At 73.7% G+C, this 115,343-nt stretch carries 101 protein-coding genes, 2 pseudogenes and 1 riboswitch (1 of these 104 running past the window's edge); of the genes and pseudogenes, 34 read left to right on the top strand and 69 right to left on the bottom strand.

Annotation, left to right across the window (positions count from 1 at the left end; all coding sequences use genetic code 11):
* From ABGA99_RS25450 to ABGA99_RS25470, 5 genes and pseudogenes are all read right to left on the bottom strand, one after another.
* Nucleotides 1-127, bottom strand: a pseudogene (locus tag ABGA99_RS25450) (sulfurtransferase FdhD); the annotation flags it as partial.
* 6 nt (nt 128-133) lie between these two features.
* A complete protein-coding gene (locus tag ABGA99_RS25455) occupies nt 134-1,006 on the bottom strand; it encodes a 2Fe-2S iron-sulfur cluster-binding protein (protein WP_347583497.1) in 873 nt (290 codons plus the stop codon).
* Entirely contained in the window at nt 1,003-3,024 is a 2,022-nt protein-coding gene (locus ABGA99_RS25460; RefSeq protein ID WP_347583498.1) for an NAD(P)H-dependent oxidoreductase subunit E, read from the bottom strand. Before ABGA99_RS25460 ends, ABGA99_RS25455 begins: the two co-directional genes overlap by 4 nt.
* Complete coding sequence (locus ABGA99_RS25465) at nt 3,015-4,961, bottom strand: molybdopterin-dependent oxidoreductase (protein WP_347583499.1); 1,947 nt, start codon at nt 4,959-4,961, stop codon at nt 3,015-3,017. Before ABGA99_RS25465 ends, ABGA99_RS25460 begins: the two co-directional genes overlap by 10 nt.
* Nucleotides 4,958-5,998 (bottom strand): 2-dehydropantoate 2-reductase, encoded by a 1,041-nt coding sequence (locus ABGA99_RS25470; RefSeq protein ID WP_347583500.1) that lies wholly within the window; start codon nt 5,996-5,998, stop codon nt 4,958-4,960. The genes ABGA99_RS25465 and ABGA99_RS25470 overlap by 4 nt, the downstream gene beginning before the upstream one ends.
* Before the next feature lie 150 nt (nt 5,999-6,148).
* Between ABGA99_RS25470 and ABGA99_RS25475 the strand changes: the two genes are divergently transcribed.
* Nucleotides 6,149-7,366: a molybdopterin molybdotransferase MoeA gene (locus tag ABGA99_RS25475; protein WP_347575869.1), complete on the top strand. Its 1,218-nt coding sequence runs from the start codon at nt 6,149-6,151 to the stop codon at nt 7,364-7,366.
* 148 nt (nt 7,367-7,514) lie between these two features.
* Nucleotides 7,515-8,204 carry a GntR family transcriptional regulator gene (locus ABGA99_RS25480; protein ID WP_347575868.1) on the top strand — a complete coding sequence of 230 codons (690 nt, stop codon included), beginning with the start codon at nt 7,515-7,517 and terminating at the stop codon, nt 8,202-8,204.
* 151 nt (nt 8,205-8,355) lie between these two features.
* On the opposite strand, the gene ABGA99_RS25485 is transcribed toward ABGA99_RS25480, so the two are convergent.
* The 4 genes from ABGA99_RS25485 to ABGA99_RS25500 form a co-directional block, all read right to left on the bottom strand.
* Nucleotides 8,356-9,741, bottom strand: coding sequence for an OFA family MFS transporter (locus ABGA99_RS25485; protein WP_347583501.1), 1,386 nt, complete (start codon nt 9,739-9,741; stop codon nt 8,356-8,358).
* Nucleotides 9,742-9,811: 70 nt separating this feature from the next.
* Complete coding sequence (locus ABGA99_RS25490; RefSeq protein WP_347583502.1) at nt 9,812-11,950, bottom strand: acetate--CoA ligase family protein; 2,139 nt, start codon at nt 11,948-11,950, stop codon at nt 9,812-9,814.
* Between the two features lie 3 nt (nt 11,951-11,953).
* Nucleotides 11,954-13,183, bottom strand: coding sequence for a formyl-CoA transferase (gene frc, locus ABGA99_RS25495; protein WP_347575865.1), 1,230 nt, complete (start codon nt 13,181-13,183; stop codon nt 11,954-11,956).
* Between the two features lie 10 nt (nt 13,184-13,193).
* A complete protein-coding gene (locus ABGA99_RS25500) occupies nt 13,194-14,903 on the bottom strand; it encodes a thiamine pyrophosphate-binding protein (protein ID WP_347575864.1) in 1,710 nt (569 codons plus the stop codon).
* Between the two features lie 165 nt (nt 14,904-15,068).
* Here ABGA99_RS25500 and sucC point away from each other — a divergent pair, with 165 nt between their 5' ends.
* From sucC to ABGA99_RS25525, 5 genes are all read left to right on the top strand, one after another.
* Nucleotides 15,069-16,202, top strand: a complete 1,134-nt coding sequence (sucC, locus tag ABGA99_RS25505; protein ID WP_347575863.1) for an ADP-forming succinate--CoA ligase subunit beta — start codon at nt 15,069-15,071, stop codon at nt 16,200-16,202.
* 5 nt (nt 16,203-16,207) lie between these two features.
* Nucleotides 16,208-17,083, top strand: coding sequence for a succinate--CoA ligase subunit alpha (gene sucD / locus ABGA99_RS25510; protein ID WP_347575862.1), 876 nt, complete (start codon nt 16,208-16,210; stop codon nt 17,081-17,083).
* A complete protein-coding gene (locus ABGA99_RS25515) occupies nt 17,080-17,514 on the top strand; it encodes a carbonic anhydrase (RefSeq protein WP_347575861.1) in 435 nt (144 codons plus the stop codon). The genes sucD and ABGA99_RS25515 overlap by 4 nt, the downstream gene beginning before the upstream one ends.
* Nucleotides 17,511-19,046 (top strand): aldehyde dehydrogenase family protein, encoded by a 1,536-nt coding sequence (locus ABGA99_RS25520; protein WP_347575860.1) that lies wholly within the window; start codon nt 17,511-17,513, stop codon nt 19,044-19,046. The genes ABGA99_RS25515 and ABGA99_RS25520 overlap by 4 nt, the downstream gene beginning before the upstream one ends.
* Before the next feature lie 123 nt (nt 19,047-19,169).
* The gene (locus ABGA99_RS25525) at nt 19,170-19,976 is read left to right on the top strand and encodes an SGNH/GDSL hydrolase family protein (RefSeq protein ID WP_347575859.1); all 807 of its coding nucleotides are present in this window, start codon (nt 19,170-19,172) and stop codon (nt 19,974-19,976) included.
* On the opposite strand, the gene ABGA99_RS25530 is transcribed toward ABGA99_RS25525, so the two are convergent.
* On the bottom strand, nt 19,960-21,579 hold the full coding sequence (locus ABGA99_RS25530; RefSeq protein ID WP_347575858.1) for a glycerol-3-phosphate dehydrogenase/oxidase: 1,620 nt from the start codon (nt 21,577-21,579) through the stop codon (nt 19,960-19,962). The genes ABGA99_RS25525 and ABGA99_RS25530 overlap by 17 nt on opposite strands.
* On the bottom strand, nt 21,576-22,175 hold the full coding sequence (locus tag ABGA99_RS25535; protein WP_347575857.1) for a TetR/AcrR family transcriptional regulator: 600 nt from the start codon (nt 22,173-22,175) through the stop codon (nt 21,576-21,578). Before ABGA99_RS25535 ends, ABGA99_RS25530 begins: the two co-directional genes overlap by 4 nt.
* A gap of 19 nt (nt 22,176-22,194) precedes the next feature.
* Here ABGA99_RS25535 and ABGA99_RS25540 point away from each other — a divergent pair, with 19 nt between their 5' ends.
* Complete coding sequence (locus ABGA99_RS25540) at nt 22,195-23,865, top strand: FAD-binding oxidoreductase (protein ID WP_347583503.1); 1,671 nt, start codon at nt 22,195-22,197, stop codon at nt 23,863-23,865.
* A gap of 309 nt (nt 23,866-24,174) precedes the next feature.
* Entirely contained in the window at nt 24,175-24,963 is a 789-nt protein-coding gene (locus tag ABGA99_RS25545; RefSeq protein ID WP_347575855.1) for a diacylglycerol kinase family protein, read from the top strand.
* A gap of 75 nt (nt 24,964-25,038) precedes the next feature.
* Here ABGA99_RS25545 and ABGA99_RS25550 read toward each other — a convergent pair whose 3' ends face one another.
* Complete coding sequence (locus tag ABGA99_RS25550; RefSeq protein ID WP_347575854.1) at nt 25,039-26,115, bottom strand: S1 family peptidase; 1,077 nt, start codon at nt 26,113-26,115, stop codon at nt 25,039-25,041.
* A gap of 436 nt (nt 26,116-26,551) precedes the next feature.
* Here ABGA99_RS25550 and ABGA99_RS25555 point away from each other — a divergent pair, with 436 nt between their 5' ends.
* The 8 genes from ABGA99_RS25555 (at nt 26,552) to ABGA99_RS25590 (ending at nt 37,262) form a co-directional block, all read left to right on the top strand.
* Entirely contained in the window at nt 26,552-27,445 is an 894-nt protein-coding gene (locus ABGA99_RS25555; protein WP_347575853.1) for a universal stress protein, read from the top strand.
* 189 nt (nt 27,446-27,634) lie between these two features.
* Entirely contained in the window at nt 27,635-28,792 is a 1,158-nt protein-coding gene (locus ABGA99_RS25560; RefSeq protein WP_347575852.1) for a winged helix DNA-binding domain-containing protein, read from the top strand.
* Nucleotides 28,793-29,122: 330 nt separating this feature from the next.
* Nucleotides 29,123-29,641 (top strand): transglycosylase SLT domain-containing protein, encoded by a 519-nt coding sequence (locus tag ABGA99_RS25565; RefSeq protein WP_347575851.1) that lies wholly within the window; start codon nt 29,123-29,125, stop codon nt 29,639-29,641.
* Nucleotides 29,642-29,906: 265 nt separating this feature from the next.
* Nucleotides 29,907-31,655, top strand: coding sequence for a histidine kinase (locus tag ABGA99_RS25570; protein ID WP_347575850.1), 1,749 nt, complete (start codon nt 29,907-29,909; stop codon nt 31,653-31,655).
* Complete coding sequence (locus tag ABGA99_RS25575; RefSeq protein WP_347576118.1) at nt 31,652-32,290, top strand: response regulator transcription factor; 639 nt, start codon at nt 31,652-31,654, stop codon at nt 32,288-32,290. The genes ABGA99_RS25570 and ABGA99_RS25575 overlap by 4 nt, the downstream gene beginning before the upstream one ends.
* A 406-nt stretch (nt 32,291-32,696) precedes the next feature.
* A complete protein-coding gene (locus ABGA99_RS25580; RefSeq protein WP_347575849.1) occupies nt 32,697-33,782 on the top strand; it encodes a mechanosensitive ion channel family protein in 1,086 nt (361 codons plus the stop codon).
* Between the two features lie 344 nt (nt 33,783-34,126).
* Nucleotides 34,127-36,205: a PQQ-dependent sugar dehydrogenase gene (locus tag ABGA99_RS25585; protein ID WP_347575848.1), complete on the top strand. Its 2,079-nt coding sequence runs from the start codon at nt 34,127-34,129 to the stop codon at nt 36,203-36,205.
* Nucleotides 36,206-36,296: 91 nt separating this feature from the next.
* Entirely contained in the window at nt 36,297-37,262 is a 966-nt protein-coding gene (locus ABGA99_RS25590; RefSeq protein ID WP_347583504.1) for a sugar phosphate isomerase/epimerase, read from the top strand.
* 171 nt (nt 37,263-37,433) lie between these two features.
* Here ABGA99_RS25590 and ABGA99_RS25595 read toward each other — a convergent pair whose 3' ends face one another.
* Both ABGA99_RS25595 and ABGA99_RS25600 read right to left on the bottom strand, forming a co-directional pair.
* Nucleotides 37,434-37,859: a hypothetical protein gene (locus ABGA99_RS25595; RefSeq protein ID WP_347575846.1), complete on the bottom strand. Its 426-nt coding sequence runs from the start codon at nt 37,857-37,859 to the stop codon at nt 37,434-37,436.
* Nucleotides 37,856-38,308 carry an ATP-binding protein gene (locus tag ABGA99_RS25600; protein WP_347575845.1) on the bottom strand — a complete coding sequence of 151 codons (453 nt, stop codon included), beginning with the start codon at nt 38,306-38,308 and terminating at the stop codon, nt 37,856-37,858. The genes ABGA99_RS25595 and ABGA99_RS25600 overlap by 4 nt, the downstream gene beginning before the upstream one ends.
* Nucleotides 38,309-38,543: 235 nt before the next feature.
* Here ABGA99_RS25600 and ABGA99_RS25605 point away from each other — a divergent pair, with 235 nt between their 5' ends.
* From ABGA99_RS25605 to ABGA99_RS25620, 4 genes are all read left to right on the top strand, one after another.
* Complete coding sequence (locus tag ABGA99_RS25605) at nt 38,544-39,404, top strand: helix-turn-helix transcriptional regulator (RefSeq protein WP_347575844.1); 861 nt, start codon at nt 38,544-38,546, stop codon at nt 39,402-39,404.
* Nucleotides 39,405-39,653 (top strand): DUF397 domain-containing protein, encoded by a 249-nt coding sequence (locus tag ABGA99_RS25610; RefSeq protein WP_347575843.1) that lies wholly within the window; start codon nt 39,405-39,407, stop codon nt 39,651-39,653.
* A gap of 333 nt (nt 39,654-39,986) precedes the next feature.
* The gene (locus ABGA99_RS25615) at nt 39,987-40,631 is read left to right on the top strand and encodes a hypothetical protein (protein ID WP_347575842.1); all 645 of its coding nucleotides are present in this window, start codon (nt 39,987-39,989) and stop codon (nt 40,629-40,631) included.
* A 103-nt stretch (nt 40,632-40,734) separates the two neighbouring features.
* A riboswitch (cyclic di-AMP (ydaO/yuaA leader) is annotated at nt 40,735-40,909 on the top strand.
* A gap of 6 nt (nt 40,910-40,915) precedes the next feature.
* Nucleotides 40,916-41,806: a LysM peptidoglycan-binding domain-containing protein gene (locus tag ABGA99_RS25620; RefSeq protein WP_347575841.1), complete on the top strand. Its 891-nt coding sequence runs from the start codon at nt 40,916-40,918 to the stop codon at nt 41,804-41,806.
* Between the two features lie 84 nt (nt 41,807-41,890).
* Here ABGA99_RS25620 and ABGA99_RS25625 read toward each other — a convergent pair whose 3' ends face one another.
* Nucleotides 41,891-42,685, bottom strand: coding sequence for an FCD domain-containing protein (locus tag ABGA99_RS25625; RefSeq protein WP_347583505.1), 795 nt, complete (start codon nt 42,683-42,685; stop codon nt 41,891-41,893).
* A gap of 58 nt (nt 42,686-42,743) precedes the next feature.
* The gene (locus tag ABGA99_RS25630; RefSeq protein WP_347575839.1) at nt 42,744-43,535 is read right to left on the bottom strand and encodes an SDR family oxidoreductase; all 792 of its coding nucleotides are present in this window, start codon (nt 43,533-43,535) and stop codon (nt 42,744-42,746) included.
* 101 nt (nt 43,536-43,636) lie between these two features.
* Between ABGA99_RS25630 and ABGA99_RS25635 the strand changes: the two genes are divergently transcribed.
* The 5 genes from ABGA99_RS25635 to dgoD are packed head-to-tail and all read left to right on the top strand — an operon-like array spanning nt 43,637 to nt 49,995.
* A complete protein-coding gene (locus tag ABGA99_RS25635) occupies nt 43,637-45,631 on the top strand; it encodes a beta-galactosidase (RefSeq protein WP_347583506.1) in 1,995 nt (664 codons plus the stop codon).
* Between the two features lie 24 nt (nt 45,632-45,655).
* A complete protein-coding gene (locus ABGA99_RS25640) occupies nt 45,656-46,978 on the top strand; it encodes an extracellular solute-binding protein (protein ID WP_347583507.1) in 1,323 nt (440 codons plus the stop codon).
* Entirely contained in the window at nt 46,975-47,925 is a 951-nt protein-coding gene (locus ABGA99_RS25645) for a sugar ABC transporter permease (RefSeq protein ID WP_347575836.1), read from the top strand. Before ABGA99_RS25640 ends, ABGA99_RS25645 begins: the two co-directional genes overlap by 4 nt.
* On the top strand, nt 47,922-48,842 hold the full coding sequence (locus tag ABGA99_RS25650; protein ID WP_347583508.1) for a carbohydrate ABC transporter permease: 921 nt from the start codon (nt 47,922-47,924) through the stop codon (nt 48,840-48,842). The genes ABGA99_RS25645 and ABGA99_RS25650 overlap by 4 nt, the downstream gene beginning before the upstream one ends.
* A gap of 4 nt (nt 48,843-48,846) precedes the next feature.
* Nucleotides 48,847-49,995, top strand: a complete 1,149-nt coding sequence (dgoD, locus tag ABGA99_RS25655) for a galactonate dehydratase (protein ID WP_347575834.1) — start codon at nt 48,847-48,849, stop codon at nt 49,993-49,995.
* 18 nt (nt 49,996-50,013) lie between these two features.
* Here the strand turns inward: dgoD and ABGA99_RS25660 are convergent, their stop codons facing one another.
* Nucleotides 50,014-51,300 carry an MFS transporter gene (locus ABGA99_RS25660; RefSeq protein WP_347583509.1) on the bottom strand — a complete coding sequence of 429 codons (1,287 nt, stop codon included), beginning with the start codon at nt 51,298-51,300 and terminating at the stop codon, nt 50,014-50,016.
* Between the two features lie 145 nt (nt 51,301-51,445).
* Here ABGA99_RS25660 and ABGA99_RS25665 point away from each other — a divergent pair, with 145 nt between their 5' ends.
* Nucleotides 51,446-52,630: an acyltransferase family protein gene (locus tag ABGA99_RS25665; RefSeq protein WP_347575832.1), complete on the top strand. Its 1,185-nt coding sequence runs from the start codon at nt 51,446-51,448 to the stop codon at nt 52,628-52,630.
* Nucleotides 52,608-54,920, top strand: coding sequence for a LuxR C-terminal-related transcriptional regulator (locus ABGA99_RS25670; RefSeq protein WP_347583510.1), 2,313 nt, complete (start codon nt 52,608-52,610; stop codon nt 54,918-54,920). The genes ABGA99_RS25665 and ABGA99_RS25670 overlap by 23 nt, the downstream gene beginning before the upstream one ends.
* A gap of 83 nt (nt 54,921-55,003) precedes the next feature.
* On the opposite strand, the gene ABGA99_RS25675 is transcribed toward ABGA99_RS25670, so the two are convergent.
* From ABGA99_RS25675 to fmt, 4 genes are all read right to left on the bottom strand, one after another.
* Nucleotides 55,004-55,993 (bottom strand): sugar-binding domain-containing protein, encoded by a 990-nt coding sequence (locus ABGA99_RS25675; RefSeq protein ID WP_347583534.1) that lies wholly within the window; start codon nt 55,991-55,993, stop codon nt 55,004-55,006.
* Nucleotides 55,994-56,173: 180 nt separating this feature from the next.
* A complete protein-coding gene (gene rpe / locus ABGA99_RS25680) occupies nt 56,174-56,863 on the bottom strand; it encodes a ribulose-phosphate 3-epimerase (RefSeq protein WP_347575829.1) in 690 nt (229 codons plus the stop codon).
* A 133-nt stretch (nt 56,864-56,996) separates the two neighbouring features.
* Nucleotides 56,997-58,415, bottom strand: coding sequence for a transcription antitermination factor NusB (locus tag ABGA99_RS25685; protein ID WP_347583511.1), 1,419 nt, complete (start codon nt 58,413-58,415; stop codon nt 56,997-56,999).
* A 42-nt stretch (nt 58,416-58,457) separates the two neighbouring features.
* Complete coding sequence (gene fmt, locus ABGA99_RS25690; protein ID WP_347575827.1) at nt 58,458-59,411, bottom strand: methionyl-tRNA formyltransferase; 954 nt, start codon at nt 59,409-59,411, stop codon at nt 58,458-58,460.
* Between the two features lie 313 nt (nt 59,412-59,724).
* Here fmt and ABGA99_RS25695 point away from each other — a divergent pair, with 313 nt between their 5' ends.
* Nucleotides 59,725-60,213 (top strand): hypothetical protein, encoded by a 489-nt coding sequence (locus tag ABGA99_RS25695; RefSeq protein WP_347575826.1) that lies wholly within the window; start codon nt 59,725-59,727, stop codon nt 60,211-60,213.
* Between the two features lie 105 nt (nt 60,214-60,318).
* Here the strand turns inward: ABGA99_RS25695 and ABGA99_RS25700 are convergent, their stop codons facing one another.
* The 14 genes from ABGA99_RS25700 to pyrR all read right to left on the bottom strand — a co-directional run bounded on the left by ABGA99_RS25700 (nt 60,319) and on the right by pyrR (nt 77,082).
* A complete protein-coding gene (locus ABGA99_RS25700) occupies nt 60,319-62,451 on the bottom strand; it encodes a primosomal protein N' (protein WP_347583512.1) in 2,133 nt (710 codons plus the stop codon).
* Nucleotides 62,452-62,548: 97 nt separating this feature from the next.
* Complete coding sequence (gene metK, locus ABGA99_RS25705; protein ID WP_101425560.1) at nt 62,549-63,760, bottom strand: methionine adenosyltransferase; 1,212 nt, start codon at nt 63,758-63,760, stop codon at nt 62,549-62,551.
* 217 nt (nt 63,761-63,977) lie between these two features.
* Nucleotides 63,978-65,207, bottom strand: a complete 1,230-nt coding sequence (gene coaBC, locus ABGA99_RS25710) for a bifunctional phosphopantothenoylcysteine decarboxylase/phosphopantothenate--cysteine ligase CoaBC (protein ID WP_347583513.1) — start codon at nt 65,205-65,207, stop codon at nt 63,978-63,980.
* An 89-nt stretch (nt 65,208-65,296) separates the two neighbouring features.
* Nucleotides 65,297-65,569, bottom strand: a complete 273-nt coding sequence (gene rpoZ, locus ABGA99_RS25715) for a DNA-directed RNA polymerase subunit omega (RefSeq protein ID WP_018836705.1) — start codon at nt 65,567-65,569, stop codon at nt 65,297-65,299.
* A 31-nt stretch (nt 65,570-65,600) separates the two neighbouring features.
* Complete coding sequence (gmk, locus tag ABGA99_RS25720; RefSeq protein ID WP_347583514.1) at nt 65,601-66,194, bottom strand: guanylate kinase; 594 nt, start codon at nt 66,192-66,194, stop codon at nt 65,601-65,603.
* Between the two features lie 38 nt (nt 66,195-66,232).
* The gene (locus ABGA99_RS25725; RefSeq protein WP_018836707.1) at nt 66,233-66,556 is read right to left on the bottom strand and encodes an integration host factor; all 324 of its coding nucleotides are present in this window, start codon (nt 66,554-66,556) and stop codon (nt 66,233-66,235) included.
* Nucleotides 66,557-66,763: 207 nt separating this feature from the next.
* Complete coding sequence (gene pyrF / locus ABGA99_RS25730) at nt 66,764-67,615, bottom strand: orotidine-5'-phosphate decarboxylase (protein WP_347575822.1); 852 nt, start codon at nt 67,613-67,615, stop codon at nt 66,764-66,766.
* The gene (locus ABGA99_RS25735; RefSeq protein ID WP_347583515.1) at nt 67,612-68,781 is read right to left on the bottom strand and encodes a quinone-dependent dihydroorotate dehydrogenase; all 1,170 of its coding nucleotides are present in this window, start codon (nt 68,779-68,781) and stop codon (nt 67,612-67,614) included. The genes pyrF and ABGA99_RS25735 overlap by 4 nt, the downstream gene beginning before the upstream one ends.
* A gap of 84 nt (nt 68,782-68,865) precedes the next feature.
* A complete protein-coding gene (carB, locus tag ABGA99_RS25740) occupies nt 68,866-72,186 on the bottom strand; it encodes a carbamoyl-phosphate synthase large subunit (protein WP_347575820.1) in 3,321 nt (1,106 codons plus the stop codon).
* Complete coding sequence (carA, locus tag ABGA99_RS25745; protein ID WP_347575819.1) at nt 72,179-73,339, bottom strand: glutamine-hydrolyzing carbamoyl-phosphate synthase small subunit; 1,161 nt, start codon at nt 73,337-73,339, stop codon at nt 72,179-72,181. Before carA ends, carB begins: the two co-directional genes overlap by 8 nt.
* A 169-nt stretch (nt 73,340-73,508) precedes the next feature.
* A complete protein-coding gene (locus ABGA99_RS25750) occupies nt 73,509-74,117 on the bottom strand; it encodes a hypothetical protein (protein WP_347575818.1) in 609 nt (202 codons plus the stop codon).
* Nucleotides 74,114-75,409: a dihydroorotase gene (locus ABGA99_RS25755; protein WP_347583516.1), complete on the bottom strand. Its 1,296-nt coding sequence runs from the start codon at nt 75,407-75,409 to the stop codon at nt 74,114-74,116. The genes ABGA99_RS25750 and ABGA99_RS25755 overlap by 4 nt, the downstream gene beginning before the upstream one ends.
* Nucleotides 75,406-76,428: an aspartate carbamoyltransferase catalytic subunit gene (locus ABGA99_RS25760; RefSeq protein WP_347575816.1), complete on the bottom strand. Its 1,023-nt coding sequence runs from the start codon at nt 76,426-76,428 to the stop codon at nt 75,406-75,408. The genes ABGA99_RS25755 and ABGA99_RS25760 overlap by 4 nt, the downstream gene beginning before the upstream one ends.
* A 93-nt stretch (nt 76,429-76,521) precedes the next feature.
* The gene (gene pyrR / locus ABGA99_RS25765) at nt 76,522-77,082 is read right to left on the bottom strand and encodes a bifunctional pyr operon transcriptional regulator/uracil phosphoribosyltransferase PyrR (RefSeq protein ID WP_347575815.1); all 561 of its coding nucleotides are present in this window, start codon (nt 77,080-77,082) and stop codon (nt 76,522-76,524) included.
* 227 nt (nt 77,083-77,309) lie between these two features.
* Here pyrR and ABGA99_RS25770 point away from each other — a divergent pair, with 227 nt between their 5' ends.
* Complete coding sequence (locus tag ABGA99_RS25770) at nt 77,310-77,813, top strand: transcriptional regulator (RefSeq protein ID WP_018836716.1); 504 nt, start codon at nt 77,310-77,312, stop codon at nt 77,811-77,813.
* A 375-nt stretch (nt 77,814-78,188) separates the two neighbouring features.
* Here the strand turns inward: ABGA99_RS25770 and nusB are convergent.
* The 5 genes and pseudogenes from nusB to ABGA99_RS25795 all read right to left on the bottom strand — a co-directional run.
* A pseudogene (gene nusB / locus ABGA99_RS25775) lies at nt 78,189-78,614 on the bottom strand (transcription antitermination factor NusB); the annotation flags it as partial.
* A gap of 1 nt (nt 78,615) precedes the next feature.
* On the bottom strand, nt 78,616-79,182 hold the full coding sequence (gene efp, locus ABGA99_RS25780) for an elongation factor P (RefSeq protein ID WP_047014700.1): 567 nt from the start codon (nt 79,180-79,182) through the stop codon (nt 78,616-78,618).
* Between the two features lie 67 nt (nt 79,183-79,249).
* Entirely contained in the window at nt 79,250-80,356 is a 1,107-nt protein-coding gene (locus ABGA99_RS25785; RefSeq protein WP_347583517.1) for a M24 family metallopeptidase, read from the bottom strand.
* A 135-nt stretch (nt 80,357-80,491) separates the two neighbouring features.
* Nucleotides 80,492-81,223: an AAA family ATPase gene (locus tag ABGA99_RS25790; protein WP_347575813.1), complete on the bottom strand. Its 732-nt coding sequence runs from the start codon at nt 81,221-81,223 to the stop codon at nt 80,492-80,494.
* A 147-nt stretch (nt 81,224-81,370) separates the two neighbouring features.
* Nucleotides 81,371-81,586 (bottom strand): hypothetical protein, encoded by a 216-nt coding sequence (locus tag ABGA99_RS25795; RefSeq protein ID WP_347575812.1) that lies wholly within the window; start codon nt 81,584-81,586, stop codon nt 81,371-81,373.
* Between the two features lie 193 nt (nt 81,587-81,779).
* Here ABGA99_RS25795 and ABGA99_RS25800 point away from each other — a divergent pair, with 193 nt between their 5' ends.
* Nucleotides 81,780-82,442, top strand: coding sequence for a phosphotransferase (locus tag ABGA99_RS25800; RefSeq protein WP_347583518.1), 663 nt, complete (start codon nt 81,780-81,782; stop codon nt 82,440-82,442).
* 144 nt (nt 82,443-82,586) lie between these two features.
* The gene (locus tag ABGA99_RS25805; RefSeq protein ID WP_347583519.1) at nt 82,587-82,802 is read left to right on the top strand and encodes a hypothetical protein; all 216 of its coding nucleotides are present in this window, start codon (nt 82,587-82,589) and stop codon (nt 82,800-82,802) included.
* Nucleotides 82,803-82,855: 53 nt separating this feature from the next.
* Here ABGA99_RS25805 and aroQ read toward each other — a convergent pair whose 3' ends face one another.
* From aroQ to ABGA99_RS25880, 15 genes are all read right to left on the bottom strand, one after another.
* On the bottom strand, nt 82,856-83,296 hold the full coding sequence (gene aroQ, locus ABGA99_RS25810; protein ID WP_347583520.1) for a type II 3-dehydroquinate dehydratase: 441 nt from the start codon (nt 83,294-83,296) through the stop codon (nt 82,856-82,858).
* Entirely contained in the window at nt 83,293-84,420 is a 1,128-nt protein-coding gene (gene aroB, locus ABGA99_RS25815; protein ID WP_347575808.1) for a 3-dehydroquinate synthase, read from the bottom strand. Before aroB ends, aroQ begins: the two co-directional genes overlap by 4 nt.
* Nucleotides 84,417-84,998 (bottom strand): shikimate kinase, encoded by a 582-nt coding sequence (locus ABGA99_RS25820; RefSeq protein WP_347575807.1) that lies wholly within the window; start codon nt 84,996-84,998, stop codon nt 84,417-84,419. The genes aroB and ABGA99_RS25820 overlap by 4 nt, the downstream gene beginning before the upstream one ends.
* The gene (aroC, locus tag ABGA99_RS25825; RefSeq protein WP_347575806.1) at nt 84,995-86,179 is read right to left on the bottom strand and encodes a chorismate synthase; all 1,185 of its coding nucleotides are present in this window, start codon (nt 86,177-86,179) and stop codon (nt 84,995-84,997) included. The genes ABGA99_RS25820 and aroC overlap by 4 nt, the downstream gene beginning before the upstream one ends.
* Before the next feature lie 153 nt (nt 86,180-86,332).
* The gene (locus ABGA99_RS25830) at nt 86,333-87,172 is read right to left on the bottom strand and encodes a shikimate dehydrogenase (RefSeq protein WP_347575805.1); all 840 of its coding nucleotides are present in this window, start codon (nt 87,170-87,172) and stop codon (nt 86,333-86,335) included.
* The gene (gene mltG / locus ABGA99_RS25835) at nt 87,169-88,824 is read right to left on the bottom strand and encodes an endolytic transglycosylase MltG (protein WP_347583521.1); all 1,656 of its coding nucleotides are present in this window, start codon (nt 88,822-88,824) and stop codon (nt 87,169-87,171) included. Before mltG ends, ABGA99_RS25830 begins: the two co-directional genes overlap by 4 nt.
* Before the next feature lie 78 nt (nt 88,825-88,902).
* Entirely contained in the window at nt 88,903-89,370 is a 468-nt protein-coding gene (gene ruvX, locus ABGA99_RS25840; protein ID WP_347576117.1) for a Holliday junction resolvase RuvX, read from the bottom strand.
* A 26-nt stretch (nt 89,371-89,396) separates the two neighbouring features.
* Complete coding sequence (gene alaS / locus ABGA99_RS25845) at nt 89,397-92,066, bottom strand: alanine--tRNA ligase (protein WP_347575803.1); 2,670 nt, start codon at nt 92,064-92,066, stop codon at nt 89,397-89,399.
* Nucleotides 92,066-92,416, bottom strand: coding sequence for a DUF6167 family protein (locus tag ABGA99_RS25850; protein ID WP_347575802.1), 351 nt, complete (start codon nt 92,414-92,416; stop codon nt 92,066-92,068). The genes alaS and ABGA99_RS25850 overlap by 1 nt, the downstream gene beginning before the upstream one ends.
* Nucleotides 92,417-92,421: 5 nt before the next feature.
* A complete protein-coding gene (locus tag ABGA99_RS25855) occupies nt 92,422-92,898 on the bottom strand; it encodes a DUF948 domain-containing protein (RefSeq protein ID WP_347575801.1) in 477 nt (158 codons plus the stop codon).
* A gap of 196 nt (nt 92,899-93,094) precedes the next feature.
* Nucleotides 93,095-93,706, bottom strand: a complete 612-nt coding sequence (rpsD, locus tag ABGA99_RS25860) for a 30S ribosomal protein S4 (RefSeq protein ID WP_347575800.1) — start codon at nt 93,704-93,706, stop codon at nt 93,095-93,097.
* Nucleotides 93,707-93,867: 161 nt separating this feature from the next.
* The gene (locus ABGA99_RS25865) at nt 93,868-95,253 is read right to left on the bottom strand and encodes a replication-associated recombination protein A (protein ID WP_347575799.1); all 1,386 of its coding nucleotides are present in this window, start codon (nt 95,251-95,253) and stop codon (nt 93,868-93,870) included.
* Between the two features lie 33 nt (nt 95,254-95,286).
* Nucleotides 95,287-95,928 (bottom strand): vitamin K epoxide reductase family protein, encoded by a 642-nt coding sequence (locus ABGA99_RS25870; RefSeq protein WP_347575798.1) that lies wholly within the window; start codon nt 95,926-95,928, stop codon nt 95,287-95,289.
* A gap of 183 nt (nt 95,929-96,111) precedes the next feature.
* The gene (gene hisS, locus ABGA99_RS25875; RefSeq protein WP_347575797.1) at nt 96,112-97,398 is read right to left on the bottom strand and encodes a histidine--tRNA ligase; all 1,287 of its coding nucleotides are present in this window, start codon (nt 97,396-97,398) and stop codon (nt 96,112-96,114) included.
* On the bottom strand, nt 97,395-98,114 hold the full coding sequence (locus ABGA99_RS25880) for an MBL fold metallo-hydrolase (RefSeq protein WP_347575796.1): 720 nt from the start codon (nt 98,112-98,114) through the stop codon (nt 97,395-97,397). The genes hisS and ABGA99_RS25880 overlap by 4 nt, the downstream gene beginning before the upstream one ends.
* Nucleotides 98,115-98,306: 192 nt before the next feature.
* Here ABGA99_RS25880 and ABGA99_RS25885 point away from each other — a divergent pair, with 192 nt between their 5' ends.
* Complete coding sequence (locus ABGA99_RS25885; protein WP_347575795.1) at nt 98,307-99,161, top strand: peptidylprolyl isomerase; 855 nt, start codon at nt 98,307-98,309, stop codon at nt 99,159-99,161.
* A gap of 230 nt (nt 99,162-99,391) precedes the next feature.
* Nucleotides 99,392-100,621 carry a DUF349 domain-containing protein gene (locus tag ABGA99_RS25890; protein ID WP_347575794.1) on the top strand — a complete coding sequence of 410 codons (1,230 nt, stop codon included), beginning with the start codon at nt 99,392-99,394 and terminating at the stop codon, nt 100,619-100,621.
* 73 nt (nt 100,622-100,694) lie between these two features.
* Here the strand turns inward: ABGA99_RS25890 and ABGA99_RS25895 are convergent, their stop codons facing one another.
* The 14 genes from ABGA99_RS25895 to ABGA99_RS25960 all read right to left on the bottom strand — a co-directional run.
* Complete coding sequence (locus ABGA99_RS25895) at nt 100,695-103,193, bottom strand: bifunctional (p)ppGpp synthetase/guanosine-3',5'-bis(diphosphate) 3'-pyrophosphohydrolase (protein ID WP_347575793.1); 2,499 nt, start codon at nt 103,191-103,193, stop codon at nt 100,695-100,697.
* A gap of 161 nt (nt 103,194-103,354) precedes the next feature.
* Nucleotides 103,355-103,903 carry an adenine phosphoribosyltransferase gene (locus ABGA99_RS25900; RefSeq protein ID WP_347583522.1) on the bottom strand — a complete coding sequence of 183 codons (549 nt, stop codon included), beginning with the start codon at nt 103,901-103,903 and terminating at the stop codon, nt 103,355-103,357.
* Entirely contained in the window at nt 103,900-105,102 is a 1,203-nt protein-coding gene (secF, locus tag ABGA99_RS25905) for a protein translocase subunit SecF (RefSeq protein ID WP_347583523.1), read from the bottom strand. The genes ABGA99_RS25900 and secF overlap by 4 nt, the downstream gene beginning before the upstream one ends.
* Nucleotide 105,103: 1 nt before the next feature.
* Complete coding sequence (gene secD, locus ABGA99_RS25910; RefSeq protein ID WP_347575790.1) at nt 105,104-106,873, bottom strand: protein translocase subunit SecD; 1,770 nt, start codon at nt 106,871-106,873, stop codon at nt 105,104-105,106.
* A gap of 160 nt (nt 106,874-107,033) precedes the next feature.
* Nucleotides 107,034-107,540, bottom strand: coding sequence for a preprotein translocase subunit YajC (gene yajC, locus ABGA99_RS25915; protein WP_347583524.1), 507 nt, complete (start codon nt 107,538-107,540; stop codon nt 107,034-107,036).
* Nucleotides 107,541-107,774: 234 nt separating this feature from the next.
* Nucleotides 107,775-108,818 (bottom strand): Holliday junction branch migration DNA helicase RuvB, encoded by a 1,044-nt coding sequence (ruvB, locus tag ABGA99_RS25920; protein WP_347575788.1) that lies wholly within the window; start codon nt 108,816-108,818, stop codon nt 107,775-107,777.
* Between the two features lie 70 nt (nt 108,819-108,888).
* Entirely contained in the window at nt 108,889-109,512 is a 624-nt protein-coding gene (gene ruvA / locus ABGA99_RS25925) for a Holliday junction branch migration protein RuvA (RefSeq protein ID WP_347575787.1), read from the bottom strand.
* Entirely contained in the window at nt 109,509-110,168 is a 660-nt protein-coding gene (gene ruvC / locus ABGA99_RS25930) for a crossover junction endodeoxyribonuclease RuvC (protein WP_347575786.1), read from the bottom strand. The genes ruvA and ruvC overlap by 4 nt, the downstream gene beginning before the upstream one ends.
* Before the next feature lie 123 nt (nt 110,169-110,291).
* Nucleotides 110,292-111,044 (bottom strand): YebC/PmpR family DNA-binding transcriptional regulator, encoded by a 753-nt coding sequence (locus ABGA99_RS25935; protein WP_026276296.1) that lies wholly within the window; start codon nt 111,042-111,044, stop codon nt 110,292-110,294.
* Nucleotides 111,045-111,115: 71 nt separating this feature from the next.
* Nucleotides 111,116-111,709 carry a pyridoxal 5'-phosphate synthase glutaminase subunit PdxT gene (gene pdxT, locus ABGA99_RS25940; RefSeq protein ID WP_347583525.1) on the bottom strand — a complete coding sequence of 198 codons (594 nt, stop codon included), beginning with the start codon at nt 111,707-111,709 and terminating at the stop codon, nt 111,116-111,118.
* 10 nt (nt 111,710-111,719) lie between these two features.
* A complete protein-coding gene (gene pdxS / locus ABGA99_RS25945) occupies nt 111,720-112,640 on the bottom strand; it encodes a pyridoxal 5'-phosphate synthase lyase subunit PdxS (RefSeq protein WP_347575784.1) in 921 nt (306 codons plus the stop codon).
* A 214-nt stretch (nt 112,641-112,854) separates the two neighbouring features.
* Nucleotides 112,855-113,409, bottom strand: a complete 555-nt coding sequence (locus tag ABGA99_RS25950; protein ID WP_047014730.1) for a membrane protein — start codon at nt 113,407-113,409, stop codon at nt 112,855-112,857.
* A 1-nt stretch (nt 113,410) separates the two neighbouring features.
* On the bottom strand, nt 113,411-114,583 hold the full coding sequence (locus ABGA99_RS25955) for a glycosyltransferase family 4 protein (RefSeq protein WP_347575783.1): 1,173 nt from the start codon (nt 114,581-114,583) through the stop codon (nt 113,411-113,413).
* Nucleotides 114,580-115,343 carry the 3' portion of a phosphatidylinositol mannoside acyltransferase gene (locus ABGA99_RS25960; protein WP_347576116.1) on the bottom strand. 112 nt of this gene lie beyond the right edge of the window, so only the last 764 of its 876 coding nucleotides appear in the window; its start codon lies beyond the right edge, outside the window; it ends in the stop codon at nt 114,580-114,582. The genes ABGA99_RS25955 and ABGA99_RS25960 overlap by 4 nt, the downstream gene beginning before the upstream one ends.

A 115,343-nucleotide genomic window follows, 5' to 3' on the forward strand; every position in this document is an offset into this window, starting at 1 on the left:
TGACCGCCAACGCCCGGCCCCCCAACCGGATCTCCAACGGCTCCTCCGCCACCAACGTGTCCGCCCGCCGGTCCACCCGCCCCCCACGCACCCGCACCACCGCACGCCGCACCGTCACCCGACCCATCGCCGATCACTCCGAACCCTGGACGTTCTGGACGTGCTCGTAGCCGAACCGGCCCTTGATGCACAGGTTGCCCCGCGTGATGGGGTTGTCGTGCGGCGAGCCGACCTTGACGATCCGGTTGTCCTGCACGTGCAGCGTGAGGTTGCAGCCCACCCCGCAGTACGCGCACACCGTCGTCGTCTCCGTCTGCGCGTCCTCGTCCCACGTGCCGGCCGCGCGCATCTCGTACTCGGTCCGGAAGCTGAGCGCCCCGGTGGGACAGACCTCGATGCAGTTGCCGCAGTAGACACAGGCAGAATCGGGCAGCGGCCCGTCGTGCTCCACGGCGATCGTCGTGTCGAAACCCCGGCCGGCCACCGCGATGGCGAAGGTGTTCTGCCACTGGTCGCCGCAGGCGTCGACGCACTTGTAGCACATGATGCACTTGCCGTACTCGCGCACGTAGAGGTCGTTGTCGACCTTCGCACCGCGGTCCCCCACCGTCGCCGCGTCCGGGCCGAACCGGCCGGGCTCCGCGCCGTACTCCTCGATCCAGCCGGCGACATGCGGCGTCGTCGACAGGTCGGTCGAGGAGGCGAGGAGTTCGAGGACCAGCTTGCGGCTGTGCCGGGCCCGCTCGCTGCCGGTACGGACCTTCATGCCCGGCTCGGCGCGGCGGGAGCAGGCGGGCGCGAGCGTCCGCGCGCCCTCGACCTCCACGACACAGACCCGGCAGGCGTTCTTGGGGGTGAGCGTGTCGCCGTAGCAGAGGGTCGGGATGTCCTTGCCGGCGGCGGTGCAGGCGTCGAGGATCGTGTCGCCCTCCAGGGCGTGGACGGTCTCGCCGTCGAGTTCGAACTCGACGCGGCGGCGCGGCAGGCCGAGCGGGACGCTGGTCATTCGTAGGCTCCCAGGCGGTCGATGGCGGACTCCACGGCGTTCCACGCGGTCTGGCCGAGGCCGCAGATGGAGGCGTCGCGCATGGCCTGGCCCACCTCGCGCAGCAGCGCGACGTCGGCCGCGGCGGCGGCGCCGCGCAGGTCGGCGATGCGGTGCAGGGCCTCCTCCTGCCGCACGGTGCCGACGCGGCACGGGACGCACTGGCCGCAGGACTCGTCGCGGAAGAACTCCGCGACCCGGATGAGGATGCGGGGCAGGTCGACGGTGTCGTCCAGGACCAGGACGACGCCGGAGCCGAGGGTGGCGCCGGCGGCGCGGGCGCCCTCGAAGGTCAGCGGCACGTCCAGTTCGTCGGGCCGGACGAAGCCGCCCGCGGCACCGCCGAGCAGCACGGCGCGCAGCCCTGCCGGGGCACCGCCGGCGAGGTCGAGGAGGTCGCGGAGGGTGGCACCGAAGGGGACCTCGAAGACGCCGGGGCGGTCGACGGTGCCGGCGACGCAGAAGAGCTTGGTGCCGGTGGAGGACGCGGTGCCGGTGGCGGCGTAGGCGGCGGCACCGTGGGTGAGGATCGGCAGGACGTTGACGAGGGTCTCGACGTTGTTGACGGCGGTGGGTTTGCCGAAGAGGCCCTGTTCGACGGGGAACGGGGGCTTGGTGCGCGGCTCGCCGCGGTGGCCCTCGATGGAGTTGAAGATCGCGGTTTCCTCACCGCAGATGTACGCGCCGGCGCCGCGGCGGATCTCGATGTCGAAGGCGTAGCCCTGGCCGAGGACGTCGTCGCCGAGGAGTCCGCGGGCGCGGGCGCGGGCGGCGGCGTGGCTGAGGCGGTCGAGGGCGCGGGGGTATTCGCCGCGGAGGTAGAGATAGCCGCGGTGGGCGCCGACGGCGTAGCCGGCGATGGTCATGGCCTCGATGAGGGCGTAGGGGTCGCCTTCCATGAGGACGCGGTCCTTGAAGGTGCCGGGCTCGGACTCGTCGGCGTTGCAGACGAGGTAGCGGGTGCGGACGGGCTGGGAGGCGGTGGCCTGCCACTTGCGTCCGGTGGGGAAGGCGGCGCCGCCGCGGCCGAGGAGGCCGGAGTCGGTGACCTCGCGGATGACGCCGGCGGGACCGAGGGCGAAGGCGTTGCGCAGGGCGGTGTAGCCGCCGTGGGCGCGGTAGTCGTCGAGGTCGGCGGGGTCGGCGGTGCCGACGCGGCGGAGGAGAACGAGACCGGGGCGGCCGCTTTGGGGGACGGCGGCGGAGGGCGGGGGCTCCTGGGCGGCTTCGGCCGGATTCCGGGCGGCGCGGATGAGGTCGCCGGGAGTGGCGGGGGCGACGATCGCGGTGGTGGGGGTCCCCCTGACCCGCCCCTTCCCGAAACCGGGGGCTCCGCCCCCGGGACCCGCCCCCCGCGCCTCCGTCGCGGGGGATTCCCAGGGCTCCGCCCCTGTACCCGCGCGAGGGCTCCGCCCCTGCCACCCCGGGTCCTCGCTCCGGCGGCCTTCCTGCCGCTCCCCCTCCCCCGCGCCGTCCGGCGCCTCCCCCGCCCGTATCACCAGCGCCGCCGGGGCCCGTTCGCACAGGCCCAGGCACGGGCTCTCCTGCCATACCGCGCCGCCCGCCGGGCCACCCGCCGGGCCCAGTCGCGAGGTCAGTGCCTCCGTCAGAGCCTTCGATCCCCGGGCCGCGCACGCGATGTCCGTGCAGACGTGGAGCACCGTCGCCGGGCGCGGGCGCAGGGAGAACATCGCGTAGAACGTGGCGACCCCGTACGCCTCCGCAGGAGGAACCGTGAGGCGGCGGCAGATGTAGTCCAGCGCGCCCTCGCTGATCCAGCCCACCCGGTCGTTGACCGCGTGCAGGGCCGGGAGCAGCAGGTCGCGGCGGTCGCGGGCCTCGTGGCCGCCCTTGGCCCAGCGCAGGTCCGCCGCGTCGCGCTCGCCGCCCTCCCAGCCCGTCGGGGCCGGGCCCAGCAGCGCGTCCACGGCGGCGCGTTCGGCGTCGGACGGCTTGGCGTCGGTGTACTTCAGGTCCACGACGGCACCGCCTGCCGGTCGGCGAGCTTGTCGATGCGTACCGCCGCCGCCTTGTACTCCGCCGTGCCCGCGATCGGGCAGGTGGCCTCGATCGTCAGCTGGTTGGTGTCGACCTCGTCCGGGAAGTGCAGCGTCATGAACGCCAGCCCCGGCCGCAGCCCCTCGTCGATCCACACCGGGGCGACGACCGAGCCGCGGCGCGAGGTGACGCGGACCTCCTCGCCGTGGGCGACGCCGTAGGCCGCCGCGTCCTCCGGGGACAGCTCGATGTTCTCGCCGCGGCGCAGCGGCGAGGCGAAGCCGCTGGACTGCACGCCCGTGTTGTACGAGTCGAGGCGCCGGCCGGTGGTGAGCCGCAGCGGGTAGTCGTCGTCGAGGAGGTCCACCGGCGGGGAGTGCAGGACCGGGCCGAAGGCCGCGCGGGGGCCGCGGCGCTCGGGGTCGGCCTCCCAGAGGCGGCCGTGCAGGTACGTCGGCTCCAGCCGGTCCTCGCTGGGGCAGGGCCACTGGATGCCCTGGTGTTCCTCCAGGCGCGCGTACGTCATGCCGCGGTGGTCGGGCGAGACCGCGCGCAGCTCGTCCCAGACCTCCTGCGCCTCGCCGTACTTCCAGTCGTGGCCCAGCCGGCGGGCCAGCTCGCAGAGGATGTCGATGTCGTCGCGCGCCTCGCCGGGCGGGCGGACGGCCTTGCGGACGCGCTGGACGCGGCGTTCGCTGTTGGTCGTGGTGCCCTCGGTCTCGCACCAGGCGGCGGAGGCGGGCAGCACGACGTCGGCGAGCAGCGCGGTCTTCGTCAGGAAGATGTCCTGGACGACGAGGTGGTCGAGGGCGCGCAGCCGCCGGACGGTGTGCTCGTTGTCGGCCTCGGACTGGGCGGGGTTCTCGCCGATGCAGTAGACGGCCTTCAGCGTGCCGCGTTCGATGCCGTCGAGCATCTCGGTGAGGTTGAGGCCGTAGCGGGGCTGGATGACGGCGTCCCAGGCGGTCTCGAAGCGCTCCCGCACCCGCGGCTCCAGGATGTCCTGGAAGCCGGGCAGCCGGTTGGGGATGGCGCCCATGTCGCCGCCGCCCTGCACGTTGTTCTGGCCGCGCAGGGGCTGGAGTCCGCTGCCGTGGCGGCCGACGTGGCCGGCGAGGAGGGCGAGGTTGATCAGGGCGCGGACGTTGTCGGTGGCGTTGTGGTGCTCGGTGATGCCGAGGGTCCAGCACATCTGGGCGCGCTCCGCCGTGGCGTACGCGTGCGCCAGCTCGCGGATCGCCGCGGCGGGGACGCCGGTGACCTGCTCGGCGGCGGCGAGGGTCCAGGGCTCGACGGCGGCGGCGTACTCCTCGTAGCCGCTGGTGGCCCGTTCGATGAACGCGGTGTTGGCGAGCCCGGCGTGGATGATCTCGCGGCCGACGGCATGGGCGAGCGGGATGTCGGTGCCGACGTCGAGGCCGAGCCAGCGGTCGGCCCACTCGGCGGTTCCCGTACGGCGCGGGTCCACGGCGAACATCCGGGCGCCGTTGCGGATGCCCTTCAGCACGTGCTGGAAGAAGATCGGGTGCGCGAAGCGGGCGTTGGAGCCCCACATCACGATCAGGTCGGTCTCCTCGACCTCCGCGTACGAGGAGGTGCCGCCGCCGGAGCCGAAGACGGCGGACAGGCCGGCGACGCTGGGGGCGTGGCAGGTCCGGTTGCAGGAGTCGACGTTGTTGGTGCCGATGACGACGCGGGTGAACTTCTGCGCGACGTAGTTCATCTCGTTCGTGGAGCGGGCGCAGGAGAACATGCCGAAGGCGTCGGGGCCGTGCGCGCCGGTGGTCGCGGCGAAGCCGCGCGCGGCGGCGTCGAGCGCCTCCTCCCAGGTCGCCCGGTGCAGCTCGCCGTCCGCGCCGCGGACGAGCGGGTGGGTGAGCCGCGGGTACTGCTTCGGGGTCCTGCTGCGGTCCTTCATGGGGCGCTCCTGGCGGTGTCCTGGCTGCTGGGGTTGCTCGGGTTGCTCCGGTCTCCTGCCGCGGGGGTGCGGGCCGTGGTCTCGGCGAGCAGTCCTGCGACCGCGGCGATGGCGCGCACGGTCGGCACGGGGACGCCGGTCAGGCCGGCCAGCTCGACCACGGCGGCGAGCAGCACGTCGAGTTCGAGCGGCTTGCCCCGCTCCAGGTCCTGGAGGGTGGAGGTCTTGTGGTCGCCGACGCGCGCGGCGCCGTCGAGCCGCCGCTCGATGGAGATCCCGGGCCGGCTGCCGAGCCGCGCGGCGACCTCCAGGGTCTCCCGCATCATGGCCGTGACCAGCTCGCGGGTGCCGTCGTGCCCGGCGATCTCGCCCATGGTGGCGCGGGTGAGCGCGCTGATCGGGTTGAACGAGATGTTGCCGAGCAGCTTGATCCAGATGTCGTTGCGCAGGTCGGGCTCGACCGGGCACTTGAGGCCGCCGGCCACCATGGCGGCGCTGAAGTCGAGGCAGCGCGGGCTGACTTCGCCGTCCGGTTCGCCGATGGAGAAGCGGGTGCCCTCCAGGTGGCGTACGACGCCGGGGGCGGCCAGTTCGGTGGCGGCGTAGACGACGCAGCCGATGGCGCGTTCCGGCGGCAGGGTGCGGGTGACGGCGCCCCCGGGGTCGACGCTCTCGATGCGCTGTCCCGTGTACGGGCCCGGCAGGCCGTGGAAGTACCACCAGGGGATGCCGTTCTGGGCGGCGATGACCGCGGTCTTGTCGTGCAGCAGCGGGTGGACCAGCGGGCCGCTGGTGGCGTACGAGTTCGCCTTCAGCCCGAGGAAGACGTAGTCGACGGGGCCGACGGCCGCCGGGTCGTCCGTCGCGTCGGGGCGGGCGGTGAAGTCGCCGCGCGGGCTGAGGACATGGACGCCTGCGCGGCGCATGGCGGCCAGATGCGGTCCGCGGGCGAGGAGATGGACGTCGGCTCCGGCGCGGTGGAGCGCGGCTCCGACGTAGGCACCGATCGCGCCGGCGCCGACAACTGCGACTTTCACTGGCGGGCTCCCTTGCGTGCGATGCGATCGCGGGGGCTCTTTCCTAGTCGACAGAATATTGTCTACAGTATGCCTTTCACGGGGGTCAAGGGTCGTGCACCCCTTCTACGGCGGCCTGTTCGGCCGCGCCGCAAACGCGGGAGGCCGCTGATGACGACGCTCGGAACCACTCCCCTGCCCCGCACCGCGCCCGCCGCCCCGCTGAGCTGGCCCCAGGCGCGCGCCGCCGCCACGGCCGCGGCCGGCCCGCTCGCGGTTCGCGACACCCCGCTGCGCCGGGCCCACGGGCGGGCGCTCGCCGAGCCGTTGACGGCCCGCGCGCCGCTGCCGGCGTTCGACACCGCCGCGATGGACGGCTACGCCGTGGCCGGGCCCGGGCCGTGGACCGTCGCCGGGCGGGTGCTGGCCGGAGGGGAGCCGCCGGTGGCGCGGCTCGCGGCCGGACGGGCGCTGGAGGTCGCCACCGGCGCCCGGGTACCCGAGGGCGCCGAGGCGGTGCTGCCGTACGAGGACGCCCTGCGCACCGGCGCGTCGGTGGCCGGCGCCGCGCGGCCCGGCCGGCACGTGCGGCGGCGCGGCGAGGAGTGCCCGGCCGGCGCCGAGGTGCTGCCGCCCGGCGCCGTGCTGACCCCGGCGGCGCTGGGGCTCGCCGCGAGCCTCGGGTACGACCGGGTCGCCGTGCACCGCCGCCCCCGTGTCGCGCTCCTCGTCACCGGCGACGAGCTGGTGCGCCGCGGCACCCCGCCGGCCGGCCGGGTCCGCGACGCGGTCGGCCCGCTGCTGCCCGGCGTCGTGGCCTGGGCCGGCGGCGCGCCGCAGCCCGTGACGTACCTGCCCGACGGCCGCCCCCCGCTGATCGCCGCACTGACCCGGGCTGCGGCCGGGGCCGACGCCGTCGCGGTGTGCGGCGCCTCGTCCCGCGGTCCCGCCGACCACCTGCGCCCGGCACTGGCGGACCTGGGGGCCGATGTGCTCGTCGACGGGGTGGCCTGCCGGCCCGGGCACCCGCAACTGCTGGCCCGGCTGCCCGGCGGCGGGCCGCCGGTCGTCGGCCTGCCGGGGAACCCGTACGCCGCCTTCGCGGCCTGCCTGACGCTGCTCGTACCGCTGCTGGAACGTCTTGCGGGCCGCACTCCCCCGCCGCCCTGGCGCGCCCGCCTGGCCCCGGCCCCCGCCGCCGGCTCCCGTGCGCCCGCGCCGCACCCGCGCGACACCCGGCTCGTCCCGGTGGCGCTCGACGGCACCCGCGCGGTCCCGGTCGGCCACGACCGCCCCGGGCTGCTCTGGGGCGCGGCGGCCGCGGATGCGGTGGCGGTGCTGCCACCGGGCGGCGCGGACGAGGTGGAGTTGCTGCGGCTGCCCCGCTGACACGGCGCCGCACATGGTGTGAACTTCCTCACCACGGGGGGCACTCATCGTTCCCGCACCCCTCGGTAGACTGTAGACAAAAGCCAATTCGCCTGTCGAACGGGCACCGGACGAGCACCGGACGGGGCGAACGAGGGTGGGGAGATCGATGCTGTCCCAGGGACTGCCCCAGGGGGCGATGCCGCGGCTGGAGCGGCCGGGCCCGCTGCGCGAGCGGGTCTACGAGGCCCTCCTCGAGCTGATCATCACGCGCACCCTCCCGCCGGGACAGCACTTGGTCGAGACCGAACTGGCCGGCCACCTCGGCGTCTCCCGCCAGCCCGTGCGCGAGGCGCTGCAGCGGCTCAACACCGAGGGCTGGGTCGATCTGCGCCCCGCCCAGGGCGCGTACGTGCACGAGCCGACCGACGCCGAGGCCGACCAGCTCCTCGTCGTCCGCGCGCTGCTGGAGACCGAGGCCGCCAGGCTCGCCGCCGCCAACGCCTCCGGCCAGGGCATCGCCCGGCTGGAGGAGCTGTGCGCGACCGGCGAGCGGGCCGTCGGGGCCGACGACCTGGAGGCGGTCGTCGCTGCGAACCTCGCCTTCCACGCGTACGTCATGGAGCTGGCCGGGAACGCCGTGCTGGCCGAGCTCGCCGCCCAGGTCGAGCGCCGCGTCCGCTGGTACTACACACCGGTGGCCCGGCAGCGCGGCGCCCAGTCCTGGATCGAGCACCGCGAGCTGATCGCCGCCGTGCACGACCGCGACGAGGCCCGCGCCCAGGAGGTCATGCGCGCGCACACCGAGCACACCCGCCGCTCGTACCACCAGCGCGAGCACGACGACCACCCCCGCTAGGGCCCGCCGCCGACCGCGCGCCGGAGGCGGGAGATCGACGGCGGGCCCTGGGCCCCGGCCGGGTAGCGGTCGGCCGGGGCCTCTCCTCGCGGGATCCACCTCCGCCGGGGCGGAACCACCGGGGCGGAGCAACCGGATCCGGGACCCGGCGCTAGTCCGTCTCTCTGCTGATCGGCCGCGGGTTGGGCTCGATGTCCTTCAGCCGCGGCCGGCCCGGTGGAGTCAGGAACAGCGCCATGAAGCCGGCGAAGAGCGAGATGGAACCCGCCAGGAGGAAGGCGCCGGAGTGCCCCCAGGCGCCGACGACCACGGAGCCCATGCCCGCGCCCAGACCGGAGACGAGCTTGGCACTGTAGACCATGCCGTAGTTGGAGGCGTTGTTGTTCTCGCCGAAGTAGTCGGCGGTCATCGCCGCGAACATCGGGAAGATCGCACCGCCGCCGAAGCCGGAGATCGAGGAGAAGATCAGGAACAGCGGCAGGTTCTTCATGTCGGCCGACCACAGGATGCCGTACTGGGACAGGCCCAGGATGACGCACACCACGATCAGGCAGCGCTTGCGGCCGTAGAGGTCGGACAGCCAGCCGATGACGCCGCGGCCGGTGCCGTTGACGATCGCCTTGAGGGACATGGCCGTGGCCACGATCCCGCCCGCGAATCCCGCGTCCTCCCCGATGTCCACCTGGAAGGCGATGCCGAAGATGTTCACGCCGGAGGTGCACGCCAGACAGCACCACATCAGGGCCACCCGGCGGGTCTGCCACGCCTCCCTGGGGGTGTACTGGCGGACCGCCGGCGGGTTCATCTTCAGCGAGCGGGCCGCGCGCGGATCCTTCGGTGGGTTCAGCGGGTCGACGTCGGCGGGCCACCAGTTCTTCGGCGGGTCCTTGAAGAAGAAGCCGGCGGTGCCCACCATCAGCGCGAGGAGGAGTCCGACCGAGACCAACACCCATTTGAAGTTGGTCAGGTCCATGTAGCCGGTGAAGAGGAACACGAACGGCACCGAGCCGTAGGCGAAACCGCCGTTGACGAAGCCGGTCTTGCCGCCCTTACGCTCCGGGTACCACTTGCCGACCATGTTGACGCAGGTCGCGTAGACCATGCCGGCGCCCATGCCGCTGAACATGCTGAAGCCGATGTACGCGACGACGACGTGCGGGGCGTACGCCAGTGACACATAGCCGAGCAGTGTGCCGGTGGCGCCCAGCATCATCGCGAAGCGGGCCGGCAGCCTCCCGGTCTCGCGCAGCTTCCCGGCCGGGAAGGCGACCGCGGCCTGGAAGAACACCCACACGGTCATCATCCAGAAGATGTGTCCGCTGGCCCAGTTGTGCGCGGTGTGGAGCGTGTCCTCGGCGGAGGCGAACGCGTACTCCGCCGAGCTGATGCCCATCATGCCGACCCACGGAAGGATGACCATCCACTTCCGCTTGCGGCCCATGATGTCGACGTCGGACTCGCCTATCCGATAGGTCCTGCCGTTTCTGTCGGTCACCTCCCGGTAGGGAAGAACCGACCGGTCTTCGGTTGTCGTCATGGGTTGCACCCCTTGTTTCGAGAATCCGGTCAGCGCCCCCTGTCCTGATCTCTGCGGTGGTGCGGGTGGTTCAGGCGAGCAGCCCCGCCGCTCTCGCCCAGCGGTACTTCGCGCCCAGTACGGCGACCGGCTTCTCGGTCGTGTACGGGTACGCGACGACACCGCGCTCGAAGAGGTACGCGCTCGCCTCCTCGACCTCCGTGTCGCCCGCGAGGGACGCCACGACAGGCTTGACGTTGCCCCTGGCCCGCTCCTCGGCCACCACGCGGGCGGCGAGTTCGGCGAAGACCATGGGCGGGGTGACGATCGTGTGCCAGTAGCCGAGGACCAGCGCGTGGATGCGCGGGTCGGTCAGGCCCAGCCGGATCGTCGCCTCGTACGTGGCCGGCGGCTCGCCGCCGGTGATGTCGATCGGGTTGCCCGCCGCCCCGAACGGCGGGATGAACCGCATGAACGCCTCGTCCAGGTCGGCCGGGATCTCCATCAGCCGCAGCCCGTTGTCGACCACCGCGTCGGAGAGCAGCACCCCGGAGCCGCCGGCGCCGGTGATGACGACGATGTCGTCGCCCTGCGGCGTGGGCAGCACGGGCAGCGCGCGGGCGTACTCCAGCATGTCGTTCAGCCCCGGCGCGCGGATCACGCCGGCCTGGCGCAGCACGTCGTCGTAGACCGCGTCGTCGCCGGCCAGCGCCCCGGTGTGGGATCCGGCGGCCCTCGCACCGGCGCTGGTGCGGCCGGCCTTGAGGACAACGACGGGCTTCTTCGGCACGGTGGCGCGGGCGGCCTCGACGAAGGCGCGGCCGTCCTTCAGGTCCTCCAAATGCATCGCGATGCAGGTGGTGTTGTCGTCCTCGCCGAAGTAGGTGAGGAGGTCGTCCTCGTCCACGTCGGACTTGTTGCCGAGGCCGACGATCGCGGAGACGCCGGTCTTCGTGGTCCGGGCGAAGCCGAGGATGGCCATGCCGATGCCGCCGGACTGGGAGGTCAGCGCCACACCGCCCTTCACGTCGTACGGCGTGCAGAAGGTGGCGCAGAGGTCCTGCCAGGTGGAGTAGTAGCCGTAGATGTTGGGGCCGAGGACGCGGACGCCGTACTCGGCGGCGATGTCCACGACCTTGCGCTGGAGTTCGTGCTCGCCGGTCTCGGCGAAGCCGGACGGGATGAGCACGGCGTTGGGGACGCCCTTGCGGCCCACCTCCGCCAGGGCGGCCGGGACGTACGCCGCCGGGATGGCGAAGACGGCGACGTCGACCTCGCCGGGCACGTCGGCGATCGTCTTGTACGCCTTGCGGCCCAGGATGTCGTCGGCCTTGGGGTTGACGGGGTGGATGTCGCCGGGGAAGCCGCCGTCGACGAGGTTGCGCATCACCGAGTTGCCGATCTTGCCGGTCTCGTTGGAGGCGCCGATGACGGCCACGGAGCGCGGCTTCATCAGCCGGTTCATCGCCGTCAGGATCTCCTCGCGGCCGAACCGGGGGCGCGTCTCGGGCTCCCCCTCGCCGAGCAGGATCCGCACGTCGGCGGCGAGCGCGCCGCCGGGGGTGGCGATCACGGGATTGAGGTCGACCTCGGCGATCTCGGGGAAGTCCGCGGCGAGTGCGGAGACCCGGCGGATCTGGTCGGCCAGCGCGTGCCGGTCGACGGCCCGCTCGCCGCGTACCCCGCGCAGCACCTCGGCGGCGCGGATGGAGTCGAGCATCCCGGCCGCCTCGTCGGCGGTCACCGGCGCGAGCCGGAAGGTGACGTCCTTGAGCACCTCGACCAGCACCCCGCCGAGGCCGAACGCGACGACCTTGCCGAAGGTGGGGTCGGTGACGGCCCCGACGATGACCTCCCGGCCCGCCGGCACCTGCTGCTGGACCTGGACGCCGTCGATCCGGGCGGCCGGGTCGTACGCGCGGGCGTTGGCGACGATCCGCCGGAACGCCGCGCGTACGGCGGCGGCGTCGGCGAGGCCGACCTCCACTCCCCCGGCGTCGGTCTTGTGCACGATGTCCGGCGAGACGATCTTCAGCACGACCGGCCCGTCGAAGCCGTCGGCCAGCGCCACCGCCTCCTCCACGTCCCCGGCCAGTCCCTCGCCGGGCACGGCGATGCCGTACGCGTCCGCGATCCGCTTCGCCTCGGGGGCGGTGAGCGCGGTGCGGCCCTGGGCGCGTACCTCCGCGAGCACGTCGCGGACCGCCGCGGTGTCCTTGGCGCCGTCCATCTCTCAGATCACTCCGTCCGTCTTGAGGCCGGCCATGTCCTCGGCGGTCAGGCCCAGTTCGCTGCCGTAGATGTCGTGGTTGTGCTCGCCCAGGAGCGGGGAACGGCGGATGGCCGCGGGCGAGTCGGAGAGCCGGAGCGGGCTGCCGACGGTGACGTACGTGCCGCGCTCGGGGTGCTCGACCTCGACGACGATCCCGTTGTCCCGCAGGCTGGCGTCCTCGATGATCTCCTTGGTGGAGAGGATCGGGCCGCAGGGGATGTTGTGCGCGTTGAGCTTCTCCAGCACCTCCCACTTGGGCAGGGTGCTCGACCACTCCTCGATGAGCTGGAACATCTTGCCGAGCTTCGGCAGCCGCGCCTCGGGCGTGGCCCACTCGGGGTCCCCGGCCAGCTCGGGGCGGCCGATCAGCTCGGTGAGCGGCTGCCAGCCGACGGGCTGGACGATGACGTACACGTAGTCGTTCGGCCCGCCCGGCGCGCAGCGGACGGCCCAGCCGGGCTGGCCGCCGCCGGAGGCGTTGCCGGAGCGCGGCACCTCGTCGCCGAAGTCCTCGTTGGGGTACTCGGCGAGCGGGCCGTGCGCGAGGCGCTGCTGGTCGCGGAGCTTGACCCGGCAGAGGTTGAGCACGGCGTGCTGCATGGCGACGTTGACGCGCTGGCCGCGGCCGGTGCGGGTGCGCTGGTAGAGCGCGGCGAGGATGCCGGCGACGGTGTGCACGCCGGTGCCGGAGTCGCCGATCTGCGCGCCGGTGGCCAGCGGCGGACCCTCCTCGAAGCCGGTGGTGGCCATGGAGCCGCCCATGGCCTGCGCGACGACCTCGTACGCCTTGAAGTCGGTGTACGGTCCCTCGCCGAAGCCCTTGATCGAGGCGTAGACGATGCGCGGGTTGATCTCCTGGATCCGCTCCCAGGTGAAGCCCATGCGGTCGACGGCGCCGGGGCCGAAGTTCTCCACCAGCACGTCGCTGCGGCGCAGCAGCTCGGTCAGCAGTTCCTTGCCGCGCGGGGTCTTGGTGTTGAGGGTGATGCTGCGCTTGTTGCCGTTGAGCATCGTGAAGTAGAGGCTGTCGACGTCCGGGAGGTCCCGCAGCTGCTTGCGGGTGATGTCGCCGGCGGGCGCCTCCAGCTTGATCACGTCGGCGCCGAGCCAGGCGAGCAACTGGGTGGCGGAGGGCCCGGACTGGACGTGGGTCATGTCGAGGACGCGAACGCCCTCAAGGGCCTTCGTCATGGGGGTCACCTCACTTGTACATGGTCTGGTTCACGGTTCCGGGGGCGTACGCGTCCGGGTCGACCCAGACGTTGACGAGCGACGGCTTGCCGGACTCGCGCGCACGGCGCAGCGCCGGGCCGATCTCGGCGGGGTCGCGGACCTCTTCGCCGTGGCCGCCGAGCATGCGGGCGAACTCGTCGTAGGGGACGTCGCCCAGGGTGTTGCCGACGCGCTCGCGCTCGACGCCGTACTTGGCGGCCTGGCCGTAGCGGATCTGGTTCATCGAGGAGTTGTTGCCGACGACGCCGACGAACGGCAGGTCGTAGCGGACGAGGGTCTCGAAGTCCCAGCCGGTGAGCGAGAAGGCGCCGTCGCCGAAGAGGGTGACGACCTCCTTGTCGGGCCTGGCCTGCTTGGCGGCGAGCACGAACGGCACGCCGACGCCGAGGGTGCCCAGCGGCCCGGGGTCCATCCAGTGGCCGGGGCTGCGGGGCTGGACGACCTGGCCGGAGAAGGTGACGATGTCGCCCCCGTCGCCGATGTAGATGGAGTCCTCGGTGAGGAAGTCGTTGATCTCGCTGACCAGCCGGTACGGGTGGATGGGCGAGGCGTCGGAGGTGAGCTGCGGCAGCCGCTTGGCGCGCGCCTTCTCCTCCACCGCGCGCAGCTCCTCCAGCCATTCCTTGCGCTTGGCGGCGCCGCCGTTGAGGCGGCCGGACGCGGCCTGCGCGGTGGCGGCGAGGACGAGGCCCGCGTCGCCGACGATGCCGAGGTCGATGTCGCGGTTCTTGCCGACGGTGCGGTAGTCGAGGTCGATCTGCACGACGGTCGCGGTCGGCGAGAGCCGCCTGCCGTAGCCCATCCGGAAGTCGAAGGGCGTGCCGACGATGACGATGAGGTCGGCCTCGGTGAAGGCGTACCTGCGGGAGAGCTGGTAGTGGTGCGGGTCGCCGGGCGGCAGGGTGCCGCGTCCTGCGCCGTTCATGTACGCGGGCACGTTCAGGGCGCGTACGAAGTCGATGGCGGCGGCGGTACCGCGGGTCGTCCAGACCTGGCTGCCGAGCAGCACGGCCGGCTTCTCGGCGTGCACGAGAAGGTCGGCGAGCTTCTCGATGGCCTCGGGGTCGCCGGCGCTACGGGTGGAGGCGCGGTAGTGGCCGGCGCGGGGCACCCGGGCCTGGTCCACCGGGACCTTGGCGTCGAGCACGTCGCGCGGGATCTCCAGGAAGGAGGGCCCGGGGGCGCCGTGGTAGCACTCCCGGAAGGCCATGGAGACCATGTCCGCGACGCGCGCGGTGTGCGGCACGGTGGCGGCGAACTTGGTGATCGGCGCCATCATGTCGACGTGCGGGAGGTCCTGCAGCGAGCCCATCTTGTGCTGGGTCAGGGCCCCTTGGCCGCCGATGAGCACCATCGGGCTCTCGGCGCGCAGGGCGTTGGCCACGCCGGTGACCGCGTCGGTGGTGCCGGGTCCCGCGGTGACGACCGCGCAGCCGGGCTTGCCGGTCAGCCGGGCGTATCCGTCGGCGGCGTGCGCGGCCACCTGTTCGTGCCGTACGTCGACGACCTCGATGCCCTCGTCGACGCAGCCGTCGTAGATGTCGATGATGTGGCCGCCGCAGAGCGTGTAGACGACCTCGACGCCCTCTGACTTGAGCGCCTTGGCGACGAGGTGGCCGCCGGAGATGTGGTCGGGTTCTCCGGGGGTGCCGGGGGTGCCGGATGTGCCGTCGGACATGGGGAGTTCAGTCCCTTCACCGGTGCGTTCGCTGTCACTCTGTACATTGCATACAGGACACGAATACTGTATGCAGACGGTTATCCCGCATCGGTGAGTCGATGTCCAGGGGGCGTGCACCGGAAATCTCCAAGTCGGATGCGACCAACGGAAGGTGCCCTTGAGATGGATCTGTTCGAGTACCAGGCACGGGAGTTGTTCCGCAGGCACGGCGTTCCCGTGCCCGACGCGGCGGTGGCGTCCGACCCGGCGGGGGTCCGGGCGGCGGCCCGGGTGCTGGGGGGCGGGACGGTGGTCAAGGCCCAGGTGAAGACGGGCGGCCGGGGCAAGGCGGGCGGGGTGCGGCTCGCCGCGGACGCCGCGGCGGCCGAGGCCGCGGCGCGGGACATCCTCGGCATGGACATCAAGGGCCACACGGTGCGCAAGGTGATGGTCGCGAAGACCGCGGACGTCGCCGGGGAGTTCTACGTCGCGTACCTGCTGGACCGCGCCGCGGGCACGTTCCTGGCGATGGCCTCGGCCGAGGGCGGCATGGACGTCGAGGAGGTCGCGGCGGCCCGGCCGGAGGCGCTGGCGCGGATCCCCGTAGACCCGGAGGAGGGGGTCACCGGGGCCGTGGCCCGGCGGATCGCCGCCGCCGGCGGGCTGCCCGCCGCGGCCGTGCCCGTGCTGGTGGCGCTCTGGGAGGTGTGCACGGCCGAGGACGCGCTGCTGGTCGAGGTCAACCCGCTGGTCACCACCGCCGACGGCGCCGTCCTGGCGCTGGACGGCAAGGTGACGCTGGACGACGGCGCCCGCTTCCGGCACCCGGACCACACGGCGTACGACGTGCCGGACGAGGCCGGTTCGCTGGAGGCCACGGCGCGCGCGAAGGGGCTCAACTACGTCAAGCTCGACGGCCGGGTGGGGATCGTCGGCAACGGCGCCGGGCTGGTCATGTCGACGCTCGACGTGGTCGCCAGGAACGGCGCCGCGCCCGCCAACTTCCTCGACATCGGCGGCGGCGCCTCGGCGGACGTCATGGCCGACGGGCTCGGCGTGATCCTCGCCGACCCGGACGTGGAGTCCGTCTTCGTCAACGTCTTCGGCGGCATCACCGCCTGCGACGCGGTCGCCGACGGCATCGTGCGCGCACTGGAGCGGATCGAGCTGACCCGGCCGCTGGTGGTCCGCCTCGACGGCAACAGCGCCGAGCGCGGCCGGGAGATCCTCGCCGCCGCCCGGCACCCCCGGGTCACCCAACTGGACACGATGGACGGCGCCGCCGCGCGGGCGGCCGCCGTACCGGCAAGGAGCTGATCCACATGGCAGTCTTCCTCACCGAGGCGAGCAAGGTCGTCGTCCAGGGCATGACCGGCTCGGAGGGCCGGAAGCACACGCGGCGGATGCTGGCCTCCGGCACCGCCGTCGTCGGCGGCGTCAACCCGCGCAAGGCGGGCACCACCCTGGCGTTCGACGACCGGGAGGTCCCGGTCCACGGCACCGTCAAGGAGGCCGTCGCCGCCACCGGCGCGGACGTGTCCGTCGTCTTCGTGCCGCCGCCGTACGTCAAGGACGCCGTCGACGAGGCGGTCGACGCCGGGGTCGGGCTCGTCGTCGTCATCACCGAGGGCGTCCCCGTCCACGACACCGTCGCCTTCCGGGCGCGCGGCCGGGCCGCGGGCGTACGGCTCGTCGGCCCCAACTGCCCCGGCCTGATCTCCCCCGGCCGGTCCAACGCCGGCATCATCCCCGCCGACATCACCGGCCCCGGCCGGATCGGCCTGGTGTCGAAGTCCGGCACGCTCACCTACCAGTTGATGTACGAGCTGCGCGACATCGGCTTCTCCACCTGCGTCGGCATCGGCGGCGACCCGGTGATCGGCACCACCCACATCGACGCGCTCGAAGCCTTCGAGGCCGACTCCGACACCGACCTGATCGTGATGATCGGCGAGATCGGCGGCGACGCCGAGGAGCGGGCCGCGGACTACATCGAGGCCCACGTGACCAAGCCGGTCGTCGGCTACGTCGCCGGCTTCACCGCCCCCGAGGGCAAGACCATGGGCCACGCCGGCGCCATCGTCTCCGGCTCCTCGGGCACCGCCCAGGCGAAGAAGGAAGCCCTGGAGGCCGCCGGGGTACGGGTCGGCACCACCCCGTCGGAGACGGCGCGGCTGGCCCGCGAGGCGCGGGGATGAGCGGCACCGAGGACCTGCTCGCCCGGCGCCGGGGCGGCGCGGCCCTCGCCCCGCTCGATCCCGGCGCCAAGTCGCCGGCCAGCAAGGTCGCCGTACTCGCCTGCATGGACGCCCGGCTGGGCGTGGAGAGCATGTTCGCGCTGCGGCCGGGCGACGCCCACGTCATCCGCAACGCGGGCGGGTGCGTCACCCCCGACGCGCTCGACTCGCTGCGGCTGAGCCAACTGCGCGGCGGCACACGCGAGATCGTGCTCGTGCACCACGAGGACTGCGCGGCCCTCGACGACCCGGCGGCCGACCTCCTGCGCTGCCTCAACCGGCTCGCGGCGAGTCCCCGGCTGCCCCACAGGGACGTGGTGCGCGGCTTCCTCTACACGCGCGGCGGCGAGCTGCGCGAGATCCGCCCCGGACGAGCGGAGACCCCCTCGTGACCCTCATCCTCAAGCCCGGCACGGCGTGGCCGGACGCCTGGGCGCGCTGCCGCGCGGCGGCGCCCGAGGCGTTCCGCGATGAGCGCGTGCTGAACCACTGGAACGGCGTCTGGACGGCCGACGGCCGCCCCCTGCCGGCCACGTCGCCGGTGGACGGCACGCCGATCGCGGGGCCGCCCCGGCTGGACGCGGCCACCGCCCACGCCGCGGTACGCACCGCTCTCGACGCCCACCGGAGCTGGCGGTACCTGCGGCTCGCCGAGCGCAAGGCGCGGGTGTCGGCGGCCCTGGACGCCATCGAGGAGCACCGCGACCTGCTCGCCCTGCTCCTCGTCTGGGAGATCGGCAAGCCCTGGCGGCAGGCCACGGCCGACGTGGACCGCGCGGTGGACGGCGTGCGCTGGTACGTCGAGGAGATCGACGGCATGCTCGCCGGCCGGACCCCGCTGCCGGGACCGGTCAGCAACATCGCGAGCTGGAACTACCCGATGAGCGTGCTCGTGCACGCCATGCTCGTCGCCGCCCTGGCCGGCAACGCGGCCATCGCCAAGACCCCGACCGACGGCGGCCTGGCGTGCCTGACCCTGGCCTGCGCGCTCGCCGTACGCGCGGGCCTGCCGCTGACGCTGGTCTCCGGCAGCGGCGGCGAGCTGTCGGAGGCGCTGGTGCGGGCGCCGGAGCTCGGCTGCGTGTCCTTCGTCGGCGGGCGCGACACCGGCGGGCAGGTGGCCGCCGCGCTGGCCGACCTGGACAGGCCGCACGTGCTGGAGCAGGAGGGGCTGAACTGCTGGGGGGTGTGGAACTACTCCGGCTGGGCCACGCTCACCCCGCAGGTGCGCGGGACCTTCGACTACGCCAAGCAGCGCTGCACCGCCTACCCCCGGTTCGTCGTCCAGCGCGCCGCCTTCGCCGAGTTCCTGGCGGCGTATCTGCCGGCGGTCGGCGCCGTACGCCTCGGGCACCCGCTGGCGGTGGCGCGGCCCGACGACCCGCTGCCCGACCTGGACTTCGGGCCGCTGATCAGCGCCGCCAAGGCCAAGGAGCTGACGGACCTGGTGGCGCACGCGGTGGACCGGGGCGCCGTGCCGCTGTACCGGGGGCGGCTCGCGGACGCGCACGTGCTGCCGGGCCAGGACACCTCCGCGTACGTCGCACCGGTGACGCTGCTGGACCCGCCGGCGGCCTCGCCGCTGCACCACGCGGAGCCGTTCGGCCCGGTCGACTCGATCGTGCTCGTCGACACCGAGGCGGAGCTGCTGGCGGCGATGAACGCCTCCAACGGCGCCCTGGTCGCCACCCTCTCCTGCGACGACCAGGAGTTCTACGACCGGGTGGCGCCGCAGATACGGGCGTTCAAGACCGGCCGCAACGCGCCGCGTTCGCGCGGCGACCGGGCCGAGCTGTTCGGCGGCTTCGGCGCGTCGTGGCGCGGCGCGTTCGTCGGCGGGCACCTGCTGGTGCACGCGTTCACCGAGGGAGCGGCGGGCGAACGCCCGCCGGGCAACTTCCCCGGTTATCAGCTCATGCCCTGATGAACTCCTGTATCAGGGGTCGAACGGCGCATCACAGGCGCACAGTTGCGACTTGGCATGGACATGGGTTTCAGGGGGCAGGGTGTGGTTACCAATCGGTACACCTCACCCCCAGGGGGTTCCATGAGAACTGCCCGGCCCTTGCGGCTGCTGCTGGGTTTCCTCGTCGCCACCACAGTGGCGCTGCTCGGCAGCGTGCCGGCCCAGGCCGCCGACAGCGCGTACGCCGAGAACTACGTGGCGCTCGGCGACTCCTACGCCTCCGGCGTGGGCGCCGGTTCGTACGACTCGGCGAGCGGCGACTGCAAACGCAGCAACAACGCCCATCCCGTGCTGTGGAAGAACGCGCACGCCCCGGCGTCCTTCTCCTTCACCGCCTGCTCCGGCGCCCGCACCGGCGATGTCATCAACAACCAGCTCGGCCCGCTCAACTCCGGCACCTCCCTCGTCTCCATCAGCATCGGCGGCAACGACGCGGGCTTCGCCGACGCCATGACCACCTGTGTGCTCCAGGGCGAGTCGGCCTGTATCAACCGCATCAACCAGGCGCGCACCTATATCCAAGACACCCTGCCCGGACGGCTGGACGCGGCGTACAACGCGATCAAGTCCCGCGCTCCCAACGCGCACGTGGTCGTGCTCGGCTACCCGCGGATGTACCAGCTCAACGGGGGCTGCTTCTTCGGCATCAGCGAGCGCTCCAGGGCCGCCATCAACGGCGCCTCGGACCTGCTGAGCGACGTCACGTCCAAGCGCGCGGCCGACCACGGCTTCGCGTACGGCGACGTCCGGCCCACGTTCTCCGGGCACGAGATCTGCTCCAGCAGCGAATGGCTGCACAGCGTCACCTTCCCCATCGGTGACTCCTACCACCCCACGGCGGCCGGCCAGTCCGGTGGCTACTACCCCGTGTTCAACGCCCTGGCCTGACCGCTTGGGGCACCGCCGACAGCACTTCGCGGGCGGCCGCCACCGCGGCCGCCCGCTCCGCCGTCACCAGCCCCAGCCGGGTGCGCCGGTCCAGCAGGTCGCCCTCGTCGAGGGCGCCCTCGTGGCGTACGGCCCAGACAAGCTCGGCGCCGGTGACCGGATACCCCGGGACGACCGGGGCGGCGAGCGCCGGCTCGGCGGCGGCCAGCGCCTGCACCGCCGGTGCCTCCGTCCCGTAGCGCTGCACCAGCCGGCGCGGCGCGTCGAGCCCGGCCAGCTCCGCCGCGGGCGCGGCGCCGACGAGCGGAAGCCGGGCGGTGCGGCACGGGCCCGCGGTCAGACCGGCGCAGGACACGGCCGCGTCCACCGCGTCCTCGGCCATCCGCCGGTACGTCGTCAACTTGCCGCCGACGACGGTGACCACGCCGTCCGGGGAGGTGAGGATCGCGTGCCGGCGGGAGAGGTCGGCGGTGCTGCCGTCGCTCTCCAGCAGCGGACGCAGCCCGGCGAACGCGCCGACCACGTCCGACCGGCGCACCGGCACGTCGAGCGCGGAGTCCAGGACGTCCAGCAGGAAGCCGACGTCCGTCTCCGGCGCCGCCGGCACGTCCGGCACCTCGTCGTCCACCGGCTCGTCGGTCAGCCCCACGTACACCCGGCCGTCGTCCTGCGGCAGCACCAGCGCGAACCGGCCGGTGGCCCCCGGGATCGGGATGTGCACCCCCGCACCGCCGGGCTGGCGCCCCATCCCCAGCGCCTCGGCGCGCAGCACCAGATGCGTGCCGCGCGAGGGACGCAGCCGCACCCCGGGCACCAGCGAACCCGCCCACACCCCGGCGGCGTTGACCACCGCGCGGGCCCTGATACGCAGCCGCTCCCCCGTCGTCTCGTCGCGGACCACCGCGCCGGAGCCGGTCAGCTCCACCGCCCGGGCCCGGGTCAGCACCCGGGCGCCGTGCCCCGCGGCCGTCCGCGCGACGGCCGTCACCAGCCGGGCGTCGTCGGTGAGTTGCCCGTCCCAGGACAGCAACCCGCCGCGCAGCCCGTACCGCCGCAGCCCCGGCACGAGCTGGCCGGTCTCCACCGCGGAGAGCCGGCGGGGCGGGGGCAGCGCCGCACGGGAGGTGCGTGCGGCGGCGCGCAGCAGGTCGCCGGAGCGGAGCCCGGCCCAGGCGACGGCGGCCTGCGTGCGGGTGGTCAGCGGGGTGAGCGGGATGACGAACGGCTGGGCGTGCACGAGGTGCGGCGCGATGTGCTCCAGTAGCGCGCCGCGCTCCACCGCGCACTCGCGCGCGATGCCGACCTGGCCCGAGGCGAGGTAGCGCAGCCCGCCGTGGATGAGCTTGCTGCTCCAGCGCGACGTGCCGAACGCCAGGTCCTGCGCGTCGATCGCGGCGACGGACAGCCCGCGCGCGGCGGCGTCCAGGGCGACGCCGGCGCCGGTGGCGCCGAGGCCGACGACCAGCAGGTCGACGCGCTCGCCGGCGGCGAGCCCGGCCAGCTCGCGGGCACGGCGTGGGGCGTTGAGGGAGAAGTCCCGGGGGGCGTCGTCCCCGCTCGCGGCCTTCTGGTCGGTGGGCTGCCCGGCGGGCTGCACGGTCATGGCGAGAGCATCCTCTCCAGCACCCCGCGCAACTCGTGCTCGAACGCGGCGGTGCCGAGGTCGGGGTCGTCCTCGTCGGTCATGGTGCGCATGGAGAAGGTGAAGGACTGCACGACGAGCAGCGCGGCCCTGGCCTGCCGCACCGCGTGCCCCTCGCGGACGGAGCCGTCGGCGTGGCCCTTGCGGACGTCGTCGGCGATCAGGTCGAGCAGGACGTCCTGGCTGGCGCCGCGGCGGTCGAGCATGTACGGCAGCAGCAGCTCGGGGTCGACGTCGAGAATCTTGCGGAACAACGGGTGCGCGCGCAGCGCGCGCGAGCCCTCCGTGAGCCCCGCGACCAGCATCTGGCGCGCGTTCGCCGCGCCGTCCGGGGCGGGGAGCGCCCCGCGCGCGACGTCGATCCACTCACGCGTCATGAGATCTCCCACCAGCGACTGCACATCGGGCCAGCGCCGGTAGAGCGTCATCCGCGACACGCCCGCGCGGCGGGCCACGTCCGTGAGCGTGGTGCGGCGCACGCCCACGGCCAGGACGCAGTCCCTCAGCGCGTCGAGCGCGAGGTCGTCCAGCGAGGGCTTGTGACGTTTCGACTTCACCTGTCACAGTGTAACGAGGATGGCTGCGGAGGAAACCCCTCCGGCCTGGGTGCCGCGCCCGTACGGGAGGTTCGCGTTGGACATGCTGTGGAACGGGTGGGGCGACCCCGGGCAGGCGGCGCCGCTCCCCGACGGCATCCGCGACCTGCTGCGCGACCTGCTGGGGGTGCGGCCCGCGGACACGCCGCCGGTGGCCCTCACGGACCTCGGCGTACCGCCGCTGCGGCTCGGCGCGGACGTCCTCGACGCGCTCGCGCGGGCCGCGGGCGGCGCGGCGCACGTACGCACGGACGCGGCGAGCCGGGTGCGGCACACCCGCGGCAAGTCCACGCCCGACCTGCTGCGCATCCGCGCCGGGGAGATCGCGGACGCGCCGGACGCGGTGGTGCTGCCCGGCGGACACGACGAGGTGCTGGCGGTGCTGCGCACCTGCGCGGAGCGGCGGGTGGCGGTCGTGCCGTTCGGCGGCGGCACGTCGGTGACCGGCGGGCTCGCGCCGTACGCGAACGGGGCCGGCTTCTCCGGTGTGGTGGCCCTCGACCTGCGCCGCCTCGACCGGCTCGCGGCGCTCGACGAGGTCGCCCGCACCGCGGAGCTGGACGCGGGCCTGCGCGCGCCGGAGGCCGAACGGCTCCTCGGCGAGCGGGGGTTCACCCTCGGGCACTTCCCGCAGTCCTTCGAGTGGGCGACCGTCGGCGGCTTCGCCGCCACCCGCGGCAGCGGCCAGGCGTCCGCGGGCTACGGGCGGTTCGACGAGATGGTGGTGGGGCTGACGGTGGCGACGCCGGAGGGCACGCTGCGCCTGGGCCGGGCGCCGCGGTCCGCGGCGGGGCCGGATCTGCGGCAGTTGGTACTGGGTTCCGAGGGCGCGTTCGGGGTGATCACCTCGGTGACCGTACGGGTGCGGCCGCTGCCGCAGGTACGGGCGTACGAGGGCTGGCGGTTCGGCTCCTTCGACGCGGGCGCGGCCGCGCTGCGCGCGCTGGCGCAGGACGGGCCGCTGCCGACGGTGCTGCGGCTCTCCGACGAGACCGAGACGATGGTGGGCCTGGCGCGCCCGGAGGACATCGGCGCGCCGGACGCTTCGGGGCCGGGCGGCTGCCTGGTCGTCACCGGCTACGAGGGCGCGGCGGGCGAGGCGGCGGACCGCCGCGCGGCGGCGCACGTCGTCCTGCGGGCGGCGGGCGGGGAACTGCTGGGCGCGGAGCCCGGCGAGTCCTGGGCCGAGGGCCGCTACCGGGCCCCGTACCTGCGCGACGCGCTCCTGGACGCCGGGGCCTTCGCGGAGACGCTGGAGACGGCGGGCTTCTGGACGGCGCTGCCGCGGCTGTACGAGGCGGTGCGCGTGGCGCTCACGGACACCCTGACGGCGGCGGGGACGCCGCCGCTGGTGATGTGCCACATCTCGCACGTGTACGAGACGGGCGCGTCGCTGTACTTCACGGTCGTCGCCGCCCGCGGCGACGATCCGCTGGGCACGTGGGAGCGCGCCAAGCGCGCGGCGAGCGACGCGATCCTGGAGTGCGGGGGCACGATCAGCCACCACCACGGCGTCGGCACGGACCACCGCCCGTGGTACGCCCGGGAGATCGGCCCCCTGGCCGTGGCGGCGCTCCGGGCGGTCAAGTCGACGCTGGACCCGGCGGGCGTCCTCAACCCGGGGGTGCTGCTGCCGAGGGCGGACGAGTGAGCGGGCCGCGGCGCCCCTCGCCGCCGCGCGCACGGCTTCCGGAGGGACACGCGCGGCGGCGAGCCGGCACCGTGCCCCACCGGCTGAACGCGCCGCGGCATCCGCCGGGCCGGCACCCACGGGGGCCGTGCCCGCGTGGGGCGACGGGGCGCGGCTTGCCGGTCGTCCCCTTCCCTGCGGAGGAACTCGCGCCGGGCGTGCGGGCACCGTTCGGCACGGGACGGCCTTCCGGGCGGCCCGCGGGCCGCCCGCCCCCGGTCCGCAGGTGACCTCCAGACCGCCGTACGCACCACTGAACCGGAGCCCGCCATGCGTCGCTTCACCGCCATCGTCAATCCCGCCGCCGGCCGGGCCGCCGGGGCGGCGGCGCTCATTCCGCTGGCCCGGGCGCTGCGGGGAGCCGGGGCGCAGGTCGAGGCGGAGTACAGCCGGGGATTCGGGCACGCCGCCGAGCTGGCCGGGCGCGCCGCCGGGGCGGGGCGTACCGTGCTCGCGGTCGGCGGCGACGGGATGGCCGCCACCGTGGCGGGAGCGCTCGCGGGGACCGGCGCGGTGTGCGGGCTGGTGCCCGGGGCGGTCGGGCGCAACGCCGTCGCGCGGGCGCTGGCGCTGCCGCGGGCGTCGGAGGAGCTGGCGGAGTTGCTGCTGCACGGCGAGCCGCGGCCGGTGGACGTGCTGCGGGTCGAGGGCGGGGCGCCGTCCTTCGCGCTCGGCGTGGTGTGGATCGGCGCGGGCGCGGCCCGTACGGCGCCCGGTCGCGCGCTGGCGTCGCGGCGGTCGGCGCTCTTCCGTGTCACCGTCGACGACACGCCGTACGAGATGCGCGGCCACACCGTCGTCCTCGCCAACGCCCCCTGCCCCGGCGCCCCGCCCCCGGAGTCCGGCCCCGCGGTCCGGCTGGACGACGGCGCGCTGGACGTCGCCGTCCTCGGCGGCGGCCCGGGGCGGCCGACGCGGACGCGCGGCGAGACGCTGCGCGGGCAGCACGTGCGGGTCGAGGCGGACCGGCCGATGCCGTACGCAACCGACGGTATCCCCGCGCCCGGTCTGCCGCTGACCGCGCAGGTCCTCCCCGCGGCGCTCCTGGTGCTGCGCTGACGGCCGGGCCCCCGGCACCGTGCGGTGCCGGGGACCCGGGTCGTACGTGCTGCGTCGGTGCGTAGAGCGATCCGGTTACGGGATGGTGGCCCCGTACTCGTCGAGGGCCGCGACCACCGGCTCGAAGAACGTCTCGCCGCCGTTGGTGCAGTCGCCGCTGCCGCCCGAGGTCAGGCCGAGCGCGTCGCTGCCCGCGAAGAGCGAGCCGCCGCTGTCGCCGGGCTCGGCGCAGACGTCGGTCTGGATCAGACCGTCGACCGTGCCCTCGGGGTAGGTCACCGACACGTCGAGCGCGACGACGGAGCCGTCGTGGAGCTGCGTGGTGCTGCCGCTGCGCTGCACGGTCTCGCCGACCGTGGCCTCACGGGCGCCGGTGATCTCCTGGGCGCTGCCGTCGTAGGTGTCGACCTCGCTCGGGTGCTCGACGTCCGCCGTGTACTTGACCAGCGCCCGGTCGTTGCCCGGGAACGTCGCGCCCTCGGCCTCGCCGATGACGGGCCCGCCCGAGGACTCGGACCAGGAGGTGCCGCCGAGCTCGACGCAGTGACCGGCGGTCAGGAAGTACGGCTCCCCGCCCTTGGTCACGTTGAAACCGAGCGAGCAGCGGGAGCCGCCGGTGTAGATGGCGTCGCCGCCGGAGATGTACGGCGTGAACGTGCCCGCGGTGCGCTTGAGCACGGCCTTGCCGTCCTGCGCCGCGACCTCCTTCTTGAGCTGGGCCAGTTCCGCGCCCTTGACCGTGCTGTCGGCGGTGACGACGACCTGGTTGGTGACCGGGTCGAGCGCGCGCGACGTGCCGGCGGTGGCGCCCTGGGTGAGGTCCGCCTTCGCGGCCTTGAGCTCCTTCGTGGTGTGGTCGACGGTACGCGCACGCGCGCCGGCCGCCTCGGCCTGCTCGGCTGCCTCGTCGTTCACGACGTTGACGACGAGTTCTTTCGCCTGGGCGTCGTAGTACGCCCCGGCTGCCCCGCCCCTGAGGTCCTGGACGAGGGTGCCGGCGAGTTCGCCCGCGGCGGCCGACGACAGCGTGTCGGCGACGGGCTCACCCGGGCTGGCGTTGGCGGTGGCGAGCGTCAGACTGCCGGCGATCAGCGCGGCGGCGCCGACGCCCGCGAGGGCGTACCGGCTCTTGGATATGGCTCGATACCTCAACGTGCTGCCTCCTATGGGGGGTTGGATCCACCCGGTGAGGGGCGGATCTCGGAGGATTTAGTTGGACATGCGCATGCCAAGCAGCGAACAGATTTATCACTGCCAGACAACTCGCCGAGTATGACCAACTCGTGAGTAGCACACAAGGCCACGCTCCTTGTGTGCCAGATCACTTGAGGCCGGCGCAACGGAACGCGTCCAAGTGCTCAGCCGGGCGGGCGCCTTCACGGGCGCGGCGACAGGCGCTGCCGAAGGGCCCCGGCACGGGCGGCGTTGCCCGGCGCACATGGGGCGCGCGGCGCGCGCCGTGCTCCCCCGCGGCCTCCGAACCACCGGCGGCGACGGCGCCGGACGGCGCTCGCGGGGCGCACCCCGGCCCGCGCGAGGGAGTGCGCCCCCTCGCCCGCGCCGGGCGCGGTATGCAAGCCTCGGAGTCATGAGAAAGCTGGTGGCAGGGGTGGACGGCTCGGACGCGAGCCTCGCGGCGCTCGACTGGGCGGTGGCCGAGGCGGTCCGGCGCGGCGCGGAGCTGCGGATCGTGTACGCACCGCTGTGGGAGCCGTACGAGCGCACGTGGCCGGAGTTCACCGTCCCCCGGCCGCGCGGCCGGAGTGTGGCGGAGCACGTCCTCACGACCGCGGCCGACCGCGCCCGCGAAGAGGGGCGGGGCATCGCGGTGGAGGCGGAGCTGCTGTCCGGCGACCCGGTGCCGGCGCTGCTCCGCGAGGCGGAGAAGGGCACGGTGCTGGTCGTCGGCGACCGGGGCCGCGGCGGACACGACGCGCTGCCGCTGGGCTCGGTGGCGCTGACGGTGGCGGCGCGGGCCGCCTGCCCGGTGGTGGTGGTACGGGGCGAGAGGGCGGCGCGGCGCGGCGAGTTCGGCCGGGTCGTGCTCGGCACCGGGAACGACGGGGCGGAGCCGGCGGCGGTGGACTTCGCGTTCCGGGCGGCGCAGGCACGCGGCTGCGCGGTGACGGCGGTGCACTCGTGGCGCTCGCCGGAGCGGGGCGTGGCCACGCACGCCCACACCCTGGGCGGGGCGCCGGACCCGCGGATGCGGGAGGCGGAGTGGGCGCTGGGCCGTGCGGTGCGCGCGGCGGTGGAGCGCCACCCGGACGTACCGCTGCAGCGCAAGTCGCCGGAGGGCCTGGCGCGCGACACCCTGCTCGCGGCGGCGGCCGAGGCGGACCTGGTGGTCCTCGGCGCCCGCCGCACCCCGCTCGTGGACGCGACGGCGGGCGCGGGGGCGACGGGCATACAACTGGGCCCGGTCAGCCACGGAGTGCTGCACCTGGCCCCGTGCCCGGTGGCGGTGGTCCGGGAGGACTAGAAGGGGACAGGAAAGGGACAGGAGGGGACGGCCCGGCGGGGCCGCCGGGGCGCCGGCGGGCCGGGCCCCCGCGGGGCGGCCCCGGCGCGGCTTCTCCCGGTCCCCCGGCAAGAGGTGCGGCGCCACCCTTCGCCCGGCGGCGCCCGCGCGTACGGGCCCGGTGTCAGACCCGCTTCGTAGGGTGGCCGCATGGTGATCACGACCGCGCAGCGCCGCGCCCGGCTCGCGCACCGTCAGCTTCTCGTCGGCCCGTCCCGCGCCACGTCACCCGAGGAGGTGGCGGAGGCCCTCGCAGGGCTGCACGCGACCGATTCGCCCACCGTCGCGCTGTCCGCCCGCGCCCGGCTGCGCGAGCCGTCGCTCGCCGCGCTGGACCGTGCGCTGTACGAGGAGGGGTCGCTGCAGCGCATGCACGCCATGCGGCGCACGTTGTGGGTGGTGCCCGCGGACCTCGTGCCCATGTTCCGTTTCGCGGTCGGCGAGACCGTCGCCGCGCGTGAGCGCGCGCTGCTGGTGAAGCAGCTCGGCACCGCCGGGCCGCAGTACGACGAGGCGTGGCTGGCCGCCGCGCAGGACCGGGCGCTGGCCGCGCTCGCGGAGCTGGGCGAGGCGAGCGCGGCTGAGGTCACGGCGGCAGTGCCGGAGCTGGGCCTGACGTACACCCTCTATCCGGGGAAGTCGTACGAGTCGCACCCCCGGGCGGGCAGCGGGGTCATACGGGTGCTGGGCATGGAGGGCCGGATCCGGCGCACCCGGCCGCTCGGCGGCTGGACGTCGGGGCAGTTCCGCTTCGCCGTGGCGCCGCCGGTGGCGCCGATGGATCCGGCGCGGGCGCGCGCCGAGCTGGTGCGGCGCTGGCTGGCGGCGTTCGGGCCGGGGACGCTCGCGGACGTCAAGTGGTGGACCGGGCTGCCGGCGGGCCAGGTCCGGGACGCGCTGGCGGAGATCGCGGCGGAGGAGGTGGCGCTCGACGCGGGCGTCGGCTACGTGCTGCCGGGCGATCTCGGCGAGGACCCGGACCCCGGTCCGTGGGCGGCGCTGCTGCCCGGCCTCGACCCGGCCACGATGGGCTGGCGCGATCGCGCCTGGTACACGGACCCGGCCCACCGCACGAGTCTCTTCGACAGCGCCGGGAACGCCGGGCCCACGGTCTGGTGGCGCGGCGAGATCGTCGGTGCCTGGGCGCAGCGCCGGGACGGCGCCGTCGTGCACCGGCTGCTCGCCGACCGCGGCGCGGAGGCCCGCCGGGCCGTGGCGGCGGAGGCGGAGCGGCTGGAGGGCTGGCTCGCGGCGCAGGGGCTCGTGGTCAGCTTCCCGGCGCCGATGGCCAAGGAGCTGACCGGCTGACCCCCCGCCTTCGGGCGCCTCTCCCCTCCCGGCCGTTTGCGGACGAAGAGACGGCAATGTCCGTTTTGACGCTCAGAGCCCGCTTTCATTTGTGACCTCACCCACATGGGCTGCGTCACATACGAAGCGCGGTCGTACTCCGCCCCCCGGCACGGGGGCGCCCGGCGCCTCAGCTATGAGGCATCCCTTCCGGCTTGTCGCACTATGAGCGGTAGTAACAGGGGTGCGTGACATTCCCGGTTTGTGTCCGTTAAAACTTCCCAAGTCGCCCGGTTTTGCCGACTTCGGCGACAGTCCCCCGCATAGGCACACGGAAAGAGACCCGCTCACATGTCTGCTCCCACCCTTCTGCGTCCCGCCGCCGCCCGCCGACGACTGCTGGCCGCAGGCGGCTGGGCCGCCGCGGCCGTCGCCCTCACCGTCGCGGTCGCGCCGCAGGCCGCCGCAGCCGCGCCGCAGAGCGCCGCCCCGGCCGCCGCCTCGGCTCACTCCACCCCGTCCACGCCGTCCGCCGTGCACGCGACGACCGGCACGAACCTGGACGAGTGGATCAAGCAGGCGCTCGACGTCATGGACCGCCACGACATACCCGGCACGTACGACGGGATCCACCGCAACATCCTGCGGGAGTCCAGCGGCGACCCGCACGCGATCAACAACTGGGACATCAACGCCGTCAACGGCGTCCCCTCGCAGGGCCTGCTGCAGGTGATCCCGCCCACGTTCGACGCCTACCACGTGACCGGCACCACCAAGAACATCGTCGACCCGGTCGCCAACATCGTCGCCGCGTGCAACTACGCCGCCGACCGCTACGGCTCGATCGACAACGTCTGGGGCGCCTACTGAGGCCCGCCGCGCACCGTCCCCCTCGCGGCCTGCCCCCGCGCGCGTGATCCCCGGGACCCCGCCGTCCGGCACTCTCTCTCCCCCCGCCGGGCGACGGGGTCCCGGCTTCCCGCGCGCGGTCGTCATATCGACTACCGGAATTCACCCTTCCGGTAGTCCCCCCTACCTTCTCCGGGGCCCCGCCCCAGGTCAGAAGGCCCACCGAGGCCGGCGCCCGGCCCTCTCGCGGCACCATCCACCCCTCCGGATGGCTTAGCGTTGGCCCGTGCACTCCCGGGAACCGACGCAGGCCATGCGCTGCTGGACGGTGGCGGCCGCCCTGGCCGCCGTCGTCTCCGGCGGCGTCGGCGCCTGGGCATACGCCGGGACCGGCGCCTCCACCGCCGATCTCCTGCGCGACCTCGCCGTCGGCTGGGCCTACGCGGGCGCCGGGCTGGCCGCCTGGTGGCGGCGCCCCGCCAACGCCACCGGACCGCTGATGGCCGCCGTGGGCGTCACCTGGTTCCTCGGCAACCTGCAGGGCACCACGATCCCGGCGCTCTTCGCCCTCGGCGCCTGGTGGGAGGGCCTGAACGTGGCCGTCCTCGCCCACCTCGTCCTCGCCTACCCCGACGGCCGCACCGACTCCCCCGCCACCCGCCGCATAGTGCTCCTCGGCTACGGCCTGGTGGCCACCGGCGGTCTGCTGCGCACCCTGGCCTTCGATCCGGCGGCCCACCCCGGCGGCTCGTACCTCGCCTGCCGCGACTGCGGCCCCAACCCGCTCTTCACCCCCGGGCTCGGAGACCTCTTCCCCACGTTCGACGCCGGCTTCCGCGCCATCGGCTGGGCCGTCTCGGTCGCCGTCGTGGTGGCGGTGGTACGGCGCTGGCGGCGCGCCTCCGTCGCCCGCCGCCGCGCGCTGCTGCCCGCCTGGCTCGCCGTGCTGGTCGCCACGTCCTTCCTGCTGTGGGACGTGCTCGTGGTGCTCGTGCCCGCGGGCGAGCCGGTCGAGGGCGCCGTGGGCGTCTTCTCCGACGTGGCGCAGACCGCCGTGCCGCTCGCCTTCCTCGTCGGGCTGCTGCGCATGCGGCTGCAGCGCGCGGAGGTCGGCGGCCTGGTGATGGAGGTCGGCGGCGATCCGGACCCGGGCCGGCTGCGCGAGGCGCTGGTGCCGGTGCTGGGCGACCCGGGGCTGCGGCTGGGCGTGTGGCGGCCCGAGGCGGGCGCGTACGTGGACGCCGCGGGCGAGCCCGTCGAGGAGGCCGCGGCGGGCAGCACCCGGATCGACGCGGCCGGCGGTGCCCCGCTGGCGCTGCTGCGCCACGACCCGGCGGTGGCGGAGGACGAGGAGCTGCTGCGCTCGGCGGTCGCCGCGCTGCGGCTCGCGCTGGAGAACGTCTGGCTGCAGGCCGAGGCGCGAGCGGCGGGCGCCCGCGTCGTCGAGGCCGCGGACAGCGAGCGCCGGCGGCTGGAGCGGGATCTGCACGACGGGGCGCAGGCGCGCCTGGTCTTCGCGCTGATGACGCTGCGCCGGGTGGAGAAGGGCCTGGCGGACCACCCCGACGAGGAGCTGCGCCGGTCGGTCGGCGACGTGGAGCGGAGCCTGAGGCTGGCCGTCGAGGAGCTGCGCGGCCTGGCGCACGGCATCCACCCGGCGGTGCTGACCCGCGACGGGCTGGCGTCCGCGCTGCGCGAGCTGGCCGGGCGGGCGGAGCTGCCGGTGGTGGTGGCCGCGGAGGACCGGCGCTTCGCGCCGCACGTCGAGGCCACCGCGTACTTCACCGTCAGCGAGGCGCTGGCGAACTCCGCCAAGCACGCCCGCGCCCGGGCCGTCAGCGTCAGCGCGCGCCACCGCGACGGCCGGCTGGTCGTCGAGGCCGTGGACGACGGCGTCGGCGGCGCCCGGCACGACCACCTCGGCGGCGGGCTGCGCGGGCTGGCCGACCGGGTCTCGGCGGTGGGCGGGGTGCTCACGGTGCACAGCCCGCCGGGCGGCGGCACGCGCGTGGTCGCGGAGCTGCCGTGCGAGTGATCGTCGCCGAGGACTCCGCCATCCTGCGCGAGGGCATCGTCCGGCTGCTGGGCGACGCCGGCGTCGCGGTCCCCGCGCAGTGCGGCGACGCGGACCCGCTGCTCGCCCTGGTGGAGCGGCACCGCCCGGACGCCGTGCTGCTCGACATCCGGATGCCGCCGACCCACACCGACGAGGGGCTGCGGGCCGCGGCCGCGATCCGCGCCCGGCACCCGGGCACGGGCGTGCTGCTGCTGTCGCAGTACGTCGAGACCGGCACGGTCGTGCGGGCCCTCACCGAGGATCCGCGCGGCTTCGGCTATCTGCTCAAGGAGCGGGTCGCCGACGCGGACGAGCTGGCCGGCGCGCTGCGCCGGGTGGCCGCCGGCCAGAGCGTCGTGGACCCGCGGGTGGTCACGCACCTGATGCGGTCGCCGCGGGCGGCGGAGCCGCTGGCCGGGCTGACGGCGCGGGAGCGGGACGTCCTGGCGCTGATGGCCGAGGGACGGTCCAACGAGGCCATCGCACGCGACCTGGTGATCGGCGGCAAGACCGTCGAGACGCACGTACGGAACATCTTCACCAAGCTCGGCCTGGAGTCGGACGTCTCGGGACACCGGCGGGTGCTGGCCGTACTGAGGTATCTGCGCGGCTGAACGCCCCCGCCGGGGCAGGCCGCACCCCCGCGGCGGCAGCCCCGGACCGGTGGCGCGCGCGGCCGGCCGCGCGCGTCAGAGCGCCGCGCCGGGACCGCGGTGCCGGCCGCCGCTCCGCGGCGTTCCCCCACGCGCGCCCCCGTTCGTCCCCCGCGCATCCCCGCGTGCCCGCCGCGGAGCGGAGCCGGTGCACACCACCGTAGCCACGCGGTACGGGCCGTACCTCAGGGCTGACCCTGAACTTCCGCCTCCGCCACGCCGCCCGCACGAAAGCAAACGGGACCGGATCGTCCGCTTCCCTCGGCCTCGGGGCCAACTCCCCCGCCGGATACGGCAGGATGGCCAGCGCGCCGGATCGCACAGGCGTCCGGGCGTACCCCGTTCCCGAACGAAGACAGGTATCAAGGTGAACCGAGCCCTCACTCTGCACGATCTGGTCGTCGCCGGCTCCGCGATACTCGGCGGCATCGGCGCCGGCCTGCTCCTGCGCGTGCTGCTGGGCTGGCTGGGCAGGGGCGCGACGCGGACGAGCTGGGCCGGCGACGACATCCTCGTCGGCGCGCTGCGCACGATGGCCCCCTGGGGCGCGCTGGCCGGCGGCGTCTCGATCGCCGCCGCCGCGCTGCCGCTGAAGCGTCCGGTCGAGCACACGGTGGACCAGATCGTCGTCGCCGTGCTCATCCTGACGGTCACCGTCGCCGCGGCCCGGGTGGTCGCCCAGCTCATGGGAGTCCGCTCGCAGGGGGTGGGCTCGGCCACCATCCTGGTCAACATCACGCGCATCGCGGTGCTGGCGATCGGTCTGCTGATCCTGCTGGAGACCCTGGGCATCTCGATCGCCCCGCTGCTCACCGCCCTCGGCGTGGGCGGCCTCGCGGTGGCGCTGGCGCTGCAGGACACGCTCGCCAACCTCTTCGCCGGGGTGCACATCCTGGCCTCCAAGACGGTGCAGGTCGGCGACTACATCCGGCTCAGCAGCGGCGAGGAGGGCTACGTCACCGACATCAACTGGCGCAACACCGTGATCCGCACCCAGTCGGACAACCTCGTCGTCATCCCCAACGACCAGCTCGCCAGCACCATCATGACCAACTACCACCGCCCGGAGCAGGAGTTGTCCATCGTCGTACAGGCGGGCGTGGCGCTCTCCAGCGACCTCGACCTGGTCGAGCGGGTGACGGTGGAGGTGGCGCACGAGGTCATGGCGGCGGTCGAGGGCGGCGTGCCGGAGTACGAGCCGGTGGTCCGCTTCCACACCTTCGGCGACTCGCGGGCCGGCTTCTCGGTGGTGCTGCGCGCCGTCGAGTTCAGCGACCAGTTCCGGATCAAGCACGAGTTCATCAAGCGGCTGCAACTGCGCTACCGGGAAGAGGGCATCGAGATCGCCCACCCCGTGCGCAACGTCGTCCTGCACCACCAGGAAGCACCGGTGCTGCTGCCGCGGCAGCGCCAGGCGTCGGAGGTGCCCGCCGGCAGCCCGTCCCCGGGCTGAGCCCGCGACGCCCGCCCACTCGACTCCGGTACGGCCCCGCCAGGCGCTCCCTCCCTGCCCGGCGGGGCCGAACCGTCCGCGACCCCACCCTAGTTTGCTCTTTCCAAAGACAAAGTCGTGCCAAATCTGGTCGTAGGCATTGGCGTTGCGTCGGAAGAGGTCTAATCTCCAACCGGCCGCCGTCACATGTCGGGACGTGGACGGCGGGGGGACGTACAGCCGCGCACGAGCCGCAGCGCGCGGGCCGATCAAGGACGGCGCGAACGGGCCGACCACCCAGGAGCGTGTCCAGCCGCCTTGTCGTCCAGCCCCTGGGAGGGGAAATGCTACGTAGACTGGCCCTTTTGGCCGCCGGCGCGGTCAGTGCCGCGCTGCTGGTCGCGCCCGGCGCGACCGCGGTGGCACCGCAAGCCGCCGAGCAGCCGCCACCGGACAACGCCTTCGAGAAGATCACGCTCAACGACCGCCCGGGCGAGCCGCTCGACCTCGCCGTCCTGCCGGACAAGCGGGTCCTGCACGTCACCCGCGCCGGCAAGGTCTGGCTCAACGACCCGGACACCGGCGTGAACAAGGTCGCCGCCGAGCTCGACGTGTACCAGCACGACGAGGAGGGGCTGCAGAACGTCGCCATCGACCCGGACTTCAGCGAGAACAAGTGGGTCTACCTCTACTACTCGCCGCCGCTGGACACCCCCGTCGACGACCCCGACACCCCCGTCAACGAGGGTGACGCGCCCTTCCAGGGCACGCAGGCGGACTGGGACCGCTACAAGGGCCACCTGCAGCTCTCCCGGTACAAGCTCAAGGGCGACACCCTCGATCTCACCACCGAGCAGAAGATCCTGCAGGTCCCGGTGGACCGCGGCATCTGCTGTCACGTCGGCGGCGACATCGCCTTCGACTCCGACGGCAACCTGTATCTGACCACCGGTGACGACACCAACCCGTTCGAGTCCGACGGCTACACGCCGATCGACGAACGGGACGGCCGCAACCCGGCGTTCGACGCCCAGCGGACCTCCGGGAACACCAACGACCTGCGCGGCAAGGTGCTGCGCGTCAAGGTCCGCGACAACGGCTCGTACGCGATACCCAGGGGCAACCTCTTCAAGCCGGGCACCGAGAAGACCCGGCCGGAGATCTACGCCATGGGCCTGCGCAACCCGTACCGGATGGAGATCGACCCGCAGACCGACGACGTCTACGTGGCCGACTACTCCCCCGACGCCCGCGCGGCCAGCGACACCCGCGGCCCCGCCGGGCAGGGCAAGTGGCTGGTGCTCGACGAGCCCGCCAACTACGGCTGGCCGTACTGCGCCACCGCGAAGATGCCGTACAACGACTACGACTTCGCCACCAAGACCTCCGGCGCGCGGTTCGACTGCGCCAAGCCGGTGAACACCTCGCCGCACAACACGGGCCGCACCGAGCTGCCCGAGGTCGAGCAGCCGGAGGTCTGGTACTCCTACGGCCAGTCCGCGGAGTTCCCGGGCCTGGGCACCGGCGGTATCGCCCCGATGGCCGGACCGGCGTACGAGTACAAGCCGGCGACCGAGGTGCGGAACCGGGCCGTGGCCTGGCCGCGGTACTACGACGGGACGCCGCTGTTCGCCGAGTGGGGCCGGGACTACATCAAGGAGTTCAGGCTCGACGCCTCCGGCGCGGTGGAAGCGGTCAACCCGGTCGCCCAAGGGGTCGGGCAGCCGCCCGTCGACAACCCCATGGACCTGGAGTTCGGCCCGGACGGCGCCCTCTACGTCCTGGAGTACGGGGACGGGTACTTCTCCGAGAACCCGGACGCGCAGCTCTCGCGGATCGACTACATCGGCCGCACCGGCAACCACGCGCCGAAGCCCGCGCTGGCCGCCACGCCGGTCAAGGGCCTCGCACCGCTGACCGTCGGGTTCTCCGCCGCGGGCACCACCGACCCGGACGGCGACCAGGTGCGCTACGCCTGGGACTTCGACGGTGACGGCAGGACCGACTCCACCGACGTCAGCCCCTCGCACACGTACGACGAGGACGGCACCTACAAGGCGGCCCTGAAGGTCACCGACAGCAAGGGCCGGGCGGCGTACAAGGACGTCGACATCACCGTGGGCAACCAGGCCCCGGTCGTCACCCTCGTCAAGCCCGTCGACCAGCAGGAGTTCCACTTCGGCGACGCGGTGCAGTTCGAGGTCGCGGTGACCGACGAGGCCGAGGTCGACTGCAGCAAGGTCCAGGTGCACTACATCGTGGGCCATGACGCACACGGCCACCCGCAGAGCACCACCGCGGGCTGCACCGGCACGATCCAGACCGAGCCCGTCGCGGGCCACGACCCCTCCGAGGGCAACGTCACCGGCGTGTTCGTCGCCGAGTACACCGACCCGGGCGGCCTCATCGGCAGCGACCGGGCGGTCATGAAGGTCGTCCCCTGACCCTCCGGTACGGCGCGGGGTGGCGTGCGCGCGTACGCCACCCCGCGGTTCCCACCCCGTCCACACCCGAACTTCGCAGGAGAGACACCACATGAGCAAGCCCAGCCTGCACCGCCGTGGATTCCTCAGGGCCGCCGCCGGTACCGCCGCCGTCGCCGCGGGCGCCGGAGCCTTCACGGCCCCCGCCGCCGCCCAGGCGGGCGGCCCCGGCGGCCTGATCCCCCGGGGCCGTATCGGCCTGCAGCTCTACAGCGTCCGCGACCAGATCCAGCAGCGCGGCTTCACGCCCGTGCTGACCGAGCTGGCCGCGATCGGCTACAAGCACATCGAGTTCGCCGGCTACACCTCGCCGGCCGAGCCGGACATGACCGTCCCCAAGCTCCGCAAGCTGCTCGACGACAACGGCCTGCACGCCGGCGGCGCCCACCTCGGGCTCGACGCGCTGCTCAACGCCGGCACCCGCGAGCGGGAGTTCGAGAACGCCGCCGCGCTCGGCATGGACTACGTCGGCACCGCCAGCGACTTCCCCGGCCGTACGGCGGCGGAGATCCAGGCCGGCGCCGACCGCTTCAACGAGTCCGGCGAGGTGGCCCGGGGCTACGGGCTCAAGGTCTACCAGCACAACCACACCAACGAGTTCGGCCCGGTCACCGACCGGCCGGGCAAGCGGCGCCACGACCTCTTCCTGAGCGGCACCGACCCGCGGTACGTCTTCCTGGAGCTGGACATCCTCTGGGCGTTCGGCGCCTCGGTCCGCTTCCGCGACCAGCTCGGCGAGTTCGACCCGCTGGACTACGTCAACGCCGCCCCGCAGCGCTACATCGCCTTCCACGTCAAGGACGGCGTGCGGGACCCGGCGCTGACGAACCAGTACCGCGACGTCGTCTTCGGCCAGGGCGAGCTGGACTTCCGCCGCTTCTTCAGCGGGCTGCGGGCGCCGGGGCTGCCGCTGTACTTCTGGGAGCAGGACCGCGGTCCGCAGGAGCCGCAGGGCTCGATCTGGGCGGCCGAGACCAGCTACGACGCGATGGTGGCGCTGCGCGGCCGGGACTGCTGAACCCCGTCACCGCAGACTGGAGACCACCCGTACGAAGGGCACGATCCGCGGGACCCGCGCCGCCGGCGGCGGCGCGGCCCGCGGTTCCTCATTCCCGCGGCGGGCCGGCCGCGGGTTCCTCCCCCGCAACCGAAACAAGGAGGTGCCCGCCGGCCGGGCCGCCGCGGGTGCTCAGGCGGCGTCGCTGCGGCCCGCGGCCGCCCAGGCGACGTCGCAGGACCAGGCGGGCTCGACGCCCGTACTCCGGCAGACCACCAGGAACAGCGGGATCGGCGGCGTGTACGGCACCCCGTCGGCCGGCCGGTGGACCAGCCGGGGTACGGCCGCCGGCCCGCCGGTGCCGGCGGCCGCCCCCGAGATATCGGCGCCCGGGGCGTAGTGCACGCTCCGCGGCCACTGCAGGCCGAGGTCGGAGCCGGCCGGCACGATCCACCACCACCGGCTACCGTCGGCGAAGACGCAGCCCACGCGCGAAAGCCGGGCCATCACGTCGTAGCCGATGCGCTGCGGCACGCCGACCGCGTCACAGCCGAGGGATGAGGCGCCCGCGCCCGGCACGGCCAGCCGGAGCCGGCCGCCGGGCTCGGTGCGCATCATCCGGCCGCCCGCTCACCGGCCGCGGGGCCGGCCCCCGTACGGGCGGCGGAAGCGCGCGGCGCGGCGGCCCCCCCGGCCGCCGGCACCTCGCGCTGCAGCTCCGCCCAGACCACCAGGCCCGGGCCGGGCCGCGCGTCGTATGCCCCCCAGCTACTGCTGACCGCGGTGACGAGCAGGAGCCCCCGACCCTGCTCGTCCGCGGACGACCGCTGCACCCGCAGGCTTCCCGGCTCGACACCTTGATCGGTGACGGCCAGCCGCAGGCGGTCGGCGCTGCAGCGCAGTTCGCACCCTATGCGCCGACTCCCCGTATGCAGCAGTGCGTTGGTCACCAGTTCCGAGAGGACGAGGGTGGCACTGTCACCCACCTCGCCCTCCACCCCCCAGCGGTGCAGTTGCTCGCGGGCCAGCCGGCGGGCGACCGTAACGGCGTCCGCCTGACCTGGCACCTCGAAACCGCACCGCACCGCATCGACCCCCGAACGGGATCCCGGCAAGCCGGGATCCTGTGTCACGACCCCCGTGTAATGCGGCTGTGTGGACTGGCTCACATCCCAAACTATGGCCCTGGCGCGGCCACTTGGCAACCCCCACTGTGAATTTTTCAGAGTTACTGTTGCACTGTGTTCGCCAAGCCCCGGGCGTGGCACACTGCTTGAGGCAGTTCCGACAGGGAGGTATGGCGTGAGCGAACCGCGGTCCGCGCCGACCGTGGGGCAGGTCGTGCTCGGCAAAAGGCTCCAGGAGCTGCGCGAGCGGGCCGGGCTCAAGCGGGAGGAAGCCGCCAGGACACTGCGCGTCGCCCCCGCCACCGTGCGCCGGATGGAGACCGCCGAGGTCGCGCTGAAGGTGCCGTACGTGCAACTGCTGTTGCAGGCGTACGGCATCGACCAGGAGGAGATCGACTCCTTCGTCTCGCTGACCGAGGAGGCCAACGAGCCCGGCTGGTGGCAGCACTTCCACGACATCCTGCCCGACTGGTTCAGCATGTACGTGAGCCTGGAGGGCGCCGCGTCGCTCATCAGGTCGTACGAGCCGCACTTCGTGCCCGGTCTGATGCAGACCGAGGACTACGCGCGGCACGTGCTGAAGGTCGGCTCCCTCGGCCGGGTCGCGCCCGCGGAGATCGAGCGGCACGTCGCGCTGCGCATGGAGCGTCAGGAGCTGCTCACCCGCGAGCACGCACCCCGGTTCTGGGCCATCGTGGACGAAACGGTCCTGCGCCGGCCGGTGGGCGACGGCGAGGTGATGCGCGCGCAGGTCGACCGGCTCCTCGACATCGCGTCCCTGCCCAACGTCACGCTCCAGATGGCGGAGTTCCGCACCGGCCACCATCCGGGCACGTACAGCCCCTTCGTCCTCTTCCGGTTCGCCATGCCCGAGCTGCCGGACATGATCTACACCGAGTACCTCACCGGCGCCGTCTACCTCGACGGCCGGCACGAGGTGGCCACACACCTCGCCGCCCTGGACCACATGGCGGCCCAGGCGGCGACGGCAAAACGCACGAAGGAAATCCTCCGGGACTTCCGCAAGGAGCTGTGAATGGAACGCATTTACAACGGCATGCCGGCGGCGGACCTCGGCACCGAGGGCTGGCACAAGCCGTGGAGCGGCGGCAACGGCGGCAACTGCGTCGAGGCCATGAAGCTGCGGGACGGGCGGATCGCGGTACGGCACTCGGCGCACCCCGACGGTCCCGCCCTCATCTACACCCCCGGTGAGATGGACGCGTTCATCGAGGGCGCCAAGGCGGGCAAGGCCGACTTCCTGCTCTCGCGGAGCCTCGCATGACCGCGCCCGGCGCGGTGCCCGCGCACCTGCAGCCGCGCCGCCCGGTCCACTCGCCGTCCGGTCAGGACGGCGAGCCCATCCCGGCGAACGGGGGTGTGGCCCACGTGCACTGACATGGGCCACCGGCCGGGAGCACAGAGAGGGAGGGGACACCCCGGGGGGGTCCCCTCCCTCGGCGTTTGCCGGGGTACGGACGCGCAACACCGCCCCGGGGCACGGCAGATGAAATTCCAGAAATCATGAACCGTGGGTGTCCGCACCGCTGCCTTCCGCGACGTATGGGCGTACGGTATGCCCCCGATGGCCCTCGTCAGCCACCCGGGGAGGCCCGCGATGAGCGCATCTCCACCCCCGCCTGCCGACGCCGCCACGCGGCCGGTCCAGGTCGGAGTGCTGCTCCCCCGGCTGCTGGACGAGCCCGCGGACTGGCTCGCGGAGTGCGCGGCGTACGAGGCCGCGGGCGCCGACGCGCTGTGGCTGGACGGCGGCCCCGACCCGGCGCACGACGTGCTGGCGCTCGCCGCCGCCCTGGCCGCCGCCACCGGCCGGGCGCGGCTGGTCGTCGCGCTGCCCGTCAGCGTCCCGCAGGCCGCGCTGCTGGCCCGGGCGCTGGCCACCGTCGTGCTGCTCAGCGGCGGCCGGCTCGCGCTCGCCGCCGACTCCCGGCGGTGCGCCGAACTCGGCGCCGTCGCCCCGGCGGTGCCCGCCTTCCGCCGGCTCGCGCCCGCCGGTCCCGGCTACGAGGAGCCGGGCGCGGGGCGCTGGACCCCGGTGGCGGCACCCGCCGGTCCCGACGCCTGGCGGACCGCCCTCGCCGGCGCCGCGGAGCGCGGGGTGCACGGTCTCGTCGTCCCCGCGGGGCAGCCTCTGTTGGAGGAGTTGCGACTCGGCGTACATGCCGAACGTCACACGCGCCACAGCCGCCCCACGCGTGCGCGCGTCACCACGGAGCGTCAGAGCATGCGTCGATCCTCGTGATCCTCTTGTGATCTGCCGTTCGATCTCCTAGTGTCCGAGACGTTCGCAGACGCGAGCACCGCGCTCCGGTACGCCGAATCCTGCCCGTCGGAGCCCGGATCCGTCGTCCCCACAGCCGTTCGGGCAGGAGCGGGGGAACCACTTCTCCGTCGGCCGGAGCACGGTGGCAGGACCGCACCGCACTCCCCGACTCGGGGTGAAGCCGCACAGCACGACGCGGCCGGGCAACTCCAGCCCGAACCCGACAGCTCACCTCGCAGGCGTCGGAGAAAGAGCGAGCCACCATGGCCGGAACCGGCACCCGGCGCGCGCCCAAGTCGCGCTCCACCCGCCGTTATGCCGCCGCCGCGGGGGTGGGCATAGCCCTGCCCGTCGCCGGCGGAATCGCGGCGACCGCCGCCCACGCCTATACGGTCGAGAAGGGCGACACCCTCTCGGAGATCGCCGAGGACAACGGCTTCGGGCCCGACTGGCAGAAGCTGTACGAGGCCAACAAGGAAGCCGTCGGCGACAACCCCCACCTGATCCTCCCGGGCCAGGAGCTGGACCTCGGGGACGAGAAGGCCGGGAGCAAGCCCGCCGAGGCCGACCAGACCGCCGCCAAGACCGAGCAGAAGCAGCAGCGTTACGTCGAGCACACCGTCGGCGCCGGCGAGACGCTGGCGAAGATAGCCGCGAAGTACGACGTGCCCGGCGGCTGGCAGCGGGTGTACGTCGACAACGAGAAGGCGATCGGCGACAACCCGGCCGCGCTGAAGGTCGGCACCGAACTGCGCGTCGACACCCAGGGCGGCAAGGTCGACACGTCCATCGACCCGAACGGCTCGTCGTCCTCCGGGAGCTCCGGCGGCGCCACCGAGGCGTCGCAGGCGAGCGTCCCGACCACCGAGTCCGGCATCCAGGCCGCGGCCCGGGAGATCGTGCCCGCCGACCAGTTCACCTGCTTCAGCAACATCGTGGAGCGGGAGAGCGGCTGGGACCACACCGCGACGAACCCCAGCTCCGGCGCGTACGGCCTGATGCAGGCGCTGCCGGGCGACAAGATGGCCTCGGCCGGCGCCGACTGGCGCACCAACCCGGTCACCCAGATCGAGTGGGGCCTGGACTACATGAACGAACGCTACGGCAGCCCGTGCGGTGCCTGGGAGTTCTGGCAGGCCAACAACTGGTACTGATTCCGGGGGGCCCGGGCCCGCGGAAAGTCTGCTGCCGCCCCGTCGCGTGGATCTCCGCGCGGCGGGGCGCGTGCGTCGTACGGGCTACGCCCCGGCCGCCCGGTCCGTGACCGACGGCGCGGGCTCGGGGCCGGGTGCCGGCGGAGGGACGGCGGACAGCTCGGCCAGGTCCCGGGCCGCCTGCGCCAGGAGCCGGTGCATCGCCGCCTCCGCGGCGTGCGGGTCCCGGGCCCGTATCGCCGTCAGCACGGCGCGGTGGCCCGGCACGGGATCCCGCGGGTGGTGTCCCGGGCCGTGCACCAGGCGGTCGCGGGCGGCCAGTCCGCTGGCGAGGACCTGATCCATGCGCTCCAGCAGCTCGTTGTGCGAGGCGGCCAGCAGGGCGCGGTGGAACGCGAGGTCCGCCGCGACGGCCTCGGCCGCGCCGTCCCGCGCCCCGGCCATCGCCGTGAGCGCCGCCTCCAGCGCCGCCAGGTCCGCCGCGGTGCGCCGCACCGCGGCCAGCCGGACAGCCGCCGGCTCGACGATGCCGCGCACCTCGTCCAGGTCGCGCAGCAGCGGGGAGGCGGCCCGCGCGGCGGCGCCCTCGCCCTGCTGCCGGCCCGCGGTCTCGAAGCGCCAGCGCAGCACGTCGGCGTCGAGGAGGTGCCAGTCGGCGCGCGGCCGGACGAAGGTGCCGCGCTTCTGCCGGGCGTCGACCATGCCCTTGGCCGCCAGCACCTTCAGCGACTCGCGCAACGCGGTGAGGCTGACCCCCAGTTCGGCCTGGAGCGCGGCGAGATCGAGGGTGGCGCCCTCGGCGATCTCACCCCCCAGTACGCGGTGCGCGAGGGTCTCCACCGTCTGCCCGTGCACCCCGCGGCGCGCGTAACCCGCCATGGCCGCTCGCTCCTCCCTCACGTCCCGTGCGCCCCGCCGTCCCCCGCGGCGCCCCCGCTCAGGCCGATGACTTTACGACGCTCCAGCCCCCGTCCACGACCAGGCTCGCGCCGGTGACGTAGGACGCCTCGGGCGCGGCGAGGAAGGCGACCGCGGCGGCCACCTCCTCCGGCGCACCCAGCCGCCCCGCGGCGGTCTGCGCCGCGCTGGCCCTGCGGTCCTCCTCGGGGACGCGGTCCCAGAGCCGGGTGAGCACGGGCCCCGGCAGCACGGTGTTCACCCGCACCGACGGGCCGTACTCGACGGCCAGTTGGCCGGCCAGCGACAGCAGCCCGCCCTTGGCGGCGGCGTACGCGGGGTGGCCGGGGATGCCGTGCCTGGCGTGCACGGACGAGACCAGCACCGCGGCGCCGGGGGCACCCTGCTGCGCACGCAGCCCCGGCAGGCAGGCGCGGAAGCCGAGGAACGCGGCCGTCAGCCCGACATCGACCTGGCGCCGCCAGGACGCGGGCGTCGTCTCGTGCGCGGGGGCGACGTCGACGGCGACGGCGTTGGAGACGAGGACGCCGACGGGCCCGAAGTCCCCGGCCGCGGCCAGGATCCGCGCCCAGCCGTCCTCCTCGGCCACGTCCGCGACGACGGCCGCCGCCGTGCCGCCCGCGGCGCGGATCTCCGCGGCCGTGGCCTCCGCCCGGTCGCCGTCGATGTCGGCGACGACGACGGCGGCGCCCTCGGCGGCGAGCCGGCGGGCGGTGGCCGCGCCGATGCCGGCGGCGGCTCCGGTGACGACGGCGGTGCGGCCCGCGAACCGGTCGGTGTGCGGAAGTCGCCTGGCTCCGGCTGCTGTCACGAGGTCACGCTCCGGGTGTTGACGGATCTGCCGCGGCACTTCTACCTTGCCCGCAAGGTTAATTCGTAATTTAAGAATTGAGCAAGAGGGGCGGAGGCAGCGTGGGGCGCATCCACTTCGGCGGCGACTACAACCCCGAGCACTGGCCGGAGGAGGTCAGGGCCGAGGACATCCGGCTGATGAAGGAGGCCGGGGTCTCCATGGTCACGGCCGGGATCTTCTCCTGGGCGCTGGTCGAACCGCGGCCCGGCGCGTACGACTTCGAGTGGTTCGGCCGCGTGCTGGACGACCTGCACGGCGCGGGCATCCGCGTCTGCCTGGCGACCATGACCGCCTCCCCGCCGCCGTGGCTGACCGACCGGCACCCCGAGATGCTGCCGCAGGACGCCGACGGCATCCGCAAGTGGCCCGGCTCGCGCCAGCACTTCTGCCCCTCCAGCCCGGTCTACCGCGAGCACGCCGTGGGCCTGGTCACCGAGCTGGCCACCCGCTACGGCACCCACCCCGCCCTGGACAGCTGGCACATCGGCAACGAGTACGGCTGCTCCAACCCCCGGTGCTACTGCGACGTCTCCGCCGCCGACTTCCGCCGCTGGCTGCGCGAGCGCTACGGCACCGTCGAGGCGCTGAACACCGCCTGGGCCACCACCTTCTGGTCGCAGCGCTACGGCACCTTCGAGGAGGTGCTCCCGCCGCGCACCAGCCCCACCCACCCCAACCCGGCCCAGGTGCTGGACTACGCCCGCTTCTGCGACGACGCGCTGCTGCAGTGCTACCTCGCCGAGAAGGCGGCGCTGCGCCGGATCACCCCCGACGTGCCCGTCACCACCAACCACATGCCGCTGCACAAGCCCGTCGACCCGTACGCCTGGGCCGCGCACGAGGACGTCCAGGCGCTGGACTTCTACCAGGACCCGTACGACCCCGAGACCCACATCGGTGCGGCCCTCGCCTTCGACGTGACCCGCTCGGCGGGCGGCGGGCGCCCGTGGATGCTGATGGAGCAGGCGCCCAGCGCCGTCAACTGGCGGGCCCGCAACAGCCCCAAGCCGCCCGGCACGATGCGGCTGTGGAGCTGGCAGGCGGTCGCGCAGGGCGCGGACGCGGTGCTGTACTTCCAGTGGCGGGCGACCCCCGGCGGCGCCGAGAAGTTCCACTCGGCGATGGTGCCGCACGCCGGTACCGACACCCGGATCTTCCGCGAGGTGCGCGCGCTGGGCCGGGAACTGGCCGCCGTGCCGCAGCTCGCGGGCGCGCGCTCGCGCCCGGAGGTGGCGCTGCTCGCGGACTGGCACAGCTGGTGGGCGCTGGAGCAGGGCTCGCACCCGTCGGCGGACCTGGACTTCGCCGAGACGCTGCGCCGGCACTACCGGCCGTTCTTCGAGGCGGGCGTGGAGTGCGACGTGGTGCCGCCGGACCGCGACCTGTCCGCGTACCGCCTCGTGGTGGTGCCGAACCTGTATCTGATGAGCACGGAGACGGGTGCCCGGCTGACGGAGTTCGTCCGGGCCGGGGGGCATCTGCTCGTCTCGTACTTCACCGGCATCTCCGACGACTGCGACCGCGTCCACCTCGGCGGCTACCCGGCGCCGCTGCGCGAGGTGCTGGGACTGCGCGTGGAGGAGTTCTGGCCGCTGGCCGAGGGGCAGCGCCTGCCGCTGACCGGGGCACTGACCGGCAGCGGAGACCTGTGGTCCGAGGCGATCGACCTCGAAGGCGCGGAGGAGGTCGCGGCGTTCGGCGCGGGTGAGCTGGCCGGGCGGCCGGCGCTCACCAGGCACGCGTACGGGGACGGAGTCGCCTGGTACGCCGGCACCCGGCTGCCGGCGGCACAGATGCGCGGCCTGGTGGACCGGGTGCGCGCCGGGGCCGGGGTGGCGCCGGTGCTGCCGGGGCTGCCGGCGGGCGTCCAGGCCACCGTGCGCGAGGGCGCGGACGGGCGGTTCCTCTTCCTGCTCAACCACGGCGCCGGTACGGCGACCGTGACCCTGCCGGAGCCGATGCCCGTGCTCGCCGGCGACGGCGCGGACCCCGCGGCCGGCCCGGTCGCCTCCGTCGACCTGCCCGCCCGGGGGGTCGTGATTTTCCGGTCCTGAGGAGCGCACTGACAAGGAGGTCGGATGCCCACCCGAAGGAAGATCCTGGCGTGGGGCGCGGCGGCGGCCGCCGCGCCCGCACTGGCGGGCTGCGGCGAGAAGGTCGGCGCGGCCCGTACGACCACGGCGACCAGGCGCGGGCCGGGGCAGAAGGTCACGCTGACCTTCTGGACCTGGGTGCCGCTGCAGAAGGCCGTGGCGCTGTGGAACGAGCAGAATCCGGACGTGCGGGTCGACGTGCAGATGGTGCCGGCCAACACCTCCGGCGGCTACCAGAAGATGCACTCCTCCCTCACCGCGGGCGATCCGCCCGACCTGGCGCAGGTGGAGTACTACGCGCTGCCCGAGTTCATGCTCGTGAACGGCCTGACGGACCTGAGCGAGTACGGCGCCGACGAGCTGAAGGGCGCGTACACCGACTGGCAGTGGCAGCAGGGGGTGTTCGCGGGAAGGACCTACGCGATCCCCCAGGCGTCCGGCCCGATGGGGCTGTTCTACCGCCAGGACCTCTTCGACAAGTGGGACATCGAGGTCCCGGCCACATGGGACGAATTCCGGGCCGCGGCGGTGAAGATCAAGAAGCGCGGCTCCCTCATCACCGCCTTCCCGCCCGCCAACGCCCAGTGGTTCGCCGCCTTCCCCTGGCAGCGCGGCGCCCACTGGGTGACCACCGAGGGCGACACCTGGGTGGTCGACCTCGCGGGTCCCGAGTCGCTTGAGGTCGCCGACTTCTGGGACGGGATGCTCACCGACGGGCTCGTGGCGCCCGTCCAGGACGCACAGTCCGCGTTCTTCAAGGGCCTGCAGACGGGGCAGCTCGTCACCTGGCCGGGCGCGCAGTGGTACGACGCCCTGATCCGTGGCAACGCGCCGCGTACCGAGGGCCGGTGGCGGGTCGCCGAACTGCCGCAGTGGGAGCGCGGCGCGCACGCCTCGTCCAACTGGGGCGGCTCGTCCACCGCGATCCTCCAGGGCAGCAGGCATCCGGTGGAGGCGCTGGAGTTCGCCCACTGGCTCAACACCGACCCGGCGGCGCTCGACCTGCTGATCGCCGCCGGCTACGGCTGGCCCGCGGCGCGGATCGAGCTGGCGGACTCCGCGCTCGGCAAGCCCGACCCGTTCTTCGGCGGGCAGCGCTACAACGAGGTCTTCCAGCTCGCCGACGGCAACGTCGACACCTCCTGGCGCTTCGCGCCGACGACGACGCAGTCGTACGCGCACGTCCAGGACGCCTTCGGCCGCGTCCTGGCCGGGCACGGCTCGCTCGCGGACGCCCTCAGGGACGCCGAGGGCACGTTCGTGGACGACCTGAGGGCCAAGGGGCTCAAGGCGAGGAGCGCGCGATGAGCACATCCGTGAAACCGGGCCCGGCGCGGTCCGGCACCGCCGCTCGCGGCAAGCCCCGCGGCCGACCCGACCGCAAGGCGTGGGCGTTCCTCGGCCCGTTCCTCGCCCTGTACCTGTTCGCGATGGTGGTGCCGGTCCTCTACGCCTTCTACCAGAGCATGCTGAAGGTCGAGCGCAGCGGCCCGATGGGCCTGGGCGAGCCGACCGTCGGCTTCGCCGGCTTCGAGAACTACTCCCTCGCCCTGCACCAGGAGACGTTCGTCGAGGGCTTCGGCCGGGTGCTGCTCTTCGGCATCGTGCAGGTGCCGGTGATGCTGCTGCTGGCGCTGGTGCTCGCGCTGCTGCTGGACCAGGTCTCCCACCGGTGGGCGGGACTGCTGCGCGCCACGTACTTCCTGCCGTACGGCATCCCCGGCGTGATCGCCACCATCCTGTGGGGCTTCCTGTACGTGCCCGGGGTCAGCCCGGTCACCTCCGTCCTCGGCGACCTCGGCTTCCAGCCGGACTTCCTCGGCTACGACCACGTGCTGTGGTCGATCGCCAACATCGTGGTCTGGCAGTTCGCCGGCTACAACATGCTGATCATCATCGCCCAGCTCAAGGCCGTACCGCAGGAGCTGTACGAGGCCGCCGGGATCGACGGCGCCGGGCCGTGGCAGACGGCGCTGCGCATCAAGATCCCGCTGGTGCGGCCGGCGCTCGTGCTGACCACCGTGTTCTCCCTCATCGGCACCATGCAGCTCTTCGCCGAACCGCTGGTGCTGAAGAAGGTCGCCCCGGCCGTCACCACCGACTACACCCCCAACCTCAGCGCGTACTTCGACGCCTTCGCGAACGCCAACCTGTATCTGGCGGCGGCCAAGTCGGTCATCCTCGCGGTCGTCGCCATGGTGCTGTCGTTCGGATTCCTCAGCCTCGTCACCCGCAAGCAAAGGAGCGAGCGGTGAGCGCCACCGGCATGAGAACCACGACCGGCACCACGGCGGCCGGATCCCCGCCCGCCGCACCCGCACCGCGCCCGCGCCGGGCGCCGCGCCCCGGCCGTATCGTCCTGGTGGCCGTGCTCACGGCGGCCGCACTGTACTTCCTGCTGCCGGTCTACTGGCTGCTGGTCGCGGCCACCAAGTCGAACGACAGCCTCTACGGCTCCTTCGGCCTGTGGTTCGACGACCCGCAGCTGTGGGACAACCTGGGCCGGGTCTTCAGCTACGACGGGCATGTCTACCTGCGCTGGACGCTGAACTCCCTGCTGTACGCGGGCGTCGGCGCGGTGCTGGCGACGCTGCTGTCCGCCGCGGCCGGCTTCGCGCTGGCCAAGTACCGCTTCACGGGCCGGGAGGCGGTCTTCAGGTTCGTCCTCGCCGGGGTCCTGCTGCCCTCGACGGCGCTGGCGCTGCCGCTGTACCTGATGTTCAGCAAGCTGGAGCTGACGAACACCTACTGGGGCGTCCTGATCCCCAGCGTCGTCAGCCCGTTCGGCGTCTATCTGTGCCGCATCTACGCGGAGGCGGCGGTGCCCGACACGCTGCTGGAGGCGGCGCGCGTGGACGGCGCGGGCGAGGGGCGGATCTTCTTCTCGCTGGTGCTGCGGATCATGACCCCGGCGCTGGTGACCGTCTTCCTCTTCCAGTTCGTACACATCTGGAACAACTACTTCCTGCCGTTGGTGATGCTCTCCGACGACCGGAAGTATCCGATCACCCTCGGGCTGGTCACCTGGCAGCAGGCCGCGGACCGGGTGCCCGAACTCACGCAGTACACCATCGGCGGAGCCTTCGTCTCCGTCATCCCCCTGGCCGTCGCGATGCTCGTCCTCCAGCGCTTCTGGCAGACCGGGCTGACCGAGGGCAGCGTCAAGGAGTAGGCAGTTGAAGATCACCCGGGTCGAGACCTTCGCCGTGCCGCCGCGCTGGCTGTTCTGCCGGATCGAGACGGACGACGGCCTCGTGGGCTGGGGCGAGCCGGTCGTGGAGGGCCGGGCGGCGACCGTCCGCACGGCCGTCCACGAACTCGCCGGGCAGTTTCTCCTCGGCGCCGACCCGCTGCGGATCGAGGACCACTGGCAGCTCATGACCAAGGGCTCCTTCTACCGCGGCGGTCCGGTGCTCTCCTCGGCCGTCGCGGGTCTCGACCAGGCGCTGTGGGACCTGGCGGGCAAGGCGTTCGGCGCGCCCGTGCACCAGTTGCTCGGCGGCCCGGTGCGCGAGCGCGCCCGCGCGTACTGCTGGGTCGGCGGCGACGAGCCCGGCGAGGTGCGCGACCAGGTCGCCGCGCAGGTGGAGGCGGGCTTCACGGCGGTGAAGATGAACGCCTCCGGGCGGATGGACCGGCTGCCGACCGTCGCGGAGCTGGGCCGGGTCGCCGCACGCGCGGAGGCCGCCCGCGACGCGCTCGGCCCGGAGCGGGACTTCGCCGTCGACTTCCACGGGCGGTTCTCGGCGGCGGGCGCGATCACGGCGATCGGGGTGCTGGAGCCGTACGCGCCGATGTTCGTGGAGGAGCCCGTGCTGCCCGAGCACACACATCTGCTGGAGCGGGTCACCGGCTCGACGACGCTGCCGGTGGCGACCGGCGAGCGGCTGTTCTCGCGCGGCGAGACGCTGCCTGCACTGCGGGCGGGCGTCGCGGTGCTGCAGCCGGACCTCTCGCACGCCGGGGGCATCTCGGAGTGCCGGCGGATCGCCTCGCTGGCCGAGACGTTCGACGTGGCGATCGCGCCGCACTGCCCGCTGGGGCCGCTGGCGCTGGCGGCCAGCCTGCAACTCGCCTTCTGCACACCGAACTTCCTCATCCAGGAGCAGTCCATCGGCATCCACTACAACACCGGGGCGGAACTGCTCGACTACGTCGCCGACCCCGAGGTCTTCCGCTTCCACGCCGGACATCTGCTGCGGCCGACCGGGCCCGGGCTGGGCGTGGAGATCGACGAGCGGGCGGTACGGGCCGCGGACGGGACGGCGGAGAGCTGGCACAACCCGGTGTGGCGGCACCCGGACGGCTCGTACGCGGAGTGGTGACGCGCCGGGGGCGGCGGCTCAGCGCCGGGTCGCCGCCACCGCACCGGCCGACACCAGCACGGCGACCGCGATGCCGAACGCCGTGGTGCCCGCCGTCAGCCCCACCGCGTCGCTGAGGTACCCGGCGGCGACCGGCAGCACCCCGGCCATCAGGTAACCGCCGCCGGTGAGCGCCGCGTTGGCCTCGGCGAGCCGGGTGGCCGGTATCCGGGCGCTGAGCGTGCTGAGCCCACCGAGCTGCGCGCTGCCCTGGCCGAGCCCGGCCAGCACCGCGGCGGCGAGCAGCAGCGGCACCGAGGTGACGGCGGTGGCCAGCACCAGCGCCGCCATGCCGGCGGTGGTCAGGACGGCGCCGAGGGTGAAGAGGACACGTACCCGCAGGGTCCGCACCGCGAACTGCACGCCGGTCGCCGCCGCGAAGAGCAGGAAGATCATGCCGCCGGCCAGCGCCCGGTTGTCGCTGTCCAGCAGGTCGGCCAGCAGGGCCGGGCCGAGGGAGAGCACGAAGCCGGTGGCGGTCATGCCCGGGGCGAGGACGGCGAGGCTCAGCAGCAGGGTGCGGCGGTGCGCGCGGGGCACGGACGGGATGCGCACGAGCCGCCAGAGGCGCCGGGGCTCCGGGTCCGCCGTGCTCGGGCCCCCGGTCCCGGCGGCCACTGCCCCGCCCGGCTGCTCCCCCGGCCGGGACAGCGGCATCCGCAGCACCACCGCCAGCGCCACCAGCAGCAGCCCCGCCTGCACCACGAACACCAGCCGCGTGGGGTGCGGCAGCGTCTCCGACAGCACCCCGGCGAGCATCGGCCCCAGCGCCGCCCCGCCGACCATCGACGCGGACGCGACCAGCCCGCCGAACTGCTTGTGCCCCGGCGGCGCCAGGTCCGCCACGGCAGCCATCCCCGCCGCCAGCACCGCGCCCACCGCGAACCCGCTCAGCAGCCGGGCCACGCCCAGCACGGCGACCGACTCCGCGGTGGCGAAGAGCACCGCGGCGGTGAGCGACAGCGCCAGTCCCGGAAGCAGTACCGGCTTGCGCCCGTACCGGTCGGCCAGGGTGCCGGCGAACGTCAGGGTGACGAGCAGGCCGCCGATGTAGGCGGCGTAGATCAGCGTGATCGTGGCGGCGGAGAAGCCGAACCTGCCCTGCCACAGCACGTACAGCGGCGCGGGCTCGTTGGAGAGGGCGAGCGCGGCGACGACGGGCCAGGCGGCCAGCCACATCCACCGCCGCGAGCCGCCCGGCGGGCCGCCGGATACGGGTGCGGTGGCGCCGAGGGCGGGGTCCGTGCGGCGGGCGTCGGCCGTCATGCGCGCTCCTCGGCAGGGTCGGCCGACACTGTACGAGATCGTCCGCGCGCCCTGAAGCGCGGGTGGCGGCCGGGGAGTCCGGGAGCGCGCGGCACCGGCCGCGACAGTTTCCCTATTATTCCCATCGGCATGATAGGGAAGAGTGGTGAGCGGCAACGGCAAGGACAGCCCCGGCGCACCCCGGGACCCGTACTTCGACAACGCCAAGTTCCTGGCGGTGGTGCTCGTCGCGTGCGGGCACGCCTGGGAGCCGCTGGTGGACGGCAGCCGGGCGGTCGCCGCGGCGTACGAGACCGTCTACGCCTTCCACATGCCCGTGTTCGTGCTGATCTCCGGCTACTTCTCCCGTGGCCAGGACGGCTCGCCCCGCCGGGCCCGGGGGCTGATCACCGGACTCGTCGTGCCGTACCTGATCTTCGAGACGGCGTACACGCTCTTCGGCCGCCACGCCGGCGACAACGCGAGCCCTTTCAGCCTGCTCGACCCCTGGGGCGTGACGTGGTTCCTGCTCGCGCTGTTCGTCTGGCGGCTCTCCGTGCCGCTGTGGACCGCGCTGCGCCACCCGCTGCCGGTGGCGCTGGCCGTCGCGGCGCTGGCCACCGCCACCCCCGACATCGGCAACGACCTGGAGCTGCAACGGGTGCTGCAACTCCTGCCGTTCTTCGTCCTCGGCCTGACCTGCGCCCCGGAGCGGCTGCGGCTGCTGCGGCGGCGCGAGGCGCGGATCCTGGCCGCCCCGGTCCTCCTCGCGGCACCGGTGGCCGCATACCTCCTCGGCCCGCACACCGACCGGCGCTGGCTCTACCGCAGCACCGCCGCCCAGGAGATCGGCCACTCCGGGACCACCGGGCTGCTCGCCGCGCCCGTGCTCTTCTGCTGCTCGCTGCTGCTGGCCGCGGCGTTCCTCGCCTGGGTGCCCGCGCGGCGGCTGTGGTGGACCGTGCTGGGCGGGGGGACGCTCTACGGCTATCTGCTGCACGCCTTCGCCACCCAGGGGGCCCGCTACGGCGGCTGGTACGAGCCGGCGTGGCTCACCACACCCGCCGGTCCGGTCGCCGTCACCCTCGCCGCCGCCGCGGGCATGGCGCTGCTGTGCACCCCGCCCGTGCGCCGGGCCCTGCGCTGGGCGGTCGAGCCGCGCCTCGCACCCCTTTTCCGACCGGCGGACACGGCGCACTCTCGCGCCCCCCGTTCGGTTGAATCCCGCGGGCTCGCTCCGACGCCCGCCCCCGCGCCCCCTACGGTCGTCGTTGGTACGGCCGCCGGTCGTACGCCGCCAGCCGGTCACCGACCTCCGGGGGACCACGATGAGGAACCGCAGCGCCGGTGAGCTGCCCGCCGAAGCCACCAGCTTCGTCGGCCGCCGGCAGGAACTCGGGCTGCTCGACGCCTGTCTGCGGCAGGCCCGCCTGGTCACGCTCACCGGGCCGGGCGGTGTCGGCAAGACCCGCACCGCCGTGCGGGGCGCGCACCGGCTGCGCGCCCGCTTCCCCGGCGGCGTCACCCTCGTACCGCTGTCCGCCCTCGCCGACCCGCGGCTGCTGGCCAACACCGTCGCCGCCGCGCTCGACCTGCCGGAGCAGACCGCGCTGCCGGCGCAGGACGCGCTCGCCGCGTACCTCAAGGACAAGACGGCGCTGCTCATCCTCGACACCTGCGAGCACCTGGTCGACGCCTGCGCCGTGCTCACCGAGGAACTGCTGCGCGCCGCTCCGCAGTTGCACGTCGTCGCCACCAGCCGGCAGCCGCTGGACGTGGCGGGCGAGCACATCCTGCCGATCCCGCCGCTGGCCGTCCCGGACTCCGGGCCCGCGGACGACGCGCTGCAGTTGTTCACCGACCGGGCCGCCGCCGCCGTGCCCGGCTTCACCGTCGACGACGACAACCGCGCGGACGTCCTCGCGCTCTGCCGCCGCCTCGACGGCATCCCGCTGGCCATCGAACTGGCCGTCAGCCGGCTGCGGGTGCTCTCCCCCGAGGAGATGCTGAACCGGCTCGACCACCGCTTCCAGTTGCTCACCGGCGGCCGGCGCACCGCGGTGCCGAGGCACCAGACGCTGCGTACCACCATCGGGTGGAGCTACGAGCTGTCCACCGAGCCCGAGCGGCTGCTGTGGTCCCGGCTCGCGGTGTGCGCCGGGGAGTTCAGCCTCGACGTCGCCGAGGCGGTCGGCGCGGAGGGGGCGCTGCCCGTCGAGGGGGTGCTCGACGCGCTGATCGGGCTGGTGGAGAAGTCCGTGGTGCTGCGGGTGGAGTCCGAGTACGGCACCCGCTACCGGATGCTCGACACCATCCGCGAGTTCGGCCTCGAACAGCTCGGCCCCGGCGCCGAGGCGGAGCGGACCCGGCGCCGGCACCGCGACCACTTCCTGCGCCGGGCCCGGTTCTTCGACGCCGAGTGGACCGGCGACCGGCAGGCGGTGCTGCTGCGGCAGATGGTGCGCGACCAGGCGGACGTACGGGTCGCGCTGGAGTTCTGCGTCGCCGACCCGGACGACGGCTCGGCGGGCCTGCGGATGGCCACGATGCTGTGGGGCTACTGGCACTGCACCGGGCTGCTCACCGAGGGCCGTTACTGGCTGCGCCGCGCCCTCGACCGCTGCCCGGAGGACCGCCCGGAGCGGGTCAAGGCGCTCTGGCTGTCCTGCTGGTTCATGGACATGCAGGGCGAGCGCGGCGACACCTTCGCGCTGCTGGACGAGGCCGAGGCCGTCGCGCTGCGCATCGACGACCGTACGGGGCTCGCCTGGACCCGTACCTTCCGCCACCACTCCCGCTACTTCCGCGGCCGGGCCGACGGCGTCGCCGAGGGCTTCGAGGCGGCCCGGCGGGAGATGGCGGACCAGGGCGACGAGACCGGGCTGCTGATGAGCGGCTTCATCGTGGGCTTCTTCCACGTCCTCAACGGCGGTACGGGAGAGGGCATCGCGCTCAGCGAGGACTCCCTCCGGCGCAACGCGAACACCCCCGGCGAGCTGTGGTCGCGGGGCTGGGCCCTGTGGGTCAAGAGCATCGGCCTGTGGCTCAAGGGCGAGCACCTGGAGAGCATCGAGTGCGCCCGGCAGGGCATCCGCGCCAAGGCGGTGCTGCACGACCTGATGGGCGTCGCGCACTTCCTGGAGGGCTTCGCCTGGCGGGCGGCGGAGCTGCGGCACTTCGAGCGGGTGGCCACGCTGCAGGGCGCGGCGGACGCGCTGTGGCGCCGGGCGGTCAAGGAGGCCAGGTTCGGCATCTCCGTCCTGCACGACCTGCACCGCGGCGCGGCGGACGCGGCCCGCGACGCGCTGGGCAACGACGGCTACGACACCGCGTTCCGCGAGGGCGGGCGGCTGCCCACCAACGCCGCCGTGGCGCTGGCGCTCGCCGACGAGGCGGCGTCGGCCGCGCCGGCGGTCCCGGCGCAGCCGCCGGGCACGGGCGACGGGCTCACGCCGCGGCAGCGGCAGGTGGCGGGGCTGGTGGCCAGAGGGCTGACGAACCGGGAGATCGCCGAGAAGCTGGTGATCTCCAAGCGCACGGTGGACGCGCACGTGGAGCACATCCTCGCGAAGTTCGGCTTCACCTCGCGCTCGCAGATCCCGGGCGTGCTGTCGGGCTCACTGCAGGCGCAGCCGGACTGAGGCGCGCGGCCCGCTTCGTACGGGACGGATGCGTCCGGCGTACGGATCGGGCGGACCGCCGTACGGAAGGGATCCCCGCGGCCCTACAGGTCGTCGGGGTCGGCGCGGTCCAGCGCGGGGCGCCGGCCCGGCGCCACCTCGTCCAGCAGGTAGTCCGCGGCGACGGTGTCCGTGACCAGGCTGGTGACCAGGCCCGAGCGCAGCACCGCCACGATCGCCTCGCGCTTGCGCGCGCCCCCGGCGATGGCGACCACCTCGGGGATCCGGCGCAGCCGGTCCGCCTCGACGGTGATGCACCGCTCCCCCAGGTCGCGGCCGATCCGCCGGCCCTCGGCGTCGAAGAGGTGCGCGGACATCTCGGCGGCGGCGCCCAGCGAGGCGTAGTGCGCGCGCTCCTCCTCGGAGAGCATGTCGTGCATGGCGGAGATGCCCTCCTCCCAGGAGCCGATGGACACGGCGGCGACGGTGACCTTGTCGAAGTACTCGAAGGCGCGGGCCACCCCCGTCTGGCTGCGCAGCGCGGTGGCGGTGGCGGCGTCGGGCAGCAGCATCGGCGCGTAGATGGGATGGGCCTCGCCCCCGGCGACCTCCGCGGCGCGGCGCACCGCCTCCACGGACCCGCGCTCGGCGGTGCCCGCGTCGTAGACGCCGGTGAGCTGGACGACGGTGCACGGCGGCAGCCGGTGCAGCGCCTGCGCCATGTTGATCGTGGAGCGGCCCCAGGCCAGGCCCAGCACGTCGCCCTCGGTGACCAGCTCGGCGAGCAGGTCGGCGGCGACGCTGCCGAGGTTCTCCGGGTCGCGGGTGTCGGGCAGGGCGTCGGCCGGGGCCTCCACCACGACGGCGTGCCGCAGGCCGAAGCGGGCGCGCAGGGCGTCGGAGCGCTCGGCGTCGAGTTCGGCGGGGACGCGGATCTCGATCCGTACGAGGTCGCGTTCGAGCGCGGTCTCCAGCACCCGGGCGACCTTGAAGCGGCTGACGCCGAACTCGTCGGCGATCTGGATCTTGGACTTGCCCTCAAGGTAGAAGCGGCGGGCCATCGCCGCCGCCTGTACCAGCTCCGCGGGTCCCATCCGCGCAGCCGTGCGGCCCGTCGACACGAGATCTCCTTTGCTCTCCCCAGCGGCGCTGCTCGAAGGCGCTGCTTCGGCTTCAATACTTTCACGATCCGGGCCCGGGGGTGCTGGCTCCAAGGGCCCCGGGCGGCGGGCGCGGGGCTGTGCCGGTGGTGCGGGGCCGGTGGTGCAGGGCCGCTAGTGGCAGCCCGCCGCCCAGGCCGCCCCCTCGCTGGCCGCCGCCGCCTGGGCGCGCAGCGCCCGCACCGCGGCGGCCGGGTCCTCGGCCCCGTACACGGCGGAACCGGCGACGAACACGTCCGCGCCCGCCTCGGCGCACCGCTCGATGGTCTCCGCGGAGACCCCGCCGTCGACCTGCAGCCACATCTCCAGGCCGTGCTTGGCGATCAGCTCCCGGGTGCGGCGCACCTTGGGCAGCATGATGTCCAGGAACGCCTGGCCGCCGAAGCCCGGCTCGACGGTCATGACCAGCAGCATGTCCAGCTCGGGCAGCAGGTCCTCGTACGGCTCGATCGGGGTGGCGGGCTTGAGCGCCATCGCGGCCCGCGCCCCCTTGGCGCGCAGCTCGCGCGCCAGGCGTACGGGCGCCGCGGCCGCCTCGGCGTGGAAGGTCACCGAGCCGGCGCCCGCGTCCACGAAGGCGGGGGCCCAGCGGTCCGGCTCGTCGATCATCAGGTGGCAGTCCAGCGGGGTGTCGGTGGCCCGGCGCAGCGACTCGACGACCGGGACGCCCAGCGTCAGGTTGGGCACGAAGTGGTTGTCCATGACGTCGACGTGAAGCCAGTCGGCGCCCGAAACCGCGTCCGCCTCCTCGGCGAGACGGGCGAAGTCGGCGGACAGAATGCTGGGATTGATCTGGACTGCCATGCCCCCCAGCCTGCCATGCCCGCGCCGTGGCCAGGGCCGCGGTACCCGTGCTGCCACTCCCTGTTCACCGCGCGTGGGCCGGAATGTCGGGTTCGGTGCCGGTCCCTCCGCCCGGGGCCGTGGAACCGGGGCCTCAGCCGGTGCGGCGCAGCAGCGCGAGGTACATCGCATCGGTGCCGTGGCGGTGCGGCCAGAGCTGGACGTCGGGTCCGTCACCGAGGTCCGCTACGCCGGGCAGCAGGGGCCGGGCGTCGACAAGCTCGGCGGCCGGGGCGCCGGCCGCCTTCCTCACGTCGTCGACGACGGCGCGGGTCTCGGCGGGGTGCGGGGAGCAGGTGACGTAGCCGACGACGCCCCCGGTGCGTACCGCACGCAGCGCGTCCTCCAGCAGCGCCCGCTGCAGCGGCGCGAAGCCCTCCAGGTCCTCCGGGCGGCGGCGCCAGCGGGCCTCGGGTCGGCGGCGCAGGGCGCCCAGGCCCGTACACGGGACGTCGACGAGGACGCGGTCGAAGCCGCCTGGCCGCCAGGCCGGGCGGGTGCCGTCGGCGACGACGACCTGGTACGGGCCGGGGTTGCCGGCGAGCGCGCGGGCGACCAGCCGCGCCCGGTGCGGCTGCTTCTCGGCCGCCACCAGCGCCGCGCCGCGCTCCGCGGCCAGCGCGGCCAGCAGCGCCGCCTTGCCGCCGGGGCCCGCACAGCCGTCGAGCCAGCGGGCGTCGGGGCCCTCCAGCGGCGCGTTGGCCAGCGCCAGCGTGACGAGCTGGCTGCCCTCGTCCTGCACGCCGGCCCGGCCGTCGCGGACCGCGTCCAGCGCCCCCGGGTCGCCGCCCTCGGCCAGCCGCACCGCGTACGGGGACCAGCGCCCCGGCAGCGTGTCCGGGCCGCTGAGCTCCGCCGGTACCGCCCGTCCGGGGCGGGCGACGAGGGTGACCTCGGGCCGCTCGTTGTCGGCGGCGAGCAGCTCCTCCATCCCGGCCCGGCCGCCGCCGAGGGCGTCCCAGAGCGCGGAGACGATCCAGCGGGGATGGGAGTGGACGACGGCGAGGTGTTCCTCGGGGTCGTCGGCGTACGGGGGCGCCACCTCGGCCAGCCAGGCGTCCAGGTCGCGGGCGGCGATCTTGCGCAGCACGGCGTTGACGAACCGGGCCCGCCCGTCGCCCAGCACGACGCGCGCCAGCTCCACCGTCGCCGAGACGGCGGCGTGCGGCGGGATGCGGGTGCCGAGGAGCTGGTGGGCGCCGAGGCTGAGGACGTCCAGCACCTCGGGGTCGACCTCGCGCAGGGGGCGGTCGACGCAAGCGGCGATGATCCGGTCGTACGTGCCCTGGCGGCGCAGGGTGCCGTAGACCAGCTCGGTCGCCAGCGCCGCGTCCCGGGCGTCGAAGCCGTCGCGCCGGCGGGCCTGCCGGAGCATGGGCGGCAGCACGAGGTTGGCGTAGGCGTCGCGTTCGTCGACCGCGCGGAGCGCGTCGTAGGCGAGGATCCGTACCGGATCCTTCTGCGGCCTGCGGTAGGGCTTGGCGGGCCGGCGACGGCGCGGCTGGTCGCTCACGTGAAATGTGCTCCGGGGCTGGCAGTTGCGTACACCGGAAGCCTACGCCCCGGTCGGCTCCCGGCCGTCGCCGAGGCGCTCGCCGGAGGCGATGCGCACGCCGCGCGCCCAGTCCGCCGCCGCCATCGGCCGCTTGCCCTGGGGCTGCACCCACTGCAGCTCCACCGCGTACGAACCGGTGCCGACGTGCACCGCGGACTTCGCCACGGCCAGTTCGCCGGGCGCCAGGTCCGTGCGCTCGGGGCGCGGGGTGACGGAGCGGACCTTCAGCCGCTCGCCGCGGAACGTCGTCCAGGCGCCGGGGGCCGGGGCGCAGCCGCGGACCACGCGGTCGACGCGCAGCGCCGGGACGGCGAAGTCCAGCCGGGCGTCCTCGACCTGGATCTTCGGCGCGGACGTCACGCCCTCGGCGGGCTGCGGCACGGCCTGCAGGCTGCCGTCCTCGATCCCGTCCATGGTGGCGGCGAGGAGCCCCGCACCGGCCATGGCCAGCCGGGTCAGCAGGTCGCCGCTGGTGTCGGTGGGCCGCACCTGCTCGGTGACGACCCCGAACACCGGCCCGGAGTCGAGCCCTTCCTCGATCAGGAAGGTGGTCGCGCCGGTCACCTCGTCGCCGGCGAGGATCGCGTGCTGCACGGGCGCGGCGCCGCGCCAGGCGGGCAGCAGCGAGAAGTGCAGGTTGACCCAGCCGTGCGCGGGGATGCCGAGCGCGGGCTTGGGCAGCAGCGCGCCGTACGCGACGACGGGGCAGCAGTCGGGGCCGATGGCGCGCAGCCGGTCCAGGAACTCCGGCTCCCTGGGCCGCCCGGGCTTCAGCACCTCGATGCCGGCCTCCTCGGCCCGCTGCGCGACGGGGCTCGCCACCAGCCGCCGGCCCCGCCCGGCGGGCGCGTCGGGCCGGGTGACGACGGCGACGACCTCGTGCCGGTCCGACGCGAGCAGGGCATCGAGGGCGGGTACGGCGACTTCCGGCGTACCGGCGAAAACGAGCCTCATGGGCGGTGCGGGTCCTCTCGGCGGCGCCGGTGGCGCGGGCGGGGCGTACGGTGCGGGCGGTCGTGGCGGCGACCGGGGCGGGCCAAGTCTAGGACCCGGCGCAGGCGGGGCCGGGGGCGGGCGCGGGCGGAACGCCTAGGTCCGGTTACGCCAGGGGCGTGCGGTCGGCCGCACGCTCCCGGCCACGGAGCGCGCGCCCCCGACCCGTGACCGCCGGGTAAGTGTCGCGTTGCTCAGTCAGGAAAGTGAAAAACGACCGAAACGGGCCGCTCCGCAGCCCGATCCGAACGACGCCGGTTCGAGAGGCTTCTCCATGGCCGACCACGCAAGCCACGACGCGCAGGCGCGCGCGAGCCTGCAACTCCTGGTGCGGGACATCGAAAGGGTACGCAGGCAGGTCGACGCACTGCGTACCCTCACCGCCCAGCTTGGCAACGTCTACCGCCCCCGGCGGACGGGCCCGTCCGCGGGCTTCGTCGTGTACGGGCGGGCCCCGGCGCCCACGGTGCGGCTCGCCCAGGAACTGCGCGACAGCGTCGAGACGCTGGTGACCGCGGCGGTCGACTTCGACCGCTCGCTCGGCTTCTCGTGGGACGCCGTGGGCTCGGCGCTGGGCGTCACCAAGCAGGCCGTCCACCGCCGCTACGGCACCCGCCGCGCCCAGCAGGCGCCCCGCGACGGCGCCGACCCCGGCGCCCCGGCCCCGGCGGGCACGCTCCCGGTCGTCCCGGCAGCCCGCCCGGCCCCGGGCACGGCCCCGCCTACCCAGCCGGCGGACGCGGTGGCCGTCACCCGGTCCTGACGGCGGTCGGCCGCGGAAGGGCCGGAATCCGCGGACGGCAGGTGTGACCCCCGGGCACGTCCGTGCTCCGCAACCCCGGGCCCCGACAGGGACGTCGCGGATGCCTCAGCCGATGTCCGGGGGGTCGATGCGGATGCGCAGGGGCGGGCCCGTACGGCGGGCCATGCGGGCCGCCTGCGCCGCCTTGAGGGCCGCCGCCAGGGCGGCTCCGTGGCCCGGCGGGACCCGCAGCAGCATCCGCTCCCACGACTCCCCCGGCGCCGGTCCGCCGCCCGCCGCCCCGCGCGGGCCCGGCGGCTCCGGCACCGGCACGGGCCCCAGCACCTCCGTCGACGGCGGCAGCCCCGCGTCGCCGACGAACGCCGTGACCGCCTCCCCGGGTCCCCAGACCGCGGCCATCCGGGACACCGGCGGGAAGCCCAGCTCCGCGCGCTCCGCCAGCTCCGTGCCGGCGAAGCCCGCCGGGTCCCAGCGCACCAGGGCCTGCACGGGACGCTGCGCCGGGTCCGCGACGACCGCCGCGACCCCGCCGGCCGCAGAGCCGCGGACCAGCGCGGCGGCGGTCAGCCAGCGCCGCAGCGCCTCCTCCCCGGCCCGCAGGTCCGGGCGGTTCAGCAGCGCCCAGCCGTCGAGCAGCAGCGCCGCCGCGTACCCGCCCTCCGCGACGGGCTCCGCGCCCGGCGTGCTGACGACCAGCGCCGGGGCATCCGGCACCCGCGCCAGCACGTGGTCACGCCCTGACGTGCGCACCGGCACCGACGGGAAGGCCCGCCCCAGTTCCTCCGCCGTCCGCCGGGCGCCGACGACCTGCGCGCGCAGCCGTGTGCCGCCGCACTCGGGGCAGCGCCAGGCGTGCTCCCGCGTCGCGCACCAGCCGCACACCAGCGCCTCCCGGCGGCCCTCGCCGACCAGCGGCCCGGCGCAGCGGACGCAGCGCGCGGGCGCGCGGCAGCGGGCGCAGGCCAGCCGGGGCGCGTAGCCGCGGCGGGGCACCTGCACCAGCACGGGACCGGCGCGCAGGCCCTCCCGCGCGACCTGCCAGGCGAGCGTGGGCAGCCGGGCGGCGCGGGCCGCCGCGTCGCGGGCCTGCTCGCTGTCGCCGACCGTGCGGACGAGCGGGGCGGCGGCCCGTACCGTCTCGCGGGGGGCGGCGACGGGCTGGGCCCAGCCGCTCTCGACGTAGCGGGCGGCCTCGACGCTGCGGGCGTGGCCGCCGACGAGGAGCGCGGTGTGCTCGCGGGCGGCGCGCAGGGCCAGGATCTCGCGGGCGTGCGGCTGCGGGGCGCGGTCGTCCGCGTGGGAGGTGTCGGCGTCGTCCCAGATGGCGGCGAGCCCGAGGTCCCGTACGGGCGCGAAGGCGGCGGCCCGGGTGCCGACGACGCCGCGGACGGCGCCGCGGCTGACGGCGAGCCAGCGGCGGTAGCGGGCCTCGGGTCCGGCGTCGGCGGTGAGCAGCACATGCCGGCCGCGGCCGACCAGGGCGGTCAGCGCCTCGTCGACGCGGGCGGCGGCACGGCCGTCGGGCAGCACGGCGAGGGCGCCGCGGCCGGCGGCGAGGGCGGCGGCGAGCGCACGGGCCAGCTCGTCGGGCCAGTCGGGTCCCGGCAGCGCCGTCCACACCGCCCGCGGGGCGCCGCCCTCGGCCAGCGCGGCGAGCAGCCCGGGCCCGTTGGCGTAGCGCGCCCAGCTTCCGGTTCCGGGGGGCGCGGGCGGCGGGAGCGGGTCGGGCGAGGGTTTCTTCTCGGCGCGGGCCATCCGTGGCGGCAGCGCGAGCTGGACGACGTCGGCGAGCGCGCCGGCGTACCGGTCGGCGACGGCCTGGCAGAGGTCCAGGAGTTGCGCCCCGAGGACGGGCTCGGGCGAGAGGACCTGGGCGATCGGCGCGAGGGTGCCGGGGAAGTCGCTGCCGGCGCGGCGCTCGACCACGTACCCGTTGATCAGCCCGCCGCCCTCCCGGCGCCCCTCGCGCTCGCCGGCGCCGAAGCGGACGCGCACCCGCACGCCGGGGCGCGCCTCGGCGTCCATGGCGGCGGGCACGGCGTAGTCGAAGAGGCGGTCGAGGTGGAGCAGCCCCTTGTCGACCAGGACACGGGCGACGGGCAGCTCCTCGGCCAGCGCGGCACCGCGCCAGGTGCGCGGGCGGGCCCGGGGGCCCTTGGCCTTGCGCACGGTCTCCCGGATGAGGGCGAGTTGTTCCGCCCCCTCGGGTGCCGCCTCCCGGCCGTCGTCGCTGCTCACCTCTCCGTCCTACCAGACGCGGCGGACACCCCGGCGGACGGCCCGAGGCCCCGGACCGCGGTCCGGGGCCTCGCAGCGCGGGAAGCAGGGTGAGCGCTCAGATGCCGGCGGCCTTGCGCAGCGCGTCGACGCGGTCGGTCCGCTCCCAGGTGAAGTCGGCCAGCGGACGGCCGAAGTGGCCGTACGCGGCGGTCTGGGAGTAGATCGGGCGCAGCAGGTCCAGGTCGCGGATGAGTGCCGCCGGGCGGAGGTCGAAGACCTCGGAGATGGCGGTCTCGATCTTCTCGACGTCGACCGTGGCGGTGCCGAAGGTCTCGACGAAGAGCCCGACCGGCTCGGCCTTGCCGATCGCGTACGCCACCTGCACCTCGCAGCGCGAGGCCAGGCCGGCGGCCACGACGTTCTTGGCGACCCAGCGCATGGCGTAGGCGGCGGAGCGGTCGACCTTGGAGGGATCCTTGCCGGAGAAGGCGCCGCCGCCGTGCCGGGCCATGCCGCCGTAGGTGTCGATGATGATCTTGCGCCCGGTGAGCCCGGCGTCGCCCATGGGGCCGCCGATCTCGAACCGGCCGGTGGGGTTGACCAGCAGGCGGTAGCCCTCGGTGTCCAGCTTGATGCCGTCGTCGAGGAGGGCCTTCAGCTCCGGCTCCACGACGAACTCGCGGATGTCGGGCGTCAGCAGCGAGTCCAGGTCGATGTCGGAGGCGTGCTGCGAGGAGACGACGACGGTGTCCAGACGGGCCGCCTTGTCGCCGTTGTACTCGATGGTGACCTGCGTCTTGCCGTCGGGGCGCAGGTAGGGGATGGTCCCGTTCTTGCGGACCTCGCTGAGCCGGGCGGACAGCCGGTGCGCCAGGTGGATGGGCAGCGGCATCAGCTCGGGCGTCTCGTCGCAGGCGTAGCCGAACATCAGGCCCTGGTCGCCGGCGCCCTGGAGGTCGAGGTCGTCGCCGCCGGAGCCCTCGACGCGGCTCTCGTACGCGGTGTCCACGCCCTGCGCGATGTCCGGCGACTGGGCGCCGATGGACACGGAGACGCCGCAGGAGGCGCCGTCGAAGCCCTTCTTCGACGAGTCGTACCCGATCTCCAGGATCTTGTTCCGCACCAGGGTCGCGATGTCCGCGTAACCGGAGGTGGTCACCTCGCCGGCCACGTGCACCTGGCCGGTGGTGATCAGTGTCTCGACGGCGACGCGGGAGTGCGGGTCGTCCTTGAGCAGGGCGTCGAGGATGGCGTCGCTGATCTGGTCAGCGATCTTGTCGGGGTGGCCCTCGGTAACGGACTCCGAGGTGAAAAGACGGCGGGACACATCGCTCCCCATGGTTGCAGCGGCTGCTGGCTGATCGGTTGCGGACCCGGGCCGGGCGCTTCCGGGACGGACCCGCGGGCCATTTTATCCGGGAGTCTCGCTCGGGGGACAACCCGTCTCGGTACCTGGATGCCCGTTGACCTGGGGAACAGCAGGTTCCCGCAGGACTTCCCCCGGAAAGCAGCAATAATCTGCCGGAGTGTCGGCAGGGGATGACTCAGGCGAGCCTGTCCGCTACGAGGTCCCACACCACGTCGGCCAGCGCCTCCTTCGGCCCGTACGGCACCGGCACCTCGCGCCCGTCGGCGGTGAGCACCACGGCCTCGTTGCCGTCGGAGCCGAACGCCTTGCTCTCGCCCACCTCGTTGACGACGAGCAGGTCACAGCCCTTGCGGGCCAGCTTGGCGCGGCCGTTGGCGAGCACGTCGTCGGTCTCGGCGGCGAAGCCGACGACGACCTGCCCGGGGCGCGGCCGGACGGCGGAGATCCCGGCGAGGATGTCGGGGTTGCGGGTGAGCGGGATCGGGTCCGGCTCGTGGTCGTCCTTCTTCTTGATCTTGCCGGTGGCGTACGTCACCGGGCGGAAGTCGGCGACGGCGGCGGCCATGACGACGGCGTCGGCGGCGGGCGCGGCCTTCACCACGGCCTCCTGGAGCTCCACGGCCGTGCCCACGCGGACGATGTCGACGCCCGCGGGGTCGGGCAGCGCGGTGTTGGCCGCCAGCAGCGTGACCCGGGCGCCGCGGGCGACGGCGGTGCGGGCCAGGGCGTAGCCCTGCAGGCCCGACGAGCGGTTGCCCAGGAAGCGCACGGGATCCAGCGGCTCGCGGGTGCCGCCCGCGCTGACCACGACGTGCCGCCCGGCGAGGTCGGGAGCCAGGCCCCCGGCACCGCGGGCGAGCGCGCGGCGGCAGACCTCGAAGATCTCCGCCGGCTCCGGCAGCCGGCCCTTGCCGGTGTCGGCGCCGGTGAGCCGGCCGGTCGCGGGCTCGATGACGACGGCGCCGCGGGCCCGCAGCGTGGCCACGTTGGCCCGGGTGGCGGGGTGCTCCCACATCTCGGTGTGCATGGCCGGCGCGAAGACGACCGGACAGGAGGCGGTGAGCAGGGTGTTCGTGAGCAGGTCGTCGGCCAGGCCGTGGGCGGCCCTGGCGAGCACGTCGGCGGTGGCGGGGGCGACGACCACGAGGTCGGCCCGCCGGCCGATCCGTACGTGCGGGACCTCGTGCACGTCCGCCCAGGTCTCGGTGGCCGCGGGACGGCCGGAGAGCGCCGCCCAGGTGGCCTCGCCGACGAAGTGCAGCGCGGCGGCCGTGGGCACGGCCCGTACCGCATGGCCCGACTCGGTGAAGAGCCGCAGCAGCTCGCACGCCTTGTACGCCGCGATGCCGCCGCTGACGCCCAGCACCACCTCGGCCGGTGCCGCTTCCTTCGCCGCTTCCGCCATGTCCCGCTCCCCAGCGCTCGTGGTCTCCACCCCCATGACACACCACGGGCCCGGCAGCCGCGCTGCCGGGCCCGGTGGATGAGGGATGCCTACTGCGCGGGGCCCTCGGTGGCCTCGGAGGTGAGCAGACCCGCGTTGATCTCGCGGAGCGCGATGGACAGCGGCTTCTCGTGCACGTGGGTGTCCACCAGCGGGCCGACGTACTCCAGCAGGCCCTCGCCGAGCTGGGAGTAGTACGCATTGATCTGCCGCGCGCGCTTCGCCGCGTAGATCACGAGGCTGTACTTGGAGTCGGTCGCCTCAAGCAGCTCGTCGATCGGCGGGTTGATGATGCCCTCGGGCGCGGTGATGGGAGAGGACAACCTATCCAGCCTTCCAGTGAAACTTCACGAATCAAACCTGCATCAAGGCTAGCAGCTCGGCGGAGACGTCCTCGACCGAGGTGTTGACGAGGGTCGAGTCGAACTCCTCCTCGGCCGCCAGCTCCGTCCGCGCCGCGGTCAGCCGGCGCTCGATGACTGCCGGCGGCTCGGTGCCGCGCCCGGTCAGCCGGCGCACCAGCTCGTCCCAGCTCGGCGGGGCGAGGAAGACCAGCAGCGCCTCCGGCATGCTCTCCCGGACCAGCCGCGCCCCCTGCAGGTCGATCTCCAGCAGCACGGGCTCGCCGGCGTCCAGCCGCTCCAGCACGGGCCCGCGCGGGGTGCCGTACCGGTTGCCGGAGAACTCCGCCCACTCCAGCAGCTCGCCGTTGGCGACGAGCTTGTCGAACTCGTCGTCGCTGACGAAGAAGTACTGGACGCCGTGCCGTTCGCCGGGGCGTGGTCGGCGCGTCGTCGCGGAGACCGAGAGCCACACCTCGGGATGGACCTTGCGCAGATGCGCGACGACCGTGCTCTTGCCGACCCCGGAGGGGCCGGAGAGCACGGTCAGCCGCGGACTATCTGCCGGCGGGACGGGGGCCGCCCCCCGGGAGAAGGCTGTACTCATGCAGCGATTATCCCGGTTTCCGGGAGTGCCTCGAAACGTCAGGAACCGGTGCTGCCGAACTCGCGCTCCAGCGAGGCGATCTGGTTGGAGCCCAGACCGCGCACTCGACGGCTCTCGGAGATGCCGAGGCGCTCCATGATCTGCTTGGCGCGCACCTTGCCCACGCCGGGCATGGACTCAAGCAGGGCGGAGACCTTCATCTTGCCGATGACGTCGTTCTCCTGGCCCTGCTTGATGACGTCGTGCAGGGATGCGCCGGAGTGCTTCAGCCGATTCTTGACCTCGGCGCGCTCCCGGCGAGCCGCTGCGGCCTTCTCGAGCGCGGCTGCGCGCTGTTCAGGGGTAAGGGGCGGAAGAGCCACGCCTACGTCACCTCGGATGTCGAACTAATCGGATATGGAACGGTGTGGAACCTAGTGGCCCCGCACCTGCGGAGCAACGAGCAACGCGCTGGCGCCCGCGCTCTGATGACGGAGACTAGCGGCCGAGACCGCGCCAGTCAGCGAGAACAGACGAAAAGTCCTGGTCAGACTCAAGTTCAGCGGCAAATTCTGGGTATATGACCCGGTTTATGAGGATACGTTCCGTACGTCATCGGCCAATTGTTCGGCAGCCGCCCGCAGCCTCGCGATATCCGGTCCGTGCGCCAGCACCGACCGGCTTGCACTGGGCAGGACTTGGGGAAGCGCGGCCCCGAACACCCGCGGAAGGTCGGCCGGCGCGGCCCCCTGGGCGCCGATGCCGGGGGCCAGCAGCGGGCCGTTCACGGCCAGGTCGGCGCCGGCTTCCGCGAGGGTGGCGCCGACGACGGCGCCGATCGAACCGAACGGCTCGGCACCGCGGTTCTCGGCGGCGATGTGGTCCAGCATCGTCTGCGCGACGGTCCGTGCGCCGTGCGCGCCGTGCACGGCGGCGCGTTGCACCTCGGCGCCCTCCGGGTTGGAGGTGAGCGTGACGACGAAGAGCCCGGCGCCGGCGGCGTGGGCGGCGTCCAGCGCCGGGCGCAGCGACTCGTACCCGAGATAGGGCGTGACGGTCAGCGCGTCGGAGCGCAGCGGGGCGTCCTTGCCGAGGTACGCGGCGGCGTAGCCGCCCATCGTCGAGCCGATGTCGCCGCGCTTGGCGTCCATGAGGACCAGCGCCCCGGCCGCCCGCGCCCCCGTGACGGCCTTCTCCAGCACCGCGACGCCGCGGGAGCCGAAGCGCTCGAAGAACGCGGACTGCGGCTTGAGCACGGCGACGCGGTCGGCCAGCGCCTCGACGGCGGTCATCGTGAACCGCTCCAGACCGGCCGGGTCGTCCGGCAGCCCCCAGCGGGCCAGCAGCGCGGCGTGCGGGTCGATGCCGACGCACAGCGGGCCGCGGGCGGCCATCGCCCGGTGCAGCCGGCGGCCGAAGGGCTCGGCGGTCTCGGGGTTCATATGGTCGCCTTCCTGACGTCGGCGCCGACGGCGTCGGCGAGGGTGGCGTACGGGGACGCGGCCAGCAGCTCCGCCAGGCCGCGGTGGATCCTGCGGGGCCACAGCGGGCCCTCGTAGACGAAGCCGCTGTAGCCCTGGACGAGGGTGGCGCCGGCGAGGATGCGCTCCCAGACGTGCGCGGCGGTCTCGACGCCCCCGGCGCCGACGAGCACGATGCCGTGCTCGCCGGGCGCGCCCACGCGGGCGTAGAGGCGGCGCAGCACCTCCAGGGACCGGCGCCGCAGCGGCGCCCCGGACAGGCCGCCGGCGCCGATGGACTCGACCCGCGCCGCCGCGGTGGCCAGGCCGTCGCGGGCGATGGTGGTGTTGGTGGCGATGATGCCGTCGAGGCCCAGCTCCAGGGCCAGGTCGGCGACCGCGTCGACGTCCTCGTCGGCGAGGTCGGGGGCGATCTTGACCAGCAGCGGTACGCGCCCGGAGGTGCCCGGCGCGGCGGCCCCGGCGGTGCCGCCGGCGACGCGGTCGGCGGCGGCGCGGACCGCTTCGAGCAGCGGCCGCAGGTGCGCGACGGCCTGGAGGTCGCGCAGGCCCGGGGTGTTGGGCGAGGAGACGTTGACGACGAGGTAGTCGGCGTGGCCGGCGAGCCGTTCGGCGGAGGTGACGTAATCGGCGATCGCACCCGCTTCGGGGACGGCCTTGGTCTTGCCGATGTTGACGCCGACGACCGCGTTCGGCCGGTACGGGGTGCGCCGGCCGTACCGGCGGCGGGCCAGGCGGGCGGCGACGGCGGCCGAGCCGTCGTTGTTGAAGCCCATCCGGTTGACCAGTGCCCGGTCCGGGATCAGCCGGAAGAGCCGGGTCGGCTCGTTGCCGGGCTGGGCGCGTGCGGTGACGGTGCCGACCTCGACGAAGTCGAAGCCGAGCATGGTCAGTCCGTCGACGCCGACCGCGTTCTTGTCGAAGCCCGCGGCGAGCCCGAAAGGGCCGGGGAAGTCGATGCCGAGCGCGCGGACGCGCAGTTCGGGGTGGCGGGGGGCCGCGGTGACGCGGACCGCGCTGCGCACGCCGGGTGCGGCGGCGGCGCCACGGATGGCCGCGAACGCCAGCCGGTGGGCCCGCTCGGGGTCCATCCGGGCGAGGACGCTGTGGAAGAGCAAGGGGTACATAAGGGACCTTCGGCTGCTTCGGGTGCCGTGCCCCGCCGGCCCGGTGGCGGACCGGCGGGGACTCGGGAGGACTCGGGGCGGCGGCTAGCGGGCGCGGGCCTCGGTGAGGTGCCCGGCGTGCTCCTGGAGGGAGCGCACCCCGACCTCGCCGCGGGTCAGCGCCTCGATGCCCTGGACGGCGGCGGCCAGCGCCTGGACGGTCGTCAGGCACGGCACCCCGCGGGCGACGGCCGCGGTGCGGATGTCGTAGCCGTCGAGCCGGCCGCCGGTGCCGTACGGGGTGTTGACGATGAGGTCGACGTCGCCGTCGTGGATCAGTTGCACGATCGTGCGCTCGCCGTCGGGCCCCGGGCCCTGCGAGTGCTTGCGCACGACGGTCGCGGCGATGCCGTTGCGCCTGAGCACCTCGGCGGTGCCGGAGGTGGCCAGCAGCTCGAAGCCGTGCTGGACGAGCTCGCGGGCCGGGAAGACCATCGAGCGCTTGTCCCGGTTGGCGACCGAGACGAAGGCCCGGCCCCGGGTGGGCAGTGCGCCGTACGCGGCGGCCTGCGACTTGGCGTACGCCGTGCCGAAGAGGCCGTCGATGCCCATGACCTCGCCGGTGGAGCGCATCTCCGGGCCGAGCACGGTGTCGACGCCCCGGCCGCGGATGTCGCGAAAGCGCGTCCAGGGCAGCACGGCCTCCTTCACCGAGATCGGCGCGTCCAGCGGCAGGGTGCCGCCGTCGCCGGTCGCCGGCAGCATGCCCTCCGCGCGCAGTTCGGCGACGGTGGCGCCGAGCGAGATGCGGGCGGCGGCCTTGGCCAGCGGCACGGCGGTGGCCTTGGAGGTGAAGGGGACCGTGCGCGAGGCGCGCGGGTTGGCCTCCAGCACGTAGAGGATGTCCCCGGCCAGCGCGAACTGGATGTTGATCAGCCCGCGGACGCCCACGCCGCGCGCGATGGCCTCGGTGGAGGCGCGCAGCCGCTTGATGTCGTGCCCGCCGAGGGTGATGGGGGGCAGTGCGCAGGCGGAGTCGCCGGAGTGGATGCCGGCTTCCTCGATGTGCTCCATGACGCCGCCGAGGTACAGCTCGTGGCCGTCGTAGAGCGCGTCGACGTCGATCTCGACGGTGTCGTCGAGGAACCGGTCGACGAGCACGGGGTGTTCGGAGATGAGCCCGGCGTGCCGCTCCAGATACGCGGCCAGCGACGGCTCGTCGTAGACGATCTCCATGCCGCGCCCGCCGAGCACGTACGACGGCCGCACCATGACGGGATAACCGATCCCGGCGGCGATCTTCTTGGCCTCGGCGAAGGAGAACGCGGTGCCGAACTTGGGCGCCGGCAGCCCCGCCTCGGCGAGTACGCGGCCGAACGCACCGCGGTCCTCGGCGGCGTGGATCGCCTCCGGCGACGTGCCCACGACGGGCACGCCGTTGTCCTTCAGCGCCTGCGCGAGCCCCAGCGGGGTCTGCCCGCCCAGCTGCACGAGGACGCCGGCGACCGGGCCGGCCTGGGTCTCGGCGTGCACGACCTCCAGCACATCTTCGAGCGTCAGCGGCTCGAAGTACAGCCGGTCGGAGGTGTCGTAGTCGGTGGAGACGGTCTCCGGGTTGCAGTTGACCATCACGGTCTCGTAGCCGGCCTCGCCGAGGGCGAAGGAGGCGTGGACGCAGGAGTAGTCGAACTCGATGCCCTGGCCGATGCGATTGGGCCCGGAGCCGAGGATGATCACCGCGGGGCGCCCGCGCGGGGCGACCTCGGTCTCCTCGTCGTACGAGGAGTAGAGGTACGGGGTACGGGCCGCGAACTCGGCGGCGCAGGTGTCGACCGTCTTGTAGACCGGGCGTACGCCCAGGGCGTGCCGCACCTCGCGCACCACGTCCTCGCGCAGCCCGCGCACCCCGGCGATCTGGGCGTCGGAGAAGCCGTGGCGCTTGGCGTACGCGAGGAGGCCGGGGTCGAGGTGGTCCGCGGCGGCCAGCTCGTCGGCGACCTCCTTGATCAGGAAGAACTGGTCGACGAACCACGGGTCGATCCGCGTCGCCTCGTGCACCTCCGCCTCGGTGGCGCCGGCCCGGATGGCGGCCATCACGGTGTTCAGCCGGCCGTCCGTGGGCACGGCCGCCTTCGCGAGCAGCGCGGCCTTCTCCTCGGGGCCCGGCGGCGGGCCGGCGAAGTCGAAGGGGGCGTCCTTCTTCTCGACCGAGCGCAGCGCCTTGTTCAGCGCCTCGGTGAAGTTGCGGCCGATGGCCATGGCCTCGCCCACCGACTTCATCGTCGTGGTGAGCGTCGCGTCGGCGGCCGGGAACTTCTCGAAGGCGAAGCGGGGCACCTTCACCACCACGTAGTCGAGCGTGGGCTCGAAGGACGCGGGGGTCTCGCGCGTGATGTCGTTGGGGATCTCGTCGAGGGTGTAGCCCACGGCCAGCTTCGCGGCGATCTTGGCGATCGGGAAGCCGGTGGCCTTCGAGGCGAGGGCGGAGGAGCGGGAGACGCGCGGGTTCATCTCGATGACGACGACCCGGCCGTCGGCCGGGTCGACCGCGAACTGGATGTTGCAGCCGCCGGTGTCGACGCCGACCTCGCGGATGACGGCGATGCCGATGTCGCGCAGGACCTGGTACTCACGGTCGGTGAGCGTCATCGACGGGGCGACGGTCACGGAGTCGCCGGTGTGCACGCCCATCGGGTCGAGGTTCTCGATGGAGCAGACGACCACGACGTTGTCGTGTTTGTCGCGCATCAGCTCCAGCTCGTACTCCTTCCACCCGAGGATGGACTCCTCCAGCAGCACCTCGGTCGTCGGCGAGAGCGCGAGCCCCTGGCCGGCGATGCGGCGCAGCTCCTCCTCGTCGTGCGCGAAGCCGGAGCCGGCGCCGCCCATGGTGAAGGAGGGCCGTACGACCACGGGGTAGCCGCCGAGCCCGTCGACGCCCGCCAGCACCTCGTCCATCGTGTGGCAGATCACCGAGCGGGCGGACTCGCCGTGCCCGGTCTTGCGCCGGACCTCCGCGACGACCTCCTTGAACTGCTCGCGGTCCTCGCCCTTCTGGATGGCCTCGACGTTGGCGCCGATCAGCTCCACGCCGTACTTCTCCAGCACCCCGGAGTCGTGCAGCGCGACCGCGGTGTTGAGCGCGGTCTGCCCGCCGAGGGTGGGCAGCAGCGCGTCGGGGCGCTCACGCGCGATGATCTTCTCGACGAACTCGGGGGTGATCGGCTCGACGTACGTGGCGTCGGCGATCTCCGGGTCGGTCATGATCGTCGCCGGGTTGGAGTTGACGAGCACGACGCGCAGGCCCTCGGCCCGGAGCACGCGGCACGCCTGGGTGCCGGAGTAGTCGAACTCGGCGGCCTGGCCGATGACGATCGGGCCCGAGCCGATGACCAGGACGGACCGGATATCGGTGCGCTTAGGCACGCTGGGCTCCCTGTGCTGACGGTGCTGACTGTGCTGCCATGAGCTGGACGAAGCGGTCGAAGAGGTATGCGGCGTCGTGCGGCCCCGCGGCCGCCTCGGGGTGGTACTGGACGGAGAACGCCGGCCGGTCCAGCAGCCGCAGGCCCTCGACGACCCGGTCGTTGAGGCACACGTGGCTGACCTCGGCGCGCCCGTACGGGGTGTCGGTGATCTCGTCCAGGGGGGCGTCCACGGCGAAGCCGTGGTTGTGGGCGGTGACCTCGACGCGGCCCGTGGTGCGGTCCTGGACGGGCTGGTTGATGCCGCGGTGGCCGTACTTCAGCTTGTACGTGCCGAAGCCGAGGGCGCGGCCGAGGAGCTGGTTGCCGAAGCAGATGCCGAACAGCGGCGTGCCCCGCTCCAGCACCGCGCGGACCACGGTGAGGTCGGCGGCGGCCGGGTCGCCTGGCCCGTTGGAGAGGAACACGCCGTCGGGCCCGACGGCGTAGACCTCCTCGACCGTGGCGGTGGCCGGCAGCACGTGCACCTCGATGCCGCGCTCGGCCATGCGCCGCGGCGTCATGCCCTTGATGCCGAGGTCCAGCGCGGCGACGGTGAAGCGCTTCGCGCCGGCCGCGGGGACGACGTACGGCTCGTCGGTGGCGACCTCGGGCGCGAGGTCGGCGCCCTTCATCTGCTCCTGCACCCGCACCTTCGCGAGCATCGCGTCCGGGTCGGTGACCCGGTCGCCGGAGAAGATCCCGACGCGCATGGCGCCGCGCTCGCGCAGGTGCCGGGTGATCGCCCGGGTGTCGACGCCGGAGATCCCGACGACGCCCTGGCGGCGCAGCTCCTCGTCGAGGGAGCGGGTGGCGCGCCAGCTGGAGGGGACGCGGGCGGGGTCGCGCACGACGTAGCCGGAGACCCAGATGCGGGCGGACTCGGCGTCCTCGTCGTTGACGCCGGTGTTGCCGACGTGCGGGGCGGTCATGACGACGACCTGGCGGTGGTACGAGGGGTCGGTCAGGGTCTCCTGGTAGCCGGTCATGCCGGTGGAGAACACGGCTTCGCCGAAGGTCTCCCCCGTCGCTCCGTAGGCGCGGCCGCGAAAGCTGCGGCCGTCTTCGAGGACGAGTACGGCAGAGGGCGGGTGAATCTGCGGATGTTGCCTCATCGAGCTGCCTCCCGGCTGCTGGCTTCGTCCTTGGCCGCCGGGCTGGCGGTTGCGGCCTGTGGAGCTGGTGTAGGACCTCGGCTTGGGTTCGTCCCGGGGGCGGCCGGCCGTGAAGCAGGAAGGGTCCCCGGGCGACTGGTGGCGCTTCGCCCCCGCGGTGGAGTGGAAGTCAACGTGTGCCTTCCGTGGTCGATGACGACGGCTGACATTCATCCGGCGCACTCGTGGGCACGGCGCCCTGGGTGAGCCGCTCCAGAGCGGCCACCCAGGCGCCGTGCTCAACGGCCTGATTCGCGCGGAACCCGGAGTCGTACTCCGCGCCGCCGTGGGCCCAGGTGATCACCAGCAGCCCGCCCTCGGTGAGGACCTTGCCGGCGATGCCCTTGTCGAGCCGGGCGCCGCGCAGGTGCGCGGCGGGGACGAAGAAGTCCGCGGCCCCGGGGCGTACGACCGCGAGTCCCTGCTCGGTGAGGGTCAGCTCGACGCGGCTGCGTACGCCGAGGCCGTGCGCGACGATGCGGTCGAGCCACTGCCCGGCGACGGTCGTGCCGTGGTAGCGGCCGGTCAGCTCCAGCCGTACCGCGCCGGTCTCACCGGGGATCGGGGGCAGGTCCGGAATGCCGGACTGGAGCTGGCCGCGCCACTTCCAGCCCTCGCGCATCAGCCAGTAGACGAGCGCGATGAAGAGGATCAGGCCGACGACCCAGCCGATGCGCGCCGCCCAGTCGGTCACCGGCTGCGACTGCGGCTCCTCGGCGAGCAGGGTGGCGAGCCTCATGCGGGCTCACCTCCGGCGAGGGTGGCCCGGCCGCGCAGGAACGTGTGCGTGACGCGTCCGGGCAGCTCGCGGCCCGCGTACGGGGTGTTGCGGCTGCGGGAGGCGAAGCTGTGCGGGTCCACCCGACCACGGTAGGCCGGATCGAGCAGGGTGAGGTTGGCGGGCTCGCCGGGGGCGAGGGGGCGGCCGTGGCCGTCGAGGCGGCCGATGGCGGCGGGGCGGAAGGACATCCGGTCGGCGACGCCCGACCAGTCGAGCAGGCCGGTGTCGACCATCGTCTGCTGCACGACGGACAGCGCCGTCTCCAGGCCGACCATGCCCATGGCGGCGGCGGCCCACTCGCAGTCCTTGTCCTCCTGCGGGTGCGGGGCGTGGTCGGTGGCGACGCAGTCGATGGTGCCGTCGGCCAGCGCCTCGCGCAGCGCGCGTACGTCGGTCTCGGTGCGCAGCGGCGGGTTGACCTTGTAGACGGGGTCGTAGGAACGGACCAGCTCGTCGGTGAGCAGCAGGTGGTGCGGCGTGACCTCGGCGGTCACCCGCCAGCCCTTGGACTTCGCCCAGCGCACGATCTCCACCGAGCCGGCGGTGGACAGGTGGCAGATGTGCACGCGGGAGTCGACGTGGGCGGCGAGCAGCACGTCCCGGGCGATGACCGACTCCTCGGCGGCGGCGGGCCAGCCGCCGAGACCCAGCTCGGCGGAGACGACGCCCTCGTTCATCTGGGCGCCCTCGGTCAGCCGCGGCTCCTGGGCGTGCTGGGCGACGACGCCGTCGAACGCCTTCACGTACTCCAGCGCCCGGCGCATGATCACGGCGTCGTCCACGCACTTGCCGTCGTCGGAGAAGACCACGACGCCGGCCGCCGACTCGTGCATGGCGCCCAGCTCGGCGAGCTGCTTGCCCTCCAGGCCCACGGTGACGGCGCCGACCGGCTGCACGTCGCAGTAGCCGGACTCGCGGCCGAGCCGCCAGACCTGCTCGACGACGCCGGCGGTGTCGGCGACGGGGAAGGTGTTGGCCATCGCGTGGACGGCGGTGAAGCCGCCCTTCGCGGCGGCGCGGGTGCCGGTCAGGACGGTCTCGGAGTCCTCACGGCCGGGCTCACGCAGGTGGGTGTGCAGGTCGACCAGGCCGGGCAGCAGGATGTGCCCCGCGGCCTCGACGACCTCGGCGCCGTCGGCCGGCAGCGCCACGCCGGCCTCGGCGACCTCGGCGATCGTCTCGCCGTCGATCAGGATGTCGCGGGCCTCGCCGCCCAGGAGCTGCGCGCCGCGGATCAGGGTCTTGCTCATCGGTCGGTCTCCTCGGTGCGTGCGGTGGTGGGGGCGGTGGTGCCCGCGGTCGTGGCTGCCGCGGTGCCGGTGGCGGGCGCCTCTCCCGGTGCGCCGCCGAGCAGCAGGTAGAGCACGGCCATACGGATGGAGACGCCGTTGGCGACCTGCTCGACGGCGGTGCAGCGGGGCGAGTCGGCGACCTCGGCGGTGATCTCCATGCCGCGGTTCATCGGGCCCGGGTGCATGACGAGGGCGTGCTCGGGCATGCGCGCCATCCGGTCGCCGTCGAGGCCGTAGCGGCGGGCGTACTCGCGCTCGGTGGGGAAGAACGCGGCGTTCATCCGCTCCCGCTGGACCCGGAGCATCATCACGCCGTCGGACTTGGGCAGCACGGCGTCCAGGTCGTACGAGACCTCGCACGGCCAGCGCTCCACGCCGACCGGCACCAGCGTGGGCGGCGCGACGAGGGTGACCTCGGCGCCGAGAGTGTGCAGCAGCAGGACGTTCGAGCGGGCGACCCGGCTGTGCAGGATGTCGCCGACGACCGTGATCCGGCGGCCGTCGAGCCCGCCGCCGGTGCCGGGCGCCAGGTGGCGGCGCATGGTGAAGGCGTCGAGGAGCGCCTGCGTGGGGTGCTCGTGGGTGCCGTCGCCGGCGTTGACGACGGAGCCGTTGATCCAGCCGGAGGTGGCCAGCCGGTGCGGCGCGCCGGAGTCGTGGTGGCGGATGACGACGGCGTCGGCGCCCATGGCCTCCAGGGTCAGGGCGGTGTCCTTCAGGGACTCGCCCTTGGAGACGGACGAGCCCTTGGCGGAGAAGTTGATGACGTCGGCGGAGAGCCGCTTGGCGGCGGCCTCGAAGGAGATGCGGGTGCGGGTGGAGTCCTCGTAGAAGAGGTTGACCACGGTGCGGCCGCGCAGGGTGGGCAGCTTCTTGATGGGCCGGTCCGCGATCCGGGCCAGTTCCTCGGCGGTGTCGAGGATCAGCACGGCGTCGTCGCGGGACAGGTCGGCGGCCGAGATGAGATGGCGCTTCACTGGGTGCTCCGGGGTGTCGTGGGTACGGCGGGTCGCGCGCCGCGGCTCGCGGGGGCGTACGCCCGCGTGAGCCGGCGGGGCGGGGCGGGCGTCCTACTTGGAGCCGAGCAGCACGGCGTCGCGGCCGTCGTGCTCGGTGAGCTGGACGCGGACCGTCTCCCGCAGCGACGTGGGGAGGTTCTTGCCGACGTAGTCGGCGCGGATGGGCAGCTCGCGGTGACCGCGGTCGACGAGGACGGCGAGCTGCACCGCCCGCGGTCTGCCGATGTCGTTCAGCGCGTCGAGCGCCGCGCGGATCGTACGGCCGGAGAAGAGCACGTCGTCCACGAGCACCACCAGCCGGCCGTCGATCCCCTCCGCGGGGATGTCGGTGCGGGCGAGCGCGCGGGGCGGGCCCATCCGCAGATCGTCGCGGTACATCGTGATGTCGAGCGAGCCGACGCCCGACTGGCCGAACTTCCTGCCGGTGATCTCTTCGAGCTTCGCGGCGAGCCGGTGGCCGAGCCAGACGCCGCGGGTCGGGATGCCCAGGAGCACCACGTCGTGGGCGCCTTTGGTGCGCTCCACGATCTCGTGCGCGATGCGGGTCAGCACCCGCTGGATGTCCGGCGCCTCCAGCACGGGCCGCGCCGGGTCAGGGCTGTGCGTGTCCATACGAAAAGGACCCCCTTCCCCGCCTCACAGGACGGGCGTTAAAGGACGTCAGGTCCCCTCTACCGTAACAGCGCGGCCGGACACCACCGCCGCCGGGGCTCCACCGCTCCACCGCCGGGTGCGCACCACCCCGATGGGTGGCGACCGGATGAATCTTCCGCTTGACGAAGCCAAGTTACGCTGCGTAACCTCACAGTGAGTTACCAGACTGTCGTCCGGGGAGCCATATGTCCAGCGAATACGCCAAACAGCTCGGGGCCAAGCTCCGGGGCATCCGTACCCAGCAGGGCCTCTCACTGCACGGCGTGGAGGAGAAGTCCCAGGGGCGCTGGAAGGCCGTCGTCGTCGGGTCGTACGAGCGCGGGGACCGTGCGGTCACCGTGCAGCGCCTGGCCGAGCTGGCGGACTTCTACGGGGTGCCGGTGCAGGAGCTTCTCCCGGGTTCGGCGCCCGGCGGGGCCGCGGAGCCGCCGCCGAAGCTCGTGCTGGACCTGGAGCGCCTGGCCCAGATCCCCGCCGAGAAGGCGGGCCCGCTGCAGCGCTATGCGGCGACCATCCAGAGCCAGCGCGGGGACTACAACGGCAAGGTCCTCTCCATCCGCCAGGACGATCTGCGTACGCTCGCCGTGATCTACGACCAGTCGCCCTCGGTGCTGACCGAGCAGCTCATCGGCTGGGGCGTCCTGGACGCCGACGCCCGCCGCGCTGTCGTGGTCCACGAAGACGCCTGACCCGCGTCTCACCTGCAGAAACGTGCCGCCGTCGGCGGACCGGGCCCGTCCGGGTCCGGTCCGCCGACGGCGGCAGTGCGCGTGAGGGGCGCGCCGGTACTAGCCGGTCTCCGGCCGCGCGCCGTCCGGCACCTCCTCCGCCGGGGCGGGTGAGGGCACCTGCTCCGCCGCGCCGGTACCGGAGTCCCCGGTGGCCGCCGCGTCCGGGCTCTCGTCCCGCGCGGTGCTCCGGCTCCGGTCGGCGGCGGAGTCCCGGCCCGGGTCCTCGGCCTCATCCGGGCCCGCCTGCGGCGCGGGCGCGTCGGCCGCGTCCACTCCCGGCTCCGGGACCGCTTCCGCCGCCGCTTCCGCCGCCGCCCCCGGGCTCGCGTCCGCGTCCCTGCGCAGCCGCGGCTTCAGCTCCTGGAGCCGGCCCAGCAGGCCGTTGACGAAGCCCGGGGAGTCGTCCGTGGAGAACTCCTTGGTGAGCTGCACCGCCTCGTCGATCGCCACCGCGTCCGGCGTCTCGTCCTCCCAGATCAGCTCGTACGCCCCCAGCCGCAGGATGCTGCGGTCCACGACCGGCATCCGGTCCAGGGTCCAGCCGACCGAGTACGAGCCCAGCAGCTCGTCGATGCGGGCGGCGTGCTCCGCGTAGCCCTCGACCAGCCGCCGGGTGAAGTCGCCGACCCGCGGCTGCCGGGGGTCGCTCAGGCCGAGCCGGATCCAGTCCTCCAGCACCTGCCCCGCGGGCGCGCCGCGCTGATCGGACTCGAAGATGATCTGGAACGCGCGCTTGCGAGCCGTGTTCCGTGCGGCCACGTCAGCCGCTCACGCGGCCGAGGTACTCGCCGGAGCGGGTGTCGACCTTGATCTTCTCGCCGGTGGTGATGAACAGCGGGACCTGGATGGAGAAACCGGTCTCCAGCTCGGCCGGCTTGGTGCCGCCGGTGGAGCGGTCGCCCTGCACGCCCGGGTCGGTCTGCGCGATGGTCAGCTCGACGGCCGCGGGCAGCTCGACGTACAGCGGCGTGCCCTCGTGCAGCGCGACGGTGGTGTCGAAGCCCTCCAGCAGGTAGTTGGCGGTGTCGCCGACCGTCTTGGGGTCGATGTGGACCTGGTCGTACGTCTCCATGTCCATGAAGACGAAGTACTCGCCGTCCTTGTACGAGAACTGCATGTCCCTGCGGTCGACGTTGGCCGTCTCGACCTTCACCCCGGCGTTGAACGTCTTGTCGACGGTCTTGCCGGAGAGCACGTTCTTCAGCTTCGTACGGACGAAGGCAGGGCCCTTGCCGGGCTTGACGTGCTGGAACTCGACGACGGACCAGAGCTGGTCGCCGTCGAGCTTGAGCACCAAGCCGTTCTTGAGGTCGTTCGTGGTGGCCACGTCGCGAAATCTCCTGGACTGCGTGGACGACGAAGGAGGCCCGGATTCGCCGGAGACCCGGCCGGGGTCAGAGCGCGAGCAGTTCCTTCGTCGTGATGGTGAGTAGCTCGGGACCGCCGTCCGCCGGCGAGCGGACGACGAGCGTGTCGTCGATCCGGACCCCGCCCCGGCCGGGGAGATGGACTCCCGGCTCGACGGTGACCGGCACACGAGCGTCCAGTTTACCCATCGCCGCCGGGGCCAGCCGCGGGTCCTCGTCGATTTCGAGTCCCACCCCGTGGCCGGTGAACGGACCGACGCCGTCGCCGTGCCCGGCCGCGGTGAGCACCTGGCGCGCCGCCCGGTCCACCTCGCGGTACTCCGCGCCCGGCGTCAGCGCCTCCCGGCCGGCCCGCTGCGCGGCGAAGACCAGGTCGTACAGCTCGATCTGCCAGTCGTCGGGGGCGGTGCCGACGACGAAGGTGCGGCCGATCTCGCAGCGGTAGCCGCGGTAGCGCGCGCCCAGGCAGACGGTGAGGAAGTCGCCCTCCTCCACCCGCCGGTCGGTCGGTACGTGCCCGGCGCGACCTGCGTGCGGCCCCGTGCCGACGGCGGTGGGGAAGGCCGGGCCCTCGGCGCCGTGGTCGACGAGCCGCCGCTCCAGCTCCAGCGCCAGATGCCGTTCCGTACGGCCGACGAGGATGGACTCCAGCAGCTCGCCGAGCGCCTGGTCGCCGATCTCGGCGGCGATCCGCAGGCAGGCGATCTCCTCGTCGTCCTTGACGAGGCGCTGCTGCTCCACGGCGCGGCACAGGTCGGTCAGCGCGAGCCGGGGCGCGACGGAGGCCAGGGCCCGGTGCCGGGCCACGGTCAGGTGGTGCTCCTCGACGGCCAGCACGGTGGCGCCACCCGCGGCGGCGAGCCCGGTGGCCGCGACGGCGGCGTCCCCTTCGGGACCGCCGAGGGCATGGATCCGCAGGTCGTCGGGCTGCGGGGCGCCGACCGGGTCCTGCGCGGGGTCGCCGGGGCGTACGAGCATGTCCTCGCCGGAGCCGAGCAGCAGGACGGCCCCCGGCGGAGCGCAGCCGGCGAGGTAGGTGATGTTCGCCGGCCGGGAGACGAGCACGGCGTCGCTGCCGGCCGCCTCGCAGTGGGAGCGCAGTCGGGTACGGCGGGCAGCGTGCACCTCGGGCATGATCCGAGCCTAGGGCGGCCCGGGGTCCCGGGCCGCCGGAGCGCGTCCGTACGGGCACGCCTCCCCGCCCCGCACGGCGCCGGGACGCGGGTACGGAAATCGGCCGTACCCGGCGGACCTCGCGCGACCGGCCGGCTACCAGGCCGGCGGGCTCGCCAGGCTGCGCCCGACGACGTCGTCGAGCATCCGGACGGTCGCGGGCACGTCGTGGTGCGAGTTGTCGATGATCGGCAGGCCGGATCCGTACCAGCCGGCCATCCGGCCGTGGATACGGGCGACCTCCTCGTCCGCGAGCCGCCGGTTGCCGGTGCGCGCGGCGTTGCGGGCGAGGACGGACTCCAGGCCCGGCAGCAGCACCACCGGCAGCAGCCCGGGGCCGACGTGCCGCTTCCAGCCGCCGAGGCCGACCACCGGGCGGTCGGGGAAGACGGCGTCGTCGAGGATGCAGGATATGCCGTTGGCCAGGTAGTTGCGGGCGGCGAAGCCGCAGGTCCGCCGGGCCAGCCGGTACTGCGCCTCGGAGTGGTCGGTCCAGCCGGCCTGCGGGTCGGCGAAGCCGGCGCGCACCCACTCGCGGACGTCGTCGAGGCTGATGTGCGCGGTCGGCGCCCTGCGGGTGTCCGCCCAGTAGCGCGCGACGGTGGTCTTGCCGGCCCCTGCCGGGCCGATGAGGAGCACCGCCACCGTCGGTGGCGGTGCTCCGTGCGGCATCGGTGCGGGCGGTGGGCTGGGCAGGGTCACGGGCCCGCCGACCGGGAGCTTCAGGTGGCCGGTCGTCTCCACCGCGTCATGCGGCCCGGCCGGCGGCGGGCCGGCAGGGCCAGGTCTGCCCTGGGGCGGCTGCGGAACCCCCACTGCGTGCTGCATCCCGTGCACCCTCGCTCTGTGACCCGTCACGTACCGACACCCGGCTGGTCATGGCCGTACCCCGCGGTCCGCGGCTGTCTTAGCCCCGCACGGTACCCGTATGGCCCGCCATGGTGGGAACGATCCTGCCAGGAGCCCTGCTCGGACCTAATCCCAGGTGTGCTCTCCCCCGAACAGCAGGGTGTGCTCCAGTACGTCCTCCATCGGGTCGTCGATCTGCCCGGTACGGAGGAGCGCGAAGCTCGATCCGTTCGTGACGGAGCCGCCGTTGTAGTGCTCGTCTGCGTTCGCGACCCCGGCCTGCAGTCCCACGCCCGCAGGCGCCGCGACCATCGCGACCGCCACCCGCGCCCATACGCGCATCCGTGTCTCTCCTCGTCGTCGGTGTGTCCGCATACTTCTGACGGGAACTCAGATGTCCCTCCTTCCTATCCGCGGCGGGCGCCGTGAGGTTACGCCTTCGCGGCGAAGAGAAGATCCGGAACTCCAATGGCGGTACGGGGCGTCTCCCGTCATCCGAGCGGCGGTAGCCGCGGGACCGGTGAGGGAGCGGCGCATGGGTACGGGGCGGGACGCGGGGCACGGGCCGGACGGCGGGGCGCGGTTCGGTCCGTACCGCGCCGTGCGGCCGCTGGGCCGCGGCGCCATGGGGCAGGTGCTGCTCGCCCGCGACGCCGCCGGGCGGCCGGCCGCCGTGAAGGTCGTGCACTCCTTCCTCGCCCGCGACCCCGAGTTCCGCGTCCGGTTCGCCCGCGAGGTGGCCGCGGCGGGGGCGGTCGCGAGTCCCTGTACGGCGGCGCTGGCCGCGGACCCGGACGCGGCGCGGCCGTGGCTGGCCTCCGCGTACGTCGAGGGGCCGACGCTGGCCGCGCTGCTGCGGGCGCACGGGCCGCTGGCCGAGGGGCGGTTGCGGGCGCTGGCCGCGGCGCTGGCGACCGCACTGGGGGCGGTCCACGCGGCGGGGATCGTGCACCGGGACCTCAAGCCGTCGAACGTGATCGTGGGCGCCGCCGGGCCGTGCGTCATCGACTTCGGCGTGGCCCGGGCGGCGGACGCCACGCGGCTGACGGGGACCGGCGTGCTCATGGGCACGGCCGGTACGCGGCGACCTGCCGCCGCCGGACGGCGGTGCGAGAGGGGCCCGGAGCGTACGGGACGCGGCCGGGCCGGGCGGCGCAGGCGGCGACCGTGCCGAGCCGCCCGCGGACCGCCCCCGTGATATGCCGGGACCGCAGAAGGGTGCCGGGCCCGCCGGGGTCTTCGGCCCGCCCCCGACGCCGGCCCCGGGGCCCGCGCCCTGCCCGGCCCGCCCGTCACCGCCGACGCGCTCCGCTACGCCGGCAGGCCCCGGCGGCGCCGGGGTGTGCTCGCCGGCGTCGCGGTGATCGCGTTCGCCGCCGTCCTCGCCGCCCTCCTGCTGCTCGGCGGCGACGGCGAGGACCCGGGCGACGGCACGCTGCCCGCCGCGTTCGAGGACCCGGCGGACCGGCGGGTGGCCGCGGCGGGCGACCGCGTGGTGTCGTTCGCCGGCCGGCGCGCGACGGGCGCGGAGGGCTACACCGTCCCGGACGGCGGCTGACGGCCCGTACCGTACGGAGCCCCGTACCGTGCGGACCGCCGGGGCGCCGGACGTCAGGACGCGGCCAGGTCCTCCGCCAGCGCGCGCAGCGCCAGCCGGTACGAGCCGATGCCGAAGCCCGCGATCGTGCCGGAGGCCACCGCGGCGATCACCGAGGTGTGCCGGAACTTCTCGCGGGCGTGCGGGTTGGAGATGTGCACCTCGATCAGCGGCGCCGTGCGCTGCGCGGCGGCGTCCCGCATCCCGTACGAATAGTGCGTGAAGGCGCCCGGGTTGATCACCACGGGCAGCCGGCCGTCCGCGGCCTCGTGCAGCCAGCGGATCATCTCGGCCTCGTCGTTGGTCTCCCGCACCTCGACCTCGAAGCCCAGCTCCTTGCCGAGCGCGGTGCACTGCTCGACGAGCCCGGCGTAGGACGTGGCGCCGTAGACGTCGGGCTCGCGGGAGCCGAGGCGGCCCAGGTTCGGCCCGTTGAGCACCAGCACGCGCGTCATCCGGCCGCCTCCTCGTCGCCCGCCGCGATCTCGGCGTGCGCGGCGAGCAGCATCGCCGGGTCGGGGCCCTCCAGCACGGCGGGCTTCGCCAGCCCGTCCAGGACGATGAAGCGCAGCAGGTCGCCGCGGGTCTTCTTGTCCACCTTCATCGTCTGCAGCAGCTTGGGCCACTGATCGCCGCGGTACGTCACGGGCAGCCCGACGGCGCGCAGCACCGCGCGGTGCCGGTCGGCGGTGGCGTCGTCGAGGCGGCCGGCGATCCGGCCCAGCTCGGCGGCGAAGACCATGCCGACGGAGACGGCGGCGCCGTGCCGCCACGTGTAGCGCTCGTTCTTCTCGATGGCGTGGCCGAGGGTGTGCCCGTAGTTCAGGATCTCCCGCAGGCCCGCCTCCTTCAGATCCGCCGAGACCACCTCGGCCTTGACCCGGATCGCGCGCTCGACCAGCTCCGCGGTGTGCGGTCCCGCGGGGCTGCGGGCGCCCTGCGGGTCGGCCTCGATCAGCTCCAGGATCGCCGGGTCGGCGATGAAGCCGGCCTTGATGACCTCGGCGAGTCCGGAGACGTAGTCGTGGACGCCGAGGGAGTCGAGCGCGGCGAGGTCGCAGAGCACCCCGGCCGGCGGGTGGAACGCGCCGACGAGGTTCTTGCCCTCCGCGGTGTTGATGCCGGTCTTGCCGCCGACCGCCGCGTCCACCATGCCCAGCACGGTCGTCGGCACCGCGACCCAGCGCACGCCGCGCAGCCAGGTCGCGGCCACGAACCCGGCGAGGTCCGTGGTGGCGCCGCCGCCGACGCCGACGACGGCGTCGCTGCGGGTGAAGCCGGACTGGCCGAGGGCCCGCCAGCAGTACGCGGCGACCTCGGCGGTCTTGGCCTCCTCGGCGTTCGGCACCTGGATGACGACGGCCTCGTACCCCTGCCCCGCGAGGTCCGCGCGCAGCGCCTCGCCGGTCTCGGCCAGCGCCTCCGGCACGAGGACGGCGACGCGCTTGGCCCGCTCGCCGATCAGCCGGGGCAGCTCGCCGAGCAACTGCCGGCCGACGACGGCCTCGTACGGGTCGGTGCCCGCGGTGCCGCCGATGTGGATGCGGGTGACCTCGGCCCCTTCGGCGCTCGGTGTCATGCGGGGTGGCTCTCCAATGCTGCGAGTACGAGCTCGGCGACCTCGTCCGGCGTGCGGCCGGCGGTGGTGACGGTCGCGCGGGCGACCTCGGTGTAGTGCGGGCGGCGCTGTTCCATCAGGGTGCGCCACTGCTGGCGCGGGTTGACAGCGAGCAGCGGGCGGGGGGCGTCGAGGCCGACGCGCTTGACGGCGTCGGCCATCTCGACGTCGAGGAAGACGACGCGGTGCGCGGCGAGCAGTTCGCGGGTGCCGGCGTCCATGACGGCGCCACCGCCGAGGGCCAGCACGCCGGGGTGCTCGGCGAGCGCGGTGCGCACGGCGGCGCGCTCCAGGGCGCGGAAGGCGGGCTCGCCGTCGTCGTAGAAGATCTCGGGGATGGGCTTGCCCGCGGCCTTCTCGACGTCCTCGTCGGTGTCGCGGACGGTGGTGCCGAGGCGGGCGGCGAGGACGGCCCCCACGGTGGACTTGCCGGCGCCGGGCGGGCCGACGAGCACGACGGCGGGGCCGTCCGCACCTCCGGCGGCGGCCGGGGCGGCTGCGGTGTCGGGGCGCTCACGGCCCTCGGTGCTGCTGGTCATCGGATCGCCAGATTCTCCAGGTAGCCGCGGACGTTGCGGGCGGTCTCCGTGACGCTGTCGCCGCCGAACTTCTCCGCCACCGCGTCGGCCAGCACCAGCGCCACCATCGCCTCCGCCACGATGCCCGCGGCGGGCACGGCGCAGACATCCGAGCGCTGGTGGTGCGCCTTGGTGGCCTCGCCGGTGGCGACGTCCACCGTGGCCAGCGCGCGCGGCACGGTCGCGATGGGCTTCATCGCGGCGCGTACCCGCAGCAGTTCACCGGTGCTCAGCCCGCCCTCGGTGCCACCGGAGCGGCCGGAGGAGCGGCGGATGCCGTCGTCGGTGCGGACGATCTCGTCGTGGGCCTGCGAGCCGGGCACGCCGGCCAGCGCGAAGCCGTCGCCCAGCTCGACGCCCTTGATGGCCTGGATGCCCATGAGCGCCCCGGCCAGCCGGGAGTCCAGCCGGCGGTCCCAGTGCACGTGCGAGCCGAGGCCGACCGGCACGTCGTGCGCGACGACCTCGACGACGCCGCCGAGGGTGTCGCCGTCCTTGTGGGCCTGGTCGATCACGTCGACCATCGCCTTGCTCGCGTCCGCGTCCAGGCAGCGCACCGGGTCGGCGTCGAGCCGCGCCACGTCGGCCGGGGCGGGGACGCTGCCGTACGGGGCCTTGGCGCCGCCCAGCTCCACGACGTGCGAGACGACCTCGATGCCGGCGGTCTCCTTCAGATACGAGCGGGCCACCGCGCCCAGCGCGACCCGGGCCGCCGTCTCGCGGGCCGAGGCCCGCTCCAGCACGGGGCGGGCCTCGTCGAAGCCGTACTTCTGCATGCCGGCCAGGTCGGCGTGGCCGGGGCGGGGACGGGTCAGCGGGGCGTTGCGGGCGATGTCCGCCAGCTCGGCCGGGTCCACCGGATCGGCGGCCATGACCTTCTCCCACTTGGGCCACTCGGTGTTCCCGATCATGACCGCGACCGGGGAGCCGAGGGTGAGCCCGTGGCGTACGCCGCCGATGAAGGTGACCTCGTCGCGCTCGAACTTCATCCGCGCCCCGCGGCCGTAGCCCAGCCGGCGGCGGGCGAGGTGGTCGGCGATCAGGTCGGTGGTGACGGGCACCCCCGCGGGGAGACCCTCCAGCGTCGCGACGAGTGCCGGGCCGTGCGATTCCCCTGCGGTGAGCCAGCGCAACCTGCTCAACGGTGCTCCCTTACGAGTGCGAAGTCCTCGCCCCCGATCCTCGCACGCTCCGCGCCCCGCACTTGTCCAGGTCCACGGAATGGACGGCGGACAGGCAGACTCCTGCACCCCCCGGGCGCCCTCCCGGCAGCCGGCCGCGGGGGCCGGGAGGCCTCAGAGGGTGCGGGCGCGCAGCGCGGCCTCGCCGGCCTCGCGCATGGCCGCCAGCGGCGCCCGTACGGCACCCGTCATCTGCTCCACCTGCAGCACCGCCTGGTGCACCAGCAGGTCGAGACCTCCGACGACTGTGCCGCCGCGCGCGGCCCACGCGCCGGCGAGCGGGGTGGGCCATGGCTCGTACAACACGTCGAAGAGCGCACCCGGGCGCTCCGGGACCGCGGCCGCGAGGTCGTCGGTGGCACCGGCCGGGGTGGTGGCGACGACCAGCGGCGCGTCGAAGGCGGCGGCGGCCTCGGACCAGTCCGTACAGCGCACCGGGACACCGAGGCGCTCGCCCCACTGCTCCATCTCCGTCGCGCGGGCGGCGGAGCGTACGTACGCCGTGACCTCGCCGGTGCAGACGGTGGCGAGGGCGGCGAGCGCGGAGGAGGCGGTGGCGCCGGCGCCCAGGACGGCGGCGCGCTCCACCTTCTCGATGCCGCGCTCGCGCAGCGCCGCGGCCATGCCGGGGATGTCGGTGTTGTCCCCGAAGCGGCGGCCGTCGTCGTGCAGGACGACGGTGTTGACCGCCTCGACCGACCGGGCCGTGGCGCTGACCTCGTCGAGCAGCGGGATCACCGCCCGCTTGAGCGGCATGGTCAGCGAGAGCCCGGCCCACTCCCCCGGCTCCAGGCTGTCGAGGAAGCCGGCGATCCGCTGCTCGTCCACCTCGTAGCGGCCGTACGTCCAGCCGGTCAGGCCCAGTTCGCCGTACGCGGCGCGGTGCAGCACCGGCGACAGGGAGTGGGTGATGGGCGAGCCGAGGACGGCCGCGCGCCGGGGCTGGGCCCTCACTCGTCCTCCTTCTTGCGCTGGTTCTCGTTGAACTCCTCGACGTTGCGGTCGTGCTCCTCCTTGCTGGCGGTGAAGCGCGTGTCGCCCGGCTTGACGGTGACGAAGTACAGCCAGTCACCGGCGGTCGGGTCGAGGGCCGCCTCGATGGCGCGCTCGCTGGGGTTGTCGATGGGCCCCGGCGGCAGGCCGGCGTGCAGGTAGGTGTTGTACGGGGAGTCGAACTGCGTGTCCTGGTTGGAGATGTCGAGGTTCGACTCGCCCTTGGCGTAGTTGATGGTGGAGTCGAACTGCAGCATGCCGTTGGTGGCGGTGTTGTCCGGCTTCAGGCGGTTGTAGATGACCCGCGAGACCTTGCCGAACTCCTCCTTCGACTGCCCCTCCGCCTCGATGAGACTGGCGATGGTGACGATCTCGTACGGGGTCTGCCCCACCTTCGCCGCCTTGTCCTCCAGGCCCAGCTCGGTGTACTTGCCGTTGGCCCGCTTGACCATCTCGCGCAGCAGCTTCTTGGGGTCGGTGCCCTCGGCGGCGGAGTAACTCGACGGCCACAGGAAGCCCTCGGGGTTGCCCTCCGCCCAGTCGGGCAGGCCGAGGTCGCCCTTCTCGGCGATCTTGGCGGTGGTGTCCTCCTTGAGCCCGAGGTGCTCGTCGATCATCGCGTAGACGGCGGTGGCACGCCGGCCCTCGGGGATGACGAGCTGGTTGGCGGCCTCCGGACTCAGCATCATCTTGACCGCGGCCTCGCCGGACATGCCCTTGTGCAGCGTGTACGAGCCGGGGTGGAGCATCTCGTCACCGGCGGCGTCGACGAACGCCTGGACGCTCTTGACCACGCCCTTGTCCTTGAGGATGTTCCCCATCTGCGTGATGCTCGCGCCCTCGGGGATCTCCACGGTCACGGTGCCCTCGCCCTCACCCGAGTAGTCGGGCGCGGCGCCGAAGCGGTCGTTCCAGAAGTTGTAGCCGAGGTAGCCGAGGCCGCCGAGGCCCGCGGCCAGCACGAGGGCGATGACGAAGCAGGCGCAGCCGTTGCGGCGCTTGGCACCGCGGCGGTCGCGGCCCGTACCGCGGCCGGCGTTCCGGCCTCCGCCGCGGCCCTCGCGGGGGGAGTCGTCGTAGTCGTCGTCGCCGCCGCCGCCGTCGAAGAAGGGGTGGTCGTCGCGCTCGGGCGGACGGGAGGCGGGGTCCCAGTCCTCGCGGCCGCCGTTGCCGTGGGCGCCCTGGGCAGGCGGCGGAGGCTGCTGCCGGTGCGGCGGGGGCTGGTGGTGCCCGGGCTGCGGCGGTCCCGGCTGCTGGTGCGGGTGCGGCTGCTGCTGACCCGGCTGTTGCGGGTGGGGGCGGCGCGGGTGCGGGTGGGGCGGCGGGTAGGCGTCCGGCGTGCCGTAGTAGTCGTGCTGCGGCGCGGGGGCGGCGTAGGGGTCGGCAAGCGGCATCCCGCCGCCGGTGGAGTCCCAGCCGCCCGGGTACTGCTGCTGCTGGCCCGAGTCCCAGGAGGACTGCTGCTGGTGCGGGTAGTGCTGCTGCGGCTGCTGTCCCCCGTAGTGGTGGTGCCCGGCGTCGGGCTGCCCGCCCGACCAGTCCTGCTGCCCGCCGTAAAGGCTGTCGTCGGGCTGCCAGGGTTGGGAGCCGGGGTTTGGGCCGTAGTCAGTCATCAGTCCCCTAAGCCGCGTGGCCGCCGGTGCGTTTATACGACGGGTGCCGTGTCCGCGCGGAACGTTACCGTATCGCGATCACAGGGCCGCCTCGACGCTCTCACCCGGCGCCGCCCCTGACGCCCGTTCGGCCTCCAGCGCGCTCTGGAGAATGACGACGGCCGCCACCTGGTCGACAACCGACCGGCCCTTGCGGCTCGACTTCCCGGCCGCACGCAGGTTCTGAGTGGCCGTCACCGTGGACATGCGTTCGTCGACGAGCCGCACGGGCACGGGATGGACGCGGCGCGCCAGCTTCTCCGCGAAGCCGCGGACCTTGGCGGCAGCCGGGCCCTCGCCACCGTGCAGCGAGCGCGGCAGGCCGACGAGCACCTCCAGCGGCTCGTACTCCTCGGTGAGCGCGGCCAGCCGGCGGAACGCCGCCGGCAGATCCCGGCCCGGCACCGTCTCCACGGGCGTGGCCAGGATCCCGTCGGGGTCGCAGGACGCGACCCCGATCCGGACGTCGCCGACGTCCACCGCGAGCCTGCGCCCGCGGCGGATCATCCGGCCCTCCGGCGGCTGTGGGTACATCAGGCGGCGGCCTCCGCGACGCCCCGCTCCACCGCGGCCACGGCCTCGCCGACGGCCTGCGGGTCCTGCCCGCCGCCCTGGGCGATGTCGGGCTTGCCACCGCCGCCGCCGCCGAGCGTCTTGGCCGCCGTACGCACCAGGTCGCCGGCCTTCAGACCGCGCTCACGGGCGGCCTCGTTGGTGGCGATCACGGTGAGGGGACGACCAGCCGCGACGGAGAAGAGCGCCACGACGGCCGGCCGGTCGCCGGGGATCCGGCCCCGTACGTCCAGGACGAGCTTGCGCAGGTCCTCGGCGGCGGTGCCGTCCGGCACCCGGGCGGCGACGAGCGCGACGCCGCCGACGTCCCTGGCGCCCTCCGCGAGGCCGGCGGCGGCCTGCAGCACCTTCTCGGCGCGGAACTTCTCGATCTCCTTCTCCGCGTCCTTCAGCCGGGCCAGCATCCCGGAGATCCGCTCGGGCAGCTCCTCCGGGCGGCCCTTCAGCAGCTCGGTGAGCTGGTGGACCACGGTGTGCTCACGGGCCAGGAAGTTGTACGCGTCCACGCCGACCAGGGCCTCCACCCGGCGCACGCCGGCGCCGATGGAGGACTCGCCGAGCAGCTTGACCAGGCCGAGCTGGGCGGTGTTGTGCACGTGCGTGCCGCCGCACAGCTCCTTGGAGAAGTCGCCGATGGTGACGACGCGCACCCGGTCGCCGTACTTCTCGCCGAACTCGGCCAGCGCGCCCTGCTTCTTGGCGTCCTGCATCGACATGACCTCGGCGTGCACGTCGAGTTCGCGGGCGAGCACCTCGTTGATCTTCTGCTCGACGTCGCCGAGGACACCGCCCGGCACGGCGGCGGGCGCGCCGAAGTCGAAGCGGAAGCGGCCGGGGGCGTTCTCCGAGCCGGCCTGGGCGGCGGTCGGGCCGAGGGCGTCGCGCAGCGCCTGGTGGGTGAGGTGGGTGGCGCTGTGGGCGCGGGCGATGGCGCGGCGGCGGCTCACGTCGATGGCGGCCTGCGCGGGCTCGCCGACGGTGACCTCGCCGACCTGGACGACGCCCTTGTGCACGCTGACGCCGGGCACGGGCTGCTGGACGTCGCGCACCTCGACCACGGCGCCGGAGCCGAGCCGGATCCGGCCGGTGTCGGCGAGCTGGCCGCCGCCCTCCGCGTAGAAGGGGGTGCGGTCGAGGATGACCTCGACCTCGTCGCCCTCGGTGGCGGCGGGCGAGGCCACGCCGGCGACCAGCAGGCCGACGACGGTGGACTCGGCCTCGGTGTGCGAGTAGCCGGTGAACTCGGTGGCGCCGGCGGAGTCGGCGACCTCGCGGTACGCGGACAGGTCGGCGTGGCCGGTCTTCTTGGCGGCGGCGTCGGCCTTGGCCCGGTCCCGCTGTTCCTTCATCAGCCGGCGGAAGCCGTCCTCGTCGACCGTCAGGCCCTGCTCGCCGGCCATCTCCAGCGTGAGGTCGATGGGGAAGCCCCAGGTGTCGTGGAGCAGGAACGCCTTGTCGCCGGGGAGCACGCCGGAGCCGGCGGACTTGGCCTCGGTGACGGCGGTGTCCAGCACATTGGTGCCGGCCTTGAGGGTCTTGAGGAAGCGGGCCTCCTCGGCGAGCGCCACGGACTCGATGCGCTTGCGGTCGGCGACCAGCTCCGGGTACTGCTCGCCCATGGTGGCGATGACGACGTCGACCAGCTCGCCGACGACGGGGCGGTCGGCGCCCAGGAGCTTCATGTTGCGCACGGCGCGGCGCATGATGCGGCGCAGCACGTAGCCGCGGCCCTCGTTGCCGGGGGTGACGCCGTCGCCGATGAGCATGACGGAGGCGCGCATGTGGTCGGAGACGACGCGCAGCGAGACGTCCGAGTGGCCGGCGGCGCCGTAGCGCACGCCGGTCAGCTCCTCGGCCTTGTCGATGACGGCGCGCGAGGTGTCGATCTCGTACATGTTGTGCACGCCCTGCAGGATCATCGCCAGGCGTTCGAGGCCGAGGCCGGTGTCGATGTTCTGCTGGGGCAGGTCGCCGAGGATCGGATAGTCCTTGCCCGTGCCGGGACCGCGCACGTACTGCATGAAGACCAGGTTCCAGATCTCCACGTAGCGCTCGTCGTTGACGGCGGGGCCGCCCGCCTCGCCGAACTCGGGGCCGCGGTCGTAGTTGACCTCGGAGCAGGGGCCGCAGGGACCGGGCACGCCCATGTCCCAGTAGTTCTCCTCCTTGCCCAGGCGCTGGATGCGCTCCGGGGGCACGCCGACGACGTCGCGCCAGATGCGCTCGGCCTCGTCGTCGTCCTCGTAGACCGTGATCCACAGGCGCTCGGGGTCCAGGCCGTAACCTCCCGCGTCCTGCGAGCTGGTGAGCAGCTCCCAGGCGAGGGTGGCGGCGCCCTCCTTGAAGTAGTCGCCGAAGGAGAAGTTGCCGCACATCTGGAAGAACGTGCCGTGCCGGGTGGTCTTGCCGACCTCGTCGATGTCCGGCGTGCGGATGCACTTCTGCACGCTGGTGGCGCGCTTGTACGGCGGGGTGGCCTCGCCGAGGAAGTAGGGCTTGAAGGGGACCATGCCCGCGTTGATGAGGAGCAGCGTGGGGTCGTCGGCGATCAGCGACGCCGACGGCACGACGGTGTGCCCACGCTCTTCGAAGAAGCGCAGCCAGCGGCGGCGGATTTCGGCCGACTCCATCAGTGGTCCTCTTTCAGATTGCGATTGCGGTGGTACGGGCTGCGGTCGTCGGGCCGGCGCCGGGCGGCCTTCCGTTCGAGCTGCGCCTTGGCGCGCCGGCCCGGCAGTTCGGCGGGGCGGCTGCGGGGGCTGAGTCCGAGGGCGTCGTTGAGCTGGTCCTCGCGCTCGGCCATCGCGGCGCGCACGTCCTGGGCGAAGAGCAGGGCGCGGCGGCCGGTGTCGACGGCGCGGTTGGCCGCCGTGGCGGCGATGCTCTCCGGGGAGACGCGGCGCAACGCGCGCTGTGCCCTGAGGGTGGCCCAGACGCCGGTGGCCGCACCGGTCGTGAACCAGAAGGTCCGACGGAACATGCTGCTCAGCCCTTTCTGCGCCTGGCGGAAAAGCCCCGGCGGGCGGCGGGCACCCGGGCGCTCGCGGCCCGTACGGCCCGCGCCGCGCCCGCGACGGGCCCGCCGACGACGACGTCGCCGTCGTCCCCGGCCGGGCCGCGGTTCCGGCCGAGCGCGCGCCGTACCCCGTATCCGAACGCGGCCACCTTCACCAGGGGTCCGCCGAAGGCGGTGGAGACGGTGGAGGAGAGGGCCGAGGCGTTGGCCGTGACCTCCTGCACGTCGGAGGCGATGGCGTCGACCCGGGCGAGCTGCGTGTTCGCCGAGCGGACCGTGGCGCCGGCCTCCGAGAGGAGCGGGACGGCCTCCTCGGTCACGCGCGTGACCAACTCGCTTGCCGCGCGGAGCGTCTGGGCGAGCCGGAAGAGGGCCACGGCCAGGAACGAGACCAGGATGGCCCAGAAGACGGCCACGAGGATGCCGGCCACCTCTCCACCGGACACGATGCACCGCTCCTTCAGGGCTGCTCGCCGGGCGAGTCGACGGGGTGTTGCGCTGCCAGGGCAGGCTCCGACCCTATCGCGCCGGACCGACAGCGCCGTACCGGATTAACCCCCGTGCACTGGGGAGTTGCGCGAGCGGATTGTACGTTGCGCATACTGGCGCGTACGTTCCGTGTGCCCGCGGCGGGCGGGTCCGTCAGCGCGCGTAGTACTCCACGACGAGTTGCTCGTCGCAGATGACGGGGATCTCGCGGCGGTTGGGCTCCCGGTCGAGCCGGAAGGCGAGCGCCGGCAGGTTGACCTCCAGGTAGCGGGGGGTCTCGCCGTCCGTCGCGTAGCCGCCCTCGCGCGCGACCTGGAACGGGTACTTCTCGCGGCTGCGCTCGCGGACCGTCACCACGTCGTCGGGGCGGACCCGGAAGGACGGCTTGTCGACTTTGCGGCCGTTGACCTCGATGTGGCCGTGGACGACCATCTGCCGGGACTGGTACACGGTCCGGGCCAGGCCCGCGCGGAGGACCAGCGCGTCCAGGCGGCGCTCCAGCTCGACGATCAGCGCCTCACCGGTCTTGGCCTGCACCTTGCTGGCGCGCTCGTACGCCCGGACGAGCTGGCGCTCGCTGATGTCGTACTGCGCGCGCAGGCGCTGCTTCTCGAGCAGCCGTACCTTGTAGTCGCTCGTCTGCTTGCGGCCGCGGCCGTGCATGCCGGGCGGGTACGGGCGGCTCTCGAAGTACTTGGCGGCCTTCGGAGTGAGAGGAATGCCGAGGGCCCGCGACTTGCGGACCTTGGGGCGCGGCTGGTTCACGTGGTTCCGTCCTCCTTCAGGAAGTTAGGCAAGGCTTACCTTAAGCGATGCCGGCGCTCTCGCGCTCTCACCTTCGAAAACGCGCCTGCGATTTCGGGCATTCCCGGCGGCCGGGCGCCGTGATCCGCGTCACCAGGCAACCGGGCGCCCGCGCGCCGCGGTCAGTCGCGCTCGTCGCCCCGGCCGGGACCCTCCTGGCCCCCGCCCGCCAGCCGCTCGCGCACCCGCTCGACCACCTCGGCGTACCGCGCCTCCGCGCCGTACCGCGTCGGCTCGTAGTACCGGCGGCCGGCGAGGGCTTCCGGGGCGTACTGCTGGGCGGCGATGGCGCCCGGTACGTCGTGGGGATACACGTACCCCTGCGCGTGCCCGAGCTTCTCCGCGCCCTTGTAGTGCCCGTCCCGCAGATGCGCCGGCACCGGGCCCGCCTTCCCGGCCCTCACGTCGTCCATCGCGGCGCCGATGGCCTTCGTCACCGCGTTGGACTTCGGGGCCAGCGCGAGCGCCACCGTGGCGTGCGCCAGCGTCAGCGCCGCCTCCGGGAAGCCGATCATGGCCACCGCCTGGGCCGCGGCGACCGCCGTCTGCAGCGCCGAGGAGTCGGCGAGACCGATGTCCTCGCTGGCGGAGATCATCAGCCGGCGGGCGATGAAACGCGGGTCCTCGCCCGCCTCGATCATGCGCGCCAGATAGTGCAGTGCCGCGTCCACGTCCGAGCCGCGCACGGACTTGATCAGGGCGCTGGCCACGTCGTAGTGCTGGTCGCCGTCCCGGTCGTACGCCACGGCGGCACGGTCCACCGCCGCCTCCAGCGTCGGCAGCGACACCTCCGCCTCGCCCTGCGCCAGCGCCGCCCCGGCGGCCGCCTCCAGCGCCGTGAGCGCCCGGCGCGCGTCGCCGCCGGCGATGCGCAGCAGATGCTCCTCCGACTCCTCCGGCAGCGTCACCGCGCCGCCGAGGCCGCGCTCGGCGGCGACCGCCCGGCGCAGCAGCCCGCGCACGTCGTCGTCGGTGAGCGGCTCCAGGGTGAGCAGCAGCGAGCGGGAGAGCAGCGGGGAGATCACCGAGAAGTACGGATTCTCCGTGGTGGCCGCGATCAGCGTCACCCACCGGTTCTCCACCGCGGGCAGCAGCGAGTCCTGCTGGGCCTTGCTGAAGCGGTGGATCTCGTCGAGGAAGAGGACGGTCTCCTTGCCGTACCCCCCGACGGCGCGGCGGGCGCCCTCGATGACCGCGCGGACCTCCTTGACGCCCGCGGTGATCGCGGAGAGCTCCACGAAGCGCTTCTGGGTGGCCTGGCTGACCACGTACGCCAGGGTCGTCTTGCCGGTGCCGGGCGGGCCCCACAGCAGCACGGACGCCGGGCCCGCCGGGCCCCCGGCGCCCTCGCCGACGAGCCGGCGCAGCGGTGCGCCGGGCCTGAGCAGGTGCTGCTGGCCCACGACCTCGTCGAGGCTGCGCGGGCGCATCCGGACGGCCAGCGGGGAGCTGCCGGGATCCTTCTCCTGGCGCTCCTCGGCCGCGGCGGTGAACAGGTCGGGCTCCACGCCTGCGACCCTATGCCACGGGACTGACAGCGCTCAGAGGAGCGTCTTCCAGTACGACCACCAGCGGATGCCGATCAGGATGAGCAGGATCCCGTACCACAGGACCGGCACCACCCAGTTGAACTCCAGCACGGTCTCGCGCACCCGCGCCGAGACCGGGAAGACGCCGGTCTTGACGTTGTGCACGGTGGTGTACCAGAAGATCAGGATCGTCACCGCCCAGACCAGCGAGCACCACAGGCACAGCGAGCCGATCTTGTACAGCGACGAGTACTGGAGGAAGGTGACGAAACCGACACCGAAGAGGGAGCCCGCCCACAGCCCGGTCCACCACCAGCGGCGGTGTCCCGCGCCGGCCAGCAGGCCGACGCCGATCACGACGAGCATCGGGAAGGCGATCCAGCCGACGAACGGGTTCGGGAATCCGAACACCGAGGCCTGCCAGCTCTTCATGATGTTGTTGCACGACAGAACGGGGTTCAGGCTGCAGGCCGAGACGTAGTTCGGGTCCTCCAGCAGCTTCATCTTGTCGTGCGTGATCACCGCGGACGCCACGAGACCCAGCACGCCGCCGATCACCAGCAGCCAGGCGAACGGTTTGCCCGACCCGATCAGTCCGGAATCGGGCGGGTCCTCGTGCGCTGACGGGGCCGTTCTCGTTGCGGTCGTGGTCATCTCGCTGCTTCCGTGGGCTCGGATCGGTGGCGGCACCTCATTGTGCCGCAACGCAGGGCGATCGGGCACCGGTGCACCGGTGATCAGCCGGTGGCCCGCCGGCCGTCCACCGGCAGGGTCAACGATGCCCGACCGCGCATTCGACCGGCGTAAATCCGCCCGTCAGCGCGCCACCCGCAGGGGTCAGGCCAGCAGCTTGCGCAGCTCGCCGACGACCTCGGCCAGCCCGACCGCCCGCTGCTCGCCGCTGCCGAGGTCCTTGAGCTGGACCACGCCCTCGTCGAGGTCCCGCTCCCCCGCCACCAGCGCGTAGCGCGCGCCGGAGCGGTCGGCGGACTTCATCGCGTTCTTCAGGCCCTTTCCGCCGAACGCGAAGTCCGCCGCGACCCCGGCCCGGCGCAGCTCGGTGACCACGCCGAAGAGCGTCCTGCGGGCCTGCTCGCCGAGCGCCGCCGCGTACACGTCGGTGGTCGCGGGCAGGTCCAGCACGACGCCCTCGGCCTCCAGCGCCAGCACCGTACGGTCCACGCCCAGCGCCCAGCCCACCGACGGCAGTGCGGGACCGCCGATCATCTCCGACAGCCCGTCGTAGCGGCCGCCGCCGCCGATGGCGGACTGCGCGCCGAGGCCGTCGTGGACGAACTCGAAGGTGGTGCGCGTGTAGTAGTCGAGGCCGCGGACCAGCCGGGGGTCGTCCTCGTACGCGACGCCGGCCGCGGTCAGCAGCTCGCGGACCTGCTCGTGGTACGCCTTGCACGCCTCGCACAGGTGGTCGCGCATCAGCGGCGCGGCGTCGAGCTGGGCCCGGACCTCCGGGCGCTTGTCGTCGAGCACCCGCAGCGGATTGATCTCGATCCGCTCGCGGGTGGGCCCGTCGAGGTCGAGGCCGCGCAGGAAGTCCTGCAGCGCGGTGCGGTACGCGGGCCGGCACTCCTGGTCGCCGAGGGAGTTGAGCAGCAGCCGGAAGCCCGTCAGGCCCAGCGCGCGGTAGCCGTCGACGGCCAGGACGATCAACTCGGCGTCGAGCGCCGGGTCCTCGGCGCCGATGGCCTCGGCGCCGACCTGGGAGAAGTGCCGGTAGCGGCCCTTCTGCGGGCGCTCGTAGCGGTAGTACGAACCGGAGTACCAGAGCTTGACCGGCAGGTTGCCCTGCTTGTGCAGGTTGCTCTCCAGCGCCGCGCGCAGCACGGAGGCGGTGCCCTCGGGGCGCAGCGCCAGCTCGTCGCCGCCCTTGGTGGTGAGGGTGTACATCTCCTTGGTCACGATGTCGGTGGACTCGCCGACGCCGCGGGCGAAGAGCCGTACGTCCTCGAAGCCGGGGGTCTCGACGTAGCCGTAGCCGGCGCGGCGTACGGGCGCGGCGAACGCCTCGCGGACGGCGAGGTAGGCCGCGGAGCGCGGCGGGATCAGGTCGTAGGTGCCCTTGGGGGCCTTGAAGGCCGGTGAAGTGCTCACGGAGAGTGTCGTCACATTCGTCGTCGATGGCGGAGCGGGGCGGGCTGGCCGCCCGCCCGGCCGGCGGCCAGCTCCTGCAGGAAGGGGTTGCCGGCGCGCTCGCGGCCGATGGTCGTCTGAGGGCCGTGCCCGGGGAGCACCACGGTCGAGTCGTCGAGCGGCAGGCACACGCGGGCCAGCGACTGAAGGATCTCGGCGCTGTCGCCGCCGGGCAGGTCGGTGCGTCCGATGGAGCCGGCGAAGAGCAGGTCCCCCGAGAAGAGGACCTGCGGCACATCCTGCTGCCCGGGCAGCCGGAAGGTCACCGACCCCTTGGTATGGCCGGGCGCGTGCGCGACCGTGAGGCTCAGCCCGGCCAGCGCCAGCTCGGCGCCGTCGGCGAGCTCGACCACGTCGTCCGGCTCGCCCACGGTCAGGTCGCCGAGGAGCGGCGCCCCGATGGCCATGCCGAGCGCCTTCTCGGGGTCGGCGAGCATGTACCGGTCGGCGGGGTGGATCCAGGCGGGCACGTCGTGGGCGCCGCAGACGGGGATCACCGAGGCGACGTGGTCGAGGTGCCCGTGGGTGAGCACGACCGCGACCGGCTTGAGCCGGTGCTTGGCGACCGCCTCCGCGACGCCGTCCGCCGCCCGGTGCCCGGGATCGACGATCACGCACTCCTCCCCCGCGGCCGGGGCGAGGAGGTAACAGTTGGTGCCCCATGCGCCCGCGGGGAACCCGGCAATGAGCACGATCGTCCTTCACCTGTCGGATGTCGTCGGATGTGTGCCGCCGCCGGGAGCCGCGCGCCCGCGGCAGCCCCGGAATTGCGGCCGTTCCGAGACTACCGGCGCTCCTCATCCGGCAGCGAATCGATATACGGTACGGCACACGGAATTCCGGTCCACGAACGCGTGTGGCAGCGACTCGAGGGAGAAGACGCGGTGGTCAGCAGGGACCAGCGGAGGCGGCAGCTCGCCCGGGACAAGTACGAGCGGCAGCAGCGCAGGCGCGCCGACCGCAGAAAGCACAACCGGAAGCTCGCGGCGGTGATCACGGCCCCGCTGGTGGTGGTGATCACCGTGGTCGCGGTCGCGGCCTTCACCGGCTTCGGTTCCGGCGACGACGACAAGAAGAAGGACGACGCCGCGGCGCCCAGCGCGAGCCCGGAGAAGGCGCACGACCCCTGCGGCAAGCCGGAGGACGGCAAGCCGTCGGACAAGACGTGGAAGAAGGAGCCGAAGCTCGACATCGACGACTCGGCGACGTACACGATGACCCTGTCGACCACCTGTGGCGACATAGGCATCGAGATGGACGCGGGCAAGGCGCCGCACACGGTGAACAACATGCGCTTCCTCGCCGGCGAGGGCTACTTCGACCACAGCCCGTGCCACCGGCTGACCGGCCAGGAGTCCGGCATCTTCGTGCTGCAGTGCGGCGACCCGGCCGGCACCGGCCAGGGCGGCCCCGGCTACACGATCCCGGACGAGAACCTGAAGGACAAAGCGGTCAAGGGCGGGACGTACCCGGCGGGCACCGTGGCGATGGCCAACACCGGCCAGAAGGACTCCGGCGGCAGCCAGTTCTTCCTGGTCTACCAGGACAGCCCGCTGCCCCCGAACTACACGCCGTTCGGTCAGCTCACCGACGAGGGCACGGCCACGGTCAAGACCATCGCCGAGGCCGGGGCGCAGCCGCAGGACCCGCAGACCGGCAACACCGCCCCGAACGCGACGGTGGTCATCAACAAGGCGACCGTCACCGAGGGCACCAAGGAGCAGGAGACCGACCACTGAGCCACCGCCGGGGCCGCGTCGTTACGGGATTGGTCTCGCGCGGGATGCGGACAGCCGGCCCGCCGTTCGCCTATGTTGGCGTTGTGCAGGTGCGGGGGTGCCGGCGGCAGTCGCTTTCGCCCGCCGCCGGATCGGCCGGATCCGGTACCCCATCCCCTTTCCGGCCGCAGACAACTGTGGAAGACGCCGCCGGGCTGCCGGGCCCGCGGGGCGTCATGTGAGGAGGCGCTGTGAGCAGCGACCCATGGGGCCGGGTCGACGAGACGGGCACCGTGTACGTGCGTACCGCCGACGGCGAGCGAGTCGTCGGCTCCTGGCAGGCGGGCTCGGCCGAGGAGGCGCTCGCTTACTTCAAGCGCAAGTACGAGGGCCTGGTCGTGGAGATCGGCCTCCTCGAGCGCCGGGTGCGGACCACCGACCTGTCCACGAAGGACGCCACCACCGCCATCGAGCACCTGCGCGCGCAGGTCTCGGAGGCGCACGCCGTCGGTGACCTGGACGCGCTGACGGCGCGGCTCGACCGGCTGGTGGAGGCCGTGGGCGCCCGTCAGGAGGAGCGCAAGGCGGCCAAGGTCAAGCATCAGCAGGAGGTGCGCGAGTCCAAGGAGGCGGTGGTCGCCGAGGCGGAGGAGCTGGCGCAGAGCGAGCAGTGGCGCGCGGCGGGCGAGCGGCTGCGGGAGCTGGTGGAGACCTGGAAGGGTCTGCCGCGGCTGGACCGCAGGAGCGACGACGAGCTGTGGCACCGCTTCAGCCATGCGCGCTCGGCGTTCTCCAAGCGCCGCAAGGCCCACTTCGCGTCCCTCGACGCCCAGCGCGAGGAGGCCAGGCGGCGCAAGGAGAAGCTGGTGGAGGAGGCGGAGGCGCTCTCCGGCTCCCGCGAGTGGGGGCCGACGGCCGCCCGCTACCGCGAGCTGATGGCGGACTGGAAGGCCGCGGGCCGCGCGCAGCGCGACCAGGAGGAGGACCTGTGGGCCCGCTTCCGCGGGGCGCAGGACGTCTTCTTCCAGGCCCGCGGCGAGGTCTTCGCCGAGCGCGACAGCGAGCAGCGCGAGAACCTGACGCGCAAGGAGGAGCTGGTCGCGGAGGCGGAGAAGCTGCTGCCCGTCACCGACCTCAAGACCGCCAGGGGAGCCTTCCGCTCGATCAACGAGCGGTGGGAGGCCATCGGGCACGTACCGCGGGACGCCCGGACGAAGATCGAGGCCCGGATGCACGCCGTGGAGCGGTCCATCGGCGAGGCGGAGGAGGCCGAGTGGCGCCGTACGAACCCGGAGGCGCGGGCGCGCGCCGAGGGGCTCACGGGGCAGTTGCAGGACGCCGTGGACAAGCTGCACCGGCAGATCGACCAGGCGCGGGCGCAGGGCAACGCGGCCAAGGCCGACAAGCTCGCCCGTGAGCTGGAGGGCCGGCAGGCGCTGCTCGACCAGGCGCTCAAGGGCCTGCGGGAGTTCGGCGGCTGAGCAAGCCTCCACGTGACGCGGGCCCCGCCGTACGGCGGGGCCCGCGTCGTGTCCGGGACGGTGGCGGGTGCGCTCAGTTGTTCCGGGCGGAGGTGACGCGGTACACGTCGTAGACGCCCTCCACCTTCCGTACCGCCTTCAGTACGTGCCCGAGGTGCTTCGGGTCGCCCATCTCGAACGTGAAGCGCGAGGTGGCCACCCGGTCGCGGGAGGTCTGCACGGCGGCGGACAGGATGTTCACGTGCTGGTCGGAGAGCACCCTGGTGACGTCCGAGAGCAGCCGGGAGCGGTCCAGCGCCTCCACCTGGATGGCGACGAGGAAGACCGACGACTGCGTCGGCGCCCACTCCACCTCGATGATCCGCTCGGGCTGCTGCGACAGCGACTCGACGTTGACGCAGTCGGCACGGTGCACGGAGACGCCCTTGCCGCGGGTGACGAAGCCGATGATCGGGTCTCCGGGCACCGGCGTACAGCAGCGGGAGAGCTTGACCCAGACGTCGTCGACGCCCTTGACGATCACGCCGGGGTCGTTGACCGCCCGGCGCTTGCGGGTCTTGCCGTGCAGCGGCGGCGCGGTCTCCTCGATGTCCTCGGTGGCCGCCTCCTCGCCGCCGAGCGCCTGGACCAGCTTCTGCACCACGTTCTGCGCGGAGATGTGGCCCTCGCCGATCGCCGCGTAGAGCGCGGAGATGTCGGGGTAGCGCATCTCGTGCGCAATGGTGACCAGCGAGTCGCCGGTCAGGATGCGCTGGATCGGCAGGTTCTGCTTGCGCATCGCCCGCGCGATGGAGTCCTTGCCCTGCTCGATGGCCTCGTCCCGGCGCTCCTTGGAGAACCAGGCGCGGATCTTGTTGCGCGCGCGGGGCGACTTGACGAAGTTCAGCCAGTCACGGGAGGGGCCCGCGCCGGCCGCCTTGGAGGTGAAGACCTCGACGGTGTCGCCGTTGTCGAGCGCGGACTCCAGCGGTACGAGCCGGCCGCCGACCCGCGCTCCTATCGTCTTGTGGCCGACCTCGGTGTGCACCGCGTAGGCGAAGTCGACGGGCGTCGCGCCCGCGGGCAGGGCGATCACGTCGCCCTTGGGCGTGAAGACGAAGACCTCGTGACGGGACAGGTCGAAGCGCAGCGCGTCCAGGAACTCGCCGGGGTCCTCGGTCTCCTTCTGCCAGTCGATCAACTGCCGCAGCCAGGCCATGTCGTTGACCTGCTCGGACTTGCTGCCCCTGCGGGTGCCCGTGCCCTGCTGGCGGGCGGCGCCGCCGGTCGCCTCCTGCTTGTACTTCCAGTGGGCGGCGATGCCGTACTCGGCGCGGCGGTGCATGTCGAACGTGCGGAGCTGCAGCTCGACCGGCTTGCCCTCGGGTCCGATGACCGTCGTGTGCAGCGACTGGTACATGTTGAACTTGGGCATCGCGATGTAGTCCTTGAACCGTCCGGGGACGGGGTTCCACCGCGCGTGGATGGTGCCGAGCGCCGCGTAGCAGTCGCGGACCGAGTCGACGAGGACGCGGATGCCCACCAGGTCGTAGATCTCGGCGAAGTCGCGGCCGCGCACGATCATCTTCTGGTAGACGCTGTAGTAGTGCTTCGGGCGGCCGGTGACGGTCGCCTTGATCCGGGCGCTGCGCAGGTCCTGCTGCACCTCGTCGATGACGACGGCCAGGTACTCGTCCCGCTTCGGGGCGCGCTCGGCGACCAGGCGGACGATCTCGTCGTACATCTTCGGGTAGAGGATCGCGAAGGCGAGGTCCTCCAGCTCCCACTTGATGGTGTTCATGCCCAGCCGGTGGGCCAGCGGCGCGTAGATCTCCAGCGTCTCGCGCGCCTTCTGCTCCTGCTTCTCCCGGCGCAGGTAGCGCATCGTGCGCATGTTGTGCAGCCGGTCGGCGAGCTTGATCACCAGGACCCGGGGGTCCTTGGCCATGGCGACGACCATCTTGCGCACGGTCTCCGCCTGCGCGGCCTCGCCGAACTTGACCTTGTCCAGCTTGGTGACGCCGTCCACCAGCAGCGTGACCTGGTCGCCGAAGTCGCGGCGCAGGTCTTCGAGCCCGTACTCGGTGTCCTCCACCGTGTCGTGCAGCAGCCCCGCCATCAGCGTGGCCGGGTCCATGCCCAGCTCGGCCAGGATCGTGGTGACGGCGAGGGGGTGGGTGATGTACGGGTCACCGCTCTTGCGCTTCTGGCCGCGGTGCCAGCGCTCCGCGACCTGGTACGCGCGCTCTATCTGGCGCAGCGTCGAGGTGTCGGCCTTCGGGTCGTTCCCCCGCACTATCCGCAGCAGCGGCTCCAGCACCGGGTTGTACGGGCTCTGCCGCTGCACCCCGAGGCGCGCCAGCCGGGCCCGTACGCGACTCGGAGAGCCACCGCGGCCCGCCTGCCCGCCGCCGTGGCCCGAGGCGGGCTCGACGCGCGCGGGAGCGGCCGGCTGCGCGCGCCCCTCGGGCGGCGCCGTCCGGCGTCCTGAGCCGTTCTCCGCTGCCCGCGCGGGCAGCGGAGAGTCAGCCGCGCCGGGCTGGCGCTGCTTCTCGGGCGGCGCGGCGGTGGACCGATGAGCCTCGTCTGGCAAGAGCACTCCTTGACGGTGGACGGCCCACGGGGAGATCCCCGGAACTGCCATGGTATCTGCCGTCGCGCCCGCACCACCCGGCAACCGCCTGACCAGGCCCCGACCGGGCAGAACCCCGGCCGGGCCGGCGTCCCGGACCCTCCGGCGGGCCCGGGACGGTTTCAGACGGTGAGGAGCGCGTCCAGCGGAGCGCCGGCGAGCACCTGCTCGACCCGCGCCCGGCCCTCCAGGAATCCCAGCTCCAGCAGTACGGCCAGACCGGTGACGGAGCCGCCGGCCCGGCGGATGAGCTCCACCGACGCCTCCGCGGTACCGCCGGTGGCCAGCACGTCGTCGATGACGAGCACGCGGTCGCCGGGCTGCAGGGCGTCGGCGTGTATCTCGATCTCCGCCGTGCCGTACTCCAGGTCGTACGCCTGCCCGAGGGTGGGGCCCGGGAGCTTGCCCGCCTTGCGTACGGGCACGAAGCCGATCCCGGCCCGCACCGCGACCGGCGCGGCCAGGATGAAGCCACGCGCCTCCAGGCCGACGACCTTCTGCGCACCCTGCTCCCGGCAGACCTCCGTGAGCGCGTCGGTGAGCACGGCGAACGCCTTCGGGTCGGCCAGCAGCGGCGTGATGTCCTTGAACATCACGCCCGGCTGCGGGTAGTCCGGCACGTCCTGGATCCGGCTGAGCAGCAGCTCCCTGGTCCCCTCCGGCACACTCACCTGCGCTTGCCTCCCGACCGGCCGCCGCGGCTGCCGGAGGGGCGGCCACGGCCGCGCTGCCGGGACACCGGCTGCTGCCGGCGGCCCTCTCCGCTCGGGGATCCGACGACTCCTTGACCCGCGGGCTCGGGGGCGCGGGGGTCGTCCTCGGGCTCGCCGTCCGCGGCGTCCGCCGCGCCGGGGCCGTCCTCGCGCCCGGCCGGCCCCTTGTCGCCGCGGGCGGCGGCACGGGCGTCGGAGGCCCGCCGGGCGGCCACGCGCTTGTTGTGGGCCTGTATGGCGGGGTCGCGCTCCTTGAAGTCGACCACCAGCGGGGTGGCGATGAAGATCGAGGAGTACGCGCCGGCCGCGAGGCCGACGAACAGCGACAGCGCGATGTCGTTGAGCATGCCGCCGCCGAGGACGCCGCCGCCGATGAACAGCAGGCCGGCGACCGGCAGCAGGGCCACGACGGAGGTGTTGATGGAGCGGACGAGCGTGCCGTTGAGGCTGCGGTTGGCCGCCTCGCGGTAGGTGAAGCCCGTCTGTTTGGTGATGTCCTTCGTGCTCTCCTTGAGCCCGTCGAAGACCACCACCGTGTCGTACAGCGAGTAACCGAGGATGGTCAGCAGACCGATGACCGTGCCCGGCGTGACTTCGAAGCCGACGATCGTGTAGACGCCGACCGTGATCGTCAGGTCGTGGATCAGCGCGACGAGCGCCGAGAGCGCCATGCGCCACTCGAAGGCGATGGCGAGATAGATCACCACGAGGACCATGAAGATCGCCAGGCCCTGCCACGCCTTGTTCGCGATCTGCTCGCCCCAACTGGGTCCGACGAGCTGGTCGTTGATGTCCTGCGCGTCGACGTTCAGCTCTTCGGCGAGCGCGGTCTTGACCTTGTCGGACTGCTGTGTCTCGATGCTGCTGACCTGGATGCGGAGCTTCCCGCTGCCCAGCTCCTGGACGATCGCCTGGTGTCCCGAGGCGTCCTCGGCGACCTCCTGGGCCTGCGAGACCGAGGTCTCGGTCTTCGGAGTGGTGAAGACCGCACCGCCCTCGAACTCGATGCCCATGTTCAGGCCGCGGATGAAGAAGCCGGCGATCGCGATGATCGTGATGAGGACGGAGACGCCGTACCAGAGGAACCGCTTGGCGACGAAGTCGTAGCCGGCCTCACCGCGGTAGAGGCGGGCGCCGAGGGTGCCGAGGCGCGACATCTCAGACCTCCTTCGGGTTGACGGGACCGGCGACGCGCGGGCGGCCGCGCAGCGGTGGCCTGGCTCCCAGCCGTTTGGGATCGAGCCCGGACCAGGGATGGCCGCTGGCGAAGAACCGCTTGCGGGCCAGGATGGTCATGACCGGCTTGGTGAAGAGGAAGACCACGACGACGTCGAGGAGCGTGGTCAGGCCCAGCGTGAAGGCGAAGCCCTGCACCTTGCCGACGGTGACCGTGAAGAGCACGGCCGCGGCGAGGAAGGACACGAAGTCGGACACCAGGATGGTGCGCCGGGCCCGCGGCCAGCCGCGCTCCACCGCCGGGCGCAGCGTGCGGCCCTCGCGGATCTCGTCGCGGATGCGCTCGAAGTAGACGATGAACGAGTCCGCGGTGATACCGATGGCCACGATCGCGCCGCAGACCGCCGGAAGGTTCAGCGCGAAGCCGATGCCGGGGCCGAGCAGCGCCATGATCGTGTACGTGAGGGCGGCGGAGACCAGGAGGCTGACGACGGCCACCAGGGCCAGCCCGCGGTAGTACGCGACGAGGTAGATGATCACCAGCGCCAGCCCGACGGCGCCGGCGATGAGGCCCGCCTCCAACTGCTCGTTGCCGAGGGCCGGCGAGACGGTGGTGACCTCGGACTCCTGGAAGGACAGCGGCAGGGCACCGTACGACAGGACGTTGGCCAGCTCCTCGGCCGACTCCTGGTTGAAGCTGCCGGAGATCTGCGCCCGGCCGCCGGTGATCGACTCGTCGACGGAGGGCGCGGAGACGACCTCGCCGTCGAGCTCGATGGCGAACTGGTTGTTCGGCGGGGCCTGGCCGGCGAGCGTGCCGGTGACGTCGGCGAACTTGTCGGAGCCCTTGTCGTTGAACTCAAGCTGCACGATCCAGCCGGAGCCCTGCTGGGCGTCGTACGTGGCGGAGGCGTCGTCGACGTCCGTGCCCTCGACCTCGGCCGGGCCGAGCGCGTACTTGTACGCGCCGTCGCTGTCGCACGCGACGACGGTGTCGGTCGGCTTGGCGTTCTCGCCGGTCTTGGTGCGCTCCTCGGCGTCGGAGCAGTCCAGCGCGTCCAGCTTCTTCTGCACGTCGGCGGGGACCTGGCCCGTGGGCGCCTGCTCGGCCGGGGGCGTCTCGGCGGGCGGCGCCTGCGACTCGGTCGGGCTGGGCGAGTCGTCGGCCTGGGCGAGGCCCTCGGACAGGGCGCGTCCCTGCTCGGTGGCGTCGTCGCTCGGGCTCGCGCCGTCGCTCGCCTCGTCGGAGGCGGTCTCGGACGGGGACGGGGAGGAGGAGGCGTCCTTGTCCTTCTCCGTGTCCCCGGACTCCGAGGCGCTGGGCTCCGGTGCGGGGGCCTCGTTCGCCACGTAGGAGAGCACGGGGCGGAAGAAGAGCCGCGCGGTGGTGCCCACCTGCTCGCGCGCCGTCTTCTGGTCGGTCCCCTTGGGGATGTTGACGATGATGTGCCGGTCGCCCTGCGTCTGGACTTCCGCCTCCTGCACACCGAGGCCGTTGACACGGCGCTCGATGATGTTGACGGCGGTATCCATATTGGTGGAGTTGATCGCGTTCTCACTGCCCGGCTGGTTCTTGGCCTCCAGCGTGATGCTGGTGCCGCCGGCCAGGTCGATGCCGAGGCGCGGGGTGGTGTGTCCGGAAAGGAACATCCCACCGGTGAGCGCGGCGATCGCGGTCAGGATCAGCAGCAGGGGGCGCCAGGGCCTGCCGTGAGATCCCTGGGACCTGCGGCCCGTTTTGGGTGCTGCCACCTTCTCGATTCTCCTGTCCAGACACCGCGCGGCGGGGCTCGTCGCGCGGTCACGAAGTGTAGCCCCGCGGTGCCGCGAGGCGAAAAGTGACCGGTCCCCCGTTCACCGCGGCCGGCGGCGCCTCCGCACGGGGTGCGGGGCCGCCGCCGAAAGGCCGCGGTCACTTCGCGGCGGAGCCGCCGTTCTTCTTCTCGTCCTCGTCGGTGGCGTCCGCTGCCTCCGCGTCGCCTTCGGCGTCGCCGGCCGCGTCCTTCTTGTCGAGGTCGATGCGGTCCGAGGTCTCCTTGCGGTCCTCGGAATCCTCGTCACCGGTCTCGCCTTCGGCGGACTCGGTCAGCGAGGAGGCGTCGTCGGGCGCCGTGATCTCCTCGTCGTCGAACTCCGGAGCGCCGTGCACGATGCGGTTGTATTCGGCGTCGTCCAGGACGGCGCCGATGGAGTTCTTCGCGTAGATCGCGTGTACTCCGGGGGCCACCTCCAGAAGGAGGGTGTCCTCGTGGACCTCCTTGACCGTGGCGTACATGCCGCCGATGGTCCGCACGCCGCTGCCCGGCTGCAATTGGTCCCGCATGTTCGTCATCTGGCGCTGCTTGTTCTTTGCCGAGCGGGTCATCAGGAACATCGCCCCGATGAGCACGATGAACGGCAAGAGAATCGTGATATCCACGGTGTCCGGGTTTCCTTCGTAGGACCGCGTTCGCCACGGCCTCGTTCTGGGGGGCGGGGGTACCCTCCGGTTCCGGAAGGCGTCGGCGGAGTCTAAGCGAGTTCCGCCGTGTGAACAACGCCCAGCATGTCACCCGCGTTCCGTAACCGGCGAGTCTCCGCGCCGCCGCGGTTTCGGCCGGGGCACCCGCGGCGGCCGGGCCCCGGCCGCCGCACGGCGGGCGCGGCTGGGCGCTCAGAACGCGGTCTGCTGCATGCCGCCGCCGGGCTGCGGGGGCGTGAGGCCCAGGTGGGCCCAGGCCGCCGGGGTGGCGACGCGGCCGCGGGGGGTACGGGCCAGCAGCCCTTCGCGTACGAGGAAGGGCTCGGCGACCTCCTCGACGGTCTCCCGCTCCTCCCCCACCGCCACGGCCAGCGTGGACAGCCCGACGGGGCCGCCGGAGAAGAGCTTGAGCAGGGCGCCCAGCACGGCGCGGTCGAGGCGGTCGAGGCCGCGGTCGTCGACCTCGTAGACCTCCAGGCCGCGGGCGGCGATCTCGCGCGTGATCACGCCGTCGGCCTTGACCTGGGCGTAGTCCCGCACCCGGCGCAGCAGGCGGTTCGCGATGCGGGGGGTGCCGCGGGAGCGGCCGGCGATCTCGGCGGCGCCGGCGGCGTCCACGGAGACGTCGAGGAGGTGGGCGGAGCGGTGCAGGACGCGCTCCAGCTCGGCCGGCGAGTAGAACTCCATGTGCCCGGTGAAGCCGAAGCGGTCGCGCAGCGGCGGGGGCAGGAGCCCGGCCCGCGTGGTGGCGCCGACCAGGGTGAAGGGGGGCAGCTCCAGCGGGATGGCGGTGGCTCCGGGGCCCTTGCCGACGATGACGTCGACCCGCAGGTCCTCCATCGCCATGTAGAGCATCTCCTCGGCGGGGCGGGACATGCGGTGGAGCTCGTCGAGGAAGAGCACCTCGCCCTCCTGGAGGGAGGAGAGGATCGCGGCGAGGTCGCCGGCGTGCTGGATGGCGGGGCCCGAGGTGATGCGGATCGGGGCGGCCATCTCGGCGGCGACGATCATCGCGAGGGTGGTCTTGCCGAGGCCGGGGGCGCCGGAGAGGAGCACGTGGTCGGCGGCGCCGCCGCGCTGGCGGGCGGCGCGCAGCACCAGGTCGAGCTGTTCGCGCACACGCTCCTGGCCGACGAACTCGGCCAGGTCCTTGGGGCGCAGCGCGGTCTCCACCGCCCGGTCGTCGGCGTCGGCGGCCGAGTCCACCAGCCGCGGGTCGGCGTCCTCCCAGGTCATCGTGGATCCGTCCGTCGTGGTTCGGGTGCTGTCGCGGTGCGTCGTACGCGCCGGGGGCCGGGCGGCGCCGTCATCGGGCCCGGTTCAGGGTCTGCAGGGCGGCGCGCAGCAACTGCGGCAGCGGCGGGGGCGCGGCGCCGTTCTCCTCCGCCTGCGGGGCGACGGCGGTGACGGCCTCGTCGGCCTCGCGCGGCGCGTACCCGAGGCCGGTGAGGGCGGCGTGCAACTGCTCGCGCCAGCCGGCGGCCGGGGCGGCGCCGGCCTGCCTGCCGACGAGGCCGCTGCTGCCCAGCGGCTCGCCGAGCCGGTCCTTCAGCTCCAGCAGCAGCTTCTGCGCGCCCTTCCTGCCGATGCCGGGGACGGCGGTGAGCGCCTTCTCGTCGCCGGTGGAGACGGCGAGGCGCAGTGCGTCCGGGCGGTGCACGGCGAGCATGGCCTGGGCCAGCCGGGGGCCGACGCCGCTGGCGGTCTGGAGCAGCTCGAAGACCTGGCGCTCGTCGTCGTCGGCGAAGCCGTAGAGGGTGAGGGAGTCCTCCCGGACGACGAGGGAGGTGGCCAGCCGGGCGTCCGTGCCGACGCGCAGCGTGGACAGGGTGTCGGGCGTGCACTTGACGGCCATGCCGATGCCGCCGACCTCGATGACCGCGGCGTCGGGCGCGAGGGCGGCGACGGGGCCGCTGACGAAGGCGATCATGCGGGGTCTCTCCGGATCTCGCAGTCCCGGGGCTCCGGGCGGTCCTGGCCCGCGCGGCCGGCGCGCGGGGCGCCCCGGCCGGCCGGGCGGGCGGTGCGCCGCACGCCGGGGGCCGCGCCCGGGGCGGCCGTCGCCGCGCGCGGGGGTGCGCCCGCGGCACGGGCGCGCAGCAGGCGGTCCTGGGCGGGGGCGCGCCACAGATGGCAGATGGCCAGCGCCAGTGCGTCGGCGGCGTCGGCCGGCTTGGGCGGGGCGTCGAGCCGCAGCAGCCGGGTGACCATGGCGCCGACCTGGGCCTTGTCGGCGCGGCCCGAGCCGGTGACGGCGGCCTTGACCTCGCTGGGGGTGTGCAGCGCGACGGGCAGGCCGCGGCGGGCGGCACAGAGGATGGCGACGGCGCTGGCCTGGGCGGTGCCCATGACGGTGCGTACGTTGTGCTGGCTGAAGACGCGCTCGACGGCGACGGCCTCGGGCTGCTGCACCTCCAGCCACTCCTCTATGCCGCGCTCGATGAGCAGCAGCCGCTCGGGCATCGGGGCGTCGGAGGAGGTGCGTACGACGCCGACGGCGACCATCCGCAGCGCCCGGCCCGGCGCTCCGTCCACGACGCCCACGCCGCACCGCGTGAGCCCCGGGTCCACTCCGAGTACCCGCACCGGCCGCCCCCTCTCCTCTGCCCGCGTACGTGTGTGCAGGCTACCGGCCGGCACCGACAGCGCAGCCGAAGGGCCCGCCGGATGTCGCCATCCTGCGGGCCCCTCACGGCGTGCGCGTATGGCTCAGGCGGAGGCCTTCTCCATGACCTCGTCGGAGACGTCGAAGTTGGCGAAGACGTTCTGCACGTCGTCGCTGTCCTCCAGGGCGTCGATGAGCCGGAAGATCTTGCGGGCGCCCTCCTCGTCCAGCTCCACCTGCATGGTGGGGACGAAGTTCGCCTCGGCCGAGTCGTAGTCGATCCCGGCGTCCTGCAGGGCGGTGCGGACCGCGACCATGTCGCCGGCCTCGCTGAGCACCTCGAAGGACTCGCCCAGGTCGTTGACCTCCTCGGCGCCGGCGTCCAGCACCGCGGCCAGCACGTCGTCCTCGCCCAGCTCGCCCTTGGGGACGATCACCACGCCCTTGCGGTTGAACAGGTAGGACACGGAGCCGGGGTCGGCCATGGAGCCGCCGTTGCGCGTCATGGCGACGCGGACGTCGGAGGCGGCGCGGTTGCGGTTGTCGGTCAGGCACTCGATGAGGACCGCCACGCCGTTGGGGCCGTAACCCTCGTACATGATCGTCTCGTACTCGGCGCCGCCCGCTTCGAGACCGGCGCCGCGCTTGACGGCGCTGTCGATGTTCTTGTTCGGGACGGACTGCTTCTTGGCCTTCTGGATCGCGTCGTAGAGCGTGGGATTTCCGTCCGGGTCGGCCCCCCCCTGCCGCGCCGCGACCTCGACGTTCTTGATCAGCTTGGCGAAGAGCTTTCCTCGCTTGGCATCGATCACGGCCTTCTTGTGCTTGGTGGTTGCCCACTTAGAGTGGCCGGACACAGCCCCGCTCCATTCCGCGTTCCGCGCATTCGACTAACCGGCAACGAACTCGTCGATCCTACCGGTGCCGGTCAGCCCGCCCGGCGCACCATATCGGCGAAGAGGGCGTGCACGCGGTGGTCGCCGGTGAGTTCGGGATGGAACGACGTCGCCAGCAGCGGACCCTGCCGGACGGCGACGGGGTGCCCGCCGACCTCCGCCAGCCGCTCCACCCGGGCGCCGGTGGACTCTACCCACGGCGCCCGGATGAAGACGCCGTGCACCGGACCGCCGGGGACCCCGGCCACCTCCAGCGGCACCTCGAACGACTCGTTCTGCCGGCCGAAGGCGTTGCGGCGCACGATCATGTCGATGCCGCCGACGGTCTCCTGCCCGGAGCGCGGGTCGAGGATCTTGTCGGCCAGCATGATCATGCCGGCGCAGGAGCCGTACGCGGGCATGCCCGCCCGTACCCGCTCGCGCAGCGGCTCCAGCAGCCCGAAGGCGACGGCGAGCTTGGACATCGTGGTGGACTCGCCACCGGGGATGACCAGACCCGAGACCTCCGCCAGCTCCGCCGGCCTGCGGACCGGTACGGCGCTCGCGCCGGCCGCGTCGAGGGCGACAAGATGCTCGCGTACGTCGCCCTGGAGGGCGAGGACGCCTATGACGGGGGCGGTGCCCATGCTGCCGACCTCACCAGCCCCGGCCGGCGTAGCGCTCGGCGTCGTCCAGGGTGTCGAGGTTGATGCCGACCATGGCCTCGCCGAGGTTGCGCGAGGCGTCCGCGACGACCTTCGGGTCGTCGTAGAAGGTGGTGGCCTTGACGATGGCGGCGGCGCGCTTGGCCGGGTCGCCGGACTTGAAGATGCCGGAGCCGACGAAGACGCCCTCGGCGCCGAGCTGGCGCATCAGCGCGGCGTCGGCGGGGGTGGCGACACCGCCGGCGGAGAACAGCACGACGGGCAGCTTGCCGAGCTTCGCCACCTCGGCGACCACCTCGTACGGGGCACGCAGCTCCTTGGCGGCGGCGTACAGCTCGTGGTTGTCCAGGCCGCGCAGGGCACCGATCTCGTTCTTGATCTGGCGCAGGTGGCGCACGGCCTCGACGACGTTCCCGGTGCCGGCCTCGCCCTTGGAGCGGATCATGGCGGCGCCCTCGGCGATCCGGCGCAGGGCCTCGCCGAGGTTGGTGGCGCCGCAGACGAAGGGGGTGGTGAAGGCCCACTTGTCGGAGTGGTTGACCTCGTCGGCGGGGGTGAGCACCTCGGACTCGTCGATGTAGTCGACGCCGAGCGCCTGGAGGATCTGGGCCTCCACGAAGTGGCCGATGCGGGACTTGGCCATCACCGGGATGGAGACGGCCTCGATGATGCCCTCGATCATGTCGGGGTCCGACATGCGCGCCACGCCGCCGTCCTTGCGGATGTCGGCGGGCACCCGCTCCAGGGCCATCACCGCGACGGCGCCCGCGTCCTCGGCGATCTTCGCCTGCTCGGGCGTGACGACATCCATGATCACGCCGCCCTTGAGCTGCTCGGCCATGCCGCGCTTGACGCGTGCGGTGCCGGTCTCGGGAGCCGACGACTGGGGGGCGGAGCTGGGCGTGCTGGACACGGTGGAACCTCACTCGGTGATGTGGGCGCGGTGTGGGTGTGGGTGGCGTACGGTGCGCTGCTTCCATCGTAAACACGTTCGGACGACGGGCCCGAACGTGCGCCACGGTCAAGGAAACCCCAGGCGGGAGGGGTCGGGAAAGAGCCAATCGGCAAGCTGTGGCCGCCGAGCCGGCAGCGACGGCGGGGCAGCGGCGGCGACAACGCCGGCGGGGTCAGCCCGCCGGGGCGCGGTCGGTCAGCGCCGGCGGCGGCTCGTCGTCCATCTCGACCGCCAGCGGGAACGGCGCGTGCCCGGCCAGCCGGAACCAGCGCACCTTGCGGTGCCGGCGCAGCGCCCGCGCCGCCCGTACCGCGTCGTTGTGGAAGCGCCGCGCCATCGGCACCCGCCGCGCGGCCTCCGCGAGCTCGTGCACGGCCTCCTCGCCGCCGGGCGCCCCGCGCACCGCCTCCACCTGCTCGGGCGCCTCGAACACCGCCCGCAGCGCCTGGCTCAGCTCGCTCTCGGCGACCTCGCGCTGGTCCTCCTCCGCCTGCCGGGCGGCGTGCGCGGCCTCGTAGAGCACGATCGAGGCGGCCGGGTCGAGCACACCGCTGGTGGCCAGCTCCTGCGCCACCGAGGCGCGGCGCAGCAACTGGGCGTCGAGGGCCGCCTTGGCGGCGTCGATGCGGGTGTGCAGCCGGTCGAGCCGGCCGGCGGTCCAGCTCAGATAGACGCCGATCAGGCAGAGCCCGACGGCGACGAGCAGCAGGGTCAGAGCGGTCGACACGTCATCCCTCCCGGTCGCGGGCGGGGCCGAAGCGGGCCGCCCAGCGGCCCGCGCGCTCGTCCTCCGCCACCGACGCGGCGCCCTGGGTCACCGTCTCGTACACCGACAGGATGTCCGCGCCGACCGTCGACCAGTCGAAGCGCTGCACGTGCCGGCTGCCGCGCTCGCGCAGCCCGGCCCGGCGGGCGTCGTCCAGCAGCAGCCCGGCGGCCCGCTCGGCCAGGTCCCCGGCGTCCTCGCGCGCGAACACCTCCCCCGCCGTGCCGCCGTCCAGCACCTGCACGAAGGCGTCCAGGTCGGCGGCGAGCACGGGCGCCCCCGCGGACATCGCCTCGACGAGGATGATGCCGAAGGACTCGCCGCCGGTGTTCGGCGCGACGTACAGGTCGACGCTGCGCAGCAGCCGCGCCTTGTCCTCGTCGCTGACCATCCCCAGGAACTCCACCCGCTCGCGGACCCCGGGCGGCAGACGCCCGGCGACCTCGGCCCGGTCGCCGCGCCCGGCGACCAGCAGACGGGCGTCCGGCACCCGCTCCAGGATCCGCGGGAACGCCTCCATCAGCACCGGCAGCCCCTTGCGCGGCTCGTCGATCCGGCCGATGAAGCCCAGCGTGCGGCCCTGCCACTCGGCCTTCGGCTCGGCCCCGGCGAAGAAGGAGACGTCGACGCCGTTGGGGATGACGACGGCGTCTCCGCCCAGGTGCTCCACCAGGGTGCGGCGTGCGTACTCGCTGACCGCGATGCGCGCGCTGATCTTCTCCAGGGCCGACTGCAGGATCGGGTACGCGGCGATCATGCCGCGCGAGCGCGGGCTCGACATGTGGAACGTGGCCACGATCGGCCCCTTCGCCGCCCAGCAGGCCAGCAGCGCGAGCGACGGCGCGGCCGGCTCGTGGATGTGCAGCACGTCGAAGTCGCCGTCGCGCACCCAGCGGCGTACCCGGGCGGCGGACAGGAAGCCGAAGTTGATGCGCGCCACGGATCCGTTGTACGGCACGGGGACGGCGCGGCCGGCCCAGACGACGTACTCCGGCAGCGGGGTGTCGTCGTCGGCGGGCGCGAGCACGGAGACCTCGTGGCCGGCGGCGCGCAGGTGCTCCGCCAGGTCCCGGACGTGGAACTGCACTCCGCCGGGCGCCTCCCAGGAGTACGGGCAGACGATCCCGACCCTCACCGCGACGCCCCGCCCCTGAGGTCGTCCAGCCAGAAGCGCTGCAGCATGTGCCAGTCCTCCGGGTGCCCGGCGATGCCCTCGGCGAAGTCGTCGGCCATCGCCTGCGTCATGGCGGCGGTCTTCTCGGCGCGGGTGCCGGTCGCGGGCACCTCGACGGGCGCGTGCACCTTCCCCTGCAGGACGGGCGAGTCGTCGTACCAGAGCGTGACGGGCAGCAGCAGCGCGCCGGTCTGCTGGGCGAGCAGCGCGGGTCCCGCGGGCATCCGGGCGGCGGAGCCGAAGAAGTCCACCTCGACGCCGGTGGCCGACAGGTCGCGGTCGGCGACCAGGCACACCAGCCCGCCGCCGCGCAGCCGCCGGGCGAGGGTGCCGAAGGCGCTCGCGCCGCCGTGCGCCAGCACCTCCATGCCCAGGCTCTCGCGGTACGCGACGAAGCGGTCGTAGAGCGACTCCGGCTTCAGCCGCTCCTGCACGGTGGTGAAGGGCACGCCCAGCTCGGTGGTGACCCAGGCGCCCGCCAGGTCCCAGTTGCCCATGTGCGGCAGCGCGAGGATCACGCCGGTGTCACCGGCGAGGCCGTCCTCAAGCCAGTGCACGTCCTCGGGGTCGAAGCCGTCGCGGACGCGCTGCCTGCTCCAGGCCGGCAGCCGGAAGGACTCCATCCAGTAGCGCATGTACGAGCGCATGCCGGCCCGGCTCAGCGCGGCCAGCCGCTCGGGCCCGGCGTCCGGGACGACGCGGGCGAGATTCGACGTCAGCC

Origin of the sequence: Streptomyces sp. B5E4, from assembly GCF_039871555.1 — a bacterium.
Taxonomy (GTDB): domain Bacteria; phylum Actinomycetota; class Actinomycetes; order Streptomycetales; family Streptomycetaceae; genus Streptomyces.

Bases quoted from the DNA above. Each gene is read 5' to 3' on its own strand.
- ABGA99_RS25455 (WP_347583497.1), bottom strand. From the start codon at position 1,006: ATGACCAGCGTCCCGCTCGGCCTGCCGCGCCGCCGCGTCGAGTTCGAA.
- ABGA99_RS25465 (WP_347583499.1), bottom strand. From the start codon at position 4,961: ATGAAGGACCGCAGCAGGACCCCGAAGCAGTACCCGCGGCTCACCCAC.
- ABGA99_RS25475 (WP_347575869.1), top strand. From the start codon at position 6,149: ATGACGACGCTCGGAACCACTCCCCTGCCCCGCACCGCGCCCGCCGCC.
- ABGA99_RS25480 (WP_347575868.1), top strand. From the start codon at position 7,515: ATGCTGTCCCAGGGACTGCCCCAGGGGGCGATGCCGCGGCTGGAGCGG.
- ABGA99_RS25485 (WP_347583501.1), bottom strand. From the start codon at position 9,741: ATGACGACAACCGAAGACCGGTCGGTTCTTCCCTACCGGGAGGTGACC.
- ABGA99_RS25490 (WP_347583502.1), bottom strand. From the start codon at position 11,950: ATGGACGGCGCCAAGGACACCGCGGCGGTCCGCGACGTGCTCGCGGAG.
- frc (WP_347575865.1), bottom strand. From the start codon at position 13,183: ATGACGAAGGCCCTTGAGGGCGTTCGCGTCCTCGACATGACCCACGTC.
- ABGA99_RS25500 (WP_347575864.1), bottom strand. From the start codon at position 14,903: ATGTCCGACGGCACATCCGGCACCCCCGGCACCCCCGGAGAACCCGAC.
- sucC (WP_347575863.1), top strand. From the start codon at position 15,069: ATGGATCTGTTCGAGTACCAGGCACGGGAGTTGTTCCGCAGGCACGGC.
- sucD (WP_347575862.1), top strand. From the start codon at position 16,208: ATGGCAGTCTTCCTCACCGAGGCGAGCAAGGTCGTCGTCCAGGGCATG.
- ABGA99_RS25515 (WP_347575861.1), top strand. From the start codon at position 17,080: ATGAGCGGCACCGAGGACCTGCTCGCCCGGCGCCGGGGCGGCGCGGCC.
- ABGA99_RS25525 (WP_347575859.1), top strand. From the start codon at position 19,170: ATGAGAACTGCCCGGCCCTTGCGGCTGCTGCTGGGTTTCCTCGTCGCC.
- ABGA99_RS25530 (WP_347575858.1), bottom strand. From the start codon at position 21,579: ATGACCGTGCAGCCCGCCGGGCAGCCCACCGACCAGAAGGCCGCGAGC.
- ABGA99_RS25540 (WP_347583503.1), top strand. From the start codon at position 22,195: ATGGCTGCGGAGGAAACCCCTCCGGCCTGGGTGCCGCGCCCGTACGGG.
- ABGA99_RS25545 (WP_347575855.1), top strand. From the start codon at position 24,175: ATGCGTCGCTTCACCGCCATCGTCAATCCCGCCGCCGGCCGGGCCGCC.
- ABGA99_RS25555 (WP_347575853.1), top strand. From the start codon at position 26,552: ATGAGAAAGCTGGTGGCAGGGGTGGACGGCTCGGACGCGAGCCTCGCG.
- ABGA99_RS25560 (WP_347575852.1), top strand. From the start codon at position 27,635: ATGGTGATCACGACCGCGCAGCGCCGCGCCCGGCTCGCGCACCGTCAG.
- ABGA99_RS25565 (WP_347575851.1), top strand. From the start codon at position 29,123: ATGTCTGCTCCCACCCTTCTGCGTCCCGCCGCCGCCCGCCGACGACTG.
- ABGA99_RS25590 (WP_347583504.1), top strand. From the start codon at position 36,297: ATGAGCAAGCCCAGCCTGCACCGCCGTGGATTCCTCAGGGCCGCCGCC.
- ABGA99_RS25595 (WP_347575846.1), bottom strand. From the start codon at position 37,859: ATGATGCGCACCGAGCCCGGCGGCCGGCTCCGGCTGGCCGTGCCGGGC.
- ABGA99_RS25610 (WP_347575843.1), top strand. From the start codon at position 39,405: ATGGAACGCATTTACAACGGCATGCCGGCGGCGGACCTCGGCACCGAG.
- ABGA99_RS25615 (WP_347575842.1), top strand. From the start codon at position 39,987: ATGAGCGCATCTCCACCCCCGCCTGCCGACGCCGCCACGCGGCCGGTC.
- ABGA99_RS25620 (WP_347575841.1), top strand. From the start codon at position 40,916: ATGGCCGGAACCGGCACCCGGCGCGCGCCCAAGTCGCGCTCCACCCGC.
- ABGA99_RS25625 (WP_347583505.1), bottom strand. From the start codon at position 42,685: ATGGCGGGTTACGCGCGCCGCGGGGTGCACGGGCAGACGGTGGAGACC.
- ABGA99_RS25640 (WP_347583507.1), top strand. From the start codon at position 45,656: ATGCCCACCCGAAGGAAGATCCTGGCGTGGGGCGCGGCGGCGGCCGCC.
- ABGA99_RS25645 (WP_347575836.1), top strand. From the start codon at position 46,975: ATGAGCACATCCGTGAAACCGGGCCCGGCGCGGTCCGGCACCGCCGCT.
- ABGA99_RS25660 (WP_347583509.1), bottom strand. From the start codon at position 51,300: ATGACGGCCGACGCCCGCCGCACGGACCCCGCCCTCGGCGCCACCGCA.
- ABGA99_RS25670 (WP_347583510.1), top strand. From the start codon at position 52,608: ATGAGGAACCGCAGCGCCGGTGAGCTGCCCGCCGAAGCCACCAGCTTC.
- ABGA99_RS25675 (WP_347583534.1), bottom strand. From the start codon at position 55,993: ATGGGACCCGCGGAGCTGGTACAGGCGGCGGCGATGGCCCGCCGCTTC.
- rpe (WP_347575829.1), bottom strand. From the start codon at position 56,863: ATGGCAGTCCAGATCAATCCCAGCATTCTGTCCGCCGACTTCGCCCGT.
- fmt (WP_347575827.1), bottom strand. From the start codon at position 59,411: ATGAGGCTCGTTTTCGCCGGTACGCCGGAAGTCGCCGTACCCGCCCTC.
- ABGA99_RS25695 (WP_347575826.1), top strand. From the start codon at position 59,725: ATGGCCGACCACGCAAGCCACGACGCGCAGGCGCGCGCGAGCCTGCAA.
- coaBC (WP_347583513.1), bottom strand. From the start codon at position 65,207: ATGGCGGAAGCGGCGAAGGAAGCGGCACCGGCCGAGGTGGTGCTGGGC.
- gmk (WP_347583514.1), bottom strand. From the start codon at position 66,194: ATGAGTACAGCCTTCTCCCGGGGGGCGGCCCCCGTCCCGCCGGCAGAT.
- pyrF (WP_347575822.1), bottom strand. From the start codon at position 67,615: ATGAACCCCGAGACCGCCGAGCCCTTCGGCCGCCGGCTGCACCGGGCG.
- ABGA99_RS25735 (WP_347583515.1), bottom strand. From the start codon at position 68,781: ATGTACCCCTTGCTCTTCCACAGCGTCCTCGCCCGGATGGACCCCGAG.
- carA (WP_347575819.1), bottom strand. From the start codon at position 73,339: ATGAGGCAACATCCGCAGATTCACCCGCCCTCTGCCGTACTCGTCCTC.
- ABGA99_RS25750 (WP_347575818.1), bottom strand. From the start codon at position 74,117: ATGAGGCTCGCCACCCTGCTCGCCGAGGAGCCGCAGTCGCAGCCGGTG.
- ABGA99_RS25755 (WP_347583516.1), bottom strand. From the start codon at position 75,409: ATGAGCAAGACCCTGATCCGCGGCGCGCAGCTCCTGGGCGGCGAGGCC.
- pyrR (WP_347575815.1), bottom strand. From the start codon at position 77,082: ATGGACACGCACAGCCCTGACCCGGCGCGGCCCGTGCTGGAGGCGCCG.
- ABGA99_RS25770 (WP_018836716.1), top strand. From the start codon at position 77,310: ATGTCCAGCGAATACGCCAAACAGCTCGGGGCCAAGCTCCGGGGCATC.
- ABGA99_RS25785 (WP_347583517.1), bottom strand. From the start codon at position 80,356: ATGCCCGAGGTGCACGCTGCCCGCCGTACCCGACTGCGCTCCCACTGC.
- ABGA99_RS25790 (WP_347575813.1), bottom strand. From the start codon at position 81,223: ATGCAGCACGCAGTGGGGGTTCCGCAGCCGCCCCAGGGCAGACCTGGC.
- ABGA99_RS25795 (WP_347575812.1), bottom strand. From the start codon at position 81,586: ATGCGCGTATGGGCGCGGGTGGCGGTCGCGATGGTCGCGGCGCCTGCG.
- ABGA99_RS25800 (WP_347583518.1), top strand. From the start codon at position 81,780: ATGGGTACGGGGCGGGACGCGGGGCACGGGCCGGACGGCGGGGCGCGG.
- aroQ (WP_347583520.1), bottom strand. From the start codon at position 83,296: ATGACGCGCGTGCTGGTGCTCAACGGGCCGAACCTGGGCCGCCTCGGC.
- aroB (WP_347575808.1), bottom strand. From the start codon at position 84,420: ATGACACCGAGCGCCGAAGGGGCCGAGGTCACCCGCATCCACATCGGC.
- ABGA99_RS25820 (WP_347575807.1), bottom strand. From the start codon at position 84,998: ATGACCAGCAGCACCGAGGGCCGTGAGCGCCCCGACACCGCAGCCGCC.
- mltG (WP_347583521.1), bottom strand. From the start codon at position 88,824: ATGACTGACTACGGCCCAAACCCCGGCTCCCAACCCTGGCAGCCCGAC.
- ruvX (WP_347576117.1), bottom strand. From the start codon at position 89,370: ATGATCCGCCGCGGGCGCAGGCTCGCGGTGGACGTCGGCGACGTCCGG.
- alaS (WP_347575803.1), bottom strand. From the start codon at position 92,066: ATGGAGTCGGCCGAAATCCGCCGCCGCTGGCTGCGCTTCTTCGAAGAG.
- ABGA99_RS25850 (WP_347575802.1), bottom strand. From the start codon at position 92,416: ATGTTCCGTCGGACCTTCTGGTTCACGACCGGTGCGGCCACCGGCGTC.
- ABGA99_RS25870 (WP_347575798.1), bottom strand. From the start codon at position 95,928: ATGACCACGACCGCAACGAGAACGGCCCCGTCAGCGCACGAGGACCCG.
- secF (WP_347583523.1), bottom strand. From the start codon at position 105,102: ATGTCGCGCCTCGGCACCCTCGGCGCCCGCCTCTACCGCGGTGAGGCC.
- ruvB (WP_347575788.1), bottom strand. From the start codon at position 108,818: ATGACCTGGGAGGACGCCGACCCGCGGCTGGTGGACTCGGCCGCCGAC.
- ruvA (WP_347575787.1), bottom strand. From the start codon at position 109,512: ATGATCGCCTTCGTCAGCGGCCCCGTCGCCGCCCTCGCGCCCGACGCC.
- pdxT (WP_347583525.1), bottom strand. From the start codon at position 111,709: ATGGGCACCGCCCCCGTCATAGGCGTCCTCGCCCTCCAGGGCGACGTA.